The organism is Bartonella capreoli (genome assembly GCF_902813205.1).
GTDB classification, from domain to species: domain Bacteria; phylum Pseudomonadota; class Alphaproteobacteria; order Rhizobiales; family Rhizobiaceae; genus Bartonella; species Bartonella schoenbuchensis.
On the sequence record NZ_CADDZX010000003.1, the window covers coordinates 57,672 to 173,014 of the forward strand.

Here is a 115,343-nt window from a genome sequence, read left to right on the forward strand (position 1 = left end):
TTTATGATATGCATCATTTCTTAGTTAATTAATAAGAAGCCGTTATTATGTTTGTCAAATTGCTTCTTAACTACCAAACGCTACCGATTTTCATCATTCCTCATTTATTTACCGAAAGTGGAAATAATAATTATTATCGTTACTAGCGTTAAGATTTTTCACCAACTTTTATAATTATTTTGTAGATTTTCTCTTTTAATGTTGTGTGGAATAATGTGAATTGCATCAACATATATATTTAAACTAATCCAATAAAATGCGTTTTTTGTAAAAAAATCACTCATAGGGGTTGCGAAGTAAAAAGATCCTCTCTATAAGCCTCATCACTGGTTTGCGCCCATCGTCTAGCGGTTAGGACATCGCCCTTTCACGGCGGAAACAGGGGTTCGATTCCCCTTGGGCGTACCAGTTACTTTTTTATCTCTATATCTATTTGATTTTATTATCCTTTTTAAAACTCAAAAATAAAGTAGTAAGGTTAGAGAATAAAATTTTCTAACTTGCCCTCTAACAATTCCCTTGAACTCTTTGTGAATTGGTTTTCTAACAACCTATACAAATGTTTCCCACACTCACTACTCTTTAAAATATCTCTTGCTAAACTTGAACTGATCACATTGTAATCTTTTTGATCCAAATGCACTGGCAACCACCCAATACAAGCAGCATCTTCATTTGTTACTACACACCCAGTCAGAAAGACCAGAATGCATACCAGCATCACTTTTCTTGCTAATCTCGCCTTTTATTTCCAGTCACGTGTTACTGTCTTTAAAGATTCCTCTATTTGTTTGCGTTTGTTCAACTTTCTTTCTCTAATCTGACAAACATCCATTACAATCTCTAAAAGAACAGCGGATGCATCAAGTATAATCGCAAGATATTTTTTCACTCCTTGCTCTCCTCTGCCCTTTAAAAGATATCTCTTCTAGAGCGCTCTGTCCTTCTTGTAAGCTTTCAGACAAACTCTTTTACCGATTTGACATGAATATAAATAATCAAGTCCACAAAAATAGTATCAATCCACTAATGATCCGAAATTGCTTTACTAATATGAGTAAATGATTCTACAAGGGCACTCATTTTTCCTATCAAAATTTGAAATTATCGAACGCCCCCATTTGTTCTGCTTCCATAAGAGCTGAACTAGCAATAATAGCCCCGCAAACTATTTGGTTTTATTCTTATCTTCATAATAATGTTTGTACTATTCCTTCTCAAATCCTCCCATACTTACAGGAATGGCGGGAGCTAATCATTGGAGTAGCATATCTAATGCTACTTGAGTTTTTGCACCAACAACACCATCAATTTCTAAATTATAATCAGCTTGAAAGGAAAAGATCACTCTATTTTTCTTTCATGTATAGATCACAGGCTACCCAAAAATGTTTTCATCTATCTTCAAACATTTAACTAAGCAGCCCGTGTGCTAGCATATTTTATTTTGCTCTCACTACTGCTTTAAAGAGCATTTCAGGACGCGCGCAGACAAAGAGTGGGTAACTGCATACTTCAAGCTTGGCCCATGTTGCAGATTCACGATCTACAATAAGTCTCGTATAAAGAGGCTTTCCAACTGTATTGACAAACTCCATGCCTTTATCAGGAGAAAAGGTTTTTTGGAATGCACCAGGTACATTAACAGGAACGAATTGACATTGATCAGGTTTGATTCCTATGCTTCGTTTTGAACTATTAGTGTTCATATTATAATCATGAATGTTGCAGTAATTAATAAACGTCGCACCTGCAAAATCAAAACTCTTAAAACTTCCTGATTCAATAGTACCAGGCATTGTAATACCTGCTGTGTTCTTTAATATTCGTGCTGAAGGTGTATTTAAATAGGTGTCACGAATTGCTTTATGATTTTTTAACTTGAAAAAGAATTCATCTCCACAAAACCCAATAATTCGTGAATAAATAGAAAATGTATTGCCTGAAGCTTGCGCCATATTTGTAACGACTTGATTAACCATATAAGCAACATCTGTTGTGTCCTCATCTAGTTTAAAATCAATAGCCTTTTGTGGCGTGATTCCCCATTCTTCATAGCAATCATAGATCACTGATCCATCTGCATCAAGGACAACACCTTGAATAGCTCCAAGTTGCATATTTTCCCATATCAGTTCAATTTCTGAAATCAACTTCTTTTGTTTTTTAGCGATAAATTTCATTACTGTTTCAAACTGATCTTCTATGCCAAATTCTCGCCAGTCTTTAATTTCTTCTGCTTTTATAATATACTCTTTAATAATAGGTGTTGTTTTAAAACACCGACGATCATACTCATCTTTTTCTGTTTCTGTTGGAGGTGTACCACGTTCACTTACTGGAATGAGCGATAATTTACGTTTTTCAATACTAACCGTTGTTTTGTTTGTCGCAACCTCCTTAAAAAGGTTAAGTGAACCAATCAGGTTAGGTTTAAATTCATAGTTTTCGATCGCTTTCGTCATTACTTCTGATGAAAAAGCGTTGTGATTAAAAAAATTTATATCCATATTCGTATATTCCTATTGCAATATAATTTTGTTTTTGTCTTCTAAGGTTTGAATGGCTGTTGTCTTTTTCCTTTTTTCAATCTTATCAAACCATATCAATTTAGATGCTTTTACCGTGCAATAAATGTTAACAGTGGCTCTGTTGTCGCCAAAAACACACACAGGCCTTGTAATAACTACTGGTATTTCTTCCATAAGTTATTTTCCTTTCGAGTAGTTGAGACAATAAAAAAACCTCACTCTCAAGAACAAAGAGGAGGTCAATAAATCGTCAATAAATAAAAACGAATAAACTTGATTACTTTAATAAAAAACCTGCATTCGCAGGGCCTTCAACAACAAAACTAATTACATTAATTTGTAATTTTGGGCACAAAAATACTCATACCACCTTATTAGTTAATACTATTTTTATCCCCCTGTCAACTAAAAATTACGATCTGGTATATTTTTATCTCATTCAATCTAAATATGGTGTTTGTAAAGGTACACATGTTCGTAGAAGAAAATAAGAAGAAAAACTGTAAGCTTTCTTTTCACATCTAATTGCTTATCATAACGTGCTGATGTTGCTAAAAGAGCAGACCGTGTTACGCCTCTTTCTTATGCACAATCATCAATCGCATTGCAGAAGCCTAGTTCAATTGATATTTTGTACGCATCACTTCAGAATCATTTCCAATAAATTGGAACTGTGTTAAAAAGGTTCTTTCCAATAAAACTATTCTGACGACTTCCTTTTGTATCACTTCTTCAAATTTTAAAGGAGCTGGCAACTTATTCACTTCTTCACAATATAGTTGAAGGGCATCTGTTGCATTAGAAATGAGATTTTCTTCCTGATCTGCAACAGAAAATAATCCTTCAAAAGCAGAATTTTTATCTTTGTGAACAAGAAAAAAGCCTTTTCATTCTTCTTTTCTTTTTTACCAACTCGCTTGTTGTGCAATAATGGAACGCCCTGTACCAATTGGAAAACCATCTTTAGAATGGGGAACAATAATTACTTGACTATTTTTAAACTTATAATGAAAACCTTTTATTTTAACAGAGCTCAAAGCCATCACGCTTCAATTTTGCAATAATTTTTCGGCTATTTTGTTCCATTTATGCACTCATAATGTGTAAATATATACACATTTTATTGACTTTGAATTTACTGTCCGATCCTTTCTCCCAGATAAAAATATTTATGAAGAGCATTCAAAGCAATGCGTAAAGAACTAACAAGATATGGCAATTGTCGATCTTCAATAACGATATACTGTAACGCAGCATAAAGGTTATATTGACGATATAAACCTTGTGCTTTTCTGATAACGTCTTGCATAGCTTCATAGCGATCAGTTGCCATCTCAACCCACTTTTCAAGACTGTCTTGATCGTGATTAGTAGCGACTGCATCATAAATCGCCCCTGGCAATCCTTTCGCACACAGGTAATTGTTTCGTACTCGACTATATTGCTGTGACGCATCATACTGATCTTTATTAATTCCTTTCTCTTTCCCCAATAAATATAATCGCCCTACATAAGTACCAGAAAGCGGGTTCTTCGCATCTTGAATACTCACCCCATTATGCTTGGCACGCATTTCAAGAGCCAATTTGTTAATAAGCTCACGAGGCTTTTTTACGCGTGAGATGCGCCCATTAGGCTCTCTTATTTGATCAGCTATTTAGGTCTTCCTCGTTTTTTACATCTTTTCATAAGTAAGTCTTCTGATTGCAATAAGACATCATCATTAAAAGTCGCATTCAAAGACTCTCGACCAACACTCTCCAATGTTATCGCTTGCTCTTGAGTGTCCACGTCAATATCATCTTTTTGAATACTATTAAGGATCTTCAATTCACCCTTATATTGCGACAAGACAATTTCTGTTGTGTAGCGTTCTTGCCCACTTTCATCTTGCCATTTACAGGTTTGTAATTGACCTTCAATATAAACCGCAGAACCTTTACTGAGATGTTGAAGAGCAACCTTTGCAAGTTGCGGATTAAAAATCACGACAGAATGCCATTCTGTTTTCTCTACTTTTTGAGGGGTTATTTTATCTGTACAACTTTGAGAAGTGCTCATACGAAAGTTCACCACCTCTGTACCAGATGCCATTGTTCTGCTTTCGGGATCGGCACCCAGATTGCCTACTAAAATCACTTTATTGATCATATTTTTATAACCTTTTCTAAGGAAAATAATTGAAACAAAATACGGATATGAAAAGCTATTTTTACTATAGCATAACATAGTGCATTTTTCCAAATAAAAAACAGCATAAATAACTGAAAATAAACAGTTTATTGGTGATTTTATCAGTGCATAAATGCTTTTTTGTACTATAATTTTATTGACTTTATACCAAGCAAATCATAAACCAGCGCGACTTGTTGAAATTTGAGTGGTTTTTCAAATTCATCTACCGGTTTGTGCCACAAATACCGTTCAATCAGACACCCGAGATAACACTATGAAAACAAAAAAAGGCAAGACTCTATTCAAACAGCAAAAACTATTGTTAGTCTTGCTTCAAGAATTTGGAGAACGTCTTTCAATACAGATTTTCAAAAATATTTATTTTATTTACAAATGGGAAGAAAAACAAAGTTATGAATTTGTACCTTACAAATATGGATGTTTTTCTTTTTAGTCTTATGCTGACAAATGCAAGCTTATAGAATTTAAGCATGCTTGGAACAAAAATGATTGACAGTTTACATCAATGAAGAGTAATTATAGTTCTGATATTGAATTTGCTACACAAAAAAAATTCTTCATTTGTTGAAAAATTAGCAAACTCAAAGGTGATGAACTTATTCAGTATATCTAAAAACCATCCATATTTTGCTATCAATAGCTGTTAGCAAATAATATGATGTATTAAACAGTATTTAATACACAATAGAAAAATGTATAGATCCTATAGCTCCAGTAAATATCTGTTTACCTTCTTGTTCAAATTGTTGAATTAATTTTTCATCAATCACGCGGCGATCCCACATTGTGCCAAACATATAGCCTTTCTTCCAATCAACAGGTCTTCCAGTAAAATTTTCCATAGCTGATTAATTGTATATTCTGGCAGTATCATGATCTAAAGCTTCAAATAAAGCTTGTGATCCTCCACGCAATTTATCTTCTTTTGCTAAGGAATGTGCAAGATCCTCAATTGATTATCACTCACTGTCAAAGGAGCATAAATTTGAAAGTGACCACTTAGAACATCATCATAACCCTGAAATTGCGAAAAATCAGCGTCAATTAAATCCCCCCCAAAGCAACAGAATGAGTAGACTCCATTACAGGAGATAAAATTTTGGTAGCTTAAACTCTATTATCAGATACCTCTTTAATACACGATAATGCATCATAAAATTTTAAAGGAAAAATATCTTTAGTATCAATAGATACAGATGGTGCCTGAATAGTGTCGGGAAGCGTTTTGCCAAAATGCTGCTCTATAGGTAAACTGTGCTTTTGATATTCATCAATTTTTATGTTTAACTGAGATGAATTAATAAAACCCATTCTTTTCCCCTCCCCATCTGAGCTGATATATTTCAATAACACTTTTATATAACATAAATAAAATTAAAATAAATACAGAAAAAACAAAGGTTATTTCATAAAGTTTATTTTTATCCATTATAATTTTATTTTTAAAAATAAAAATCACAAAACAGCTTATTGATATATTCAATAACTCTTTGCTTATGAAATTTAATACTCTTCCATTATCACTTATTTTTACTTTTCATCATAGACTTGAAAGTGCTATAGAAGATAATATTACTTAAATGAAAAAGGACTTCTAATGGAAAAGATCAAAGTAGAAAATCCCGTCGTTGAAATCGACGGTGATGAAATGACCCGTATTATTTGGAAGCATATAAAAGACAAATTGATCCACCCTTATCTCGATATTAATCTTAAATATTATGATCTTTCCATCAAAAACCGAGATGAAACCAATGATCAAGTTACTATTGATTCTGCCAATGCTATTAAACAATATGGGGTTGGTGTAAAATGTGCAACTATTACTCCTGATGAATCACGTGTTAAAGAATTTAACTTAAAAAAAATGTGGAAGTCGCCAAATGGCACAATCCGTAACATTTTAGGAGGGGTCATTTTTCGTGAGCCCATTATCTGTAAAAATGTCCCACGCCTCGTTCCTAGCTGGACAAAACCTATTATTATTGGGCGCCATGCTTTTGGTGATCAATATAAAGCAACTGATTTTAAATTCCCTGGTAAAGGGAAGCTAAGTATCAAATTTGTTGGTGATGATGGTCAGATTATAGAACACGATGTTTTTGATGCCCCAAGCGCAGGGGTTGCTATGGCCATGTACAATATTGATGAATCAATCCGCGACTTTGCACGCGCATCTTTCAATTACGGCCTACAACGAAATGTTCCAGTTTATCTTTCGACAAAAAATACTATTTTAAAAGCCTATGATGGTCGTTTCAAAGATATCTTTCAAGAAATATTCGATACAGAATTTAAAACTGAATTTGAAAGCCGCAAATTACATTATGAGCATCGCTTAATTGATGATATGGTTGCTTCAGCACTCAAATGGTCAGGTGGATATGTTTGGGCATGTAAAAACTATGATGGTGACGTTCAATCAGACATCGTTGCTCAAGGTTTTGGTTCCCTTGGTCTTATGACTTCCGTTCTTATGACACCAGACGGTAAAATTGTTGAAGCAGAAGCTGCGCATGGTACAGTAACACGTCATTACCGTCAGCATCAGAAAGGTGAAGAAACATCAACAAATTCTATCGCCTCTATTTTTGCATGGACACGTGGTCTGATTCATCGTGCAAAACTTGACAACAATGAGAAGTTGAAAAACTTTGCCGTTACATTAGAAAAAGTTTGTGTCCACACTGTTGAAGAAGGTTTTATGACAAAAGATCTTGCACTTTTGATCGGACCAGAACAAAAATGGCTTTCTACAACAGGATTTCTCGATAAAATTGATGCAAATCTAAAAAAAGAAATGGCTAATTAATATAATTAAAATCCTCAAGCTCTGCGAAAGGAGAGCTTGGGGTTTTTGCAAAATTAAAGAACTGTATTCTAAGTGAAACAAGCAATTTCTTTCTCGATGCAAAAAATAATGAAACATACTGTTTCATAAGAATAAATATTGATACTGTTAATATTAATATATGCACATTTTCTAATGTGAATATTGCAAAAAAGAGATACTTTGAAGTATTTATCAAATCTATTTATTCAATAGCTTTTATTATCAAACCCATAAAACAACAACAGTCACAAAAATAAAGTAGCTTACCTTCCCCCTCGCAAGCTCATCCAATCTAAGTTGTATTAGCTTGAATAATAATCGTAATCGTCAAAACAAGTGTAATACTATTAACAAGCTTTCAGATGCTATTTTTCAGCATTTAAATCAACCATAGTCATAATTTTAAAATAAATGTTACACAAGCAACTGCTTACAAACTGTAACACCAAATTAAGTAAAACAAAAAACGAGTGTTCATAATATTGGTTGGAACATAATAAACAGCACCATGCTAATAATAATATGGCTGAGAATTTAAAAATCTTGTATAAAAAATGCAATTTTCATACTTCTTTAAGAAATCACTAACCTGTAATTAACATTGTTAATCTAAAAAGTTATCCAGAAACAGAAAATAAACTGTTTTTCTCCGGATCAGGTAATGCGTATCGGAGCAATAATCTCTGTTAAATTGACACTACAGAGAAAATGTTTCAATAAAACTGCGCAATTCATTTTTTATGATAGCGCAGTTTTATATTTTTCAAAAAAGTTACTCTCGTCAATCAAAACTGTTAAGAAAAACTCTCTTCATGAGAAGATAAACTTAACACAATGAAAAACAACTCAAATACCGTCAAAAATAGACACATACTTAATGTGCTAATGCCTTTTGCTTTGCTCCCATAAGGCACTTGTTTCTGCACAAAAATCAGCATAACATCCTGCTTTAATGGAAGTACGAATACCTTGCATAAGCTGTTGATAATAAGAAAGATTATTCCAAGTTAACAACATGCCACCAAGAGCTTCATTAGATTTGACTAAATGGTGCAAATAAGCACGACTATAATCACGTGCAGCAGGGCAAGGCGATTGTGGATCAAGAGGGCGAGAATCTTCTGCATAACGTGCATTGCGCAAATTTATTCTACCAAAGCGGGTAAAAGCTAAACCATGACGCCCAGCACGCGTTGGTAAAACACAATCAAACATATCAATACCTCGAGCGACACTTTTTAAAATATCATCTGGAGTGCCCACTCCCATGAGATAGCGTGGTTTATTTTCTGGCAAAAGAGAACAAGTAGCATCCAATACCGCCATCATAATATCTTGAGTTTCACCAACTGCAAGTCCTCCAATAGCGTAGCCCTTCAAATCCATCTCTTTCAATGCTCGAACAGAACGTTCACGCAACTTCATATTATCACCGCCTTGAATAATACCAAACATCGCTTTATCTGGTTGGTTACCAAAAGCTGTCTTACAACGCTGTGCCCAACGCAATGAAAGCTCCATAGCAGCTTCTATTTCTTTCTCACTTGCAGGTAATGCAATACATTGATCAAGCTGCATTTGAATGTCAGAATCAAGCAGTCCTTGGATTTCAATAGAACGTTCTGGACTCATTTCATAATACGCTCCATTAATATGAGAGCGAAAAATCACACATTTCTCTGTAATTTTACAAATCCCTGAAAGGGACATAACTTGAAAACCACCAGAATCCGTTAAAATAGGTTCAGGCCAACGTGCAAATTCATGTAAGCCTCCTAAACGTGCAACCCTCTCAGCCCCAGGCCGCAACATTAAATGATAAGTATTACCCAAAATAACATCTGCCCCAAGATCACGTAGCTGATCCATATACATAGCCTTAACGGTTCCTACCGTTCCAACGGGCATGAATGCGGGTGTGCGAATATGTCCACGTCTTGTTATAATTTCACCCAAACGGGCCTGTCCATCTTGAGCGATTTTGTTATAGTGAAACGTCTTAATCATCATTTTCGTCTTTTTGATTAAACAAATTCATATCGCCTAGCAACCAAACATAATTCCTTTTTTGATCGCATTATTATAAGCGCTATAAATGATTTGACTCTACTAAACACTGAAATCAGCCTTAAGAGAGTTTAACAAAATAAATGAGAATTTATTATCAAACAATCAACATACTAAAAACAGCCAGACGAATAAAAATATCTGCAGTGTCTGGATTATATACCTTAAAACACTAACAGTTATCCACTACAGTCTTAAATAACCTTAAGTATTGTATTTTGATAACAAATGACTTTATTTTTATGTGTTTAGTGCCATAAATGCTTGAACAATTTTAGTATGAATATAATCAATTTGTCTCAATCCATTTTATGATCACGTATACTTGTTACGTTCAAAGTAAAAATTACACAGCTTCTACATTATGAAACAAAATAGTGCTCTATTTTATAACTTTAAAGCCTACCGTGAAATTTCTTGCTAAAATATAAACTGATAATCTGGGTTGCTACTTTATTTTACAAATAAAAATAGTTTTAGCATCTCTTCCTTTTTCAACATTTAAAACACAACAAATTAAGACAGAAATAATATTTTACTCGAATAAATTGGAGTAACAGAACCAAAACAAAAATAAATACTTTGCAGTTATACCGGAATAATATTTTACTTCATGAAAACTGGTGCATTTTTTTCACTAAAAAACTTAGAAAAATATAAACATAAAAATATTGTAATATTTGTTTTGAAAAACATAATATAAAGCAACCGTGTATTCTGATGTAAAAAAGCCAATTTCAATAAGGCTTGTTATTTCGAAACTTCAAAATTGAAAAATTCTATTTACACCAAAATACACAGTTCACACCAACTTCAACAAAATTCCAAATTAAACTGTAAACAGAAATTATCTGCACAATATTCTAATACTACTTTGTATCTGCAGCAATTCTGGCTTTGATAATCGCATCAGGCTCTACAACAGGCTCACCACGCTTGATCTTATCAACATTTTCCATACCTTCCATAACCTGCCCCCATATAGAATATTGACGATCAAGCCAAGGAGCATCTTCAAAGCAAATAAAAAACTGCGAATTAGCAGAATTTGGATTCTGGCTGCGTGCCATAGAAACTGTACCACGTTTATGAGAAATATTTGAAAACTCTGCCTTCAAATCAGGCTTATCTGACCCCCCCATACCCACACGTGATGAATCGAATTTCTCACTATCTTTTTTTCCAAACTTCACATCACCAGTTTGAGCCATAAAGCCATCAATAACACGATGAAAAACAACATTATCATAAGCACCTTCACGCACTAACTCTTTAATACGTACCACATGACCAGGAGCTAAATCAGCAAACAACTCAATCACTACATTGCCTTTTGTTGTTTCAAGAATTAATGTATTTTCTGGGTCTTTTATCTCAGCCATATAATTATTCCTTTGATTTATTGATTACGTTGCAAATGAGCAGTATCAATAACATCAGGATTTGTTACAGATCCATTGTTACTTACAGTGCCCTTTTTAATTTTATCGACAACATCCATTCCTTTTACAACTTCCCCAACAACAGTATACTGTTCATTTAAAAAAGTAGCATCATCAAAACAGATGAAAAATTGAGAATTTGCTGAATGAGGATCTTGTGAACGTGCCATACCAACAGTACCACGCTTGAATGGCTGTTTTGAAAACTCTGCCACTAAATTAGGATAATCTGAACCACCCATACCAACACGCTTAAGGTCAAAATCAGTACTATCTTTTTTTCCAAATTTTACATCGCCTGTCTGTGCCATAAAACCAGGGATCACACGATGAAATACGACATTATTATAAGCACCCTCTTGTGTTAATTGCTTGATTCTAGCAACATGTTTTGGTGCAAGATCAGGACGCAACCGAATAACAATATCACCATTTTTAAGAGATAAAACAAGGGTATTATGCTCATTTGCTAAAGCATTAAATGAAAAAAGATGAACAATACATGTTAAAATGGCAAAAATTCTAATATACACAATCATTTTTCCTTCAAGGATTTAAATTTTAAACATAAAGCTTGTGCAACATTTTGAGGAACAAAAGGCATAACATCCCCCCCCATAGCAGCAATCTGGCGCACTAATGTAGAAGTTATTGGGCGACTAGAAACGCTTGCCGGTAAAAAAACAGTTTGTAATTCAGGAGCCATAATCTTATTCATCCCTGCCATTTGCATTTCGTAATCGAGATCAGTACCATCACGCAAACCACGAATAAGAAACGAAGCTTGAATTTCACGCGCCTTATTAATTAAAAGATTATCAAACGCAATAACTCGCAGTCGATCAGGACCTATATTTAATAAGTCTTTCCCGACTTGTGTAATTAAATCAACACGCTCTTCAAAACTAAAAAGTGATTGTTTTCCACTTTGTATACCAATAGCCACCACCACTTCATCAGCCAATAATAAACTGCCTTGCAAAACATCAAGGTGACCATTTGTAATAGGATCAAAAGAACCTGCATAAAGAGCAATGGTCATCATTTACTCCAATGTTTTCACAATTATATTTCGTCGCTCGTATCAACCGCATTGCAATGCTGCTCACTTTCTTCCTCATCTGGTTCGCTAGCATTAACTTCAGGCTCAGAAATACGCTCAACCGATACAACCTTCTCACCTTTTGCTGTATTAAAGATCGTTACCCCCTTGGTTGAACGACCAGCTATGCGAATACCATTAACAGGAACACGAATAAGCTGCCCTTTATCTGAGACAAGCATAATTTGATCTTGTGCTTCCACCGGAAAGGCTACCACTAACTTACCAATTTCAGCTGTTTTGGATGGGTCGGTTGCGCGAATCCCTTTTCCGCCACGTCCTGAAATACGAAAATCATAAGAGGAAGACCGTTTCCCATAACCAAACTCACTAACTGTTAAGAGCATTTGTTCATGGGCACTAAGTTCCATATAACGTTCATCTGTTAATTCTGTTATGGTTGCTTCTGACTCTTCATCACCAATGACAATATCTTCATCATCTGCACCAGCTGCACGCCGTTCACTGATCACACGTTTAATATAGGCAGAACGCTCAGTCGACGTAGCTTCAATATGCTTTAAAATAGTCATAGAAATGACTTTATCACTATCACCCATGTTGATACCACGTACCCCCATTGAATGACGCCCAACAAACACACGAACATCACTCACAGGAAAACGAATACATTGTCCATTCGCCGTTGTAAGGACAACATCATCATACTCTGTACAGGTCTCTACGGAAAGAATCTCATCTCCTTCTTCACCAAATTTCATTGCAATTTTACCATTACGATTAACTTGAACAAAATCTGATAATTTATTGCGACGTACAGTCCCACGCATTGTTGCAAACATAACATCAAGTTTGCCCCAATCTTCCTCATCATCTGGTAAAGGCATAATTGTTGTTATACGCTCACCTTGTTGCAAGGGCAGCATATTAATTAAAGCTCGCCCACGCGATTGCGGCGTACCAATAGGCAAACGCCAAACTTTTTCTTTATAAACAATTCCACGTGATGAAAAGAAAAGGACCGGTGTATGTGTATTAGCTACAAATAAACGAGTTACAAAATCCTCATCTTTTGTAGCCATACCAGAACGCCCTTTACCTCCACGACGTTGGGCACGGTACGTATTTAAAGGCACACGTTTAATATAGCCACTATGACTAACCGTCACCACCATTTCTTCTGGTGCGATCAGATCTTCACTATCCATATCCGCACTACCGAAACCAAAAACAGTGCGCCGAGGAGTTGCAAATACTTCACGAAGAGCGTTTAGTTCATCTTTAACAATACCCATAATTCGTGAACGCGATGCCAAAATATCGAGATAATCGGTAATATCTACACCAATTTTATTTAATTCATCAGCAATCTCATCGCGACCAAGTGCTGTTAACCTTTGCAAACGCAGCTCTAGAATAGCTCGCGCCTGTTCTTCCGATAAATGATATGTATTATCCTCATGGATAATATGACGAGGATCATCAATAAGCTTAATTAAAGGTGCTATATCAACAGCCAACCAACGCCGCTCCATTAATTGCGCGCGCGCTATTTGTGGATCAGATGCTTTGCGAATTAATGCTATAATTTCATCAATATTAGCAACAGCAATAGCAAGCCCAACTAAAACATGCGCACGCTCACGCGCTCTACGTAAAAGATATTTTGTTCTCCGACTCACCACTTCTTCACGGAAAGAAACAAATGCACGGAGTATATCAAGCAACGTCATCTGCTCAGGTTTGCCGCCATTCAACGCAACCATATTACAACCAAAAGAGGCCTGCAGCGGCGTATAACGATACAGTTGATTCAAAACAACATCCGCAACAGCTTCTCTCTTAAGCTCAATAACAACCCGATACCCATCACGATCAGATTCATCACGTAAATCAGAAACTCCATCAATGCGCTTATCACGAACTAATTCAGCTATCTTTTCAATCATTGTAGCTTTATTAATCTGGTAAGGTATCTCGCTTACGATAATTGCCTGCCGATTATTACGAATTTCTTCGATATCGACTTTAGCACGCATAATAATTGAACCCCGCCCCGTTTCATACGCTGAACGAATACCCGAACTGCCAAGAATAATACCCCCTGTAGGAAAATCAGGACCAGGAATGATTTTAATCATCTCATCTAGTGTTATACTGGGGTCATCAATTAAAGCGATACACCCATCAACAACTTCACCAAGATTATGTGGAGGAATATTGGTCGCCATTCCTACAGCAATACCACCCGATCCATTTACCAAAAGGTTAGGAAAACGTGCCGGTAAAACCATAGGCTCACGTTCACGCCCATCATAATTATCTTGAAAATCAACAGTATCCTTATCAATATCAGTTAAAAGTTCTTCTGAAATTTTCTCTAAACGACATTCTGTATAACGCATCGCTGCAGGTGGATCACCATCAATGGAACCAAAATTTCCTTGCCCGTCAATCAACGGATTTCGCAAAGAAAAATCCTGTGCCATACGCACTAATGCATCATAAATCGAAGCATCACCGTGGGGATGAAATTTCCCCATCACTTCACCGATAACACCCGCTGATTTGCGATAAGATTTGTTAAAAGAAAGGCCCATTTCATTCATCGCATGAAGAATACGACGATGAACAGGTTTTAATCCATCACGCACATCAGGTAATGCACGTGACACAATCACGCTCATCGCATAATCGAGATAAGAGCGTTGCATTTCTTCAATAATACTAACTGGCTCAATACCGGTCAGCACATCACGTTCTGTCAGTGGAGTAAGATCGGTCACAGTTTCAATACTTTCAAAAAAGAATCATTTTGATCGTTTATATCGAAAAATATTTTAAAATGCTAACTCCCCTGCCCACAAGAGAGTGAGAATTGAACAATAATTTCCAACATATTATTTGTTTATATGAAAAATCAGAAATAAAATGAATATAACTCACTCCCCTGAGTTAAAAAACGAAATAAACAATACCCAATGAATCTCTTCAAATTCCCCGCGTATTTTAAGCAATCTTTTCAATAAAAACACTAAAATAAAGATTTTAAAAATAGACCATTGCCTTTACAACAATCTTCATCATCTTCAGTCTACTTACATACTTTTTGACATGAGGGCACGACACAAGCACCTTATGTTATAACCTATCACAATATCTTCTACTACATTTACTGATCAGTCTAACTGCATGATACAAAATAAATTTTTCTATTTTTCTTATAAGAAAATAAGCTTCAAATTAGAAATTTACCCTTCTTACTTGAAAATGAAAAAGCAATAATAAATCATTTCATAGATTATCAAAACGGCACATCATCATCCAATTGGTGTGAGAAATTCCCTTCCAAATAATTACTGTTCTGACTAAAATCCTCTTTGCGATCAAAACTACTATCACCAAAGTCACCACCGCCTAACGGACTTGTGTCTTGCATTCTCTCACCACCATCCATAGTGCCACGGCCTTCAAGCATTTGTAATTCACCACGATATTTTTGTAAAACAATCTCTGTCGTATAACGATCATTACCATTTTGATCTTGCCATTTGCGCGTTTGCAATTGACCTTCAATATAAATTTTATTACCTTTTTTTAGATATTGCTCCGCAATCTTTACAAGGTTTTCATTAAAAATAACAATACTATGCCACTCAGTGCGTTCTTTACGTTCATTCGTATTACGGTCACGCCAGCTTTCCGAGGTGGCAATACGTAGATTTGCCACTTGATCACCAGAGTTCAAACGACGGATTTCAGGATCAGCACCAAGGTTACCGATCAAAATAACTTTATTAAGGCTACCAGCCATTATACAAACTCCAAAATTTTAAACCACTTTATATAGTAAAAGATAATAAAAACATATAGCTTAGTTCATCATAAAGGAAAAAAGCTGTGTCTTTACTCCTTTTTCCAAAAGAATTTACACTCTTCTTTCCCATTATAATAATGGAACACATTGTAATTTCAAAGAAAAGGCCTTATTTCACATAATAGTGTAAAATTTTTGTTCATACGCCAAGGATCAGCATGTCTCACCAAAAATATATTTCTATTCGCGGCGCACGTGAACATAACCTTAAAAACATCGATCTTGACCTCCCTCGCAATAAATTAATTATTATAACAGGGCTGTCTGGCTCAGGTAAATCATCCTTAGCTTTTGATACAATTTACGCCGAGGGCCAACGTCGTTATGTTGAAAGCCTTTCTGCCTATGCACGCCAGTTTTTGGAAATGATGCAAAAGCCAGATGTTGATCAAATAGATGGTCTCTCCCCTGCTATCTCTATTGAACAAAAAACCACTAGTCGCAATCCTCGTTCAACAGTTGGTACTGTAACTGAAATTTACGATTATATGCGCCTTCTCTTTGCTCGTATCGGTATTCCTTATTCACCTGCTACAGGCCTTCCTATTGAAAATCAAACAATCAGCCAAATGGTTGACCAAATTATGGCCTTACCAGAGGGTACGCGGATTTTTATTATGGCGCCTTTAGTGCGAGGAAGAAAAGGTGAATATAAAAAAGAGCTAGCAGAACTTTTAAGAAAAGGATTTCAACGCGCCAAAGTTGATGGCAAATTCTATGAAATTCCTGATATCCCTCCTCTTAACAAAAAATACAAACATGATATAGATGTAGTGGTAGACCGCCTTGTTGTGCGTCATGATATTACTTCTCGTTTGGCTGATAGTATAGAAACCTGTCTGCAGCTTGCAAATGGACTTGCGATTGCTGAAATGGCAGATCAACCTTTGACAATAAAGGAAACCTCAGAGGAATCTGCCAATAAATCAAAAAATGAAACACATAAACGACTCATTTTCTCAGAAAAATTCGCCTGCCCTGTATCTGGATTCTCTATTCCTGAAATTGAGCCACGTCTTTTTTCATTCAACAATCCTTTTGGTGCTTGTCCCACTTGTGATGGGCTTGGCATTCAAAAAACAATCGACCCAGCAAAAATTGTACCCAATGAAAATCTTACTTTAAAATCTGGAGCTATTGCCCCTTGGTTTAAATCACCCTCACCTTACCATAACCAAATACTAAAAGCGTTAAGCAAAGCCTATGAATTTAAACTCACAGATAAATGGTGTGATCTTTCAGATGAAGCCAGGCGTGCTATTTTATATGGTACAAAAACAAAAGAAATCCCCCTTATCCATGAAGATGAAGGCTACTCTAACACAACAACCCAATATTTTGAAGGCGTTATTCCAAATATGGAACGGCAATGGAAAGAAACCGATTCTGCTGGTTCATATAAAGAAATCGAATATTACATGTCTTCTTCACCTTGCCGAGCTTGTAATGGTTATCGGTTAAAACCAGAAGCACTCTGTGTTAAAATTCACGAAATGCACATTGGGCAAGTATCAGAACTCTCTATTCTAAAAGCAAATGATTGGTTTGCTAATATTGATCAATATCTTAATAAAAAACAACGTAGTATTGCAGCGCGTATTTTAAAAGAAATCCGTAAACGTTTAGAATTTTTAAATCATGTGGGACTTGAATATCTTACCTTATCTCGAAATTCAGGAACACTTTCAGGTGGAGAAAGTCAACGTATTCGGCTAGCATCTCAAATTGGTTCTGGTCTCACAGGTGTTCTTTATGTCTTAGATGAACCATCTATTGGCTTACACCAACGCGATAATGGACTTCTTCTAAAAACGCTGTGCCATTTACGTGATCTTGGCAATACAGTTATCGTTGTTGAACATGATGAAGATGCCATTCTTACCGCAGATTATGTAGTGGATATTGGCCCTGCTGCAGGTGTTCACGGTGGAGAAGTTATTGCTCAAGGTACACCGCAGGAAATTATGAACAATCCATCCTCGCTTACAGGCCAATATCTTTCAGGAAAAATGGCAGTTACTATGCCCGCCGAGCGACGTAAAATATCAAAATCAAAAGTACTCAAAGTGATTGGTGCTCAAGGTAATAACCTTAAAAATATCAATGCCGACATCCCTCTTGGAACCTTCACTTGCGTAACTGGTGTTTCAGGTGGAGGAAAATCAACATTTCTCATTGAAACTCTGTTTAAAGCTGCATCGCGCCACATTATGGGAAGTCATCAAAATCCAGCACCCTATACCAAAATTGAAGGACTAGAATTGCTTGATAAGGTCATTGATATTAATCAATCACCTATTGGGCGCACCCCACGCTCTAATCCAGCAACTTATACTGGTGCTTTTACCGCAATCCGCGATTGGTTTGCCGAACTTCCTGAATCAAAAGCTCGTGGTTATCAAGCAGGACGTTTTTCATTTAATGTCAAAGGGGGGCGTTGTGAAGCATGCCAAGGCGATGGTGTTATTAAAATTGAAATGCACTTTTTACCTGATATTTATGTTACATGTGATATATGCCAAGGAAAACGCTATAATAGAGAAACGCTAGAAGTAAAATTTAAAGGAAAATCCATTGCTGACGTACTTGATATGACAGTCGAAAAGGCTGAAAAATTTTTCCAAGCTGTCCCTGCTATTCACAACACAATGAAGACTCTTGTCAAAACTGGCCTTGGCTATATCAAAGTTGGGCAGCAAGCTACAACGCTTTCTGGTGGTGAAGCTCAACGCGTAAAACTTGCCAAAGAACTTTCACGCAAAACAACAGGTCGCACACTCTATATTTTAGACGAACCAACAACTGGTTTACATTTCCATGATGTTGCAAAACTTCTTGAAGTTTTGCATGAACTCGTCGAGCAAGGCAATACAGTTGTAGTTATCGAGCATAATCTTGAAGTCATTAAGACAGCTGATTGGATTATTGATCTAGGACCAGAAGGTGGAGATGGTGGTGGTCAAATTGTTGCAATTGGTCGCCCTGAAGATATTATAAATATTCCTGAATCCTATACTGGGAAATTTTTAAAAGAGCTTTTGTTACGCCGACCTTTGCATAATTCAGACTCTTAAAATAAGTCGAAAATAATTTACGCACCCAATGATGTTGATGTATAAAAATAAGGTTTGTAACTCATAATTGTACCGTTTTTATTCTTCACAAGCCGTTTTATACTATAATACAATAATATTTTATTTCATATGTTATGTTGGAATTGTTTGCCAAAAAACACACAATTATATTATTTTTGATTTTTTCGTACAGAAACTATTTGTTGGCACATCTCGTGCTTGCCAATATAATGTATAGTAGCCTAAAAAGATAAAATAACGTTGGAGATCATTTCAGCATGAAAAAAATTGAAGCTATTATAAAACCTTTTAAACTGGATGAAGTGAAAGAAGCACTTCAAAAAGTTGGCTTACAAGAAATTACTGTAACAGAAGCAAAAGGTTTTGGCAATCAGGAGGAGTATACAGAACTTTACCGTGGTGCTCAATATGTTGTTGATTTTCTACCTAAAGTAAAAATTGAAGTTGTTATTGCAGACGAAATTTTAGAACAAGCTATTGAAGCAATACGTAAAGCAGCTCAAACAAAACATAGCGGCGATGGAAAAATATTTGTTTCATCCATCGATGATGCTATTCGTATTCGTACTGGTGAATCTGGCATTGATGCTCTTTAACATTTACAAAAATTTTTAGTCCAATAAGGAAATTGCATATGACAACCGTATCAGACATACTTAAACAGATTGCAGATAATGACATACGCTTTGTTGATTTACGTTTCACCGACCCGTGGGGTAAATTACATCACGTTACAATAGATGTTACCGCAATCAGTGAAGATACATTTACTGATGGCATCATGTTTGATGGCTCTTCAATTGCTGGATGGAAAACAATTAATGAATCTGATATGGTGTTGATGCCAGATCCAGAAACAGCTCATATGGATCCTTTTTTTGCTCAGTCTACTTTAGTTATACTTTGTGACGTACTCGATCCTGTTTCTGGAGAATTGTATAGCAGAGATCCGCGTTCCATCGCAAAAAGAGCAGAAGCTTACATGAAATCCTTAAGCATAGGTGATACAGTTAATATAGGCCCAGAAGCAGAATTTTTTATTTTTGACGACGTACGTTATAAAAATGACCCATACAATACAGGCTTTAAGCTTGATTCAAGTGAACTTCCATCAAATGATGACACTGAATATGAAATGGGTAATCTCGGGCACCGACCACGTATGAAATGTGGTTATTTTCCAGTTCCTCCTATTGACTCTTGTCAAGACATGCGTTCTGAAATGCTCACTGCACTAAAAGATATGGGCGTAAATGTTGAAAAACATCATCATGAAGTAGCTGCAGCTCAACACGAATTGGGTATTCGATACGATACATTGGTTCGAGAAGCTGATAAAATGCAAATTTTTAAATACGCTGTGCATCAAATTGCAAACAGTTATGGAAAAACAGCGACTTTTATGCCAAAACCAATTTTTGGTGATAATGGTTCAGGTATGCATGTTCACATATCAATTTGGAAAGATGGAAAACCAACCTTTGCAGGAAATGAATACGCCGGATTATCAGAAACCTGCTTATTTTTTATCGGTGGTATCATTAAACATGCAAAAGCAATCAACGCTTTCACAAACCCGTCTACTAATTCTTATAAGCGCTTAGTTCCTGGGTTTGAAGCACCTGTTCTTCTTGCTTATTCTGCACGCAATCGTTCGGCATCTTGTCGTATTCCATTCAGCTCTTCACCAAATTCAAAACGCGTAGAAATCCGTTTTCCAGATCTAACAGCAAATCCATATCTAGCATTTTCAGCACTCTTAATGGCTGGCCTTGACGGTATTAAAAACAAAATTCACCCTGGACAAGCTATGGATAAAGATCTTTATGATCTGCCCCCTAAAGAACTTAAAGACATCCCTACAGTTTCAGGTAGCTTGCGGGAAGCGCTTGAAGCTCTTGATAAAGATCGTAGCTTTCTTAAAGCAGGAGATGTTTTTGATGACGACCAAATCAATTCTTTCATTGAATTGAAAATGCAAGAAGTCTTGCGTTATGAAATGACTCCGCATCCTATTGAATTTGATATGTATTATTCTGTTTAAAGAATAAGTCATATTGTTTAATCTAAAAATGGAGGTTTCAGCCTCCATTTTTTGTGATGTTTTTTTCTAAAGAGCATTACTACCCTTTTATTGAGATATTTTTCCTTTATAAAAGAGATTGAATCCTTTCGAATCAATAATTAAGGTTTTTAATGCTGCAGATTTATCGATCTTTTTTTATTTTTTTATGCCTTGCTTCTATTATATCAACAGTGCAAGCCAATGGAGTAACCGATGAAGAATTGATAAATCTAAAAAAGGAAATTTCCATTTATAATAAAGCACTTAAAGAAATTGATTCAAATACTATCTTAAATGCTATTCCCCCAAAAATTATTGAGAGTTTGGCCATCAAAAAACATCTTAATAAAGCACAATTTCAACAAATAATAAAAGGCCAAATAGAACAGCTAGCAAAAAATTATAAAATCGAGAATGTAAAAATCGACCAAACACAAAAACGTGAAGGAAAACTCGATAATGGTATTCCTTATTTTGTTATGCCTTTAGAAATCGCAATTACGATAAATAGTGGAAAAAAGTGTTATATTAAAAGTGAGATTATTGCCCTTCTCGAAAATAATCAGTGGTATTTTATTCGTGGCAATGACGATACAGCTCTAAACATAATCAATGAAGCTTTCCCTGGACTTGAAAAAATAAAAATTAATTCAACGAAAATTATAAAAATATCGTAACTGGAAATTTCATGTTTATGTATGAGCAGAAGAAAGTTCTACTTATTTGCAAGTAGTAATGATTGCAGCTGCTGCATTAAATTCACTCTTTTTGTAAGCTCGCCGCGTCATCGCTTCTTTATCAACACCCCATTGTTTCTTCGTCCAGTTCTCATCTAAATGAGCAATATCCCAAGCATTATCCAAATTAATTTTCTTTTCAGCTACAGCAAAAGCAATAAGGGCAGAGCCCGTTAAAGTAGTCATTGCATGAAGTGCAGCAAGTATATAAGGGGATTCTATCTTGCGTAAATAATTACTCACCGCTTGAATAGCTTCCCATGGTTGTTCAATATGCATAACTCCTGCTGCTATATTAAAACGTGCACCAAGTTTTTCCTCTACCCAATCAAGTAAAAAATCCCATTGCTCACATTGTTGTTCTACAAGTTCTTTTGGTGTTTGTGCACGATAAAAAATCATATCACACGCAACAAAACGCAATAAATCTTCAAAAATAATTTGCATATTATCGGCTATACCATCAACAACAGTGTTAACAAGACGCGTAATTGGCATTTTTCCGGGATCAATGCTCTCTTCTTGCACAGTAAATTCCTGTGCTACTAATGCAGCAAGTGCTTCTGTTGGCATGAGAAGACAGCGTCTCGCAGGTGTCTTTACTGGGGTTCCATCTAATAATATGGAAAAACCTCCCTCTTCATGCGCAATACTTACTTCCTTATAAAATCGCTTAGGTAGTGGCTGACATGAAAGCTTTTGTACTTTGTAAACAGGATTATCGTCGTCTAACGGCATATTAAAATCATCTAAAATTTTACGCATATTGTTCTACTTCTAATATGTTCAATTAATCCACTGAATTTCTAGAATAGAATCCACACACTTCTCGTACATCAGATACCATGTGACAAGCTTAGGAAAGACCAATTGTACTTATAGTTAGCTGATTTCACTATTGATATCCAAGATTGAATTTTTAGCGTAGCATTCTTTCACTTTCATACCAATCTCTCTATGAAACTCAAACAAAATTATAAGGGGATGATTAAGAAGGTAATCATTAACCGTTTGCATTACCAATAAAACAATTAAATAATAAAACTGATATACCTAATTGAAAATACAGCGTAATTTCCCAACCAGCACACCAAGAAAAGGTAGGATATCCAGCTATTTCTTACATTTCATTATTGACAGTTTAAAGCATAAAGTTGCTATCGTTTTTTATTAAATAAAACTCTAGTGATATTTCGATCCTTCATAATTTGGCAGTTTATAACCAAATTCTTCAAATGCCTTTTTGTAATAACAAGTAATTAAACACTGCTAATAAACTGCGTTACTACAATTATAAAATTAAGCTGAAGTTTTTTATTACTCTGTATCACCATCATTTTCATTAAAAGCCAAAAGATTAAAACTTTGTACCATATGGGGTGGTAAAGGAGCTATAATATCCAATATGCCTCCTGAAGGATGAGGAATACGAATACGGCGCGCATGAAGATGAAGACGATTTTGAATGCCGCCAGGTAATTCCCAATTATTGTCAGAAAAAAAATACTTTGAATCACCAATAATTGGATGGTCCATATAAGCTGCGTGAACACGTAGCTGATGTGTTCTGCCAGTATAAGGCTCCATTTCTAACCAAGACAGAGCTCGCCCTCGTGTATCTAAAACACGATAGTAAGAAACCGCGTGATTAGAATCTGGTTCTCCATGTTCACAAACACGCATTTTATCACCTTGTGCAGTTGTTTCCTTTACCATCCATGTTGAAATTTTATCTTGCTTTTTTCTAGGCACTCCCCGTACCAACGCCCAATAAGTTTTTTTCGTTTCTCGTGCTCGAAAAGCAGCAGTCAACGCTTGTGCAGCCCCTCTTGATCGAGCAATAATAAGTACACCTGATGTCTCACGATCAAGACGATGAACTAACCGTGGTTTTTCTCCTTTTTTATTACGCCATACTTCAAGCATACCATCAATATGGCACGTTAAACCAGAGCCACCTTGTACAGCCAAACCTGCAGGTTTGTTTAATACAAAGATTTTTGGATCTTTATAAAGAAGCATTTTTTCTAAAATGGCCAATTTGTCTTGATCATGAATAGTTTTATCCGTTACAGAAAGATTTTTCTTATTATCAACAGATAAAAACGGCACACGAATAGACTGCCCTATAACAAGACGTATATCAGTTTTAACACGCCTGCCATCAACGCGTATCTGACCAGAACGCAGCAGTTTTTGTAGATACCCAAACGCAAGCCCTGGATAATGCACCTTAAACCAACGATCCAAGCGCATTCCGCTTTCACCTTCCTCAACCCTTTTGATTTCTACACCCACTTGTAACAGACCCTCTTGCTATACAATTTCTTTGTTTACCAATTGTATTTTCTCGTCTTTATAAACGCAAAAACTACATTCTTTTAAAATTAGACTTTATCACATTGCATTACAATCAGTATCCAAAATTGCATTTTCTTTCTGTATAAATTTCATTACTTCAAAGAAAACAACTACATAAAGAATTAGTAATCCTAATTTTGTGACTGCAATAGCTATTGGAGATAACATCCCATGCTTTTATTAAAAACATACGCGCGTGTTCTTTCTTATTTAGATAGAGAAAAAAGCGCATTTTTTTTAATCTGTGCTGCTAATGTTATACTAGCTATCATTACGATAGCAGAACCTATCTTGTTTGGTCACGTCATTGATGCAATTGCAGATAAATCAGGTATAATTTTTAACCTCACACTCTGGGTGTGTTTTGGTGTTTTTAATATTATTGCTTATATCCTTGTAGCTCGTGGCGCAGATCGCTTAGTCCACAGACGACGTTTAAGTGTTTTAACAGAATCTTTTGAGCGTATCATTACCATGCCATTAATTTGGCATCAACAACGTGGAACTTCTAATGCGCTTCATACGCTATTGCGCGCTACAGATTCCATGTCAGCTATATGGCTTGATTTTATGCGCCAACACCTTTCTACTTTTGTCGCATTATTTGTTCTAGTGCCCATAGCTTTTAATATGAACTGGCGCCTTTCAATAGTCTTAGTGGTTCTTGCCATCATCTATGTATTAATTGCACGCTTAGTGATGCAAAAAACAAAAGACGGACAAGCTGCTGTAGAACGTTATCATCATAGTGTTTTTAAACATATCAGTGATTCAATTTCTAACGTTTCAATTGTACAAAGTTATAACCGAATAGCAGAAGAAACATCAGAGCTTCATCAACACACCAGTGATCTGCTTAAAGCACAAAACCCTGTTCTAAACTGGTGGGCACTTGCTAGTGGTTTAAATAGAATGGCTTCAACCATTTCAATAGTGTGTGTATTTCTTCTTGGTGCTTTTTTTGTAACAAAAGGTCAACTAAGTGTAGGTGAAGTCGTCTCTTTCGTCGGATTTGCTCAATTAATGATTGGTCGTCTTGATCAAATTAGTGGTTTTATTAATTTAGCCGTATCCTCACAAGCAAAATTACAAGAATTCTTTGAAATGGAAGACTCAACTTTTAATATGAAAGAACCCGACAATCTTCCTTCTCTCCAAAATGTTAAAGGTGCGATTCAATTTCATCACGTGACTTATGCATTTCCAAATTCTTCTCAAGGTGTTTTTGACATTTCATTCGAAGTCAAAACAGGACAAACTGTCGCCATTGTAGGACCAACAGGTGCTGGAAAAACAACATTAATCAATTTGTTACAACGCGTATACGACCCTACAGTTGGACATATCAAAATTGATGGAATAGATATACGCTCCATTAACCGTGAATCTTTACGCAAAGCTCTTGCAACAGTATTTCAAGATGCTGGCCTTTTCAACCGTAGCATTCGTGATAACATTGCAATAGGTAGAACGACTGCAACAGATAAAGAACTTTATAAAGCTGCAAAAACAGCTGCTGCTCATGACTTTATTTTGAATAAAAACGATCAGTATGATACATTAGTTGGCGAGCGGGGCTCCCAATTATCAGGTGGAGAAAGGCAACGATTAGCAATTGCACGTGCTGTTTTAAAAAATGCACCCATTCTCATTTTAGATGAAGCAACCAGCGCTCTTGATATTGAAACAGAAGCACGCGTTAAAGACGCTATCGATTACGTAAGCCAAAATCGTACAACTTTTATTATAGCGCATCGCCTTTCAACAATCCGCAATGCTGACCTCATACTTTTTCTAGATCATGGTCGCTTAATTGAAAAAGGTAGTTTTCAAGAATTGACTAAAAAAGGTGGACGTTTTTATAAACTATTAAAAGCCGGCGGGTTAACAAACGATCAACCAATGATAAAAGTAGAAGGTAAAAATGTAATTCCTCTACATGAATCTATTGCATCGTAAAATCAGTTATTTTTCTATATCTTCAAATGCTAACTTTATCTAAAGTACAGTTTTCTAGCTTCTTACAAGACCTAAGTTTAAGTAACACGAAGATAAATTACAAGTTTTCAAGAAAAACTTCTAATGCTGCAATAGCATCATAAGCTTTATCCCCTTGCGGACCACCGGCTTGCGCCATATCAGGGCGCCCACCACCACCTTTACCACCAAGAGTATCTGATACAATACGTACTAAATCAACAGCACTCAGTCTATCAGCCAAATCATCAGTTACACCCACAACAACACTTCCCTTGCCATCCTCTGAGATACCGATGAAAGTTACAACACCAGATCCAATCTGCTTTTTTCCAGAATCCACTAATGTCTTAAGATCTCTTGGTGAAATATTTTGAATGACACGCCCCATAAAAGAAATGCCATTAATAATTTTTATATCTGCTTTATTATCTTTTGTAGCTCCATCATTAAAAGCAATTTTCGTACGTAAATTACTTAATTCTTTTCCAATCCTACGATAATTATCTAGTAAATCCTGAATATTTTTGTTTAGATTAAAAATAGAGGGCATTTTAAAAAGAGCAGCAATGTCATAAAGTTGCTTACCTTGACTACAGAGGTAAAGACGCGCAGCTGTAGCCGTTAATGCCTCAATACGGCGAACTCCAGCAGCTACAGAACTTTCTGAAACAATATGAATCAAGCCAATTTCACCTGTTCTGTGCACATGCGTGCCCCCACAAAGCTCAATTGACCAACAGTCTTTTTCCCCTATCTGCTCATGCTTTTTCCCCATAGAAACAACACGAACTTCATCACCATATTTTTCACCAAATAATGCTATCGCCCCTTCAGAAATTGCATCATCCACTGTCATCAGACGTGTTATTACTTTGCTATTTTGCAACACAATTTCATTGGCTAAATCTTCTACTTTTTTTAATTCTTCTTGTGAAATTGACCGTGGATGAGAAAAATCAAAACGTAACCGATCGGGTGACACAAAAGAACCTTTTTGTACAACATGATCCCCCAATGTTTGACGCAAAGCCTTATGTAATAAATGGGTAGCAGAATGGTTTGCACGAATTTTTCTACGACGAACACAATCAACTGCTAATTCCACACAATCATGTGTTTTTGCTTGACCACTTTTAACCTCACCAATATGAACAAAAACGCCTTTAGCCTTTTTCTGGGTATCATGTACTTCAAAAACAAAATTCTCACCAGAAATTATACCACTATCCCCAATTTGCCCACCAGATTCACCATAAAAAGGTGTCTGATTAACGACAAGCATAGCTTTTTGCCCTGAAGAAACGTGATCAACGATCTGACCGTCACAAATAAGAGCAGTAATAATACCTTCTGCTTTTTCTGTTTCATAACCCAAAAATTCTGTAGCACCTACTTGATCACGAACAGAAAACCAAATGGTTTCCGTTACAGACTCACCAGAACCAGACCAATTAGCGCGAGCCTCCGCTTTTTGGTGTTCCATTGCTTTGTTAAAAGCGTTAACATCAACAGATATTCCACGGTGCCGAAGAGCATCTTGCGTCAAATCAAGTGGAAAACCATATGTATCGTAAAGTTTAAAAGCAACTTCACCATTAAAACAATCACCTTCTTTAAGATGAATACTTTCTTCATTCAACAAACGAAGACCCCGTTCAAGAGTTTTACGAAAACGCGTTTCTTCTAACTTTAAAATTTCTGAAATTAAAGATTCGGCACGTACTAATTCAGGATAGGCTTGCCCCATTTCGCGTATCAAAGCAGGCACAAGACGCCACATCAATAATTCTTTTGCATCAAGAAAATGAGCATAACGCATAGCACGACGCATAATACGACGTAGAACATATCCCCGACCTTCATTAGAAGGCAGAACACCATCTGCAATCAAAAATGCAGAGGAACGTAGATGATCAGCAATAACACGATGACTAACAACAAAGTCATCCGTCGCCTCAACTCCTGTTATTCTTTGTGACTCACGAATTAATGCAGAAAAAAGATCAATATCATAATTATCGTGCACACCTTGCAAAACAGCAGCGATACGTTCTAATCCCATCCCCGTATCAATAGAAGGATGAGGCAATTCAATTCTCTTGTCTTTACTCACCTGCTCATACTGCATGAAGACTAGATTCCAAATTTCAACAAAGCGATCACCATCTTCATCAGCGCTTCCAGGAGGTCCCCCAAAAATTTTATCGCCATGATCATAAAAAATCTCTGAACATGGGCCACAAGGCCCTGTATCCCCCATCATCCAAAAATTGTCATTTGTTGCAATCCGAATAATTTTTTCGTCTGGAAGACCTGAAATTTTACGCCATAACTGAGCAGCTACATCATCACTATGATAAACTGTAACCAACAACTTATCTTTCGAAAGACAAAATTCCTTTGTTAGAAGGTTCCATGCAAAAAAAATTGCTTCTTCTTTGAAGTAATCGCTAAAAGAAAAATTACCAAGCATTTCAAAAAAAGTATGATGACGTGCAGTATAACCAACATTATCAAGATCATTATGCTTTCCACCCGCACGTACACACTTTTGTGCGGTTGTTGCCCGGCTACAGGAAAGCTGCTCAAGTCCAGTAAAAACATTTTTAAACTGCACCATTCCTGCATTTGTAAACATTAATGTGGGATCATTGCGTGGAACAAGTGGGCTAGAAGAAAGAACTTTATGTCCATTACGATGAAAATAATCCAGAAATGTTGACCGGATCTTATTAACGCTATTCATATTTACACCCGCACAATACAGCACACTCTTGCAAAGATAAAACCCATTTTAATTAAATACTCTCCTTATCGCTTTTAGAGTAACTTAATTAAAATAGAAATATTTTTTCATAAAAATTTGAAAATAAAAGATTTTACACTCAAAAAATCTAACAAACAAAAACAGAAAGAACTAAATTGCAATTAATGATCATTTATCAAATTGATTCATCGCTTTCTGTATTTTCTAATCCTGCATTTTCTAATAATTCAATTGCAAGCAAACCAGCATTTTGACGTAAAGCCGATTCAATCTCTGTTGCTATTTCTGCATTCTCGTGTAAAAATTGCTTTGCATTCTCACGCCCCTGCCCTAAACGTTGAGAATTATAAGAAAACCATGAACCAGATTTCTCTACAATACCAGCTTTAACACCCAAATCAATCAATTCCCCCACTTTGGAAATACCTTCACCATAGATAATGTCAAATTCCACCTGCTTAAATGGAGGGGCTAATTTATTTTTCACCACTTTAACACGCGTTTGATTACCAATTACCATATCCCGGTCTTTAATAGCACCAACACGACGAATATCTAAACGGACAGAAGCATAAAACTTTAAAGCATTCCCACCTGTTGTCGTTTCAGGAGAACCAAACATTACACCAATTTTCATGCGAATCTGATTGATGAAAATAACCATACAGTTAGAGCGAAAAATTGATGCCGTTAATTTACGCAAAGCTTTACTCATTAATCGAGCTTGCAACCCAGGAACAGAATCATTCATTTCACCATCAATTTCCGCACGTGGTGTTAAAGCTGCTACTGAATCAACAACAAGTACGTCAATCGCACCAGAACGAACAAGCGTTTCTGCAATTTCCAAAGCTTGTTCACCGGTATCTGGTTGAGAAATGAGCAGATCTTCTAATTTAACACCAAGTTTACGTGCATAAATAGGATCAAGAGCATGTTCTGCATCAACAAAAGCACAAACTCCACCACTTTTCTGAGCTTCAGCAATAGCATGAAGAGCCAGTGTCGTTTTCCCGGAGCTTTCTGGCCCATAAATCTCAATAATACGCCCTTTTGGTAATCCACCTACACCCAAAGCAATATCTAAGGATAATGAGCCAGTGGGAATTGTTTCAATTTCAACAACCTGCTCCTTTTGCCCAAGACGCATAATTGAGCCTTTACCGAAAGAACGTTCGATTTGTGATAGAGCAGAATCTAGAGCTTTTGTTTTATCCACAATCATATCCTTAGTAAGTCAGAATAATTTTTTATACAATATATACTGCTCTATTAACTTAATTAAAGTCTGGAGTTTAGATTTTCACAGACTATTTCATCTCTATCTTCGTTGCACCAACAATTTTTAATCAATGTTGTAAAAAATTATACTTTTTTTGCTAACACAAAGCATATTTCAAAAAAATGCATCGAAAAATAGCAGCTTATTATATTAAGTTTATATCGTTAATCTATCTCATCCATAAAGAAAACGCCCCAATTTTTAAGACAATGTTTTGGGCACACACTTTTACAATATAATAAATGAAGCAACTGAGCACACGGACCCATAATTACCAATTTACCGCAAATGGCCCAAAGCTAATGTTGATCAAAATCACCATAATATTTGAGAAATAACTTGAGGCACCAATCAGCTAATCATTAAATACACTAACAGCCATACCAATTACAGTTTCCTTAAAAAATTTCAAAACTTAGTTGTCACCTAGGTTTGAATTTACCCTTACTCAAAAAGAGAAAATTTTTATATGTAAGGAATGACAAATTTTCGCACATGATTTAAGCTTATTAATAAAGCTACAATAATAATGTGGTTGAATTGAAATCTATTAAAGAAAAATAGAAAATGATTTAGTCGCAATCTTGTTTTTGACTACCCCGTTTTTGTCGTAACTTTTTCCACCATTCAAGACGTTTCACAATTTCACGCTCAAAACCACGCTCTTGTGGTTGATAATAAATTTGACGTCCAAGTTTTTCAGGAAAATACTCCTGCCCTGAAAAAGCATCTGGCTCAGAATGGTCATAACGATAACCTTCCCCGTATCCATTTTCCTTCATAAGTTTTGTAGGAGCATTAAGGATATGCTTAGGAGGAGGTAAAGAACCATTTTTACGCGCACAATGCATCGCTGCCTTATAAGCAAGATAAACTGCATTCGACTTTGGTGCCGTAGCAATATAAAGACATGCTTGCGCCAAAGCCAATTCACCCTCAGGCGACCCTAAATAATTATAAGCATCCTTTGCTGCATTACAGATTACAAGAGCCTGCGGATCTGCCAAACCAATATCTTCAACAGCTATACGTACCAATCTACGTCCAATATATAGAGGATCTTCACCCGCATCAAACATACGTGCAAGATAATAAAGAGCAGCATCAGGATCAGATCCACGAACTGATTTATGTAATGCTGAAATAAGATTATAGTGACTGTCCTGACCTTTATCATAAATCGGAGCTCTACGCTGAATGATTTTTTGTAAAACTTTAGCATTGAAGATTTCCTCCGGGCGTGCAGCACGCCAAATTTCCTCTGCTAGTGTTAGTGCCGCTCGAGCATCACCATCAGACATCCTTATCAAGAGGTCTCTAGCGTGATCATCCAAAGGTAAAGATTTACCCTCCACTTCCTCAGCGCGCTTTAAAAGCATACTCAAACTTTTACTATCATGCAAACGAAACGTCAAAACACGTGCACGTGAAAGAAGGGCACTATTAAGTTCAAATGAAGGGTTTTCAGTTGTTGCCCCTACAAGAACCACTGTACCATCTTCCATAAAAGGAAGAAAAACATCCTGCTGAGCACGATTAAATCGATGAATTTCATCAACAAACAAAAGTGTCCGACATCCAGACATAAAACGAGCTTGAGCTACTTCAAAAATTTTCTTTAGCTCTGTAACACCAGTACAAATAGCAGAAACTTGCTCAAAAGCGAAATTCGTCTCTAATGCCAATAAACGTGCAATTGTTGTTTTACCTGTTCCTGGAGGCCCCCAAAAAATCATCGAACCAAACGAACCACTTTCTATCATACGTGAAAGAAAGCCTTCCGTTCCAATCAAATGATCTTGCCCAACAACCTCACTCAAAGAGCGGGGACGCATTCTTTCAGCAAGTGGCCGATTTTCACTGAAATGGGAATCAAAAGATGAAGTAAAAAAATCTTTATTCAAAGTGCCCCTCAGCGGATAAATTGGCGAATATAGACACCATTGCGTTCATATTCCAGTTGCCAAATACGCGGATGTTCCTGCATAAGAATCTTTTTTAATTGGCTCACAGTTTGAATTTGATGACCATTAACAGCGCGCAAAATATCTCCTGAGCGGAAAATCTCTGCAGCATTACTCATGTTATCGAGATTGGCAATCACAACACCTTTTACAGTCGCAGGAAGATGAAAACGCTGGCTATTTTGCGGTGTTAAATCTAGTACTTCAGCCCCAGAAAAAGGACTTTTATCAATAATTTTTTCAGATTTTACAAATGCAGAATTAGACATTGATGAGACAGTTATCTTTGTTTTTAAAGTTTTTCCATCTCGTAAATATTCTAAATTAAGGTTTTGCCCAACACTAGTTGTTATCAAACGATATATAAGGTCATCTGGGCTACCAATTTGTATATCTTGCACACTTAAAATAACATCACCCACTTTTAAACCAGCTTTTGCAGCAGGACTATCTTGAACAATTTCAATAACAAGAGCTCCATAGGGACGTTCTAAACCCAAACCACCTGCAACATCAGGTGTAACCCTTTGAAAGGATGCACCAATATAAGGCGGCACAAAAAACTGTTCACCACGTTTAACTGTATCAAGAACTACTTTAACAAGATTAGCTGGAATAGCAAAACCAATTCCTGTAGAACCGCCGGAACGCGAATAAATAGCTGTATTAATCCCAATCAATCGGCCATTCACATCAATTAGAGCCCCACCAGAATTACCCGGATTGATAGCAGCATCTGTTTGAATAAAAAAATCAAAATCAGAAATACCAACACGTGTACGCGCTTGCGCTGAAACAATACCACTTGTAACTGTTTGGCCAATACCAAAAGGATTACCAATCGCAAGAACGAGATCGCCAACTTCAACTGCATCAGAATTTCCTAAAGGAAGAACAGGAAACTGAGTATCTTTTGAATTAATTTCAAGTATTGCAATATCAGTTGCTTCATCTTTTAATATAACTGCGCTTATAAACTCTCTCCCATCAGAAAGAGCAACTTTAATCTCGTGAGCACCTTTAATAATGTGGTAACTCGTAACAACCAAACCACGTGCATCAACAATTACCCCAGACCCCAATGATGATTGCGTGCGTAAAGGTCTGTTATCTTGATAACGACCAAAAAATTGTTCAAAAAATGGATCATCTTCAAAAGGAGAACGCACCTTAACTTGTCGGGCAGCGTAAATATTTACAACAGACGGAACAGTTTTTTTAACTAAAGGAGCAAATGAAAAAGTGGTTTTTGACTGTGTTGGTGGAACTTCAGCATTCGTGGAATGAAACGATATTAATGTCATAATCACAAAAAAAAGCCCTATAAAAATAGAACGCTTCATTATCCACTCCCTCAAAAACTAAAACAGCCCCCATTTAGTAGAACATGGAAATTTTCTCATTCATCTCCATTTATCATCTCATCTATTTGATATTTAAATCAAAAATGTCTCACTTTGGCAAGTAATATTGCAAAACCAACAATGAGAACAATCTGCTTTTTCATATATTGAACAATATTTATTCTGAAGCACGAATAAAAAAACGCCTCAGAAAGGCGTTTTTCATTCCCCAAAAAAGAAAAAGCTCCTTACGAAGAGGCCTTTTCCTCATTGGCAACCCCTTCTATGTGTTTATGATTTACAGAATTTTTTGCATTAATATCCCTATCAACAAATTCTATAACAGCCATAGGCGCATTATCACCAGTCCGAAAACCTGCTTTCATAATGCGCAAATAACCACCTTTGCGTGATGCATAACGTGGTGCAAGTGTATCAAATAACTTTGCAACCTTTTTAGTGTCACGAATAGCTGAAATTGCTTGCCGGCGCGCGTGCAAATCACCCCGTTTACCAAGTGTAACCAACTTTTCAACAATAGGGCGAATTTCTTTAGCCTTTGGAAGCGTCGTCACGATCTGCTCATACCCGATCAACGAAGCTGCCATATTGGCAAACATTGCTTTACGATGACTGGCAGTCCGGTTTAGCTTGCGACCTGATTTACCATGACGCATGAGCTTTCTCCTTAAATTTAATTCTTAATACTGATCTTCATAACGTTTAGCAAGATCATCAATATTCTCAGGCGGCCACGCAGGAATCTCCATACCAAGATGGAGCCCCATACACGCAAGAACCTCTTTAATTTCGTTTAATGATTTACGTCCAAAATTTGGTGTCCGAAGCATTTCAGCTTCTGTTTTTTGAATAAGATCACCAATATAAACAATATTATCATTCTTAAGACAATTTGCTGAACGAACTGACAGCTCCAACTCATCCACTTTCTTAAGAAGTGCAAGATTAAAAGAAAGCTCAGAAGATGGCTCTTCAACAAGTTCTTTTTGTGGCTCTTCAAAATTGACAAATACCGAAAGCTGGTCTTGAAGAATACGCGCCGCAAAAGCGACAGCATCTTCACCATTAACAGCGCCGTTAGTTTCAATCGTTAACGTCAACTTATCGTAATCAAGGACCTGCCCTTCACGTGTATTTTCTACTTTATAAGACACCTTACGAACTGGCGAATAAAGACTATCGATGGGGATGAGACCTATAACCGCATCATCTACACAATTACGATCAGACGGAACGTAACCTTTTCCCGTATTTACAATAAATTCCATACGAATTTCCGCACCCTCATCTAGCGTGCAAATAACATGTTCGGGATTAAGGATTTCCATATCTCCAACAGTACGTATATCTCCAGCCCTAACAACACCAGGCCCTTCTTTACAAATGATAACATGCTTAGGGCCCTCCTCTTCCATGCGAATAGCGATTTCTTTGATATTTAAAATAATATCTGTAACATCTTCACGAACACCTGGAATTGATGAGAACTCATGCAACACACCATCAATTTGCACAGCAGTAACAGCAGCGCCACGCAGTGATGACAATAATACACGACGAAGTGCGTTTCCTAATGTTAAACCAAAACCACGCTCAAGCGGCTCTGCAACAACACTCACAACATTTGAATTACCATCTGCATGAAACTCAACCTTATTGGGTTTAATTAACTCCTGCCAGTTTTTCTGGATCATATTTTTATTCCTGTTCTTTAGTTCCGCTACCATTCAATCGCAACGGCCAGTGTGAACATCGGAAAAAGTTTCCGATTATGAAAAACAATACCTAATCAAACACGCCGTCTTTTTCGGGGACGACATCCATTATGAGGAATTGGCGTCACATCTCGAATGGAAGTAATTACAAAACCAACAGATTGCAACGCACGCAAAGCAGATTCACGACCTGACCCAGGACCACAAACTTCAACTTCCAATGAGCGCATACCATGTTCTTGCGCCTTTTTAGCACAATCCTCTGCTGCAACCTGTGCAGCAAAAGGTGTAGATTTACGAGAACCTTTAAACCCCTGAGCACCAGCAGATGACCATGCAATCACATTCCCCTGAGCATCAGTAATAGTAATCATCGTATTATTAAATGTTGAATTGATATGCACAACACCTGATGAAATATTTTTACGCTCGCGACGGCGAACACGTGTGGCTTCCTTGGCCATAACTTTCCTTTCAACGATCTCTCCACTGCCGTAACACCAGCAGCTCCACCTTATTTACCTTTATTCAAAACTTCCCACAAAAAGAAGAATATAAAAATAAAGATTACTATTATTTCTTCTTACCAGCAATTGCTTTAGCTGGACCTTTACGCGTACGCGCATTAGTATGTGTACGCTGCCCACGAACGGGTAGAGAACGACGATGGCGCAACCCCCTATAACAACCAAGATCCATTAAACGTTTAACATTCATCGCAACTTCACGACGAAGATCCCCTTCAACTTGATAACCTTGATCTATCGTTTCACGAATTTGCAACACTTCCGCATCTAAAAGTTCATGTACACGACGTTCCGAAGGAATGCCAACTTTCTCGACAATTTCTTGAGCAAATTTCCGTCCAATCCCGTGGATATACTGAAGCGCAATAACTACACGCTTATTTGTTGGGATATTAACGCCAGCAATACGAGCCACACTTATTCTCCTTGATTATGTTAACAATGAACCATAAAATACTTGAAGCACTTTACAGAAACAAAGAAATGATCTCGGCTCCAACATACCCCAAATCCCATTTTTTACTGAAATAAAGCAGCTTTTGATAGATTTTACTATAAAAGTCAACTCTTTTCATTTATTTTTAAAAAATTTTCTTATTTAAGGAACTCTCTAATTACACATGATACATCAGTAACATCAGCCATTCCATCAACCTTTTTTAACAAACCTGTTTTTAAGTAAAATTCTGATAAAGGAGCTGTTTTTTCACGATATTCAACTAATCGTTTTGCAAAAGAATCAGAATTATCATCTGAACGGACTTGTCCACCAACAGCAATCGTTTCCTCAACACGTTTCTTCATGCGCTCAATCAAAGCCTTTTCATCAACAATAAATTCAATAACGGCATTAAGCTGCACGTTTTTTAATTGCAAAATTTGTTGTAATGCCTCTGCTTGCCCTACAGTGCGCGGATATCCATCCAATATAAAACCGTTTACACAATCATTTTCATCAATACGATCTGATACAATTTGATTAACAATATCATCAGACACCAAAACACCACTTTCTATAATGGCTTTAGCTTTTTTACCAATTTCTTTTTCTGCTACAACAGCTTCACGAAGCATATCCCCTGTTGATAATTGAGGAATTTTATAATGCTCACCTAGTATTTTAGCTTGAGTGCCCTTACCTGCCCCAGGAGGTCCTAAAAAAATAACTCTCATCGATTCCTTTTACCTCCACGGAGTTTTGATTTTTTAATCAACCCTTCATATTGATGCGCAACAAGATGCCCCTGAATTTGAGCAACTGTATCAAGTGTAACAGTAACGACAATGAGCAAGGACGTGCCCCCAAGATAAAAAGGAACATGCAGTGCTGATATCATAAACTCCGGCAACAAACAAACTAGAATAATATAAATCGCACCGACAACAGTGATACGCGTCAAAACATAATCAATATATTTAGCTGTACGTTCACCAGGGCGAATTCCAGGAATAAAACCCGAATGCTTTTTTAATTGATCTGCTGTATCACTAGGATTAAATACAATAGCTGTATAGAAAAAACAAAAAAATGCCATCAAAGCCGCATAAATTATCATATAAAGTGGTTGCCCATGACCAAGAGAAAAAGAAATAGTCTGAATCCACTGCGGCATTTTATCAGAAAAATTATTAATAGTTGCAGGTAACAATAACAAAGATGAAGCAAAAATTGGAGGAATAATTCCAGCAGTATTCAACTTTAAAGGAAGGTGTGACATATCACTCTGAAACATCTGATTACCAACTTGACGTTTTGGATATTGAATAAGAATCCGTCGTTGTGCACGTTCTATAAAAACAATGAATCCAACAACAAAAACAATAATAAGAACAATTCCTATTAATAAAAAAGTTGATAAATCAGCTTGACTATGTGCAGTCAAAAGTTGAGCAAAAGTGGAAGGGAAATTAGCCACAATACCTGTAAAAATAATGAGAGAAACCCCATTACCAACACCACGTGATGTAATCTGCTCGCCAAGCCACATTAAAAACATCGTTCCACCAACCAGCGTAATGACAGCAGAAATACGAAACATTATACCTGGCTCCAAAACAATTTGAAGTCCTGTTCCTATACCAGTTTCAAGTGCAACCGCAACACCAAAAGCCTGCAGAACAGCTAATACTACCGTTACGTAACGAGTATATTGATTGATAATTTTACGGCCTAATTCACCTTCTTTTTTAAGAGATTCTAATGAAGGAACAATTGAAGTTAGCAACTGTACAATAATTGATGCTGATATATAAGGCATAATTCCTAGCGCAAAAATCGCCATCCGCCCAACAGCACCTCCAGCGAACATATTCACCAACCCCAATACACCAGACGCATGCTGTTCAAATGTTTGCCGTAAAGCATCAATATTAATGCCAGGCAAAGAAATATAAGTACCAAAACGATACACAAGAAGCGCAGCTAGAGTAAACCAAATACGTTTTTTTAATTCAGTCGCACGTGAAAAAGTACCAAAATTTATATTGGAAGCAAGTTGCTCTGCAGCTGATGCCATAAAATCTCTCCAGTTTACACCCCAACCCATTGCTTACATAACAATAATCCTAACATTCATATGTTATATAAGAATAAACGCAAAACTTAAATGGTCTCTCATAAATAATGGCCTAGAATGAGTTACAGATACTCCTTTCCAGGCCAGCCACTATTTGTCAAAATGAACTTACTGGACAGATTCAAGAAAATTAATCTGACCACCAACTTTTTCGATCTTTACACAAGCAATCTTAGAAGCACCAGAAACATTAAACACAATCTTAGCTTTTAACTCACCATCAGAAAGAAGACGAACACCATCTTTTACACGACGAACAACACCAGCTTCTTTTAGTACAAATACATCAACCGGTTTTTCAATATTTAACTTTCCTGTATCAATTGCTTGCTGAATTCGACCTAATGAAACTTCATTATAAATCTTAGCAGAGAAATTTTTAAATCCACGCTTTGGTAAACGACGATAGATAGGCATCTGCCCACCTTCAAAACCATTAAGCGATACACCAGAACGCGATTTTTGCCCTTTAACACCGCGACCACCAGTTTTACCACTACCCGAACCAATACCACGCCCAATACGCTTACGATTCTTTGTTGCACCTTCGCGATCACGCAGTTCGTTGAGTTTCATATTCTATACTCCTGCGACCTTCTATTCTAACCTTCATCCACAACCCGAACAAGGTGGGAAACCTTAGCAATCATACCTCGCACACAAAGTGTATCCTCTAAAGTGCGACGACGACGCATCTTATTTAATCCAAGTCCCTTTAATGTTGCACGCTGAGTTTGTGGCTTTCGAATCGGACTTCCAATTTGCTCGACCGTTACAGTTTTGCCAATCTGAGATTTTTTTTGAACCATTTTTAATTTCCTTTTCTGACAAACCTCAGAAATTATTCCTCTGAACCAATCAAATGCTGGCGACGTGACTGTAAAGTTGAATATTTAATACCGCGTTGCGCCGCAATATCTTTAGGGTGCACCTGACGCTTTAAAGCATCAAAAGTTGCACGAACCATATTATACGGATTTGATGAACCCAATGATTTAGCAACGACATCTTGCACACCAAGAGTTTCAAAAATAGCACGCATTGGCCCACCAGCAATAATACCAGTACCAGCAGAAGCTGAGCGCAATAACACACGACCAGCTCCATGGCAACCTTCAACATCATGATGTAATGTGCGCCCAGATCGAAGCGGAACATAAATCATTTCACGTCTCGCAGAGTCTGTAGCCTTACGAATTGCTTCAGGCACTTCACGCGCCTTACCATGACCAAAACCAACACGTCCTTTTTGGTCTCCAACAACAACAAGAGCAGCAAACCCAAAACGCCGTCCACCCTTTACAACTTTAGCAACACGATTAATGTGCACAAGTTTATCAACAAATTCAGTACTATTTTCACTTCGACGCTCATCGCGATCATTACGTTCTTTTTGTGCCATTCCTCATTCCTTTTTCTTTTCCGGAAGCACCTTAACGAATCCTCAATATTAAATTAAGGAATTCATATGAAACACTAAAAATATCTTTTTAGCAGAATTTCTAAACAAGATATTTTAAAAAATCAAACCGCCCTCACGAGCAGCTTCAGCTAAAACTTTCACTCGACCATGATAAACATATGCTCCACGATCAAAAACAACTTCATTAACACCAGCTTTTTTTGCACGCTCAGCAATTAATTTACCAACAGCAAAAGCGGCCGCTTTATCAGAACCGCTTTTTAAAGATTTTCTCAATTCTCCTTCAAGAGTACATGCAGAAGCAAGCGTACACCCACGTAAATCATCGATAATTTGTGCATAAATATTCTGATTTGAGCGGTAAACACTAAGTCTCGGACGACCATTAGCGACAGCTCTAATTTGACGACGAACACGCTGCGCACGGCGCTGAATAATCTTTTTAGATGAAACCATAACGCAAAACCCTTACTTCTTTTTACCTTCTTTACGAACGATACGTTCATCTACATATTTAATGCCTTTACCTTTATAAGGCTCAGGTCCACGATATTCACGAATTTCTGCCGCAACTTGCCCGACTTGTTGCTTATCAATTCCAGAAACAACAATTTCTGTTGGCTTAGGAACTGTTACAGTAACACCAGACGGCACTTTATAAACAACATCATGGGAAAAACCTAATGATAATTGAATATCCTTACCCTGTAAAGCAGCACGATAACCAACGCCGTTGATCTCAAGTTTCTTCTCAAAACCATCTTTCACACCGCAAAAAATATTCTCAATCATTGAACGTGACATACCCCATTTAGAGCGCGCATCCTTTGATTGATCACGCGGTAAAACCGACACAACATTTTCCTCAAGCTTAACCAAAACTTCATCATTAACGACGTAGCTCAGCTCACCTTTTGGACCTTTTGCCTTAATCAACTGACCTTCAACAGTAGCAGTAACTCCAAGAGGAACCGGAATAGGCCTTTTTCCAATACGAGACATTGTTTTAACCTGTTTTACTTTCGTTTGCTTACAATCAATCAGAAAATACGACAGAGAATTTCTCCACCGACATTTTGTTCACGCGCTTCATGATCTGCCATTACCCCTTTAGGAGTCGACAAAATTGAAATACCAAGACCATTTGCTACCTGAGGAATAGACTTAGCAGAAACATACACACGACGACCAGGTTTTGAAACACGTGAAATCTCACGAATAACAGCTGAACCTTCAAAATACTTCAATTCAATCTCGATTTCGGACTTCCCTTTACCAAAATCAACCTGATTGTACCCACGAATATAACCTTCAGACTGCAAAACATCAAGCACCCGCCTACGAAGCTTAGAAGCAGGCGTAATCACTTTACCCTTTTTACGACTAAGCGCATTACGAATACGTGTTAACATATCACCAAGAGGATCTGACATAGACATCTTGTTATCTCCTCTTACCAACTAGACTTAACAATACCAGGAATATGGCCTAGAGAACCAAGTTCACGTAGCGCAATCCGCGACATTTTTAATTTACGATAATAAGCTCTTGGACGCCCCGAAACTTCACAACGATTACGAATACGAACCTTTGCAGAATTACGTGGTAGCTCCGCCAACCGAATAGAAGCTTTAAAACGCTCTTCAAGTGAAACCTTCTGATCCATCACAATTGCTTTCAAACGCGCACGACGTGCAGCATAACGCTTTGCCATCACAACACGATGCTTATTTTTCTCAACGGCACTTACTTTGGCCATAATCTCACCTCACTACGTCTGCCGTTACAAGCGAAATGGAAAATTAAAAGCACGCAATAATTCACGCGCTTCATCATCCGTTTTTGCTGTCGTACAAACGATAATATCCATGCCCCAAATCTGATCAACTTTATCATAATTGATCTCTGGAAACACAATGTGCTCTTTAATACCCATAGCAAAATTGCCATGACCATCAAAGCTTTTTGGATTCAAACCACGAAAATCACGAACCCGTGGAAGGGCAATCGTAATAAGACGATCCAAAAACTCAAACATACGATCTTTACGTAATGTAACCTTAGCCCCAAGCGGCATTTTTTCACGAACCTTAAAACTCGCAATAGAATTACGCGCATAAGTAACTACAGCTCTCTGACCTGCTATTAATGTCAGATCTTCAGCTGCAATAGATGGTTTTTTGGAATCAGCAGTCGCCTCACCAATCCCCATATTAATCACAATTTTATCAACGCGTGGAATTTGCATTTCGTTTTTATAGTTAAACTTCTCTTGAAGCATTTTACGAACAACTTCAAGATAATGCGTCTTCATACGCGGCTTCTGTTTTTCTTTAGCCATTAATCAGTTCTCCCGACCGTTTGGCAACACGAACTTTATTACCATCCGCATTTACACGAAAACCTATACGTGTAGGTTTACCATCTTTAGGATCAACAACCGCCAAATTAGACAAATGAATCGGCGCCTCCTTAGAAATAATTCCAGCTTCTTGTGTTTGTGTTTGACGCTGATGACGTTTAACTACATTAATTCCAAGAACAAGAGCACTGCTATTTTTGGGATTCACCTTAATAACTTCACCGCTACGACCTTTATCTTTCCCAGATAAAACAATAACTTTATCACCTTTTCGAATCTTTTGCACGACACTTACTCCTTACAACACTTCAGGAGCGAGTGAAATGATTTTCATGTGGTTTTTACCACGAAGTTCACGAGGAACAGGCCCAAAAATACGTGTACCAATAGGCTCTTTTTTATTATCCACCAAAACAGCGGCATTTCTATCAAAACGAATTACACTACCATCCGCACGACGAATATCCTTGGCAGTACGAACTACCACAGCTTTCATCACATCACCTTTTTTAACACGGCCACGAGGAATAACATCCTTAACCGAAACAACAACAATGTCACCGACCGAAGCATATTTCCGCTTTGAACCGCCCAGAACCTTGATGCACATGACACGACGAGCACCAGAATTATCAGCAACGTCGAGGTTTGTTTGCATCTGAATCATGACTGGCCACCACCTTTTCTTAATGTCTAAATCCGACGATGCCTTTGACACATCCGGACTTGCCTGTCAAACAACAATGAAGCCTATGGTTATCAAAATTTATTCAATGGAAAAACCAATGTTAAATTTTAAAACAATTAGCCTGGTTAATTACGTTACACTGTCTACAACAACAATCCAACGTTTATCTTTCGAAATCGGTTTAGATTCTTGAATAGAAATCTGATCTCCGATTTTGAATTGATTGTTCTCGTCATGCGCCTTGTATTTTTTAGACTGTCGAACCGTCTTTTGGAGAAGCGGATGAGAATAACGACGCTCCACTTTGACAACTACAGTTTTATCATTCTTGTCGCTAACGACAACGCCTTGCAAAATGCGTTTAGGCATCTCTTATTTCCTTAAACCTTGTTTCCATCCATCTTCTGACGAAGAAAAGTTTTAATACGCGCAATGTTACGACGAACTTGCTTAACACGTGCGGTTTTTTCTAATTGACCTGTCGCTTTCTGAAAACGCAGATTAAACTGCTCTTTCTTTAACTTAGCCAACTCATCTTTCATTTGGTCGAGCGTTTGCGCCCGTAATTCTTCGGCTTTCATCGCTTAACCTCTTTATTCAGCAATTCGTTGAACAAAACGAGTCTTAACAGGCAACTTTGCAGCACCCAATCTAAGAGCTTCACGTGCAATATCCTCAGGAATCCCGTCAAGCTCAAACATAACGCGGCCAGGAGAAACACGTGCTGCCCAATAGTCAACACTTCCTTTACCCTTACCCATACGAACTTCAGTCGGCTTAGATGTAACCGGAAGATCTGGAAAAATCCGAATCCATACACGACCAGAACGCTTCATGTAACGTGTAATAGCACGACGCGCCGCTTCAATTTGGCGCGCAGTAATACGCTCTGGCTCAATAGCCTTCAGACCGTAAGCACCGAAGTTCAAATCCGTACCACCTTTCGCAACACCGTGAATACGGCCTTTGAATTGCTTACGAAATTTTGTGCGCTTTGGCTGCAACATTACTCTTTACTCCAAATCTCAATTCAACCATAAAAATCAAGTATTTTCACGGCGGCGACTCGACGAAACTCCTGAATGATCACTTTCCATAGCACGATTTTCCGAAGCCATTGGATTATGTTCAAGGATCTCGCCTTTAAAAACCCAAACTTTAACACCACAAATACCATACGCCGTTTTAGCCTCTGCTGTACCATAATCCACATCGGCACGCAAAGTATGAAGTGGAACACGACCTTCACGATACCATTCCATACGAGCAATTTCAGCACCACCAAGACGACCAGAACAATTAATACGAATACCTTCCGCTCCAAGACGCATAGCAGATTGAACAGCACGCTTCATTGCACGCCGAAAAGCAACACGACGTTCAAGCTGCTGAGCAATTGATTGCGCAATGATTGTTGCATCAATTTCCGGCTTACGAATCTCAACAATATTTAGTGAAGTCTCAGCATTCGTCATCTCTGAAAGTTTACAACGAAGCTTTTCAATATCAGCACCCTTTTTACCAATAATAAGACCAGGGCGTGCTGAATGAATTATAATACGACACTTTTTGTGAGGACGCTCAATAACAACCTTAGAAATGGCTGCTTGCTTCAGTTCTTCAATCACATACAAACGAATTTTTAAATCTTCATGAAGGAGACGTCCATATTCACCACTATCAGCATACCAACGTGAATCCCAAGTTCGATTAACTCCAAGACGAAGCCCTATTGGATTGATCTTCTGCCCCATTACGCAGCCTCCTCTTTTTCGGTAATTTCACGAACAATAATAGTAAGATGCGAAAATGGACGCTCAATTCGGCTAGTACGCCCGCGACCACGAACATGAAAACGTTTCATTACTATAGATTTACCAACATGCGCTTCTGAAACAATCAACGAATCAATATCAAGATCATGGTTATTTTCCGCATTCGCGATCGCTGACTCAAGAGTTTTTCTAACTGTCTGAGCGATACGTTTACGTGAAAATGTCAAATCAGCCAACGCTGTATTAACCTTTTTACCACGAATCATCGCAGCAACCAAGTTAAGCTTTTGTGGACTAACACGAATCGTTCGAGCAACAGCCTTCGCTTCATTGTCCTTAAGTTGGCGCGGAACTTTAGCTTTGCCCATCACTACTTCCTTTTTGCTTTCTTATCCGCACCATGACCATAATAGGTTCGAGTAGGAGCGAACTCGCCAAATTTATGCCCAACCATTTCTTCAGAAACAGAAACAGGAATATGTTTATTGCCGTTGTAAACACCAAAAGTCAAACCAACAAATTGCGGCAGAATGGTAGAACGACGACTCCACATTTTAATAACTTCATTACGCCCACTTGCACGTACCTTCTCTGCTTTTCCAAGAAGATAGCCGTCAACAAACGGACCTTTCCAAACTGAACGAACCACTTTAGACTACCTCTCTTACTTCTTACGCTGATGACGCGAACGCATAATAAATTTATTAGTAGCTTTATTGGAGCGTGTACGCTTACCTTTCGTAGGCTTACCCCAAGGAGATACAGGGTGACGACCACCCGATGTACGCCCCTCACCACCACCATGTGGATGATCCACTGGATTCATAGCAACACCACGAACATGAGGACGCTTTCCACGCCAACGCGACCGACCAGCTTTACCATCATTAATATTTCCATGATCAGGATTTGAAACAGCACCAACGGTTGCAAAGCAACCACCAGGAACCAAACGCTGCTCCCCAGAATTAAGACGAAGAATAGCCATTCCCTGATCCCGCCCAACTAGCTGCGCATAAGCCCCTGCTGAACGTGCAATCTGACCACCTTTACCAGGTTTCATCTCAACGTTATGGATAATCGTACCCACTGGCATATTACAAAGAGGCATTGCATTACCTGGCTTAATATCAACGTTTGAACCAGTAATAACCAAATCACCAACACCAAGACGCTGAGGCGCAAGAATATAACTTAATTGACCATCTTCATAACGAATCAATGCGATAAAAGCAGTACGATTTGGATCATACTCCAAACGCTCAACCTTTGCAGACATATCACGCTTAAGGCGTTTAAAATCAACAAATCGATAGCTACGCTTATGCCGCCCACCTTGAAAACGGGCTGTAACTCTACCATGATTATTACGCCCACCTTTTGACGACAACCCCCCAGTCAGCGTCTTTACAGATTTACCCTTATGAAGATCAGAACGCTCGACAATAACAAGCTGACGTTGCCCGGGTGTTGTTGGATTAAAATGCTTAAGTGCCATTATTCTTATCTCCGAGCCTTACTAAAGACCTGTCGAAAGGTCAATTGAGTAACCTTTAGCCAATGTCACAATCGCTTTTTTGACATCATTCTGTCGACCAACAACACCTTTGAAACGCTTCACTTTACCCTTACGAATCGTTGTGTTAACCGCCTTAACCTTAACATTAAAAAGCGCCTCAATAGCTGCTTTGATTTCAGGTTTCATTGCTTTTGGTGCAACATTAAAAACAACTTGATTATATTCAGAAATCATAGTCGATTTTTCAGTAATAACCGGACTAATAATTACATCATAGTGGCGAAGATCCGTCATTTGAAACGCTCCTCAAGAGCCTCAACAGCTGCCTTCGACAAAACAAGCTTATTGCGACGCAAAATATCATAAACATTAATCCCCTGAACCGGTAACACATCAATATTAGGGATATTAGATGCTGCACGAGAAAAATTCATATTTATTTCTTTTCCACCAATTAATAGGGCATTATTAAAACCAAGCTTAGAAAAACTCTTAGCAAGTACCTTAGTTTTAGCATCCTGAACATTAAGTTCATCAACTACAATCAAATCATTTGTCTTTAGTTTTACTGACAAAGCAAGACATAACCCAAGCGCACGACTCTTTTTAGGAAGAATATGCACGTGACTACGAGCCACTGGACCATGTGCTTTACCACCACCTCGAAACTGCGGTGCGCGAGCAGATGAATGCCGGGCACGCCCAGTTCCTTTTTGTTTAAACATTTTTGCACCTGTCCGAGCTACATCCGAGCGCCCCTGTGACTGATGCGTTCCTTGCTGACGACGCGCAAGCTGCCAACGAACAACACGCTGGAGAATATCTTCACGCGGAGCGAGGCCAAAAATATGCTCAGAAACTTTTAACTTACCAGCTTCGTTGCCGTCAAGAGTTTTAATTACAAGATCCATTATTCAGCCTCCTCAACTTTAGAGGCCTCTACCACCGGAGTAGATGATTCAGTCTTTTTCTCCACAGAGCGACGAATCCCAGCAGGCTTTGGCGCATTATCAGGAAGACGCTTCTTTACAGCATCACGCACTAAAATCCAAGCCCCTTTAGAACCAGAGACAGCACCACGCACCAAAATTAAGCCACGATCAATATCAGTAGAAACAACTTCAATATTTTGCGTTGTCACACGCACCTGCCCCATATGACCAGCCATTTTTTTGCCTTTAAATACTTTACCCGGGTCCTGGCATTGCCCCGTTGAACCATGAGCACGATGTGTAATTGAATTACCATGTGAAGCACGATGCCCACCAAAATTATGCCGCTTCATAACACCAGCAAAACCTTTACCGATACTTGTACCCGTTACATCAACTCTTTGCCCTGGAATAAAATGTTCTACTGTAATCTCAGTACCTACATCAAGTAAATTATCGGGACTAACACGAAATTCCGCCACTTTAGCTTTTGGCTCAACCACAGCTTTAGCAAAATGCCCACGGAGAGCTCGCGAAACATTTTTAACTTTCGCAAACCCCACACCTAATTGAACAGCAGTATAACCGTTCTTCTCAACTGTACGCTGAGCAATAACCTGGCAATTCTCCAAACGAAGTACTGTCACTGGTACATGCTCACCAGCCTCATTATATATACGGGTCATACCCAGTTTTTGTGCTATTACACCTGAACGCATCGGGTTTGTTCCTTCTGTCTTCAAACCTCAGAGCTTAATTTCTACATCCACACCAGCAGAAAGGTCGAGCTTCATAAGAGCATCCACCGTTTGCGGTGTGGGATCAACAATATCAAGAAGACGCTTATGTGTGCGCATCTCAAATTGCTCACGACTTTTCTTATCAATGTGCGGCCCACGATTGACCGTAAACTTCTCAATCCGCGTCGGAAGCGGAATGGGACCACGGACATTGGCGCCAGTACGCTTGGCGGTCGACACAATTTCACGCGTCGACGCATCAAGAATCCGGTGATCAAACGCTTTTAAGCGAATGCGGATATTCTGACCATTCATATTCTTATTTCCCTGTCATACGGAGCAACTCTAACACTAAAGATACTTCACATAATTTATTGATATTATTCAATAATCTTAGAAACGATACCAGCTCCGACAGTACGCCCTCCTTCACGGATAGCGAAACGAAGCTTCTCTTCCATTGCAATCGGAACAATCAAAGAAACATCCATTGCAACATTATCACCCGGCATAACCATTTCCGTGCCTTCCGGAAGCGTAACAATTCCTGTCACATCCGTGGTGCGGAAATAAAACTGTGGACGATAATTCGTGAAAAACGGTGTATGACGACCCCCCTCATCTTTCGTCAAAATATAAGCCTCAGCTTTAAACTTGGTATGCGGCGTAACAGAACCAGGCTTCGCCAAAACTTGCCCACGCTCAATACCTTCACGATCAATACCACGAAGCAATGCACCAATATTATCACCTGCCTGACCTTGATCTAAAAGCTTACGGAACATTTCAACACCTGTAACCGTCGTCTTAGAAGTCGGACGAATACCTATAATCTCGATTTCTTCACCAACTTTAATAATTCCACGCTCAACACGACCCGTTACAACCGTTCCACGCCCAGAAATCGAAAAAACATCTTCTATAGGCATCAAAAATGGTTGATCAACCGGACGCTCAGGTGTTGGGATATAATTATCAACCTCATTCATCAAACGACGAACTGCATCTTCACCTATACTTTTATCTGAATCCTCAAGAGCCGCTAACGCAGAACCCTTAATTATCGGTATATCATCACCAGGGAAGTCATATTTCGAAAGAAGCTCACGAACTTCAAGCTCAACAAGCTCTAAAAGCTCAGCATCATCAACCTGATCAACCTTATTCAAAAAAACTACAATCGCAGGAACACCAACCTGACGTGCTAGCAAAATATGCTCACGTGTCTGAGGCATCGGGCCATCAGCTGCTGAAACAACCAAAATCGCCCCGTCCATTTGTGCTGCACCCGTGATCATGTTCTTCACATAATCCGCGTGGCCTGGACAATCAACATGCGCATAGTGACGTTGCTCTGTCTCATATTCAACATGCGCTGTTGAAATGGTAATTCCACGAGCACGCTCCTCAGGCGCCGCATCAATTTGGTCATACGCTTTAAATTCACCAAAATATTTCGTAATTGCCGCTGTCAAGGACGTCTTACCATGGTCAACATGACCTATCGTTCCTATATTAACATGCGGCTTCGTACGTTCAAATTTGCTCTTTGCCATGTGAGCTCTCCATTTTCTGTCCAAATCAAGGACTAAGTTTAAAGTTAATACGTAATCAAAAGATTACGCGTATTTTTTCTGAATTTCCTGCGCCACAGCTAAAGGAACAGGCTCATAATGATTAAATTGCATTGTATACTGAGCACGCCCCTGACTCATTGAACGAAGCGTGTTTACATAACCAAACATATTCGCCAAAGGAACCATCGCATTTACTACTGTCGCAATACCGCGCACCTCAGTACCTGAAATTTGACCTCGGCGAGAATTTAAATCGCCAATTACATCTCCCATATAATCCTCTGGAGTCACAACCTCCACCTTCATGATTGGTTCAAGAAGCTGTGCACCTGCTTTTTGCGCCCCCTCTCGAAAAGCTGCGCGCGCAGCAATTTCAAAAGCTAAAACAGAAGAATCAACATCATGATAACCACCATCAATTAGAGTAGCCTTCACACCAAGCATGGGAAAACCTGCAAGAGGCCCTGATCCCATAACGCTTTCAATACCCTTCTGAACACCTGGAATATATTCTTTAGGAACAGCACCACCAACAATTTTTGATTCAAATACAAAATCATCACCGTCATGAGGCTCAAAAATAATCTTCACACGAGCAAACTGTCCAGCACCACCAGACTGCTTTTTGTGAGTATAGTCAATTTCTGCAACTTTCGTAATTGTTTCACGATAAGCAACCTGTGGTTGACCTACATTAGCCTCAACCTTAAATTCACGCCGCATACGATCAACAATAATATCAAGATGCAACTCCCCCATTCCAGCTATAATTGTTTGACCAGATTCTTCATCTGATTTAACACGAAATGAAGGATCTTCCGCAGCCAAACGATTAAGCGCAATACCCATTTTTTCTTGATCTGCTTTTGTTTTTGGTTCAATCGCAATCTCAATAACAGGCTCAGGAAACTCCATTCTTTCCAGAATAACAGGCTTCAAAGGATCACAAAGAGTATCACCTGTCGTTGTTTCCTTAAGACCCGCAAGAGCAACAATATCACCCGCAAATGCCTCCTCAATATCTTCACGAGAATTTGAGTGCATCTGAAGCATACGCCCTAAACGTTCTTTTTTTCCTTTTACTGTATTTTCAAGAGAAATACCTCTCTGAACCTTACCAGAATAAATACGACAGAAAGTTAATGACCCAACAAATGGATCATTCATAATCTTAAAAGCAAGCATAGAAAGCGGGGCATCATCTGAAGACTCACGTGTTGTTTCAGCCTCAGTTTTAACATCAATACCATTAATAGCCGGAACATCAATCGGAGAAGGAAGATAAGAAACAATAGCATCTAATAGCGGTTGAATCCCTTTATTTTTAAAGGCAGTACCACAAAGAACTGGGTGAAACTGAACCTCTATTGTTCCCTTACGAATAAGAGCCATAAGCTGTTCATCAGTCGGCATGACACCATCCAAATAAGCCTCCATAGCAGCTTCATCAACTTCAACTGCCATTTCAACTAATTTTTCACGATATTCCTCTGCTTTTTCCTTCAATTCGACTGGAATTTCACCTACTGTAGCCGAAGCACCAATAGAACCATCCCACTTCAACGCCTTCATCTCAATAAGATCAACAACGCCTTCAAAATCATTCTCAGAACCAATTGGTAACTGAATAACAAGCGCCTTAGCACCCAATCGCGAACCAACCATTTCTACACTACGATAGAAGTCAGCCCCAATTTTATCCATTTTATTAACAAAAACCATGCGTGGCACATGATATTTCTCAGCCTGCCGCCAAACCGTTTCCGTTTGAGGCTCCACACCAGCATTAGCATCTAGTAAAGCTATCGCACCATCAAGAACACGTAAAGAACGCTCAACCTCAATTGTAAAATCAACGTGCCCTGGCGTATCAATAATATTAAAACGTCTACTCCGGCCATCACGCCCTTTCCAAAAAGTTGTTGTCGCAGCAGATGTAATTGTAATACCACGCTCTTGCTCTTGCTCCATCCAATCCATTGTAGAAGCGCCATCATGAGTTTCACCAATTTTATGGTTTTTACCAGTATAGAACAAAATACGCTCAGTCATCGTGGTCTTACCCGCATCAATATGCGCCATAATACCAAAATTACGATAGTCTTCGATTTTATATTCGCGAGCCATTCTATTTGCCTTAGATTTACAACATACCTACCAGCGATAATGAGAAAATGCACGGTTAGCCTCAGCCATACGGTGCACATCCTCACGCTTTTTCACTGCAGAACCACGATTATTAGCCGCATCCACCAACTCTCCAGAAAGACGATCAATCATTGTCGTCTCATTACGCCCACGCGCTGCCACAATTAACCAACGAATAGCAAGAGCCTGACGACGATCAGGACGAACATCTATCGGAACTTGATAAGTAGCACCACCAACACGGCGCGAACGAACTTCAATATGTGGAGCAACATTTTCCAACGCCTGATGAAACAAAGCCACAGGATCTGTTTTTACTTTACTCTCAACCGCATCAAGCGCACCATAAACAATGCGCTCAGCAACAGATTTTTTACCATCAAACATAATGGCATTCATAAACTTTGTAATGACCAAATCACCAAATTTAGGATCTGGATTAATTTCACGTTTTTCTGCTCTATGGCGACGGGACATTGGCTTTGTCTCTCAGTATTTATTTCGGACGTTTCGCGCCATATTTTGAACGGCGCTGTTTACGATTTTTAACACCCTGTGTATCAAGCAAACCACGAATAATGTGATAACGAACCCCAGGTAAATCCTTTACACGACCACCACGAATCATCACAACAGAGTGTTCTTGAAGATTATGTCCCTCACCAGGAATATAACCGATAACCTCAAATCCATTTGTTAAACGAACCTTAGCAACTTTACGAAGAGCAGAATTAGGCTTCTTCGGTGTTGTTGTATAGACACGAGTACAAACGCCACGTTTTTGCGGGTTCGCCTGAAGGGCAGGAACCTTATTACGCTTAACCGGCGCTACACGTGGTTTGCGAATCAACTGGTTTACGGTAGGCATACAACCTTCCTCTTTCAATCTACGTTCATCTCGCCCACTCGGGCTTCTTTACTTTAATGCCTATCCCGATACAATTGGAATAAAGACTTAAGCTTACACACAAAGCCGGGCATGCTTAATAGACAGCTTACCCGACTAAAAGCAGAGGAGGCATTAGCCTCTTGCACTAGTATTGGTTTTTAAATTTTTTAAAACAAACTCTGTTTGAGATGAATCTCAGGGTGAAACCCTAAAATATTAATCACTCTCACATCGGTCATGATGGTTTTTAATAACGAGAACATATACATTCGTCAAGTATTAAACAGCAGAAAGTTTGTAAAAATGAAAATAAAGAACTTTACGGCACTTTTACAAATTTGGTTTTTAAAGAAAAAATTGTAAAAAAAGTCGCTGCTGTAATAATTCCATCCAACAAAAATAACTGCAATATATTAGAGAGTTTTAATATACTATCCTGTAATCACTTGCTAATTGTATATATAATGCTTAAAAGTTAATACTATGAAAATTGCAACATGGAACATTGCTGGAATAAAAGCACGACATGACACACTATGTAAATGGCTGCAGAAAAATCAGCCTGATATAGTTTGCTTACAAGAAATTAAATGTATTGATGCAAATTTTCCACGTGATAAAATTGAAACTTTAGGATATCATATAGAAACACATGGACAAAAAAGTTTCAATGGTGTTGCACTTCTTTCTAAAAAACGACCTGACGAGCTTATCCGTCGATTGCCAGGTGATGACAATGACGAGCAAGCACGTTATATTGAAGCCGTTTATTCAACAAATAAAGGGATTGTTCGTATTGCTTCCCTTTATCTTCCGAATGGTAACCCCGTCAATAGCGAAAAACATCTTTATAAAATGAGATGGATGGAGAGATTATATACACATGCAAAATTATTACTTGCATATGAAGATCCCCTTATTTTAGCTGGTGATTATAATGTCATCCCAACCCCATTAGATGCAAAAAAACCTGAAGAATGGAAAAATGACGCTTTATTTCTTCCACAAACACGACAAGCATTCCAGCGCATTATTTATTTAGGTTTTTATGACTCTATTCGTAACGTTACAGATGACTCTTCTTTTAGTTTTTGGGATTTTCAAGCTGGCGCATGGCGAAAAAACAATGGCGTTCGTATTGATCACTTATTATTATCCCCAGAAGCTGCAGATCAACTTGTTTGTGCTTACAGTCAAACAGAAGTAAGAGGATATGAAAAGCCGTCAGACCATGTTCCTGTGTGGATTGAGCTCAACTCTAATTTAAAAATTTAACCTTGTTATGAGAACAATTTAAAAAAATACCCACTTTGAATAATAAACATGTTACATTGCGTGTAAAAGATTTTTAAATATAATAATTAAGAACAAAAAACTATAAAATAAAGGGAAGAAATAATGAAAAGATCACTGTTGGCATTTAGTGCAGCGATTGTTATTGGGCTAACAAGTATGGTGCAAGCTCAAAATGACACACTGGAGAAAATTAAAACAACAGGAGAAATTACTTTAGGTGTTCGCGAATCATCTATAGGTTTAGCCTATGCTATTGGTAATGGTAAATATACAGGTTTTCATACAGAAATGGCGGAATATATCATTGATGATATTTCAAAAAAAATTGGTCAATCAATTAAAATCCATTATCTTCCTATCACGTCACAAAATCGAATTCCTCTGTTACAAAACGGAACCTATGATTTCGAATGTGGTTCTACAACAAATGATTCTTCTCGCAATAAAGAGGCTGCGTTTGCTTATACCACTTATGTTGAAGAAGTTCGAATTGCTGTGAAGAAAAGTTCTGGTATTAAATCTGTTGAAGATTTAAATGGTAAAACAGTCGCAACCACCACCGGTACAACATCTGTTCAGCTTATCCGTAAAAATAAACGTGCAAAAAACATTAACTTCAAAGTTATAACAGGTAAAGATCACGGAGATAGCTTTTTGTTGTTAGAATCTGGTCGCGCTGACGCATTTGTGATGGATGCTTCAATTCTCTCTGGGCATATTTCTAAATCAAAAAAACCATCCGATTATATAATTCTTGATACCGTGCTTTCAATTGAACCTATTGCCTGCATGCTTCGATTAAATGACAAAAACCTCGAGCAAGAAATCAATAATAGTATTATGCGGCAAATTAAAGATGGTTCACTTGAAAAACTTTACAATAAATGGTTTATGGAACCAATTCCTCCTACAAATACTGTTGTCAATCTTCCTTTATCCCAATCAACAAAATCTGCTTGGGAAAATCCCAACAATAAACCTCGGGAACATTATATAGAAAACAACTTGTAGTACTTGAATAAAGAGCAACCACACTCTCTAAAAATCGAGTGTGGTTGTACTTTTTTAACTTTTCAATAAATTTAGCATGTGTAATGCGGCTGATTTATCCACCCTACTAAGGGATGGACAACTTTAGGAAATGTTGACTAATGGATTTTTCTTTCCTTTGTATAGATGATCTTAATCAAACACCAGTGATTGGGTGTCTTGGCACTCCTGGTATAAGTCATACCTACTTGGACACGCTGCTCGATGGCTTTAAAAATACCGCTATATTATCTGTTTCTTCATTAATATTAGCTGTATTTGTCGGTGTCATCATAGGAACGATACGCACTCTGCCCCACACTTCCATCATCAACCGCATTCTTCGTGCTATTGGTCGTGTTTGGGTGGAAATTATGCGCAATATCCCTCTGCTTGTACAAGTGTTTTTATGGTATTTTGTTGTCCCTAAAATTTATCCACCAGCAATAAATTTTTCACCTATTGTATTAATAACCTGTGCTTTAGGGTTTTTCACATCTGCGCGTGTCGCAGAGCAAGTTCGTTCAGGTATTGAATCTATTTCTTCCGGCCAGCGTTATGCAGCCATGGCAATGGGATTTACTACTGGTCAAAGTTACCGCTATATCATATTACCACGTGCTATTCGTACAATCATGCCACCATTAACTTCAGAGGCAATGGGGATTGTAAAAAATTCATCTATAGCGTTTGCCGTTTCTATTAATGAACTAATGCAATTCCAATATCAAACAATTGAAGAAGTAAGTCATGTTTATGAGAACTATTTGATTGTTACTATTCTTTATATTGCCATAGCGTTATTCATTTTTGTTATAATGACAATCATCGAGAAAATTCTTAAAATTCCTAATTTTCAAACGGGGGGACATTGAATATGAAAGATTTTATGAATTCTTATTTTTGGCCCTATCTTTCTTTCAATTTTTCAGACTTTGATTTTTCATTTTTTACTTTTGATATATTCCTCTCTTATATTCTGCCGGGTCTGCTTTTTAGTGTTTTTTTAACACTTTTTGCAACAACATTTGGACTTATCTTCGGCATATTGTTAGCAATGATGCGGCTTTCTTCTATTAAAATTCTCTCTTCTCTTGCTGTAATTTATATAACTGCTATGCGCTCAATACCACTTGTTATGGTTATCTTATGGTTTTTTGTGCTCTTACCTTTCCTAACGGGAATATCAATCGGCGCAAACAAATCAGCATTAATTACTTTTACTGCATTTGAAGCTGCTTATTTTGCTGAAATTATGCGTGCTGGCCTTTCTTCAATACCACAAGAGCAAAAATATGCAGGACAAGCTCTCGGAATGACATACTGGCAAAACATGTATATCGTGCTTCTTCCTCAAGCCCTCAGAAACATGCTTCCTGTTTTTTTGACACAGGTTATTATTCTGTTTCAAGATACAACACTTGTCTATGCAATTAGTGGTAATAGTCTTTTAAATGGTTTTGATATTGTTTCTAATAATTTCGGCGTAAAACAAGAAGCTTATATATTAGCAGCCATCTTCTATTTTGCTATCTGCTTTACATTATCGCAGATAGTCTTATACCTCCAGAAAAAAATATCCATTATTCGCTAATAGGGAAAAAAATGTCTACTCATATGATTAAAATGAAAAACGTTTCCAATTGGTACGGCGAAGTTAATATTCTTAAAAATTGTACAACCAATATTAATAAAGGGGAGGTTGTGGTAGTTTGTGGGCCATCAGGTTCAGGAAAATCAACCTTCATTAAAACCATCAACGCTTTAGTACCTTTTCAAAAAGGCGAAATTTGGATTAATGGTGTACCAGTACACTCAAAAAAAACAAATTTACCTAAATTGCGCAGCCATGTAGGAATGGTATTTCAACATTTTGAACTTTTCCCACATTTATCTGTCACAGAAAATTTAACAATTGCGCAAATTAAAGTTTTAAAACGCAGTAAGAAAGAGGCACTTGAGCGCGGTTTATTATATCTTGAACGTGTTGGACTTATCGAACATAAAAATAAGTACCCCGGTCAACTTTCAGGAGGCCAACAACAACGTGTTGCTATTGCACGAGCTTTAACTATGGACCCACTTGTTATGCTTTTTGATGAGCCAACCTCTGCCTTGGATCCCGAAATGGTAGGTGAAGTGTTAGATGTTATGATCAACTTAGCAGAAGAAGGTATGACAATGATTTGTGTAACCCATGAAATGAGTTTTGCGCAAAAAGTATCAAAACGCGTAATTTTCATGGATCAAGGAACAATTTTTGAAGATTGTTCATCAGAAGAATTCTTTTCTGATCCACAAGCTAGAACACCACGTGCACAAGAATTTTTATCAAAAATTCTCAATCATTAACTGTTACATTGTGTATGTAATGTCATTTTATTGTAAGTCTATACATAAAACCAAAATTTTATGTATAGACATTAGAGGTGTATTACCTGCAAATAAAATTGCTTAAGAATTACCTTTTTCAAGAATATCAACAGCTAACGACATCGCTGTACGCCGTTCAAATTCATCACAAATAGCAAAAGCTCGTTCTTGCATAGGACGAATCCAACTTTGGTCTTTTGTGTTAGCCTTTTCATAAGCTGCAGTTAACATTGCTACACCACGAACTGTTTCCCCTGCTTGAAACAACATATTTCCGAGCATAGCCTGAGCAGAAGAATTTCCTTTCTTAGCCGAAAGCTGAAACCATCGAGCTGCTTGTACAGGATTTTTTTCCCCACCCTCACCTTTTAAAAGCATGCTACCTAGATAATATTGAGCTTGAGGATTTCTATAATTCGTTGCAGCCTGCGTATAAAGATCAACTGCATAAGAAGGATCAGCTTTTACAGGCGAATCAGGAATACCTTTCCTAAGATATCCCGCAAGCTTAACTAATGCATCAGAAACATAACTTTCATTTTCCGAGCCAGGATCAGCACCTTTTTCAACGATATGTGCAAAAAAATTATATGCCTTATAATCATTTTCAGGCACACCATCGCCATTTGCATAAATATAACCAAGTTTCCAATTCGCACCAATGTGGCCCATATTAGCAGCATAATGTAAAGCTGAAATAGCTTGATCTATTTGTCCATTTTTATAAGCAGACATACCACGCTTAAAAAAATCAGATGAACGGTTAGTTACTTTCTGGGAAACGCTTACATCTGTTGCATAAGCAGTAGAAAGCATCCCTACAGTAATAGCCATCGTAGCTATTTTGAACATTTTAAAGCTATTTATCATTAAAAGTTATCCACTCTCATGACACCATCGGTGCCACTACAAATTTTAAAACATATATTTAAAATGTATTCTTTTTAAGATAAAATAAATTATTATATAATTCAAATTTTTGAAATACGTAATGAAAAAATATAAAACATGTCACTTAAAAATAATCTTTAACTCTTATGAAAAGAAAAACTTAAAATTTTAGTTAAATCAAACGCTCTAAAGCAAGCGATGTTTTGTTCTTTGCAGCACGCAGTTCTATGATTTTTTTACGTTCAATTTCAACAACTTCTACTTTTGCATTCTCTATAAACTTTGGATTATTTAACCTAAGTGAGATCTTTTCAATATCTTGTTCAATTTTATTGATATCTTTCATCAAACGGGCACGTTCAGCATTTAAATCAATCAACTGCTCCAGCGATAAACAAAAAGTCACCTCTCCTAAAACAATTTGCGCAGATCCAGATGGAATTCTATCAGAGAAACAAATCGTCTCAACACGCGCTAATCTTTTAAGAATAGTATCATAACGCTGCACACGTTCTTGTATTGTCCCTTCCCCTTCTATAATAATAAGAGGTGCTTGCGCAGCCGCTGGAACATTCATTTCAGAGCGCACAGAACGAATTTCACTAATAACGTCAATGAGCCAATTAACATCGATTGCAGCTTCTTCATCTACAAATGTTATCTGCGGCCATTGCGTCAATGCCAACATATTTTCACGCTTTATGCCTGATATTGCTGTGAGAGACCACAATTTTTCCGTCATATGAGGCATAAAAGGATGCAGTAGTTTATAAACTTCATCAAGAACCCAAGCAGTACATGCTTGCGCTTCTTTTTTGGAATCTTCGTCTGAACCTTGAAATACAGGTTTAAGAAATTCAAGATACCAATCGCATAATGTATTCCAAACAAATCGATAAAGTGCGCTAGCAGCCTCATTAAATTTATAGCTCTCAATACCAGCAGTCACTGCCGAAACAGTTTTGGATAATTCTGTTACAATCCAACGATTAAAAGTAAGTTTTGCTTCTTCCGGCTTAAAAGACAAACCATGCCTAACCCCATTCATTTCTGCAAATCGAGTGGCATTCCATAATTTTGTAGCAAAATTGCGATAACCCGCAACACGCGAAGGATCAAGTTTTACATCACGCCCCTGTGTTGCCATAATAGCTAAAGTGAAACGTAATGCATCTGCGCTATATTGATCAATAAGTTCCAGTGGATCAATAACGTTTCCCTTCGACTTTGACATCTTTGCACCCGTCTGGTCCCGTACGAGAGCATGTACATAAACAGTTGAAAAAGGTATCTCACCCATAAAGTGAATACCCATCATCATCATACGGGCAACCCAGAAAAAAATAATATCAAACCCAGTAACCGATAGAGATGTTGGATAAAACGTTTTTAATTCTGTCGTCTTTTCTGGCCAACCTAGTGTCGAAAAAGGCCACAGAGCTGATGAAAACCAGGTGTCTAAGACATCTTGATCACGCGTTAGCTGAACCTCTTTACCATAATAAGATAAAGCTGAAACTAAAGCTTCTTCTTTACTTTTTTCAACAAAAATCACACCATCAGGGCCATACCAAGCTGGAATCTGATGTCCCCACCATAATTGGCGAGAAATACACCAAGGTTGAATATTCTCCATCCAATTAAAATAGGTTTTTTCCCAACTAGCTGGAACAAATTGTGTTTTGCATTGACGAACAGCCTCTACTGCCGGTTTTGCTAATTCTGCAGCATTGACGTACCATTGATCAGTTAAAAATGGTTCAATAGGCACTCCACTCCTATCACCATGAGGAACGGTGTGCAGATGGTCATCAACACTTACAAAATAACCTCGCTCCTTCATTAAAGATATGATCCGATTTCGTGCAACAAAACGATCACACCGATCCAAATCCTCCACTAATGCTTTCAATTCGTCCGATAAGACTAAACCATCAAAAAACGCCTCATTATCACGCAAAAAAACTTCAGCCTTTTGCGTTAAAATATTGATTAAGCGCAAGCCATTTCTCTGCCCTACTTCAAAATCATTAAAGTCATGTGCTGGTGTAATTTTTACAGCACCACTTCCCTCTTCAGGATCAGCATAAGAATCACCAACAATCAATAATTTACGACCAACAAGTGGTAAAATAGCATTTTGACCTACAAGGTTTTTATAACGATCATCTTCAGGATTAACCGCAATGCCTGTGTCACCAAGCATTGTTTCAGGCCGCGTTGTCGCAACTGTTATAAAAGTTGTTGAATCATTTGGATCAAAAACTTTACCTTCAAGTGGATATTTAAAATGCCACAAATGACCTTTTATTTCTTTCGAATCCACTTCAAGATCTGAAATAGCCGTTAATAACTTGGGATCCCAATTAACCAAACGCTTGTCTCTATAAATCAACCCTTGCTTATAAAGTGTAACAAACACTTCACAAACAGCTTGAGACAACCCCTCATCCATTGTAAATCGTTCACGCGACCAATCACATGAAACACCAAGACGCCGTAGCTGATTAACAATGATGCCCCCCGTCTCACGACGCCATTTCCAAACACGCTCGACAAATTTTTCTCTACCCATTTCTTGACGTGTTGGTTCTTGATGTTCTGCCAATTGGCGTTCAACAACCATTTGCGTGGCAATCCCTGCATGATCCAAACCAGGCTGCCATAATACGTTTTTACCTCTCATTCGCTGAAAACGCACCATAATGTCTTGGATTGTCGTATTTAAAGCATGCCCCATATGAAGTGAGCCAGTTACATTCGGTGGGGGAAGCATAACGCAAAAAGGCTCTGTACCTGGTTTTGAACCAGCCCCCGCCTTAAAAACACCATGAGCCTCCCACTCTTTCGCGATCTGTGGCTCTATGGAAGCGGCATCATAGTTTTTTTCTATCATTCTTTTACCCACTTACTCATAGCACCACTAAAAAACGTAACTTATAACCTAATACCCAGTGAACATTATTCGCAAACTTCACCCACTTAAAATGGCTTCATAAAATTACAAACCAGTTTTTACAATAAAAGGAAATACCAAATGGCTAAAAGTACAAACAAACATTTAAGGTAAATTCTTAATTGTCTTAGCGATTTCTTCACGCAAAATCTTTTCAACAAAAACAGGCAATTGACGCTGTAACCACTCCGCTATAGCTGGGCGTAAAATGTCCTCTGCCATTCTCTCTGCAGAAGAGATAAAATATGGAGATAGTTCTACACAACCAGAAACTGTATTTTCTTTCTGCGATACAAATGCCTTAGTATTATATTGTTTTGTTTTATGAACAGAAGCCTGCTCTTCGGAAGAAAGTTTTGTTGCTTGTACACCCATACTAACTGTATTATCCTCTACATTTGTGTTATCTTGCACTTGAGACAGAGAAAAATCTTGGTTATCAGAGGAAAGGCCAATACGGTCAGCCAAAGCTTTCATTGCATCATCAACTGATAAAGTGGTTTCACAAACATCTTCTGAAGATACCTCTGAGTGTTTTTCAGAAGAAGCATCAGCAAGGGTTTCATTTACAAAATGATCAGCTTGAACTGCATTCTCTTCAATGATTTCACGAATAGATGTTAAAATCTCATCCATACTTGGCTCACGTAACGCATTTGAACTCTGTACCATATTAAAAACCTCTTAAAAACGCAAAACAATGCATCAGTGTAATAAAAGAATTATAAGATTGCCATGTCTCTTCATACGAAATATGATGCCACACACAACTTTCTTTCCTTAGTTAAGTGAATTTCCCCGCTTAAAATGAAACTACATGTAAACAATATATTTTTCAATATCATTAGCAATTTGATTTGTTTACCCCCTAAATACTAATCACTATATACACATAGCTTATAGTTTCAGCGAGTATATTTAACCGTCCTCAAACCTAAATAATTTGCAGTCAATTTTCCAATAGAAGATTGAACACTATAACTTGCAACCACAACATCCCGTTCTGCAATTGCCAGTGCAATTTGGGCATTAATCAACTGAGTGCGAGAGTTCAAAACATCTAATGTAGTTGCTTGCCCTACTCGGTTTTCTTGAATACGACCTTTAAGAGCAATTTCAGCAGCACGAACACTCTTGCGATAAGCAATAACAGACGCACGTGCACCCTCTAACTGAAACCAGGCAGTAGTCAATGCTTGTCTTACACTATTTTGAGCTACAGTAAGTTGGAGACGAGCCTGTTCAAACTGCTCCTTTGATTGACGAACCTGCGCAGATGTACGTCCACCTTCAAAAATTGGAACACTCAATGAAATTCCAACCGATTGAGAAACCCCATTCTCACCAGGGCCACTATAAATTCGATTATAAGATACTGTTGTGGAAAAATCTACTTTAGGAAGCAAAGCCCCCTCTTTTGCTTTTACATTATAAGAACTAGCATCAGTCAAATATCTTGCATAAAGAATCGCTGGATGCATGATATCACCAACTTGATAACCAATATCAAGATTCTTCGGAAGCTCTGTCGCCACTGGTGGGCGTTCTAACTGTGTAGGATCTGAACCAATGATTTGACGATAAATAGCTTCCATTGCCTTCACATCAGCACAAGCGAGACTAAATTCAGAAACAGCTACAGAATGCGCCGCCTGTGCTTGAGCAAAATCCACATGAGCCCCTTCCCCTACATTTAACCTTGCTTCATCTGAACGAACTTGTTCTTCAAGAGCAGCCAAATTTTCTCGACGAAGATCAGCAATACGACGTGCTTTATACACATTAGTATACGCTGTTACAGCATCCAAAAACATATTTTGTTCAGCATTGCGAAGATACTCACGTTGCGCTTGTGTTTTAACTTGAGCTGAAAAAAATGTATTTTGCGTTACAAAACCGTCAAACAATCTTTGACTTAACTTTATCCCTATAGATCCACCTGTTACGGTATTATTCCGGCCATAGGTTCCAATCCCTTCAATTTGCGGCAAAAAATTTGAGCGCGCAATGACCATATCATCATCTGATATACGTACACCAGCACGTTCACTATTTAACTTGGCATTATACACATAAGCTTCAGCTAAAGCATCTCTCAACGTACTAGCATGAGCGGATCCTGATATAAAAACATCCACTATTAGCAATAAACATGCCTGAAGTTTTTTATTTATTTTAAGCACACTATAAATCCTAAACTTACCACACAACTCTTTGCATGTTCATGGATGAAATTAAATATTAAAACACAAAATCGAATGTCTTTAAAAAACCAGGAAGGGGTTTGACAGCAAGGTTAAAACTACGACGAACTGAAATAACCTTGTCTTCTTTTATGTAAATTTGTGCAACACCTGCCCCACCATGCCCTTCAACCACAACAAGACGCCCACCTTCTTTCATTTGATCAAAGATACCATCAGGAATAAAATCAACAGCACCTTCAATAAAAATCACATCATAAGGCCCCTTAGCAGTATAACCTTGCTCTAACGCTCCATGGACAACAACCACATTATTACACTGATGATATTTTAAAAGTTTATCTGCTTGTTCTACAAGCGTTTTATTACTTTCCAACGCAACAACAGACCTAGCAATCTTTGAAAATAATGCTGCACAATAACCACTATTTGCACCAATATTTAGCACGCTATCTGATGGTTTTATAGCTGCAAGTTGTAGCAATTTTGCTAAAGAGGCAGGCTTCATCAAATAGCATGCACGCAAATCATCTTGTGCTGGAAAAACAACGATATCTCCATCAAGATAACTTAAATCTTTCACGTCTTCTGACACGAAATCTTCACGCGGCACCGTTAAAAATGCCTCAAGAATCGATAAATCCGTTACATCTACTGTACGAATTTGATTGTCAACCATTTTGCGGCGAAGTTCTGCAAAATCTGCAACCATAACCAGTTTTTTCTCCTAATGCATAACAAAAACCACAATCAAAATGGCAGTAATAAAAGCGTAATGTCTTTTATTGTGAATGTGACAAAAAAGCATGTTACAGTCAATAATAAGATTCTAATTGCGCTAATTTTCCATATAAAGGTAATTTCACTCAAAAAATTAAAATACTATTCAATAAAAAATTATTTTAATCGAAATTAAGTGGAGGCCTCGCCCGGAATCGAACCGGGATACAAGGATTTGCAGTCCTCTGCGTAACCATTCCGCCACGAGGCCTCGTCAATAAATATCAAAATTGTCAATAAGGGAAGGTAATGCATCCGTCAAGATACAGTAATCTTTCTTGGATCCTTTTTATTCTTTTTATACAATTTTTGAATTTTTTTTTAAAAAAAGTAATTTTACCCTTTGCAAATGAATATTGCTTTGCTATAGCCCTTGCACTAAAATAAATTGGTGTTATTCCTCGGTAGCTCAGTGGTAGAGCAACCGGCTGTTAACCGGTTGGTCGCTGGTTCGAATCCGGCCCGGGGAGCCATTTGTTTTTTCTACAACCTATTGATTTTATTGATATTTATTAAAGTTAGAAATAAATCAATAAAGCTAGGAAATAAGATTTTCTAATATAACTTGTCAGAGAATTTTCTGTATTAAATTAATAGCTTTTTCGATAGAATCAGCAAGAGGACCAGTCTCTTTAATAAAATTATAAAGTCGTGAAAATCTTTCTTTCCGGTTATTACTAAGATGCTTAACGCAATTCATCACAAGTTTCTGTAAAAAAGGCTCAACTGATCTCGACACTTCGTCGCTGCTGTTATCTAATTGAGAAATTTTGCTGCATAGAATTTTAGGATGATCGCAATCAGACGCTTCATTACAAACAATAAATAAATTATCCACTTTAGTCTCCTCAATCAAATAAGGAGAATGAGTAGAATAAATCACGCTATTGTTGTCAGACCCTGATAATTTCTGCAAAGATTGTAATATTTTTTCTTGGGGATGAATATGTAGATTACTTGCAGGTTCATCCAACAAGAAAATTGTTCCATTTTTGCTCCTATTGGTACGAATATCTGTAAGCACTTTAAAACAAAAGAACCAACGGCACCCTTTACTTCTTTCATGTAAAGAAAAAGTGCGACCGTTAGCTTTGACCTTTAAACAATAATCTAGAAAATTGGGATTTGATCCTGTTACTGTTTTTATGCTAAAGTTATCAAATACAGTTTTTCCTCCTGTAATGTCTTCCCAATCTTTGGTAACAACACTATTAAGATAATTATTCATAGAAGATAGACGTTGATCAACTACGTCTTCATCATCACAATCAACGACATCACGTTGAAAATTAATATCCAATTCAGTTTTCCCCCCAGTTTGATGTTTATGAGCACCAATCAGTAAATCATTAAAATATTATGCCATAAAAGGTTTTTTTATCGTTCAACAAACTGTCCTATGTTAATTCTTTATTTGAATCTTGAGCTGCAGTTTTTAAAAACCTAATTTTATTAGGCACATCAAACATAAAATCATCATAATAGACGATTTCAGGAATATGGTTCTGTATATAATCTAAAAGAGTTGTTACTGTTTTATCTCCATAATCCTTATTATTGATCATTACACGCTTTTCTGTGCAAAAACTATTAGCAAATGAATATGCAAAAGATAAATTTAGTTGGTTATTTTCAGAAAAATCATCTTTGATTTTTTTCAGTGTATTAAGCTTAGCTAATTTTTCAATCTCCGCTTCATCTACTGAAATTGTAGCAGATAAGATAATACCTTTATTAAAATAACCTATTTTAGGACGTATAGAAGCAAGCTCTTCATCTGTTAATTGTTTCCCTAAGCATAACTGTGACAATAGGTAAATACCCTGCAAAGTTGTTGTTTTTCCTGATTCATTATTCCCCATCAGAATAAAAGGAAAACGTCTATCTCCCCCTGAGAGATCTATTTCTACAGGTTAGCCTATCCCTTTGAAATTTTCTAATTTAAATGAAGTAAATATCATAATACCCTTCAGTGTATCTTTAAAAAACAATGTTTTATGGTTGTTATTATAGAATAAGGGTATCTTATTATTATATTTCAAAGTAATTCAATACAAAAATACTTATTTTTTTTGAAAACTACTGTTTTAAATGTGGAAAGATATTATAATTATACATTGCATCCATAAAACATGCAAAATAAGGATCAATAAAAATATGATAAATGCTATCTACTTCATAAAACGAGACATCACTTTGCTTTCACACTTTGATAGATTTTCATACTTTGGTGAGTAATGATCACTTTTGAAGCATTTTTTTCTGCTTCTGTAAGTTCTGTCTGTTTTTCAGTTTTTCTTCTGAATTTGTTTCCACCCACACAAACGTTTTCCATGTTCATCATATTTTAAAATGCCTCTTGTTAAACCTGGAGCTGATACTATCCAAGTTCACGTTTAATGTATAATTATGCCTTTGAATGAATTATCAAAGTAAATGTCTATTTCTCTTGCACAGATTAGAAAAATTTTAGGGAAGAAAAAGTCTTAATTTTAAGACACATTACAATAGAGTTTTGCTCATCATATTAACGTAATATAATAGACAAATTTTGAGCAAACAAAAAAATACAAAACGTTTGATATTTGTTTTATTTTTGAGTGCGAGAAGAAGTTATTACTTTTTGTGTGGAACTTCATTTTTGCCTATACTTGTATCATTTTTACTACAGATTTTTTATGAAAAAAATGTATCATTATGTAGTTTAGTGTGTAACTTTGGAGCAATATATGAATACTAAATGTTTAATTACCGTATCTATTTTTACTTTGGTTGCGTCTTCTGCAGCACAAGCAGAAAGTGGTAGGATTCCTCAAGAATCAATGTCTGTTGTTCTACCAAATGTTGTTGCTCCTTCTTTTTCTTGGACAGGTTTTTATTTCGGTGGCCAAATTGGCGGTTTTTCGAGTAAGACTGCTCTAAATTTAAATTTAAAAGGTGTTGGTTCTACAAAATTATCATCGATTGAGAAAGATTTATTACCCAAACTTTCGGGTTTTATGGGTGGTCTTTATGCAGGGGCTAATTTTGATCTTAATAATAGCCTTGTTTTAGGTGTTGATACGGATGTAATTTGGTCTGATAAAAAAGATACAAAGGTTATCAAACACAGTGGGTATAAAATGAATGATGGGGGACGTGGTGTACAGAGGCAACACCATTTGCAAGAAGCAGTGCCAAGTGATGAATTATTAGAAAAATTTATTGTAACCATAAGTCATACTTTAAAACAAAAGTGGGCTGGTGCCACACGAATGCGTGTAGGTTTTGCTGTTGATCATATTATGCCTTATATTGCTGGTGGTGTTGCTTATACGCAGATTCAAGATATCTTTTTGGCCTCAACTGAAATAACAAAAGATAAAATAGTGGATGAAACTAAAGCAATGATTGGTTATACTTTTGGTGGTGGTGTTGATTTTGCAATGATGGATGATCTTATTTTACGTGCAGAGTATCGTTTCTCAAATTTTGGTAAAAAGAAATTTATTAAAGATAAATTTGAAATTGATTATAAAACCAATGATTTCCGTGTTGGTGTGTCTTATAAATTCTGATCTTTATAAATATAATTGGTTAAGAAGCTCTGTTAATTTTTGCTCAGAATTTTATAAATATCTTTCGAAGATTTACATAATTCATGCTTTTGTAAATGGTGTTTTAATTACAAATTGTAACCTCTAAAACAACAGAATAAGTTTGTAATGGGCTGTATTTTAAAATAGCAATATAGAGGGGTGAAGTTGTTTTTGAATAAGGTTCTTACTTTTCGCAGTTTCCTCTCTTTTCCTGGTTATTTTCTTCCATCTCAAATTTGTAATGGCATTTATGTAAATTTCAAAGCTTTTTAAGAGAGTTTTTAAGTTCAGCTTAATATAAACCAATTTAATTCATTCTTTTAATTAAAAGATAGCTGCAATTTATTGAAAATAAAAAATAATTGGAACATTATGGTTCTCAATTTTTAAACAAAATAATATAATTCATCTTTTAAATTAAAGATACTTTTTAACTAATTGAAAATATTTCATTTATTGTTACAATAACTGGTTTTTCACACTCTTTGAAGCATTCCTTTATTTGCTTTGTGTTTTGAACATTTTTTATCCGGATTAATATCTTCTATAAGATGAAATATCCAAACTTCTTGCAAAAAGTTTTCTTTCAACCTTTGCCCGATTTAAAAGTGATAAAAATGTATATTAGGCTAAGGCTAAACAGTTTTAGCAACAAAATTTATTAACAATGCTTCATTTCTTTTTTATATTAGCTTACAGAACTCAAATTCTTTTTTGAATTCATCGCTTTTTACCAAACAAGCGAAAATGATACTCATAAATTAAAGTAAATGATCTAAGCTATACTGAAAAATCAGTTTAAAATATTTTGCTTTTGAATTAAAGCATGTGCTCATCATTGAACTGTAAGTATTGAGTTGATTAATTATTTTAGTACGTAACCACTAGAGCTATATAACTTACAAATAAATGAGATCCATCATGCTTGAAAAATAACGAAAAACAAGCCTTTTTATCAGGTTAATTATTACTAAAATTAATCGATACGCTTTTGGATTTATTTCTAAATTGCTTCAAAAATACACTAACTATCTCATACATTACGTAAACATATTGTTTCGTACTATAACTTCGCAACCTTACAGCTAGAATAGCGCTATTTGTGTGCTTTTTTTAAGTGTCCCATTGTATTTTCTCATAACAGATAATCAATATATGGTTAGGGCACTTTAAAAGCACCAAATACATTAAAAACACAACCACCAAATCTGTTGCTACAGCTTAAAAGGATTTTGCCAGGTTTCCTCTGATATAACCTAGTTATTTTTCCAAATGTTTTATTTAAGCCACCTGCTTTATTGACTTACGAAAACGAAATGATTTAGCACGTTTTGTTGTGGTTTTTGCTTTCTTACATCTTTTATTTTTAGATGAAGAATTTTTGATATATGATTGTTTAATTTGATCTATATGATCAAAAGTCTGCTTCTGACACTGAGATTTCTTAAAACAATGTTTCTTATCATTTTCTGGTATAAGAGATTTCTCTGGAAGTGCTGCAATTTGTGGTGGAATATCTTCGCGCGTCAATTTCATTCGAATAACACGTTCTACAGCACGTAAACGTACTTGTTCTACCTTTTCATCAAAAAGTGTAATAGCGTTGCCAGACGTATCATTTCGTCCCGTACGGCCAATACGATGCACATAATTTTCAGCTTCATCCGGTAAATCATAATTAATAACGTGGCTGACTCCAGGCACATCAATACCACGTGCAGCAATATCAGTTGCAACAAGAATCCCTACCGACCCTTCACGAAAAACTTTCAAGGCACGCTGTCGTGCAGCATGCGATTTATTTCCATGAATTGCTGCAACAGAATATCCCGCCTTCGTCAAACTGCGTGCAACAGCATCAGCACCATGTTTAGTTCGCGTAAAAATAATAACCGAAGCTAAAGCCGGATCTGTTAAAAATTTATTCAAAACGCTCTTTTTTTCACTTGTAGGAACACAATATAATTTTTGAGTAATTTTCGTAGCAACAGTTCCTTGAGGAACAATTTCTATTTTTACTGGTTCATTAAGCAAATTCTTTGCAAGTGTAACTATTTCCCGTGGCATTGTCGCTGAAAAAAGCGCTGTTTGACGCTTCTCATGCAAAAGTTTTGCAATGCGTTGTACATCACGAATAAAGCCCATATCTAACATACGATCAGCTTCATCTAAAACCAAAAAACGAGACTGAGAAAGATCAATGCATTTTTCACTAACAAGGTCCATTAAACGCCCTGGTGTTGCAATTAAAACATCCACACCTGTTTTCATACGTTTGATTTGCGCAAATCGAGATACCCCCCCTAAAATTAAACATGTTGAAAGGTGAGACCCTTTTGCAACCATACGAATTGATTCTTCAATCTGAACTGCAAGTTCACGAGTTGGAACTAAGATCAAAGCTCGTGCAGTTTTAGGATATCTTTTGTCACCTAAAGCCAAAATTTGGCTCAAAACAGGTAATCCAAATGCTAATGTTTTTCCAGAACCGGTTTGTGCAATACCTAAAATATCGCGCTTTTTTAGCATTACTGGAATAGCCTGTTTTTGAATAGGCTTAGGTTTGTTTATACCAGCAATAAATAGGTTTTCAGTTAAAAGTGTAGGTATACCTAATTTTATAAAGGCATTTTCTTTTATATTCACAACAAAATCTCTCTTTAGCTCAAGAACTGCAAACAGCTAACAAGCTACAATTACATCATCTTTAAATCCCGTATAATCGAGATCTGACATTGAACATTTAAAATACCGCTTAAATAAAAATAAGCGACTTGAGCAGTTCATAAGTATCTTCAAATTTAAAGAGAAAATGTAAAATTACTTTGTAAAACGCCAATATTCAAGCTTAAATGTCTTAAATTACACTATTGTTGGATTAAAATAAAAAAGCAAGTACTTTCTAAAAGCATTTATTATAAGCAGAAGAAACATTAGCTTTATTATTTATCTTTTATTACCGTTTCCTTTGGAAGATTGATTCCATCAAAATCAGGATAAATTTCAAGAAAAACCGGATTTTGTATTGTTTTCTGCCCTCCATAAATTAAATACCACTTGTCATTATCAAAAATCGCCAATGTTTTATAATGAATAATGCGATCTTCTGTTTTTAGCGTAGTTGGAATCAATGCGTAAAAAGAACCATTATCTGTTTGCCGATAATCTATTTTTACCTCATCTAAATAATAAGCGTCAGAAGACAAATTTTCAAACTGAGTATGGAGTTGTTTAAGCAAATTGTTGCGTAAATCATCTTCTGTTGTATTTAATCGACGTGCCATTTCTTTATAAAGCCGGTCAGGCATATGAGCAGAAACAATTGCAAAATTTCTATCTTTTATAGCATTATTGATATCAACAACTAGGTTTAAAAGCTCTGTTTTTTGTATTGTTGTTTGTTTGGCTGCTAAACTTTGTCCGCCAGTACCTAACAATAAAAATACCCCCAGCGTAAAATAACGAAAAAATCTCATTTTTATAACTTTCGCTCTAGTAAAAAACTTAAACTTTTAAATTACAAAATCAAATAATACCTGATCATTAGTAATATCACGATAAGGCCAACCTAACGCTTGAAAATTTTTCTCTAAGACGTAAAAATTATCATACTTTTTTGTTTCAATTGCAATCAAAACAGAACCAAAATTTCTAGCTGATTTTTTGAGATATTCAAACCGCACAATGTCATCATCTGGTGTTAGTTGAGTAAGGAAGCTACGCAAAGCACCAGGGTGTTGTGGAAAACCAAAAATAAAATATTTTTTTAATCCCTGAAAACGCGAAGAGCGCTCTTTAATGTCTGGCAAACGTTCAAAATCAAAATTACCACCTGAAATAATTAAAAGAATTTTTTTGCCTTTCAATTCCTGACGAGAAATACTTTTCAGAGCATCAATCGACAAAGCACCAGCTGGCTCAAGAACCACACCTTCAACATTGAGCATTTCAACCATTGTAGAACAAACTCTGTTCTCAGGAACTGTAATAATACAATCAGGTGAAAATTGCTGCAACATAGCATAATTTAACGCGCCAATTTCAGCCACAGCAGCACCATCTACAAATGTATTAATATTTTCAAGTTTGACACGTTTTTTGTTCTTTAAACATGCAAGTAAACTCGCCGCCCCTTCCGGTTCAACAAAACGGATCTTTGTTTTCCAACCATATCCATGTAAAAAATTGCTCACACCACTAGCCAGACCACCACCGCCCACAGGTACAACAATTAAATCTGGCTCACTTTCTCCATTAAGTTTTTTCCATTGTAAAGCAGCCTCACATAAAACTGTTGCTTGCCCTGTAACAATGCGAATATCATCAAAAGGTGGTGCCATCACACCTCCCCCCTCAGCTACAAAAGATTGCGCAGCCTCATAACATTGGTCAAATGTATCACCAACCAAACGGATTTCAATAAATTCCTTACCGAAAATACGTGTCTTATCAATTTTTTGCTGTGGTGTTGTCACAGGCATAAAAATAATGCCTCTACGTTTAAAATAGCGACAAACAAAAGAAACCCCTTGTGCATGATTACCTGCTGATGCACAAACAAATGCTGCATCTTGAGATACCTTATCAAGCATTTCTGAAACAAAATTGAAAGCACCACGAATTTTATATGACCGTACAGGTGTTAAATCCTCACGCTTTAAATAAATTTCCGCATCATATTTTTGACTAAGAAAATCATTGCGTTGAAGTGGTGTTTCAGTAAAAACATTACGTAAAGCTACCATAGCTTTAGTCACATCTTGAACAAATTCACTCATAGCACCACTTATTTTCCTGATTTATTGATAGTGTATAGATTTCTTCTAACTGTAAAAACAATTATTGTCAGTCAAAAATTTATCACAGAACGAAAGAAAATTCTTTTGTTATTAATTCTTGATTAAATAAAAGATATAGCTTATGAGAAAGCCCTTAGCCCTTATCGCGGACGTGATGAAATAGGTAAACATAGCAGACTTAAAATCTGCCGGTCGAAGACCTTGCGGGTTCAAGTCCCGCCGTCCGCACCATCTTTTCTCTTCAACATGTTGAAATATATAGATTTTTACTTAATTAGATAATTTTTAGTCCACTCTTTAGTCCACCCTTTGGAGTTTATATAATTTTATCTAAATTGTTGTTATTTGCAGCTTATTTCCTTTGGAATAAATGCCAAGATTTCTTTTTTTCTCCATCTTACTGATTTACCCAGCTTATATGGTTTGGGAAATAATCCTCGTGTTACCCAATTGCGAATCGTTGTTGTTGATACGCTAAAAAGCTGAGCACATTCATGTGTTGTAACATATCTATCGCCATCATCAAACATCATCTCTTACCTTTCTTTTTTTATATTACATAAATTGGGTGGGGGCGCTTTAGAAGGAGACGTGAGGAAAAAAGCACCCCCTATGGGGTTAAGCAGCTTGCGTAAAGACACGCGTTTCTTGTTCTATTTCTTCTAAAAAAGTTTCGACAGCCTTATTGATACGTTCAATCTGCTCATCATCGCGTTGAACGCGTTGAACTTTGATACATAAGTGAGGTGATTTATCTACAAACAAGGGGTTATAGCTAACAAAATCACACCATTTTCGCCCTGTGCAAGCCATTTGGAATTGCATTTGTAAGATATATTCAGGCTTGATTTCACTATCTAGCAAAAAACGTGTATACGTTGTTAGTTGAGGGCATTTGACCTCTATGAGCCCATCATCACCAATAAGACCATCAGGACTAGCCCCTGCCATTTCAATTGTCGGGTGAGGAATAAATCCACACCGTGTGACAGTAACCAAACGTCTAAGGCTGTATTTTTGAATTGCACTGTCTTCATATTTACGTCCCCATCGCATAGCATGTGTTTCATAAGATAGACTTGTTATGCCCGTTAAGCGTTCTCCAATGAGTTTGAGTTTGTACTCTTCATATTTACTTGTCGGTGAGCCTTTAGCTGTTTTATCAACGATGCTGTTAATATTTGAAGCTGTGACTTTACCTAAACGAGCTTGAAACCACTCTGGTGTTCTTTGTTCCATATCACACCCCTGGTAGATCTTGTTGAGTTGGTGTGTGTGGTTGTTTTGGTGAAGACAAAGTTTGTTGCTCTTCTTCCATTTGGAAGCGTTGCCTTTCCTTTAAACCTTCTAAAATAATTTGCCCCGTCTCATGAGACATTTCTGTGAGGCTTGCGACTTTTGCAAAAGAGAGTACCTTTTTTTCTTCTGTTTTTGTTTGTTCCATTAATTCTCTGATTTGTGCAAGCACTTCATCAGATACCCTCTCGTTTTGGGGATTGTGATTAACTTCACTGATAAAAGCCTCATCAATACAATCGACCTCATCTTCGTCATAGATATCATCAAAACCAAAGGCAAGACGTGCACATTGTGTAATGGCCTTATAACATAACATACGAGAAGAAGATTTTCGCCAATGTTCCGTATCGCGTCTACATTCTTCTAAAAATTCGGTAAATTTTATAGGATATTTCTTGCTTTTCAAATATATAATACATTGAGCAGCATGCAGTTTTCCGTTGTTATCGTGTTGATAGATAATGTCTATTCCGTCGTAATCATCCTGTGAACGTATAAGCTTGTACCACCCTTTAATACCGACAACTGCGTCAATGCCCCCTCCTCTTTTAGGGACAGCATATATTTCTTTTCTCAAGGGATTTAATTTATACCCATCGGCAAGGTAAACAAAATCTTCAAAATCTTCCTTAGAAATATTGAAATTGATACAATTCTTTATGATCTTTTTGCAAAATTCTTGTTCTGATAAACCATATTTCTGCGCCACTGTTGCTACGATAGAAGTTGTCATTATCTTTATATCCTTAATGCAGAGTCTGTTTTTGGAGTTCCACACTTAGGCGTGTTAATCCTTTTGGTGTAATTTTTGCATTGGAAACACTCATTTCTCTTCCGCCGGCTATTTGGATAGTTCTAGATACACAATCCATCAGTCCTTCATTGATTTTGCTCTGATAAGGTAACAAAGGTCCTTTTTGAGTACGACGATAAGCCCAACGATGATTAAGCAAATAGTTCGTCAAATCTTTTGTGAGTAAGCCTAACATTTTTGCTGTATCACTTACACAATGCAGACCATCAGATCGTTCTAAACGTTCCAGTGCTTCTGCCTTTGGGATTAACTGAGCAATGACATGATCCTTGCGTTCATTTTCATTTTTTAAGTGCGTAAAAACACCTAACATGACTTGGGGATTTGAATAGTCAATTTGAGGGGTTGTTACTTGTTTTGCTTTCCGTTCACACTCAATGAAATATTGACGAGCTTGTTTACCTTTCTCATTACGTTCAACCATAGCAAGTTCTTTCGCCATGTCTAAGGTGAGATGGTAGTTTATTACAAGGACAGCTCTAGATTTTGCGCTCCCCAATTTTGGGGACCGCAAATCTTGTGTTTTTATAAAGTCTTTTCCTTCTTCAAATTCATATTGACCAATACGATCTTTAATCCAAGTAGAAAAATCTTTTCCTATTTCCAAAAAAGCATGTAATTCACGTGCATTGACTGTCTGAACAGGTTCTTGATTAATTGTATTGTTATGAATAGCGATAAGCGCTTCCATTGCAAACCTCATAGTGTTTGGATTAATTTTCAGATGTGTTGGGAAAAAAGGGTTATTGCTGACAATTACTGTAGAATGGACTTGTATTTTCCCGTTCTCTTATTTTGTCTAAGACATCACTGTATGCCCAACTGTGAGCTATAAAAGGATATGGGGCATCCTCTAAAAATAATAATGGCTATAATCGTTTAAGTATTTTTGAACATAAAGTTCAGCAATGTCTTCTGAAATATCATCATAGCGGTTTGATTGAAGATCAATGCGAAGAATGCATTCGACATTGTCTAAACCGCTAATAATATCCCGGATCTCAGTTTCTTCGAGTGGACCAAATTGAGCATAGGGATAATCATCATCACATATAACTAACAGAATCTCACAATCATCTATAGAAACCTGTTTACTCATCTTCCATCCCCTCTTATTCGCGTTAGTAAATGTTTTATGTTTATAAATATACGTAAACGTATAAATAAAAGCAAGAGAAAAATTGCGTAATATTTATTTTTTTGCATGTGTATTTAAAATATTGGGCTTCAAAATAAGAGAATCAAAAGGTTAAATTGACTCAGCTCATAAGTAAGCGATAGCCTTTGCGTGGTAGTATTGCAACTATTTCTCCAACCCACTTTATATTAACATTTTTTATTACAGGAGCATTATATGATTCAAGTGCAATACCTTCTGGAGAACGAACAATTTTTTTGATAAAACGTCTATTGTCTTCTGTTAAAACGACAACTTCATCACCGTAATAGTCACTCATTGGCCTTGTTTGTAAATGCTTGACTATGATTAAGTCTCCATCTTTATACGTCGGATACATAGAAAGACCACGAACCATGAATCCTAGCGCCTCAAAAGGTAAGTCAAATGGTATCTCAACTGTTTCAAGTCCATTTTCTGGAATTTGCTCAACATCGGTATCAATCTCAAATCCCGCTCCTACAAATCCCATAATAGGAATAAGTGTAGTAACTTGGTTATAGCCTTTTAAACTTTTATATAGTTCTAGTATTGCATCTCTATGTGAACCTTTAGGATCTGATTCACTCGACAACCATCTTGATACAGTTGCCTGAGTCACATTTAATTTACTTGCAAGATCTCTCTGAGTCAGACCAAACTCAGATTGAAGTACACTTAATATGGCTATGATATTCTTTGTCATAATTAATTTTATGATTACTAAATTAAAAAAATCTATTGTTTTTTTTATAAATGTTGATACTATTACGTATATGGTTAAATTTAAAAAGGTATCATATGATAACCGAAAATAAATTAGAAATTAAATCCATCCGAAAATGTTTGGCAATAACACAGAGAGAGTTGGCAGACATTTTAGGTGTTAAGCAGGCTTCCGTTTGTCGTTGGGAAAAGGGTAAAGGGCTGTCTTTAAGAAACTATTTAAAATTGTGCCAATTGCAAGATAGTTTAGTGCCTCCAACGTCTACATTTGCCGAAAGTTCCATACTTAATGAACATCAGCAGGATAATACCCCCTATCAAACAGAAGAAAGATTATGAAAGCAAAGGAAATGTTAAAAGAAATTTATACACGATTTTATAAATTGGTAAGTCGTCATAAGAGAATAGAGAATGCAAGTAAATTAATAGAAGAATACACAGACACAATGCCGTCTGATGATAATACAAATGAACTCGTCATACAACATTCTACTCAAGAAAATGTTCGCTTACTAAAAGAAAATGTCCCTTCATTAAAAGAGATGTTGCATAAGTCAAAAGTCGAAAGTTGTCTAAAACGCTATGAAGAGGCTCTTGAAGAAGAAGGTCAATTGATTGAAGAAGAGAAAATTGCACTTGAAAATCTGTCTAATCTAATTGAGCAAAAAAATAAGGCGTTACAGCAGCAAAAGAAAAAGCTGGATGTAAAGGTAAAGTTGTTTGATGTACTAAATGGACAAAACAATCCTGAAGCCAACGTAAAACAGCTAGCTAAATCAATAGAGCTTTCATCGCCCAAAAAAGTTATTCCTTTTGAACAAAAGGAATGTGCTCAAGCTTAACCTCGTATTCCATTTAAACGTGGCCATCTCATTAGTTTAGTGTTCAGAGTTCTTAAGAAGGCTACTTTTTCAAAAATATTGTTTCAATAGAGCTACGCGCTAGACGCTCTGTCATAGCGTGCATGGCCGTATATTACCTAAACTAAGGAGGTATGTAATGTCTACTCAAAAAAACTGGGTAAAGTTTTATCATAATCAATTTTTAAAAGAGCTTATGGGTTTGAAGCCAGCAGAAACCGCCGTTTACGCAATATTGGTGTTTCTCATGATTGATAAGGGCACACCTATTTTGAATAATGCTTCTTATTTATCAAATTTGTGTGGCTGTTCAGTGCGGACGTTTAACAAGATATTAGAAGCTTTAATGAGCTATGGTCATATTATTCATTTAGAAGATGACAGCTTATGGCACACATCATTAGCATTTGATGTCAATATGAGTAGAAAAACTTCAGAGAAAGCTTCCAAAGCAGCCACTGCAAGATGGAATAAGAAAAGAGAGGGGGAAAGTTATGTCAACTAAAATGTCATGGACAAGGCTTTTTGCAGACAAGTGGATACTTGATCTGACTTATTTGTCTCCTATTGAAAGCAACGTTTATATAAGATTACAGCTAGAAATGTTGCGTACTAGTGAGCCACTTTTAAATAACATGAAAGTTTTAGCTCGGTATACCGGTTGCACAGTCAAAACATTTGTAAAAGCATTAGATGTTTTACTGAGCATTGGTCATGTTACTCGTTTAGAAGATGGCCGTTTGTGGAGTCAGCAGGTTGAAGAAGAATTAAATGACAGCAAAGAAAACTTAAATAAGTTTTCGGAAAGAGCTTCCAAAGCAGCACAAGCGAGATGGGACAAACAAAAAAAGTTAGATAATTCAAGTAATAATGTTAAGCACAATGCTAGTGATATATCTAGCATTATTAAGCATGATGCTAACGATATGCTTGTTGATGCCATTAACAATAACAATAACATATATAATAAAAAAACTAACACTATCGTGTTATCAAAAAAAGAAAATGCTTCAGAAGATTTAGCAACTGAAGTTTCGGTTCAAAGTGAAACAACCGATGATGCTGTTGAGCAGCAGTTGGATCACGATGCACCCTCATCAGAAAACCAATCACCCGTTTCACAGCAAAAAAGCACTGAAAAGAAAACCAAGCGGTCTGGAGATAAACGGGGATGTCGCATTCCTGAGGATTTCGAACCTAACTTGAAATACGCAATCGACAAGGGCTTAACGCATGATGAGGCGTTGTCAGAGTTTGAGAGATTTAAAAACTTCTGGATAGCCAAGACGGGAAAGGATGCAACCAAAACGGATTGGCAACTGACATGGTACAACTGGGTTACTTCTGACTATGGAATTTTAGCTAAGAAAAAAGCAAAACTGGAAAAGGAAAAACGAAATGGCGATTATGGAAATTACCCCCAACGGGAAAAAAGCATTGGCGAACGTATCGCAGACAACATCCGTAATCTCAACTCTAGAGGTTTCTTTAAGGCAAATTTGCAAAATGATAGCGCCGGGATTCCCATTACACTTGAAAGCTGGGAGCTCATTGACGAAACAGCAAGAAACGATAGCGTTGAAAGCTTATGAGCGACTTCAAGAACTGTTTGCTGTGAAAGCTGATGGAGAGGTCATTGCAACAGCTATGCGTATACTTTCGTGTGGTTTGAAAATATCGCAAAACTCAGATGATGAAGGTATGTCGCTTGCGTATGGAATGGCTCTTGAGACAGTTTCAGAGTGGGCACTTATAGAAACAGTTAAACGTATTTTGCGTGGTGAAGTGAAAACTATATCCGAGACATTTTTCCCTAGCACTTGTGAATTTGTGCGATTGTGCCGTGATTTAGAAGAAGGTCTTTTGACAACAGCAAATCTTGTTCGCAAGGCTGTTCTGAATACACAAGCAAAAACAGCGAAACAACAGGAGAGACGAGAGAATGTCATTCCACTCACAAAAACGGCTTGATGAGTTTTAGAACAGCAAAATAGAGAAAAGTGCTGATCATTTTTGGATTAGATATGCATTTAAATCAACAAAAACGCATCTTAGAGAAAGATTTGGAAGTTTTTTGATGAATTCCACATCTGAAACATAAAACGCTCTGTACGATGCTAATTTGAGAAAAGTAGAACAGATGCAAAAATCGGGACAATTGGATATGTTTAAAAAGATTAGAACTGTAGTAACATACAGCATAGGATTTGCGGTGTTGCAGTTTTTACAAATAGAAAAAAACACCGAATTTATTCAAGCTGTTTTAATGTTTTCATCGCTTGCTATTTTGATAACCATGATTTTTATGGCAGCCTTCTTTAATTCCAAACTTGCTTCAGAATTGTATCACAACCCTAAACATCAATATGAAAAAACAACAGATTTGAACATTGTAACAGATTATTTGCAAAAATATTTGCATAATTTTTTGCACATAGCTGTTATCGCACTTCTTTTATTAATTTTTCCAAACAATCTCAAACAAGAAGTTGTTTTGCCTTTTTTCTCTTGGGATTCCAAATGGGAATTTCATTTTTATTGGGATGTTTTGTTGTGGTACTTTTTTGTGATTTTCGTGTGCACTATTTACCTTAAAATGTACATCTTCATAAACATCTTTGTAGGATTACTTAGGTTAAATACTGTCCACTTTCTTTAGAGTAAATGGCTTTGAAGAATTAAAGTACTGAACTCAAAATTGAGGGGAGTGATTTTGCAGATTAGATTACTGAACGTATTAATCAATTTGAATTTGTTGAAAATCAAGACTTTGTTTGCTCCCCCATTTTGGGGAGCAAAGGCAGAGGCGGCCGTATGTCTATTAAACAAAGGAAGGATATGACTTTCGCTAAAATTTTAGCGAAACCCCCTTACTTAACTAAGTGCGGTGAATTTTTTGTTTGACAAAATCACGGAAGCGTTTATATATGCGAATCAGGTGCTTCAAAAACACCTTAAAACAACTAGCGGATTGGTTGCCGAAATAATCAGTCTTCCGCACATATTAAAGGCTTTGACTCATTGTATGCGTATGACGTATAGTGATCTTGTCGGGTGTAGTTATGCTATACAATACCCTTTATGGGGAAAGCATAACGACGGGCTAGTTGCCGTGTTTTTGAGCACCCGGCACTCTTTTTGAGTGTCAATCAAAAACGCTAATTACAACTAGGTGAAAAAATATGAACACTCTCATAGAAATAAAAGAAAGCACTGCTAACAGTGCGACGGTTCAAACTATGTCTAGCCATGAAATTGCTGAATTATGTGGTAAAAGGCATGACCACGTTATGCGTGATATCAAGAAAATGCTTGAAGAACTTAACGCCCCCAAATTTGGGGCGGTTAGTTTGATGGGCAATTACTTTGATAAAAAAGGGGAAAGTCGCCCCTGCTATCATCTTCCTAAACGTGAATGTTTAATTCTCGTATCAGGATACAGCACAACCTTACGAGCTAAAATTATAGACCGCTGGCAAAAATTGGAAAAACAAGGAGGAAATTCCCAACTAGACCTCGCAAATGCTTTACAGAATCCTCTTACAATTAGGCAACTGCTTTTATCTATTGACAACATAGCAGGAATACGTCTATATGCGAATCAGGTGCTTAAGAAACACCTTAAAATACCTAGCGGATTGGTTACCGAAATAATCAGTTTTCCGCACATATTAAAGACTTTGACTCATTGTATGCGTATAGCGTATAACGATTTTGTCGGGTGTAGTTATGCTATACAATACCCTTTATGGGGAAAGCATAACGACGGACTAGGTACCGTGTTTCTTAACACCCGGCGCTCTTTTTGAGTGTCATTAAGAAACATATCTATTACCTAGGAGTTTATCATGAACACTCTCATAACAATATCAGAACAAACTGTTGGGCAGGAAACTGTTCAAACAGTCAATGCACGTGAGTTGCACGCTTTTTTGGAAGTTGGTAAGAAGTTTGCGGATTGGATTACTGAACGTATTCATCAATATGAATTTGTTGAAAACAGGGACTTTATAGTTTTTCCCGATTTTGGGAAAAACCCCCAAGGCGGCCGCCCTTCTAAGGATTATGCTATTACCTTAGACATGGCGAAAGAACTTGCCATGGTCGAACGTAATGAGAAAGGTAAACAAGCCCGTCAGTACTTCATTGAATGCGAACGGAAAGCAAAACAGCCTTTAAATCTCGCAAATGCTTTACAGAATCCTCTCACAATTAGGCAACTGCTTTTAGAGAGCATTACACAATTGGAAGATTTAAGAACTGAAGTTAAAACACTTAAACCAAAAGCAGAAGCACTTGAACATTTAAAACGCTCTGACGGCCTGTTTGCTTTATATGAAGCTGCAAAGATGTTAGATGTACGTCCCACAGATTTTACTAAGCACTTACAGTTCCATAAGTGGGCTTATCGTAATTTTCCGGGTGGACCCATGTTACCTTATCAGGATAAAATTAGGAAAGGACTGATGGATTGTGTAATCCACACCATTCAAAAATCAGACGGAACAAAAATGAGCGTTTCCAGTGCAAAAATCACAGTCAAAGGATTGGCATGCCTAAGAGAACAATTCCATGGAGGTGTGCAATGAGTAACAGTGTCGACTTTTTATGTGATTTGTGGATGACTTTGTTTCAGTTTGCCGATCGTGAGAATATTGAAATAGATGACTGTAGGACTCTGGTTAAAATTATGATTGTAGTAGAAAAGGCTTTAATTGCAAAGCTTCAAAGTGAGACTCCAGATACTCTCAAGATTTTGGCAATTCTTACAGATTTTGGCAATTCAGAACTTCCCCGAACATTGGATCCTTTGTTGAAAGCTTATAGCCCATGTTCGGATGAAGTATCTTATCAACTGTGAAATAAACCACACTCCCCTTCCCATCTTTAAAGGTGGGGAGAGGTTAAATTTTTCATTTGTATGCTTAGCAAATTACTTACATTGCTGAATAGAGAAATATCATGTCAGCCTATCGCATTGAACGGAGCATAGCGTTGCGTAAAATAGCATTAATTCGCGTCTGATAACCTTTACCTTGACTCTTAAGCCACGCTAATACATCGGAATCTACACGCACAGTCGTTATAGTTTTAGTTGGCTTGTAAAATGGATTACGAACAGCATTTTTCCAAAATTCATTATCTAGTGATGGAATATCGCTATAATCAATTTCATTGTCAGGCATTCTAGCCAACTCATTAATTTCAACCTGCTGTTCATCAGTTAAAGACGGTAGATTACTCACATCAACCTCATAACGAACTTTCTTCTTCATAACGTTTTCTCTCTTTCAAACTAGCACGTCGTGCTGAAATAATACGAATTACCTCTCTCCCATCTTTATCGTCATAGATAGTATGAGCTACCAGTAGTAATAAGAAGCCATTTACAAGCCCCAAAGTTTGCCAACGATATTCTCCATTTTCAATACGATCCTGTCTAGTCATAGCAAATGGATCTGCAAAAACACGAACAGCTACCTCAAAACTTATACGATGCTTTCTGAGATTGCTTTCCGCTTTGATTTTATCCCACTCAAATCTTATTTTCATACATTATTGTTAATACATTTATATATGTACGTCAAGAGTTTTAAATCAAATATGTTTTATTTTAAATTTCCACTGAGGTAGTTTAGAGAGAGCGTGTGCAATTTGTCCTCTATGACACATGCATACATTTGCTTCAAAACAAGTAATTGCAATGCGTTTTTTATCTAAGAACAGCTGATATAATTTTTTTAATTCAAGAGAATTATCTTTAAGAGTTGTATTGTTATAGTCTTGAAAAAGATGTTCATAATCTCTTTGCGTTTTCAAATCTTGACGCTTTTCAGAAATAATACCCAGCTCTGGAATATGCCTATATTCAATACCCAATGCATTTACAGTTTTAGATAAGTGTGTTTTGGAAAAATAAGACTTCCCCCCTTCATGTACTCTTTGTTAAAAGTTTACAATCCAAATTTAGAAAAATCCCTTAAAAAGGTTTCTAAATAAACCACCTTCCCCTTCCCATCTTTTAAAGGTTGGGAGACTAAGCTGCATCCTTAATTGTGATAATCACCTGTTTACCGAGAACAGCCAATGTTTGTTCCAATGTTTGAAGTTTCGTCGGATAGTTTGGATCAAGAATGCGTCGTGCCTCTGTTTCTTTTTTGCCGAGACGATTAGCTAATTCCGTTTTTGTGATATTAGCTTCATTAAAAGCTTCTACCACTGCCAATTTAAGAGCATTCCACGCATCCACTGTTACTGCCACTAAGTTTTTATACCGTTGTGGTGTAGGTAAAGGCAACCCACGCATAGTATAACTACGCAACGCCAACCCTAAAGCTTCAGCTGCGTTCTCTAACGCTTCAGCACGATCTTTTCCTGCTGTAATTGCTTCAGGTACATCCGGAAAAGTTACTACAAAGCCGCCATCTGGATCAGCCTCTAATTTTGCTTGATAAATATATTCCATTTTTATACCTCATTTATTACCAAAACATGTTTGAAACGAAACATTAAAAGCGTTTGAACCGTTATTTACACCCCTAACTGCTTTTTTATTATTTTCACATAAAGGGGTGTTAACTCACCAGATTTGATAACAGTCGTCTTATCTCCAAAAGTCACTAAACAATGCGAGCCTTTACCCGCATCAAGAGCTTCACTATAATGAATGTCTCTCTTTCTAGCTTCTTTACGCAATTCCCTAAGAAGAGCTTCTCGTTTTATTTGGTCCCTCTTTAATTTTCAATACAATTTATATCGTACAAAAAAGTTCGAAAGTCAACAATAAAACAAACAAATGAAATTGTAGCACAAAAAAATATTTACGCACGGATAAAATCAACAATAAAATGTTTATTTTCAGTTATTTATGCTGTTTTTTATTTGGAAAAATGCACCATGTTATGCTATAGTAAAAGCAGCTTTTCATATCCTTATTTCATTTTAATTATTTTCCTTAGAAAAGATAAAAAACATGCTTAATAAAGTAACTTTAATTGGCAATCTCGGTGCCGATCCCGAAAGCAGAACAATGGCATCTGGAGTAGAAGTGGCGAATTTTCGTATAGGCACTTCTCAAAGATATGTAGATAAAAAAACAGGTGAAAAAGTAGAGAAAACAGAATGGCACTCTATCGTGGTTTTTAATCCGCATCTTGCAAAGGTTGCACTTCAGTATCTGAGTAAAGGTTCCAAGGTTTATGTTGAAGGTCAATTACAGACGCGTAAATGGCAAGATAAAAGCGGGCAAACACACTACACAACAGAAATTATCTTACCGCAATATAAAGGTGAACTGAAAATCCTTGATAGTGTTCAAAAGCAAATAATGGCATGGGAGAGCGGTGGTCGAGAGTCTTTAGAAACGACTTTGGATGACAATATCCCGTTTTAATCAGGAGGTTTTCTTATGAAAAAACGTAAAAAACGGGGAAGACCTAGAATAGAAGGTCAAATAAGAGAACCCAATGGACGTATTTCGCGTGCAAAAACGCCTGATAAGTCTTCATATCAACAGACACTTGAAATGCGTGCCAAGCGTTATGGGATAAGCATTCAAGATGCGAAAAACCCGCTTATGGGTACTTATGTAGGACGGTTATATTTATTGGAAAAAAAGATTAATCAAGATCAGTACGACGCATCACAGCAGTATATTCAGGTGTTAAACAATTATCGATGTGCAAAAGGATTGCCGGGAGCTATTTATGATGAAATGCCAACATCTTCTGATGATGGAGAAAGGAACAAGTGGGTTGAAGTAACAACTGATCGCTATAAAGCTATGCTAGAGGTTATTAGAGAAGCACAGGGGTTATATTGTCGGTATAATCTTTATGCTGCATTGCAGTATATCGTTATTGAAGATCAACCAATGGAACATCTTGTCAACTCTCTACGCATGGCTCTGAATGCTCTTCAGAAATACTGTCCAGAAAAGAAAAAAACTTTGTAAGTTTTAAGCTTTAATGTGGTTTTTAAATAATATGAATAGTTGGAATTTTACTAACATCTGTTTCATGCTCAGCATGCCAAGCATCATAAGCTGCTTGCATACGCAACCAGACAGCAGCACCATCCCCAAATAATTTACCTAGACGAGCTGAAACGGAAGGAGAAACTGGTTTTTTTGTTTTCAGAATATCATGAAGATGCTGGCGTGATATCCCAAGCATTTGTGCAATTTCTGATTTTGTTTTGCCAGTTGCTGGAATAATTTCCGCCAGTAAATCACCTGGATGAGAAGGACAGCGGTTTCTTTTGCATTGTACAGGAATATCATTCATAATTTTACTCCTAGTGATATTGTTCAAGATTAACATGATAAGCATTGCATGAGTCAAATTCAAATGTGATGCACCATGGTCCATTTACATGTACCGTATAACGAGTGGGGTGAAATCCGATTAAAGCATGAAAATTAAATCCTGGAAGATTCATGTCTTCGGGTTTTTCAGCAACATCTAAACGGTCAAGACGAACAATGATCCGTTTAAAAAGTCTCTTGTCAATTTTGGATGAACTTCCCGTTTCAAATAATTCAGCCAATGTCTTACTTTTGAACGTCTTAATCATGCTATTTTTATAGTGTAAAAAGTAAGTATGTCAACAAATAGCTTACACTTTTAAAATAATAAAATAAAATCGTTATTTTTTAGTTGACATGGGGATATAAATAGTATTTAATAACATTACTGCATTAGTCGTATTGTGCCCAAAATTACAGAATCATGTAATTTTTTTCTTATGAGTGGTGTTTTAAAAGCCCTGTGTTTGCAGGGTTTTTTGTTTAACAAATCTAATTCAGTCATTCCTATTTATTGACCTCACTCCTCTTAACTTCATGAGAGTGAGGTCTTTTTTATGTCTCAATCTCTCCAAAGGAATAATTATGGACAAAGTACAAGTAGTTATCACAAGACCTATGTGTGTTCTTGGTGATAACAAAACCATCGTTCGCTTTGAGCCTTCCACCAAAAGTAAGCCATTCGTTGAGGTTTCTTATCAGGTGTATTGTCGCCTTAAACGCGCTGGTGCTGCCAAGATTTATCAAGAATGGCCATCACAAAACGTCAATGAAAAACCTAAACCTAATGAGCAAGAGGTCTCTGTAGATGTCAGCGCTCAAGAGGTTACACAGGTCGTTGAAGAAGTTGAACAAACTGTTAATGAAAAACCTGAGCTTAATGAACAAGAGGTTTCTACAGATGTAGATGCTCAAGATACTGAACAGACTACTGACGAAGTTGAGCAAACGTTTATAGAATCCGACGAACAGTCTCCAAAAGCAAAAACTTCTAAATCTGCAACGCGTGCGACAAAAAAGGTTTAGGTTTTGGCGTTAAAGATCCATGCCAAGTGGTATCTGCAACAGGCAGAGAATACTTTTACCAATCTTCAAGCCCCTCGTCTTCATTGGGCATTGCGTAATGCTATTAACACCACAGCAAAGCAGGTTGAACGTTTTGCAGAAAAGAAAGTTGCAGAAGATGCTTCAATTCCACCAAAGCGCGTTAAGAAAGGTATTTATATTAGCGGCAAAGCCACAGCAAAGTTTCTTGAAACGGATATCATTGGTTCAGCTTCTCTATTGCCTCTTAAGATTTTTAAGGCAAGGGAAACGAAACGTGGCGTGATTTACAAAATCTTTGGCAAAAAAGAGATCATGCCCCATGGTTTTATTCGGGGAGGAAAATTTCCAGAGCGTGTCAATCTAAAGATGGGAGGGCATGTCTTTACGAGAACATCTGGAGATAGGTTCCCAATTGCAAAACAAGACGGCACCTCGATTGCTTATGTCATGTCTAAACCAAAGATCTTAAACTCTATTGAACACCATGCACGTGAGAGGCTAACCAAAAATATACAGAGCCAAATTGCTCGGCAAGAATATATGGTCAACCAAAAGGCCCCACGCTCTTAAACTATACCAATTATATACAAACAATATGATGATTTTAATGTTTCAAACCAAATTATCGAGAGAAAAATTTTTAAAAGGTACTTTCCAGCGGGGTGAGTGCGTTGCGGGGCAATCAAGCGCAACATATCGCTAGCGACAGAATTTTAAAATGACTGTACATTGTACACATAACTTATTGGAAAATAACAATTATCATACGCTATCTTCCTTCCATGGCGAGATAGCTTTTAAGCCATTTGTTTAAATTTATCTATTTTAGCAAATTCATCAGCTTTTTCAGTTTGTAGTACATTAACGTCGTAAGCAGCTTGCATGTTAAGCCAGAATTCAGCTGTGGTATCAAAAAAATAGGCCAATCTTAGCGCTGTATCAGGAGTTATAGGGCTATTTTCAGCAACAATACGCTCTATCCGGGTACGTGGAACATTTAATGCTTTAGCAAGAGCATAAGCAGAAAGGGCATATTCTTTTAAATATTCCTCCCGTAGAATTTCTCCGGGATGGATCGCTATGTAATTTTTCATCTCAAACTCCTACAGATCAATGATAATCTACAATTTCAACTTTATAAGCACCATTAGAACGCCACTCAAAACAAATACGAAATTGGTCATTGATACGGATAGAATATTGACCACGGCGATCACCTTTCAATGCTTCTAAGCGATTTCCCGGGGGGCTACGTAGATCTTTAAGATTAGCTGCTTTATCGAGCATAAATAATTTTCTTTGAGCCATGCGCATCAAGGCCACCGGAAAACCTTTTGGTAGCTTACCTTCTAGAAGGTCCTTACATCGTTTATCCGCAAAGTTTTCAATCACCAAATTACTTTCATTTATTAGTTTATGTATCGTGATATGATACCAATTTAAAAGAAAAAATCAATAAAAAACATTCAATCACGGAAAAATTATGAATAAAAAGAACAGACAAGGACTGTCGGCTCGAGCGTTTGCAAAGAAGATGGGTGTTTATCCTAACGCGGTTGTAGCTCGTTTCAAGACGGGGAAATTTGATGAAGCCATTTATGATGACGGTTCTATCAATGAAGAATTAGCCACTGTTCTATGGAATGAGAATCCCACCAAGCAAGCCTATATTGTAGGCGATGATGGAAAACCTCGCACAAAAACAAAGCAGGATTCTATAGAAGGAGCTAATGAACACAAGATAAAACTCCAGAGAATGCAAGTTGCTCTTGAAAGTGAAACGATTGATCTTGAGCAAAAGAAAGAAACAACTCTTGATCGAGAACAAGTAAAGAGAGAAGCACGTAATTTTGGAAGAGCTTATCGTGATATCATGTTGCATTTTCCTCATCGTTACGGTGCGCGTATTGCAGCAAAGGTTAAATGTGATGCCGCAAGTCTGATTGGTGCCATTGATCATTATATCCGAGAAGCTTTACAGGAAATCATAAAAGTTCCGGTTCCTTTCCATGATCCAGATACTCCCGATCATAAGGAGGAGAAGAGTGACTGATACAGGAGAAGGCTTTTTTTATTTTCATGCCTGTGAAGCGTGTCAACCAGATCCCCCCTACACAGTTTCACAATGGGCAGATAAAAACCGTTATTTAAGTACAGTAGCCAGTGCTGAACCTGGATTATGGAGAACTAAACGCACCCCTTATTTACGGGAAATCATGGACAATCTTTCCTCTTACGTGCCGGTTGAAAAAACAGTTGTAATGAAAGGCGCACAGATTGGTATGTCAGAGGCTGCTTTAAACTTTTGTGGTTATGCTATTCATCACAGTCCTGGCCCTGTTCTTTATGTGATGCCTACGGTTGAGATGGCAAAGAAAGTATCCAAGACCCGTCTTGACCCTATGATTAAGGCAAGTCCTGCATTAAACGAACGTATCTCCCCTGCCCGCGCTAGAGACAGTGGAAATACAATGTTTTCGAAAGAATTTGATGGTGGGGTGTTGATGCTTACAGGAGCCAATAGTGCTGCTGGCTTGCGATCAATGCCTATTCGTTATTTGATCCTTGATGAAGTTGATGGCTATCCATTGAATGTTGATGGAGAAGGAGATCCTGTCAATCTTGCTGAAGCACGTACATCAACTTTTATTCAACGAAAGATTTTTAAATTATCAACACCAACTCATCGTGACACAAGTCGTATAGCTAAAGATTTTGTCTTAGGAGATCAGAGATATTATAATGTCCCTTGTGATGAATGTGGTACGCTTCAGCCTATTGTTTGGTCACAAATTAAATGGCCAAAAGGTGTCCCTGAACAGGCTGTATTTGTTTGTGCACATTGTGGTCACGAGCATGCTGAACACCGTAAAGAAGATTTATTGTCTGAAGAAAGGGGAGCTTGTTGGATACCGACACAAGAGGCAATGAGATCTCGTTTGCGCTCTTACCATATTTCAGCACTGTATTCACCTTGGATGACATGGGGAGAATGCGCTATTAAATTTTTAGAAGCTAAAAATGATCCTGCGCTTTTACAGACTTTTGTTAACATCATTCTAGGTGAGCCATGGGAAGATAAATCAGGGGAAGTCATTGATCCGGATAGCTTGTATGCGCAACGTGAAGATTATCCCCTTGCCCCTGCCCAAGTAGTAGTCCTCACAGCGGGTATTGACGTACAAAATGATCGCTTAGAGCTTGAAGTTGTAGGTTGGGGGCGTGGTGAAGAAAGTTGGAACATTGATTATCAAGTTCTGCCGGGTGATCCCTCTTCTCTCGATGTTTGGGATCAGTTGGATGAGTATCTTCAAAAACGATGGCCCCATCCTGGTTTCAAAGACGGGATACGAATAGCAGCAGCTTGTATTGATACAGGGGGTAACCATACACAAGACGTTTACAATTATGTGCGTCCTCGTGAAGGAAAGCGTATCTGGGGCATTAAAGGACAAGCAGGACCACGCCCTGTATGGCCACGTCGCCCCAGTAAAAACAACAAAGGACAAATTAATTTATATATCGTTGGTGTTGATTCAGCAAAAAATACCATCACAAGTCGCTTTAAAAATTCAGGTCCTGAAGCGTCAGGAGCTGGTGCAACGCACTTTCATAAAAACCTTGATCGAGAATATTTTGAGCAGCTGACTGCTGAAAAAAAGGTGGTCAAATATTTTAAAGGCCATCAGCGAATGGAATGGCATAAAAGTGACACAGCAAGAAACGAGGCTCTCGACTGTAGGGTTTATGCTTATGCTGCCTTACAGGGTCTGATTTTATCAGGTGTCAACCTCAATAAAGAAGTCGACATCTTAGAAGAGCGCTTGAAAAGATTTGAAGCCGCTGAAACCTCTGCAACAGCTTCACACTATCCCAAAAGACTGAGACCAAAACCTCAAAAGCAACAAACCGGAATAACAATAAACCCTTATGTACAGGGAGGTTGGAGATGGTAATCTATGTATAAAAAATCAAAACAAGTAAACTGGAAATACGAAAGACTTGCAGAGCTTAAAAAGCGACGCGAACAATTGGAAAATGCCCTTTATTCAGGGGCACAATCTGTGCGTCACGGCGATAAGCAAATCAATCATCGTTCTACTGAAGATATACGCAAAGCCCTTACAATGCTGGCTGAGGAAATAGCAATTCTTGAAGGGTACAAGCCCTCATGTGTTTATTATCTTAACACATCACGAGGCTATTAATGGTAAGTTTTTTGAATAAAATTTCAGGAGTTTTCCGCAGTTCCAGTAATCATAATCCACATTTTGAAGCAGCAAGCCGTAGCTATCGATTAAATGGATTTGATCCTGCAAAAAAACACATCAATAAAGCCATTGAAGAATGTGGTGATACAATTGTCGCTCGTTCAAGATGGCTTTACGATAATGAACCCCTTTACGGATCTGCAACAGAAGAATGGGTTTCAGCAGCGGTAAGTGATGGGATTAAGCCCTACCCTAGAATTGAAGGATTTCAGGAAGAAAAGAAAAAGCTTCTTGATCTTTGGTGGCAATGGGTCGATGAAGCTGATCATGATGAAGATGCTAATTTTTATGGTCTTCAAGCAACAATTGCTCGTGAGGTTTTTTTAACTGGTGAATGTTTTGTAAGATTACACTATACCGACTTTTATAAGCGCTCACGTGTACCACTTCAATTACAAATTTACCCCTCAGAAATGCTGGACTTAACCTATAACGGACCAGTAGAAACTAAAGGCAACACCATTCGTATGGGAATTGAATTCAACGCAAAGGGCAAACGTGTTGCTTATCATTTTTGGAAACGTCACCCTTACGATGATCATCAGGTAACTCAGATATTTACAGGTCAAGAACGCATTAGAGTGCCTGCTGAATTGGTTATTCATATTAAAGATCGCCGCACTGCAGGACAACTACGTGGATGCCCCAAAGTCACGCGCTGTATGACAAAACTCTTTCAGCTTGACTCTTATGATGATGCAGAACTTGATAGAAAAAGAACAGCCGCTCTTTTTGCTGTTTTTGTCACAGGATCAACACCAGGCGAAACAGAAGTGCCGGACAATCGTGATGGAATTCAAACTGCAACATCTTCACAGACACCACCAGAATTTCCTATAGTTAAACCTGGTGCAACACTTTATATGGGAGAGAATAGAGACATTAAATTCTCGAGCCCTGTAGAAGTTGGAGGTTCTTATGAAGCCTTTCAATATCGCAATAATTTAAAAATTAGTGCAGCTTTAAATATACCCTATGCCATTGTTACAGGTGATGTAACACGAGGTAACTTTTCTAACGTACGCACATCCATTATTCAGTTTAGACGTCACATCAAACAATGGCGTGAAAACATCATCGCTTTTCAATTCAATCGCGTTATTTGGGAACGCTTTGTCCAACTAGCCGTGCTTGCTGGGTGTGTTGAATTACCAGGATGGGAAGAAAATCCTTTACCATGGATCCAATGTGAAAGCTTTGCGCCACCACTTGAGATGATTGATCCAAACAAAGACATCTCAGCTGAAAAAGAAGAAATCCGGGCAGGTTTAAAATCACGACGTATGGCACTTGCTGAGCGTGGTTTTGATATTGATACCATTCACGCAGAGTTGGAAGAAGAACAAAAAGACGCAAAAGCACGGGGATTATCATTCGACACAGATGGTGAAGATTTTTCTACTGGTTTGAGTAACACTGACGAACCGGATGAAAATGATCACAACAATAAAGCGCATGAAGATGAAAAATAATATTGATATGCCATTTTTGGTTTCACGACTTTTTAATGTACCGCATATGCTCGCCCCTACAAAGTTTGATGTCATTCTCAATTTAATGACACCACGCCTTTTTGAGGGAAATAAATTTTCCCCTGGGGCATTTTCTCAAGAGGATTCTATCTTTCAAGCTCCTCCAGAAACTTATGTGGTTAAAAATCATGTTGCTATTCTTCCGGTTCATGGCACGCTTGTGCGTCGTGGTGCGTGGCTTAGTGCTGCGTCAGGATTAACCTCTTACGATGGTCTGTGCGAGGCTTTTCAAGAAGCCATTGAGCAACCTGATGTTCGTGCAATTTTACTGGATATTGATAGTGGCGGTGGCGAAGCAGGTGGTGTTTTTGATTTAGTTGACGCGTTTCGTTCGCTTTCACAAGAATACAATAAACCCATCTGGGCACATGCTAATGAAATGGCCTGTTCAGCAGCTTATGCCATTGCTTGTGCGGCTTCTCAAATTTGGGTTGCACGCACGGGTATTGTTGGATCAATTGGGGTTGTGTGTGCTCACCTTGATCAGTCCCGTGCTGATGAAATGGACGGATATAAATGGACTTTTGTCTATGAAGGAGATCACAAAGTTCACGGTAATCCTCACGAGCCATTGGCTGATAAAGCCCTTGAAAAGATGCAAGCAGATTGTGCGCTTCTCTATGACATGTTTGTCGATTTAGTTGCACAAAACAGACCTACAAGTGCTCAAGCGATCCGCGACACGAAAGCAGAGACATTTATAGGCACCCAAGCTGTAGAGCTTGGGTTAGCAGATGCGCAAGGCACATTTGCACAAGCTTTGGAAGCTCTAACCGCTTCCATTCAATAACCCCTGAATATGAAATCAAACAAAGGAATTAAATATATGTTACGGACAAAATATCGCGCCAAAGATGATGGTGAGCTTTCCGCACAATTGCCTGCAGGAGAGGAAAGCGAAAAAATTAAAGTTTCTGCAGAAGAAAATGCTGTCGACGTTGGTGTTAACACTGAAGTTTTTAACAAAGATAATAACGTCAATGAAAATAAATACGTAGTTATTCAAGCGACACTTGAACAAGAAAGAAGGCGTGCTCAGGGCTTTATGACTTTGGAAAAGCAAGCGCAGCGTTTAGGTGTTTCTTTCAATGCAGCACAAGCTATTCAAGATGGTATGAGCTTAGAAGAAGCAAAGAGCATTATTCTAGCTAATGCTACGTCACAAAGCGAGGCTTTAGCCGTATCGCCTTATGCACCCCATCCGGAAGTAAACACTCAGACAAATATTTATGCAAAATGGGAAAAAGTTTGGAGGGCAATATAATGAGTAAAGTTTTTTATGAAGGTCCTCGTGATAGCGCTTATCTTGGGCGTTATGATCCTGACATGTCAAACGAGGAAGTAATCTTTGCACAAGGAGATGAAGTTGTAGCGGGAACCGTCATGGGGCTTGTGACATCAACGGGTAAATATGTGCCGTTTAATCCTGATGCATCAGATGGCAGTGAAATTCCAGCGGGAATTTCTTATGCCAATGTTGATGTATCACAAAGCGATCAACGTGCAACGATTACAGTGCGTTTATGCACGGTAAAAAAATCTGAACTGATATGGCCTGACAAAATTGACGAAAAGAAAAAGGAAACTGCCATTCAGATCTTAGAAAAAAATAACATTCTATTGCGATAGGAAACATACAAATATGGATATAAAATCTTTTAATCATGATGCTTTTTCATCGGTAACAATGATGAAAGCAATTGAAAACTATGAGTTTAAACCTAGTCTGATTGGCTCACTTGATCTTTTTGAAGAAGTTGAAACAACTACAACATCTGTTAGTATTGAGAGATGTAATAATACATTATCGCTCATTCCAACAAGTGAACGCGGTGCGCCTTTAATAGAAGCAGGTAGAGATAAGCGTAATATTCGATATTTTGAAACAACACGTATTGCCAAAAGCGATACTATAAAATCAGGAGAAATTCAAAACCGACGAGAATTTGGTACAGAAGACCAGCTTGAAACAGCGATGAAATTTATCGCTAAAAGACAAAAAAAACTGATCAAAGAAATTGAACTGACCTGGGAAAATATGCAGCTTGGAGCTATTCAAGGTGTTGTTCTTGATGCTGACGGATCAGTGGTCTATGATTGGTACAAGGAATGGGGAATCACACCACCAAAGGCTATTAATTTTAAACTCGATGAGGAAACGACAGATGTCGCAGATGTAGTTGATCAAGTTGTCACCAATATGGTGGAAGCATCAAGTGGTGCATTTTCCAATTGGTCATGGATTATTGGGCTTTGTGGACGTGAATTCTTTTCAAAATTAAAAAATCACAAAACAGTTCGTGAAACCTATCTCAACACACCCTTAGCACAAACATTAAATAGCCCAAAAGGTATTGCAACACCTGGAGCTATTGGATCAGGAAGTTTTGGGAGTTTTGACTTTGCTGGTGTAACATTTATCAATTATCGTAATATTGGTAACTATAATGTGAAAGCTAAAGCTGGTACCAAACAAGCTATAGGGATTAAGCCGAATGAATGCCGATTCTTCCCTGTTAACGCACCGGGTGTATTCCAAAAAACATTTGCTCCGGGTGAAAGTTGGGAGTTTGTCAATACAGTTGGAAAACCTCTTTATACTACACTTACTATAGATCGCGAACATAACGCATGGGTGAGACCTGAAGTATACAGTTACCCACTCTTCATTTGCACGCGTCCTGAAATGCTTTTCAAGGCAGTAGTGGGAGAAAAATAAAATGCAATGGTATGGGCTGCTCAGTCAAATGATTGAAGATATACGTGACACTTTTGGGCAGCCCGTGATCTATACACGAAAGAAAACAGGGCAATCTCTTCACATTGCAGCTATTTATAGCATTAAGCATGCAGAGCAAGAAGCTGGGGGAAGAGTCAAAACAACAATCCCAAGAAAAGAACTTGATGTTTGCATCAATGATATAGGAGGCCTGCAACCTGAAATCGGTGATCATATTGTTCTTCTTGCTTCTCAAGAGAATTTTACTGTCGCAAATGTACAAGCTTCGGAATCAAATATGTATAAGCTTATCCTACGTGAGGACGCTGTGTCTGATGTAAAGTAAATTATTTTTATTAGTTTTCCATCTTCATAAAGCATCGAGGAAAGGAGCTACAGTTTAGAAGAAATATATCTATTTAAACTCACCCCATTTTCAGCGGCTTGAATTGCTAATTGTCTATGGAGTTCTGGCGGTATTCTTAACTGAAATCTGCCACTATATTTTACATGTGACAAAGGTATAGGAACATCCTCTCCATTGCGTTGCATGTCCTCAACAACTTCTGTAACGAGGTTCATAATACCCTTTAAAGCGTTCTCTGCTTTAACATCTAACCATGAAAGAGAAGGAAATTCAGCACATAAACCAACATATTCCTCATCTTCTTGCGACCACAGAACACGATACGTATAATGATTATTGTTCATTCTTTATCCTTTCTATCGCTTGTAAGATTTGTTTGACTTGATAAGCTTTTGCTTTGTTACCAGAACTTTTTTGAATATTTACACGAGGATCTCCAAACCACGGGGTTTTAAAAACAAAATGGCTTGAACCATTGTTCCGCGGTTCTCCAAAGAAATGTCTACATACAGCCAACAAATCTGAAAACTTTATGTTCTTTGGTGATGTTTTCATCAAGCTGATTATTTTTTCAATTTTATGACTCATAATTTTATATATAGTATCATTATTGATACTGATCAATGCTTTTTATAGTTTTCAACTGATATGTCCTAAACAGGAGCTAAGATGCATCCACGAGATACATTAAGAGAAACGTTTGTTGAGTTGATTAAAGCTGGCAAGACATCTGCTGGCGATGAAGTTTACAACATGCGAGACTTTAATTTCTTTAATGAAGAGCATCCGTTCGTTAATGTGTCGACCCAAAACGAAACAATAGAAGATGGGCACGATTATGGGGCAAGACGACGTGTTTTAACGGTTGATGTTGAATGCTATGACACAAGAAAAAATGGAGCACGTTTTGTTGATCAATTAGCTTGGGAAATTGAAACGATTTTCCATAGCAATCCCAGTCTCAACAACACCGTTGAAAGCTGTCGCTTACAAAACATTGCCATGGCTTTTGGTGATAATGGCTCCTTAGCATTGCATGGTTCTATTTTAACCTTTGAAGTCACTTATGTAACCAATATTCCTTCTGAAGAAGAAGATGCTGCCTTTTTTGAACCTTATGTAGGCTTTGATCCCGATACAGGTCTTAACAATGAGGATCAATATCAAACCACTGGAAATTCCTCATGTTAGAGCGGCGTGATAGCGAAATTACAGATTTAAAAAGGCGTGTGGCCAATATGGTTATGGTAGGCAAGATTAGCCACGTTGATCATAAAAACGCACGCTATCGTGTTCAAAGCGGTAATATTGTGAGTGATTGGATTCCAGATACACAGGCCCGTGCAGGAAAAACCCGTTCCTATGAAGGGCGTGATGTGGGCGAGCAAGTCATTGTCCTTTCCACATCAGGGGATTTATCGCAAGGGATGATTATTGGCTCTATTCATACAGATGCCAATCAAGCAGCTGATAAGGGCAATATTCATACAACTATATACCCTGATGGCACAACGGTTGAATATGATGATGAAACAAGCACCTATTCATTGACGATTAAGTCAGAAGGCAAATTCATTTTAACAATTTCCGATGGCGTTTCCATAAAAGGTGAAGGAGGTGAATTAGAAATCACCGCTCCAGAGGGCATAAAGATTATTTCAGAAAGCGATATGACTTTAAAGGCAGATGGAAACATGACACTGGAGGCAGAGGGAGATGTTTCTATCAAATCAAGTGGCAGCGCATCTCTTGAGTCAGGCAGTCATATGTCCCTTAAATCAAGTAGTGGCACCTCTCTCAAAGCGGGTGGCGAGGTGTCTGTTAAATCAAGTGGGTTAAAGCATAATAGTGTTAACGTCGGAAGTGGCCATAAACACCCTGGTGTTAAATCTGGTGGTGCTATGACAGGAGGCCCCATTTGAGTATAGGAATGAATTGTGAAACAGGCAAATCCATGATCGGGCTTGACCACTTGCGTCAGTCCATCATGGATATTTTAATGACGCGGATAGGTACACGGGTTATGCGTCGTGATTACGGATCACGTGTTCTTGATCTGATTGATGATCCGGTCAATGAAACCTTTAAGGTGGCCATTTATGCAGCCGTTGCAGAGGCTTTAGATAGATGGGAGCCTCGTTTTAAGCTTAAACAAGTGAATTTAACTTCTGTTGAAGAGGGAAAAATTTCCATATCTTTTGAAGGAATTTACGTCCCTTCAGGAAAACCAATCACTATGGAAGGATTACAGATAGGATGAATGAGGATTTCATAAAACCAGAAATCATTCCAGAGCTTTCTATTGAAGAAATACGTGCTGCCTGTCTTGAGAGTTTAAAACAGCTTTTGCCTAATTACACACCTTTGGAAAGTGATCCAGCAGTTAAAATCATTGAGGTTGCAAGTTATAGGGAGTTTTTATTAAGGCAGCGTATTAATGAGGCTGCACGTAATACCGTTCTTGACTTTGCCAAGGGGGAAGCTCTTGATGCTTTAGGGGAATGGCATGGTGTTGAACGCTTGGAGGGTGAAAGTGATGACAGTTATCGTGAACGCATTAAGCTTCGTGTACGGGCTGGTAAAGGGGGTGGAACAGAGCCTTATTACAGATATTTCGCCTTATCAGCAGATAACCGTGTGAAGGATGCAATCATTTATCGAAAAGGAAGAAATCCTACTATTCACGTGGCTATTTTTGGCAAGAATGAACAAGGAACAGCCAGTGAGGATTTATTACAAAGAGTCAAAGAAGTGCTGACGGATAAAAGCGTGATTATGACAAATGATACAATTGAAGTTCACGCTGCAGTAACAACAGTTTTAGATTTAGAAGCAGATGTTTGGCTCTTACCTGAAATTTCTTTAGAGATCTTAACACAAATGGAGGCAAATTTACGGGCAGCTTGGAAGAAAGAGCAAGCCCTTGGTCGTGAATTGAGTTCATCATGGTGGATTTCAAAACTGATGATCCCTGGTGTGCAAAAAATCATCGCTGTTACCCCTACGCATGATATTGCCGTCTCCAGTGAAGAAATTTTAGCCATTGGTAAAATTACGCTCAATTTCAAAGGTCGTATATAGTAATGCTTGGGAACTTACTTCCAACAAATACAACAAAATTTGAAAAGCGCCTTGCCGATGCTTGTGACTTTCATAAAAGTATTGAAGATTCAATCAATTTTATCTCTCGTGCAAAGCTTGATATCATAGACCCAAGCTTCTTGCCATGGTTAGTTGAAGAATATGGGCTTGGAGAACTGACATCTTATGTTCCAGACTTCTATGTTTTGCTTGAAACGGGACCACAATGGCAGCGGGTACGTGGATCTTTAGCGGCTATTGATAAAGGGCTTGAATGGTTAGACCTTAGTGCACATTTCGTAGAGGCATGGCCAGAGCGAGAATGGTGGAATTCATTTCAGCTTTATTTTGATCAATTGCCTGACACAGACAAACTTAAAGCCATTGAAGGGATCGTTAAGCTTTCTGAATGTTTACGCTCTGATTTTTGGCGTGGTGTTCATGGTTATGATGCTCCCATTGTAGAGGGGAATATATCTCGCTTAGATGACAGTATGTTTGACTCTCAAAGTGGTGCGTGTGCGACAGAAGGCGGCACAGTATTTTCCTTTGGGCGTTCTACAGAAATAAGCCTCACCTTAACTGAAGAAGACGGAAAGCTCATTGGTAATTGGATTGATGATCAAGAAGAGCTCGTTTGGGAAGGTTTGGATTACCCATGGGATAGAGCAAATTTCCCTTGGACTTTACCCCAAAAAAGCGAACATAACCTATTGAATTTTGGTGATGATGGGGATGAAGAGTTTAGTTGGAAAAGTTTAGATTATCCATGGAATGAAGCAAATTTTCCTTGGGTATCAGAGCAAAAAAATGGGCGCGCTATATTAATGGCGGATTGGTTTAAAGATCGCACCCTTTATCTGGCTTTAAGAGATAACAATGATAAACTGATTGGTTATCGAAGATGTAACATTGTCCAGCAAGTGACAAGAGTTTCAGATGGAGTTTACAGTCATTCAGGTCATCACTTTACACCCTTTATAAAGGGTACAAAAGTTTTGCTTGCTGCGCGAACGCAATTTCATGATGTCGATGATAAACAAGCAGCATCTGCCTCTGTCTTTGTTCATGCGACCCCTGCAAAACACATCTCGCCTGGCAAACTGTGGTTAAAACCTGATGAGCTTATCGGTGGCGTGGAGATTCTTAAAACCCCTATTTCTCTATCTTTACGTAAAGATATTCGTGAACAATTCAAAATTTTATTGAGGTTTTAATATGGAGCATGAAAGCGGTTTACCGTTTGCAATTGACCGATCTGTAGATAAAGACGAGCAACAAAGTGTTGTATTCTATGGAGAGCGCCCTTTTATTCAAAGTGCAGAACTCAATGAGGTTCAAACCATTATTCGCGGCCGTCATGACCGTTTAGGAAGACTTGTGGCCAAAGAAGGTGACCGTATTGAGCGTGCGGATGCTTTTGTTGATCAAGAAAACAAAAAAGTTACTTTGACAGAGGGAAAGATTTTTATTGCAGGTGATATCTTCCCTGTATCAGAAGCCATTTTAAACAATATTCCCATGCTTGGACGTGTGGAGATTGGTGTAAAGCTTCAAAAACAATGGATAACCCATGAAGATGATCCACAATTATTAGGTCAAATTCCAGGTACATTGGCAGAAGGTGAACCAGGAGCAGCAAGGGAAACAGCAAAGCTTGTATGGGCTTTGGAAAATGACAAGCAAGAAGGTGTTTTCTTCCCTGTCTATATCTTACAAGATGGTACTTTGATTGATCAAAAGCCCCCTTCATTGTTAGAACCTGCTTTGCAAGCTATTGCAACTTATGACCGTGCTCATGGGCATTATATTGTCAATGGTTGTCGGGTGACAGCCTTAGGACAAAATGACGGCAAACAAATATTTAGTATAGAAGAAGGTGAAGCCAATATTAATGGCTTTAAACATAAACGCCTTGCTGCTTTAAGGCATGAAGAGCCAGAAGACTACTGTGAAGGTATAGTGCCAAGTGAAACACATCTCTTTACATCCAAGAAAGCCAAGGCAACTAAATCGGAGAAGACAAGCTTTACGTTTGAAACCTATTATTTTCCCATCGCAGCTGTTCACTCTATTTTGCTCACAAAAGAAAAGACTACCAATGTCACCCGCGGTGCGGTAGCCTCAGGGCGTGATGGTGTTCCTGATAAAAGTGTTGTGAGTTTTATAAAAGTCGTTCAAGGGGATAAGGAATTTAAAGAAGGTGTAGACTTTAAAAAGACTGGTGATACGATTGACTGGTCTTTACTTGGTGATGAACCTAAAACAGGCAGCACTTATGAGGTCACCTATCATTATCGTACCAAGGTGGATGCCGATAAGATCACAGCGCGGGAAATTACTGTCTCAGATGGTGCTGAAGGTGGAGATATCATTGTCAGTTACACCTATAAACTCCCCCGTATTGACCGCATAGGCTTAAATTCTCAAGGTGATGTGGTTTATATTCAAGGGATTTCAGCAGACAATCCTATAGCACCTAGTGTTCCTGATGATATATTATCACTTGCAACGATCACAAATAATTGGCTTGATTATCCACGTGTCGACAATAATGGCACACGTGTTGCCCCTTATGCTGAAATGTGGCGCTATTTTAACCGTGTTCTTGATCTTGACCGGTTATTACAGCTTGAAAAGATTAAGAGTAATGTTGATTCAAAAGAACCTGTCTCTAAAAAAGGGATGATTGCCGATCCTTTTCTTGATGACAGCCTTCGCGATGAAGGAATCGAACAAACAGGTGCAATAGGTCATGGCTTATTACGCCTTGCGATTGAGCCTACATTTTACTACGCTACCTTAAATGAGTCTGTCACCCTTGATTGGGAGAATGAAGTGATCATTGCGCAAGAGTTGATGACTGCTTGCGAAAAAATCAATCCTTATCAGAACTTTGACCCATTGCCAGGCACACTTGCCCTCACCCCTGCAACGGACTTCTGGCGTGTTCAACGCACAGATTGGCTTTCAGGTGTAACCAATGAACTGTCTATGGGCCGTCGTCCTGGCGGTGGGCGTACAACAGAAACGAAAGATGAATTAGTCAGTACACGTCAAGAGCAAATTGATTTCTTAAGACAAATTGATCTCAACTTTAAGATTGAAGGCTTTGGTAAAGGAGAGGTTTTAGAAAGTCTGACATTTGATGGCGTTAGTGTTTTACCAAAGGAGACACTTACTGCCAATTCTCAAGGCATTATTGAAGGGAAGTTTAAAATTCCTAAAGACATCACAGCAGGAACAAAGAACGTTATTGCTGTTGGTAAAGGAAAAACAACGGCTACGGGGCTGTTTACGGGTCAAGGTGTGATTGATGTGCAGGTTATGCGGCGTGTAACAACAGTGCGTGTATGGAAAAAATCTGATCCGCAAGCACAAGTCTTTACACCTGATGAAACACGGCAAATAACAGGTATTGATTTTCATATTTGCAAGATTGGCAATCGTTCCAATGATTTGATGGTAGATCTCGTTACAACGGACAATGGCTATCCTACAGCTGACATTCAAGCACAAGCTTTCTATTCGATGAAAGAGGCTGAAACGGGATGGGCTGCAGCACGCTATAGTGTCCCATTGACAGTACAAAATGATCGCTTAACAGCTTTTGTTATTAAAACAGATGATGGCGATCATTCTGTCTCATTAGCAAAACTTGGAGATTTTGATGCAAAAAATCAAAGATATGTCTCCAGTCATCCTTATATCACAGGGCCTCGTTTTTCTTCTGTGAATGCGCAAACATGGACAGCTCACCAAGATGAGGCCTTAGCATTTCGTGTGCTGGCCGCTCGTTATACACAAACAGAAAAAACTGTCGATTTGGGTGAGTTCGATTTGAAAGAATGTTCTGATTTACAGGTACGTGCAGCCATTGAACTGCCCTCCAGTGAATGTTCTGTCATCTTTGAAATTGAACGCAACAACGGTACAATTTATCAACTCTTACCGTTCCAATTACTTAGTTTAACGGAATACATCAATGAAAAAGTCCAGTTACGAGCCATTTTAAAAGGGACCGAGAAGCTATCGCCAGTGTTGTTTGCTCCCATTGAATTGATTGCGGGTAAGATAAAAAAGGAAGCAACTTACGTCACACGTGCTTTTTCCTTTGGAGAAAAGTCGAGACTAACCAGCTATATTAAAACTTTTTTACCAGGCGGTTCAACTTTCAAAATGGAGCTGCAACTGGATGATGGTGATTTTACTTCCTTAAAATTAGAGGAAACAGAACAACTCGCAGAGCCACTTTGGACGGAACGTAAATTTGTAAGTGAAGATAAGAAAGCTGGGCAAGCACGTTTGAAACTCACATTAACTGGCGGTCCTGCGGCACGTTCTATGGCAAGTGATTTTGGTGCAGGAATTATGTAACAAGGATAATATCATGGCAAAAACAAAGAAATTAGGAATGGAATTACCATTAGAAGGTCGCTTTATCAGTGCTGAGTTTCCTATTTTACGTGAAAACCTGACAATCATTGACCAAGCAGTTTCTGATCTTGATGAAAAAGCAGATAGTAAGGCGTCTTTACAGCACACTCATGTGATAAGTGAAGTAAGCGAGCTTGAAGATGCACTAAGTGGCAAGATGGCAGCAGATAAAACCTTTGCTTTGGTTGATTTAACTGATGTTAAAGGTGCTAAGGATGCAACTGAAAATCATGTTTTATATAAATCAGGTAAGGATCGCTTTGCATTTGGCTCTGCTCTCTCACTCTTAGGCGAACATCAGCATACGATTGAAGATATTGTAGGTCTTGAGGAGCATTTAGAAAGCATCAATGTAGATTTGAAAAATTATGGGCGCTTGTCAGGTAAAAATGAGTGGGAAGATACGAATGCTTTCAAAGGAAAAGTCAATATTGAAAAGGGTATTGAATTAACTGAAACCTCTTCTTTAACTTTGAAACAAAATGATAAAATAGTGACGAATTTAAATGCAACTGAAAGCTTGCTTAAAGGTCCCCTTAAAGTTGATGGTAAACTCGTTTATACCAAACCGCAAGCCGATAAAGCCATATCGGAAGCAATCGAAAAGCTGAAAGAGTCTTTACCTAATAAAAACACAAGTTTAATTGATAAGCTCATTGATTGGCCAGAGCTTGCTGATGCAGAATTAGTCTACACGCAAAGTGGGAGGATTGTGTGGCCAGATTGGATAACCGATGAAGCCATGGTTGAGATCCAAGCGTGGGGCGGTGGCGGTTCTGGTGGCGGTGCTAATACGACATATTTCGGTGGTGGCGGCGGTGGCGGTGGCTGCTCAGTATGGTATGGCCCTAAAAAACATTTAAATGGACATGAAAGTTTTGTCATTGGTAAAGGGGGATCTTCTGTACAAAATAAAAATGAAACAGGCAATCCTGGAGGGAAAACAACTGTCGGACAGGATCTTATCGTAGCCGGAGGCGGTAAAGGCGGCTGGGGAGCCACTGACGTGGGGTCAGGACAAAGTGTTGATGGTGGAGCTGGGAAAACTGTTACTCAGTCAACAGACGGGCGTCCGGGTATTGCCAAAGGAGGCAATGGTAGTCCTGGAACAAAAAGCTCCACTAGAAATTTAAGTGGTGATGCTGGTGATGCTGGAGGGGATACATCAAGGGGAGGCTGTGGAGGGACTGGCAGGGGAAAGTATATTTCAGGTAAACCAGGTCGCGGTTTTGGTGGTGGTGGTGCTGGATCTCATTATCAAAATAATCCTAGTGGTCCTGGAGCTAATGGTGCTGTCCTTATAAGAATATGGAAAAAACCATATGAAAAAGAATAGATAAATCTGAAATTATAAAGCTTTTAGCATTTAAGTTTGACAGGAGTAATATAATGGCAAAAACAAAGAAGTTAACAATGGAGTTACCTTTAGAAGGCCGTTTTATTAGTACTGAATTTCCTATTACACGTGAAGATTTGATAATAATTGATCAGGCGGTTTCTGATCTTGATGAAAAGACGGATAGCAAGGCGCCTTTACAGCACACTCATGCCATAGACCATGTGTCAGAATTTGAAGATGCACTAAGTGGCAAGATGGCAGCAGATAAGACCTTTGCTTTAGTTGATTTAACTGATGTTAAAGGTGCTAAGGATGCATCTGAAAATCATGTTTTATATAAATCAGGTGAGGATCGCTTTGCTTTTGGTGATCCGGCATTACTCTTCCACCCGCACCAACATGAAGTTGAAGATATTACAGGACTTAAGGACCATTTAGAACGCATCAATGTAGATCTGAAAGATTACGGGCGTTTGTCGGGTGAAAATAAGTGGGAAGATACGAATGTTTTCAAAGGAAAAATCAACATTGAAGAAGGTATTGAATTAACGGACACCTCTTCTTTAACTTTGAAACAAAATGATAAAGTGGTGACTAATTTAAATGCAACTGAAAGCTTGCTCAAAGGACCCCTCAAGGTTGATGGCAAACCCGTTTATACCAAAACGCAATTGGATGAAGCTATGTCAAAAGAAATCGAAAAACTGAAACAGTCTTTACCTGATGAGAGCACGGATTACTCTAAGAATTCTGATGCCGAGTTACTTATCACTCAAAGTATGAGAATCCAGTGGCCATATTGGGTAACTGATAAAACTAAAGTTGAAATCCAAGCATGGGGCGGCGGTGGCGGTGGTGGGGGAGTACAGAATGATATTCATCCGGCCGGTGGTGGCGGTGGTAGTGGTTGCGTAGTATGGTATGGCTATAAGTCAAGTTTGAATGGACATCACGATATCGTTATTGGTAGTGGAGGAATTGGTGGCAATTCTGGAGGACACACAATTATAGGCAATAATTTTATTGCCGTTGCAGGGGGCTGTGGTGGCTGGGCAGGTCTTGAAAAGAAGGCAGGAATTGGTGGTTATGGAAGTAGAGGAGGAAACTTTGGTTTGGTAACTAGTGAACAGCCCGGCCTCGTTAAAGGTTATGATGGTTACGGCGGAGGGAATGGACACTCTCAAATGGTAAGTGGCTTTGGTGGTAATGCAGGCAATCCATGTCGTGAATTTGGCCGCGGGGGTGTGGGTGCCAACAGAACTGGTTTCACTAAAAACGAGGGAGCTGATGGCGCTGTCCTCATAAGACTATGGAAGAATTAATTAATGCTTTAAAGATTTTTACAAAGGAGTTTTTATGCAATACGCAGTTGTTGAAAATGGTGTGGTAACCAACATTATTGTTGCACCAGAGGATTATGTTTACCCGTTTGAAGGTGAGGCCATTGCTTCAAATGAAGCCCAAATTGGTTGGACTTATAAAGACGGACAATTTTATCCTCCTGTTGAGGAGGGAGGCGTTACAGAGCCATCGGTAGAGTCTGTGAAATAAATTGTATGAAAGGATAATCATCTAAGCTATAAGGCTTTCAAGAGGAATATTAAATTGTTGGTGCAAATTTTTAATCATACGCAGAGTTAATTTTCTTTTGCCGTTTAATATTTCATAAACACGATTTAAACGGCCAATTGCAGGAACTAAATCTTTAGCACTCAAATTCATTTGCTCCATTCTAAATTTAATTGCTTCAATTGGATGAGGAGGAGAAACAGGAAAATGTTCCGCTTCATAAGCTTCAATTAACAAAACAAGGATCTCCATTTTATCAAATTCTGGAGTATTCATTTCAGGTTGATTGTCAAACATTGTAGATACAATTTCTAATGCTTTTTGATAATCTTCTTCAGTGCGAATGGGTTTGATATTCATTGCTAAAACTCCTTTAATTCTACAGTATTGGCATCAATAGCATTGTATTGTTTATGCGTTCCTATGAACTTTATATAAAGCCAACCTGCTGGATAAAAAATTGATACAATTAAGCGATAGTCATTGCCTTTAATATTAAAAACAACACGATTATTTTTTAGTATGCTCGCACTTTTATATTTCTCTTTAATATCATGAGGAGAACGCCACTGCGCATTTTTTGCTTCATCTACCCATGCTTTTAAAGGTTGCTCAGCATCAGGATGTTGCATCCAAAAAGTTTGAAGTGTGGAAACTTTAATAATCTTCATAAGGATATCCTGACTTTTTATTCAGATTAGTACCATTTTGGGACTAAGTCAAGATCTTTTAGCAATTTCTCCAAGGCCAAATAGGATTTATTTGGCCTTTATTTTTTATCAGCCAATCATTTAAAGGAGCACCAAGAATGGAATCAAATTTTTTACATGGTGTTGAAGTCATTGAGAATGACGACGGCACACGTCCTATTACGCCAGTTCAATCGGCAGTTATAGGCATTGTAGGCACAGCACCCAATGCAGATCAGGACGTCTTTCCTCTTAATACACCGGTTTTGATATCGGGATCTCGTTCCAAGGCAGCTAAACTTGATAGATACAACAGAGGTGAAGGCACACTGCCTAATGCCCTTGATCTGATTTTTAAGCAAGTAGGCGCCATTGTTGTTGTGGTGCGGGTAGAAGAAGGTAAAGATGAAAACGAAACATTGGCGAATGTTTTAGGTGGCGTCAATGCAGATGGCTCTTATGAAGGTGTCCATGCTTTAATAGGTGCACAATCTATTGTTGGGCAAACGCCACGCATTTTGATTGCTCCTGGTTTTACTCATAAACGCCCTAATGGTGTGGATCGGATACAAGTCACAAACAGAGGCAGAGGTTACACACAAGCTACTGTTACAATAGAAGGCAACGCTAAAGCAATAGCCAGTGTTAGTGTTAATGACGGAGGAATATATGCTATTTGGATTAAAAAGAGTGGAAATGGTTATGAAAAAGCGCCTCGTGTCACCATTGAAGGTGATGGAGAAGGTGCCACAGCTACAGCCAAAATCAAACAAATGTCTAATCCTGTAGCAGCAGAGCTGATTGGCATTGCCGAGCGTTTGCGTGCTATTGTGGTGATTGATGGACCAAACACAACGGATGAAGAAGTTATTAAAATGCGAAGAGATTTTGATTCCAAACGTGCCATCATAGCTGACCCATTTGTAAGCGTTTTGCGTAAAGGAAGAATTTCACAAGAACCAGCAAGTTCAGTAGTTGCCGGTATTATTGCTAAAACAGATTTCACTCACGGTTTTTGGCATTCCCCTTCAAACAAAGTGATCAATAGCATTAGTGGCATAACGCGGCCCATTGATTTTGCCATTGGTGACAGTTCTAGTCGTGCTAATTTGCTCAACGAGAAACATATCACAACAATCATTCGTGAGAATGGCTATCGCTTATGGGGAAATCGCACACTTTCATCAGATCCAAAGTTTGCTTTTATATCCGTGGTGAGAACTGCAGATATGATCAATGATGCCATTTTGCATGGGCATATGTGGGCAGTCGATCGAAATATCACAAAGACTTACATGAGTGATGTGAGTGAAAGCGTTAATGCTTATTTGCGTGACTTGAAAACACAAGGCGCCATTATTGAAGGGCGTTGTTATCCCGACCCAGAACTTAATACACCAAGCGCCATTGAAAGCGGAAAAGTCTATTTCAATGTCGAATTCCAACCAACCACGCCAGCAGAACGTATTACGTTCCGTTCGCGTATTGTTAATGATTACATAGAGGAGATCCTTTAATGATTGCACCAAGAATACCAAGAGCTTTGAAGCATTTTAACATTTATGTTGATGGGATTCCCTATAGAGAAAAATGTGACAGTGTTACTTTACCAAGCTTAAATTTCGTCGTTGAAAGTTTCCGTGCAGGTGGCATGGATGCTCCCGTTGGAATCGAAATGGGAATGGAAGAGCTCACACTTTCTATGACTGTTGCAGATTGTTCTGACGAACTTCTAGGTCTTTTGGGTAAACCCAATATTGATATTTCTCTGCGTGGTGCAATTCAAGCACAAGGTGCAGCAGAAGAAGGAATTGTAATCTCCATGCGTGGATTTTGCAAGAGCTATGAACCTGGCCAATGGCAGCCTGGTGCTAAGTCTACCACAACAATCAATTATACATTGCATTATTTCAAATATGTTCAAAATGACAAGGAAATCGTTGAGATTGATATCTACAACATGGTGAGAAGATTCAATGGCGTTGATCAATTAGCAAAACATAGAGAACTTTTAGGAATGTAAAATGACTATAAAACAAAATATTACTTATAAATTGCTTTCGCCCATTAAAGTTGAAGGAAAAGAGCGCACTGAAATCACCTTACGCCCTCCAAAGGTAAAAGACGCTCAAGCTATTGAAAAAACAGAAGGTGTTGAGCAAACGGTAATTCTGATTTCACGTCTTTCTGAGTGGCCTGAAGAGGCTATTAGTGAACTTGCTATGATTGATATGATAAAGATCGGAAAAATATTGGAGGGTTTTATGAAGCGGCTGGGTATCTAACCTGGGAAACAGCCGCTAAACTCATGGCCGACATTGCTGTCGTGTTTCATTGGCCCCCATCAGAGATGATGGAAATGGAACCTCAAGAGCTCTGGTTTTGGCGCAATGAAGCCGCGGAAAGGTATAAGAAAAAATGAGTAAAACAGTTGCAGATGCTAAGGTGCGATTGACCCTTGAAGACAAGATAACCGCACCGATTAAACGTATTCAAAAACGTTTGACGGACTTATCAAATAAATTAAGAGTTCCTCGTCTTATGGCTGCAACACGCAAAATGACAGCAAGCTTAAAAGGGGTCAGCAATGCTCTTGGTACAGTAACCAAACGTGTTTCTATGTTATCAGGAGCATTGGGCCTTGCTGGTGGTGGTCTTGCTGCAAGCTTGACTGCAGTGACTATGAAAACCATGCATATGGGGGATAGTCTTCACCACGCATCACGCCATTTAGGTATGAGCGTTAAAGATCTTCAGTTATGGGGTGATGCAGCGGATAATTCAGGTTATTCTGCCGAGAAATTCCAACAATCCCTGGCTGTTTTAAACAGGCGTTCAGCACAAGCTTTAGCTGGACAAAAAAGGGGAATTATGGGGTTCCAAGCGCTTGGCATGTCTGTAAAAGATGCCTCTGGAAAGCTTAAATCAAACTCAGACCTGTTAGAAGAAATAACTGACAAGATGAGTAAGATAGACAATCAAGCACAAAGACAACATATTGCTGCCTTGCTTTTTGGTGGTGATGGTAAAGAAATGGCTGCCATGCTCTCGCAAGGTATGGAGCCCATCAAGGAGTTATTTGAAAAGGCAAAAAAGAGCGGTTGGCTTATGGGGGCTGATGTTGCTCACTATGCTGCAGATTTAAGTGATAAGCTCGGGGCCTTTAAGAAAAAACTGGGCGGTGTTGCCACTTTTATTGGGGCACGGTTCATGCCGGTAATCAATGATATGATTGATGCCTTTTCAAAGCTGATTGATGAAAATCGTGATCTCATTCAAACAACTGTCGCAAATTGGGCGAAAACCTTAAAGAAAGCTATACGGGATTTATGTGATCCTACTTCTGAATTAAGGCAAAATATCACAAATGTTACAGAAAGTATTAAAGGCTGGTTTAAATGGTTAGAACCACTCACTGGTGAAATAACTCTTTTTAAAATAGGTCTTGCAGCCCTTGTGGCCTTCATTGTGGGGCCACTGGTTTCAGCACTTGCTGTGGTTGGTGCAGCGTTTGTTACATTTGGTACAACTATTGTTACCCTTATTATGGGGCCACTTATAACAGCGATTTACACACTTACTACAGCCTTTTTTACATTTGGTGCGGCAATTATGACCACACCTGTTGGGTGGATTGCAGCAGCTATTATAGGGCTTATTGCAGCAGGAGTCGCACTTTATGTCTATTGGGATAACATCAAGAAAGTGCTTACTATAGCACTCAATAAGATTTGCGATGCCTTTGTTAAACTGGGTGATTTCATCATGAAGTATACGCTTATCGGTTATGTCATTAATGGCATTAAGAAGCTTGTTGCAACAGCTGTTTGGCTTTATGAAAATTGGGATGAGGTTATGGCCTCCTGTGGGCGGTTATGGGACTCTCTTGGGGAAACAATTAATCAATTTTTTGATTGGTTTTCTAATCTCAATTTATCTGAAGCCGGTTCCAATCTGATTATGGGCCTGTGGGATGGCATTAAAAGTAAATGGAATGCTATGGCACAATGGCTTTCTGGTGCGGTGCAAAAATTAATGGGTTGGATGCCTGATTTTGTCAAAGAAAAGTTAGGCTTCAACGTTACAGTAAGCAAAAGCACGACCGAGAGTTTAAAGAATTTCACACAAGAGACAACAACATACGCACAAAAGATTATTCATTCAACTGTTGTTCCAAACATCCCTCCTGAGCAACGTGATTACAGAAATGGAGAATATGTTAACGATGGAGGCAAACAACCTTCCGTAGTGGTATTTCAAGCGCCTGAACCGATTATGCCATATAAGGAACATAATAATAAGCCCACTAATATTGATGCATCTATTACGATTAGCGGTTTAAATATCAGTGGGGGCAGCGGTTCACCGCAGGATATTAGTGCTGCTATTAAAAAAGCTCTTGCAGATCAAGCTAGACAGCAACGTTTAGCAATTAACTCAAGTTTATCGGATTAAGCGTCATGATGTTAGCATTGGGGGATTTTATTTTTTCCGTTAATACAGCAGCCTATCAAGAACTTGAGATGACTTATGATGTTCCCTGGGTAGAACAAGGACGTCTGGGCAGTAAAGCAGCGTTTCAGTTGCCGGCCATTGCTAATGCCGAATATTCTTTATCAGGCGTGATTTATCCGAATTTCAAGGGTAGTTACGGTCAGTTGGATAGACTGCGGGGTATGGCTCATAGAGGTCCACATTTGCTGATCAGTGGAAAAGGCAAAATTTTCGGCAAATTTGTTATTCTTTCCGTAGATGAAAAACAGAGCTTTCTTCATAAAAACGGTGATCCACGCAAGCAAGAATTCACATTACAACTGAAAGAATATGGGGAAGATGGAGGCATTTGGTGAGTGATATTTACGTTACCAAAGATGGGGATATGGTTGATGCCATTTGCTGGAAACACTATCCAAAGGGTCAGCAAGCACTAGCTGTTGAGCGTGTTTATACAGTTAATGATGGACTTGCAAATCTTGGACCAATTTTAAAAGCGGGGGTTACAATTGTTTTGCCTTCCCTACCCTATCCTCAAGCAACACCTGTCATTAGGCTCTGGGGCAGCAAATAATGAAACCTTTCTGTAGGGTGATGTCTAATGGTGAGGATGTCACAAAAGCTTTAATGGATTATGTGTTATCCATTGAAATAACCGATGAAGCAGAAGACAAAAGTGACCGGATCACCATAGAGCTTGATGACCGTGCTCGCATCAGTGATAATGGTTTTTTAGAGATCCCTTTAATTGGCACAGTTCTTTCTATAACGCTTGGCTATGAAGATGGTAAAGCGCGTGACATGGGAACCTACCTGATTGATGAAATATCTGTCAGCAGTCCACCCCAAAGTTTAAGTGTGACAGGACGCGCGGCTTCTATGAATACGTCTTACCGAACTCCCAAAAGCCAGTCTTATCATCAGACAACATTGGGCAAGATTATTCAAGAAATAGCAACGCGCAATGGCTACATTCCCGAGGTTGATCCTTCTCTTGCAAAGATTGTCGTGCGTCACATTGATCAGACGGGTGAAAGCGACATGGCTTTTACAGCACGTCTTGCTGCAGAATATGACGCTGTAGCAAAACCTATGGATAGCAGACTTGTTCTGGCCAAACGTGGTGAAGGCAAGGCTACTACTGGAGAGATGCTACCTGTGGTCGCTATTCATGAAAGAATGTGTAGCTCTTGGGATTTTAAATACAGTGCACGTGATGAAACAGGTGAAGCACAGGGCTTAACACCAGGTGAAGGAGATGATCAAAAAGCAGCATCAGCAGCACAAAACCCAGAAGATATTGAAGAGTATGATGAAGGTGTTATTCATATGGATGAATCACCTTTGCGTTCATTAAAAACACTTAAAAAGCAAGACAAAGTTGAAAAGCAAGAGGACGAAAAAAAAGGAGGTGTGATAGCAACCTATCATGATTTACGCAGTGGTGAAAAGAAAGAGGTCAAAACCGGTCAGGCACCTTTTCATGAATTAAAATATACTTACCACAATCAATCAGAAGCTGTTGCTGCTATTGCCGCTTATCGTAATAAATCATCACGTGGTAAAGCTACCTTTTCGTGTGATATGGGCGGAGATCCGTTCATTCAATCTGAAATGAAGCTTATTCAAACACCACCTTTCCGTCCTTACATCCCCGAGCAATGGCGCATTAAAAGTGTCAAACATCGGTTGGATACACAAGGCGGTTATACAACAAGCATAGAGTGTGAGCTATTTGATGAAGCGCAAGAGAATACAGCGCAAAACGTCACAAACACTACACCCGATAAAGATGACACAATAGATGATAACGCCCCGCCTCATGCTTCTGATGAAGGTGAAGGTGTTATTCACATGGATAAGGAAGATATATGACAGATATTATAGAGAAATTACTCAATGGTGACTGTAAAGCGCGTACCCAAGGTTTGATTAAATCCTTAGCACAAGAGATCGGGTGTGAAGAAGCTGTAGTTTCTGCCATTATTTCTGTTGAGTCAAATGGTAAAGGTTTTGATGATGAAGGGCGTGTAAAAGTACTTTTTGAAAAACATCAGTTTTATAAGAATTTACCCCCTCATAAGCGTAAACAAGCTATTACAGAAGATCTTGCGAGACAGGAGTGGATCAGCCCTAAAGACGGGGGATATAAAGAACAAAAAACCAACACTCAAGCTTTAAAGTTACTCATTGCAGCTATAACCATTGATGAAGAAGCTGCCTTAAAATCTGCTTCTTATGGTGCTGGTCAAATTATGGGAAATAACTATGGTATCCTTGGTTGGAATAGTGTTCAAGATTTTGTCACCAGCATGTGTTCATGTGAAGACGAACAAATAAGAGCGATGTTTTCTTTTTTCAAAGTCCGTGGCCTTGCTTCAAGTTTACGAGACAAGGATTTTGACGCCATTGCACGTGTTTACAATGGAAGTGGTATGGTCAAAGAATATGGCCGACGCATGCGTAGTGCTTATTGTGCCCTCACAAAAAAAACAGCAGCAGTCAGTAATCCTATTCGTGCCACTGGTTTACGACTAGGGTGCAAAGGTTACCGTGTTGAAGCCCTGCAGAAACGTCTTAATGATCTTGGTTATCCCATTGCAATTGATAGTGATTATGGACCCAATACACGCAGTGCAATCTTTTCATTTCAAGCTGATCATAATTTAGAAGTTGATGGTGTTGTTGGCACCAAAACTCAAGAAGCGCTTGATGTAGCCACGCCAATGATTAGTCCCCGCCGCTCTGGTGTAAGCATGGCCGACTTAAGAAAGAATGGGGCAAATATTATTAAAGATGCAGATAAAACCCAAATGGTAGGTAAGGCTGTTGTTGCCGGTTCAACTCTCATGGGAGCAGAACAAATGGGAGTATTTGATAATCTCAAACTCTCAATAGGAAAAATGAGTGCTCTTGTCGAACCACTTGTTCATATTGGTAAAGCAATCTCGGATCATTGGTGGATGGGTGCTATTTTGGGTGGATTGGTTGTTATACTTATATCAGGTCGCGTCAAAAAAGCTTATCTAAACGCTTACAAGAAAGGCAGAGCTATCTAGGAAGTTAGTTTAAGCAAAAAGGAGAGCCGTGAGTGAAAAAATATTTGGTGATTGCAATAACAACATCCATCGCTTTCTTTATAGCTTTAGCAAAGGCCTTTCGTCTTGGAAAGAAAGTTGAAAAGCACAAACAAACTGAGGAATCTTTAAAGGCAGCTACAACAAGGTTAGAAATAGAAAATGAAATTAATAAAAAATGTGATGATGATATACGTGCTGCTCTCTCTAACTGGGTGCGCGACAAATAAATACCCTTCCTCTTGTCTGGGATGGTTGCCTATTTATTTGGATAAACAAGATCTCAATACAATCAGTCCAAACTTAGCACGAGACATTTTAAAGCATAATGAGCACGGTAAACAGTTATGTGAGTGGAAGCCTGTTAATAAACCTAAGTAACTTGTTAAACATACAATATAAAACTGAACCTCTCCCCATTTTACAGGGGAAAGGTATGGTTATATTTCTTTTAATTAAGCAGCCTTTGCAACAGGACTTTCTAAAACACGTCTCGCTTCTTCAATGAGAGCTTTATATTTTCTGTTTTCTTCATCTACTCTAAAGGCGTCAACAAGACGCACCTGAATGGGACCTAAAAGATACCAAGCCTTTTCACCAGGATTCATACCCTCCCAATAGCTTGGTAAATCAAATCGCGTATCATCAACAATAGATTGACTGTATAATTTTTTCTCACAATCAATAAAATATCGACGGGCTTGCTTACCTTTTTCATTACGTTCAACCATGGATAGCTCTTTCGCCATGTCTAAGGTGAGATGATATTCTTTTAATACCACATTTTTATGTTTCCCAATTTTGGGAAGCGTTACAATATAGTCTTTTCTTTCTTCAAATTCATATTGATTAATGCGGTTTGTAATCCAATCCGCAAACTTCTTACCTACTTCCAAAAAAGCATGTAAGTCGCGTGCATTGACTGTCTGAACAGTTTCCTGCCCAACAGTTTGTTTTGATATTGTTATGAGAGTGTTCATATTTTTTCCACCTACATGTAATTAGCGTTTTTGATTGACACCCTAATGGGCGCCGGGCGCTCAAAAACACGGCATGTAGTCCGTCGTTATGCTTTCCCCATGAGGGTATTGTATAGCATAACTACACCCGACGAGGTCACTATACGCTATATGCATATAGTGAGTCAAAGTCTTTAAAGT

At 37.9% G+C, this 115,343-nt stretch carries 132 protein-coding genes, 4 tRNA genes and 2 pseudogenes; 56 read left to right on the top strand and 82 right to left on the bottom strand.

Annotation, left to right across the window (positions count from 1 at the left end; genetic code table 11):
- Positions 1–333 precede the first annotated feature (333 nt).
- Positions 334–408: transfer RNA gene (locus J7R05_RS03670), tRNA-Glu, on the top strand.
- A gap of 847 nt (positions 409–1,255) precedes the next feature.
- Here J7R05_RS03670 and J7R05_RS09620 read toward each other — a convergent pair.
- The 8 genes from J7R05_RS09620 to J7R05_RS09215 all read right to left on the bottom strand — a co-directional run bounded on the left by J7R05_RS09620 (position 1,256) and on the right by J7R05_RS09215 (position 6,038).
- Positions 1,256–1,348 carry a peptidoglycan-binding domain-containing protein gene (locus J7R05_RS09620; protein WP_418214925.1) on the bottom strand — a complete coding sequence of 31 codons (93 nt, stop codon included), beginning with the start codon at positions 1,346–1,348 and terminating at the stop codon, positions 1,256–1,258.
- 94 nt (positions 1,349–1,442) lie between these two features.
- Positions 1,443–2,510, bottom strand: a complete 1,068-nt coding sequence (locus J7R05_RS03675) for a major capsid protein (protein WP_208541249.1) — start codon at positions 2,508–2,510, stop codon at positions 1,443–1,445.
- A 12-nt stretch (positions 2,511–2,522) separates the two neighbouring features.
- Positions 2,523–2,705, bottom strand: coding sequence for a hypothetical protein (locus tag J7R05_RS03680; protein ID WP_208541250.1), 183 nt, complete (start codon positions 2,703–2,705; stop codon positions 2,523–2,525).
- Between the two features lie 731 nt (positions 2,706–3,436).
- Entirely contained in the window at positions 3,437–3,574 is a 138-nt protein-coding gene (locus J7R05_RS03685) for a hypothetical protein (RefSeq protein ID WP_425490152.1), read from the bottom strand.
- Positions 3,575–3,666: 92 nt separating this feature from the next.
- Positions 3,667–4,104: a hypothetical protein gene (locus J7R05_RS03690; RefSeq protein ID WP_246468211.1), complete on the bottom strand. Its 438-nt coding sequence runs from the start codon at positions 4,102–4,104 to the stop codon at positions 3,667–3,669.
- A gap of 80 nt (positions 4,105–4,184) precedes the next feature.
- On the bottom strand, positions 4,185–4,682 hold the full coding sequence (gene ssb / locus J7R05_RS03695) for a single-stranded DNA-binding protein (RefSeq protein ID WP_208541251.1): 498 nt from the start codon (positions 4,680–4,682) through the stop codon (positions 4,185–4,187).
- Between the two features lie 719 nt (positions 4,683–5,401).
- Positions 5,402–5,524 (bottom strand): hypothetical protein, encoded by a 123-nt coding sequence (locus J7R05_RS09530; protein WP_281388200.1) that lies wholly within the window; start codon positions 5,522–5,524, stop codon positions 5,402–5,404.
- Between the two features lie 310 nt (positions 5,525–5,834).
- The gene (locus J7R05_RS09215; protein ID WP_246468212.1) at positions 5,835–6,038 is read right to left on the bottom strand and encodes a hypothetical protein; all 204 of its coding nucleotides are present in this window, start codon (positions 6,036–6,038) and stop codon (positions 5,835–5,837) included.
- Between the two features lie 286 nt (positions 6,039–6,324).
- Between J7R05_RS09215 and J7R05_RS03705 the strand changes: the two genes are divergently transcribed.
- Positions 6,325–7,539, top strand: a complete 1,215-nt coding sequence (locus tag J7R05_RS03705) for an NADP-dependent isocitrate dehydrogenase (RefSeq protein WP_007477129.1) — start codon at positions 6,325–6,327, stop codon at positions 7,537–7,539.
- A gap of 903 nt (positions 7,540–8,442) precedes the next feature.
- On the opposite strand, the gene tgt is transcribed toward J7R05_RS03705, so the two are convergent.
- The 6 genes from tgt to ssb (J7R05_RS03735) all read right to left on the bottom strand — a co-directional run bounded on the left by tgt (position 8,443) and on the right by ssb (J7R05_RS03735) (position 15,946).
- Positions 8,443–9,567, bottom strand: coding sequence for a tRNA guanosine(34) transglycosylase Tgt (gene tgt, locus J7R05_RS03710; protein WP_208541337.1), 1,125 nt, complete (start codon positions 9,565–9,567; stop codon positions 8,443–8,445).
- Between the two features lie 929 nt (positions 9,568–10,496).
- Positions 10,497–11,009: a peptidylprolyl isomerase gene (locus J7R05_RS03715; RefSeq protein WP_208541252.1), complete on the bottom strand. Its 513-nt coding sequence runs from the start codon at positions 11,007–11,009 to the stop codon at positions 10,497–10,499.
- Between the two features lie 17 nt (positions 11,010–11,026).
- Entirely contained in the window at positions 11,027–11,602 is a 576-nt protein-coding gene (locus J7R05_RS03720; RefSeq protein ID WP_078690320.1) for a peptidylprolyl isomerase, read from the bottom strand.
- Between the two features lie 2 nt (positions 11,603–11,604).
- Complete coding sequence (coaD, locus tag J7R05_RS03725; RefSeq protein WP_007477123.1) at positions 11,605–12,111, bottom strand: pantetheine-phosphate adenylyltransferase; 507 nt, start codon at positions 12,109–12,111, stop codon at positions 11,605–11,607.
- Between the two features lie 23 nt (positions 12,112–12,134).
- Positions 12,135–14,918: a DNA gyrase subunit A gene (gyrA, locus tag J7R05_RS03730; protein WP_208541253.1), complete on the bottom strand. Its 2,784-nt coding sequence runs from the start codon at positions 14,916–14,918 to the stop codon at positions 12,135–12,137.
- Positions 14,919–15,436: 518 nt separating this feature from the next.
- Complete coding sequence (ssb, locus tag J7R05_RS03735; RefSeq protein ID WP_208541254.1) at positions 15,437–15,946, bottom strand: single-stranded DNA-binding protein; 510 nt, start codon at positions 15,944–15,946, stop codon at positions 15,437–15,439.
- Positions 15,947–16,167: 221 nt separating this feature from the next.
- Here ssb (J7R05_RS03735) and uvrA point away from each other — a divergent pair, with 221 nt between their 5' ends.
- From uvrA to J7R05_RS03755, 4 genes are all read left to right on the top strand, one after another.
- Positions 16,168–19,083, top strand: a complete 2,916-nt coding sequence (uvrA, locus tag J7R05_RS03740; protein WP_208541255.1) for an excinuclease ABC subunit UvrA — start codon at positions 16,168–16,170, stop codon at positions 19,081–19,083.
- A 278-nt stretch (positions 19,084–19,361) separates the two neighbouring features.
- Positions 19,362–19,700 carry a P-II family nitrogen regulator gene (locus J7R05_RS03745; RefSeq protein WP_010703855.1) on the top strand — a complete coding sequence of 113 codons (339 nt, stop codon included), beginning with the start codon at positions 19,362–19,364 and terminating at the stop codon, positions 19,698–19,700.
- Positions 19,701–19,738: 38 nt separating this feature from the next.
- Positions 19,739–21,148 carry a type I glutamate--ammonia ligase gene (gene glnA / locus J7R05_RS03750; RefSeq protein ID WP_208541256.1) on the top strand — a complete coding sequence of 470 codons (1,410 nt, stop codon included), beginning with the start codon at positions 19,739–19,741 and terminating at the stop codon, positions 21,146–21,148.
- Positions 21,149–21,300: 152 nt separating this feature from the next.
- A complete protein-coding gene (locus J7R05_RS03755) occupies positions 21,301–21,846 on the top strand; it encodes a hypothetical protein (RefSeq protein ID WP_208541257.1) in 546 nt (181 codons plus the stop codon).
- Between the two features lie 42 nt (positions 21,847–21,888).
- On the opposite strand, the gene J7R05_RS03760 is transcribed toward J7R05_RS03755, so the two are convergent.
- Together J7R05_RS03760 and J7R05_RS03765 are read right to left on the bottom strand one after the other, a co-directional pair.
- Complete coding sequence (locus J7R05_RS03760) at positions 21,889–22,671, bottom strand: ATP12 family chaperone protein (protein ID WP_208541258.1); 783 nt, start codon at positions 22,669–22,671, stop codon at positions 21,889–21,891.
- A gap of 552 nt (positions 22,672–23,223) precedes the next feature.
- The gene (locus J7R05_RS03765) at positions 23,224–24,162 is read right to left on the bottom strand and encodes an RluA family pseudouridine synthase (protein ID WP_208541338.1); all 939 of its coding nucleotides are present in this window, start codon (positions 24,160–24,162) and stop codon (positions 23,224–23,226) included.
- A gap of 276 nt (positions 24,163–24,438) precedes the next feature.
- Here J7R05_RS03765 and J7R05_RS03770 point away from each other — a divergent pair, with 276 nt between their 5' ends.
- Positions 24,439–26,226, top strand: a complete 1,788-nt coding sequence (locus J7R05_RS03770) for a glucan ABC transporter ATP-binding protein/ permease (protein WP_208541259.1) — start codon at positions 24,439–24,441, stop codon at positions 26,224–26,226.
- Between the two features lie 97 nt (positions 26,227–26,323).
- Here J7R05_RS03770 and alaS read toward each other — a convergent pair whose 3' ends face one another.
- From alaS to rpsL, 35 genes are all read right to left on the bottom strand, one after another.
- Entirely contained in the window at positions 26,324–28,993 is a 2,670-nt protein-coding gene (gene alaS, locus J7R05_RS03775) for an alanine--tRNA ligase (protein ID WP_208541260.1), read from the bottom strand.
- 196 nt (positions 28,994–29,189) lie between these two features.
- Positions 29,190–30,233 (bottom strand): recombinase RecA, encoded by a 1,044-nt coding sequence (gene recA, locus J7R05_RS03780; RefSeq protein ID WP_010703862.1) that lies wholly within the window; start codon positions 30,231–30,233, stop codon positions 29,190–29,192.
- Between the two features lie 635 nt (positions 30,234–30,868).
- Positions 30,869–32,200 (bottom strand): replication-associated recombination protein A, encoded by a 1,332-nt coding sequence (locus tag J7R05_RS03785; protein WP_208541261.1) that lies wholly within the window; start codon positions 32,198–32,200, stop codon positions 30,869–30,871.
- An 8-nt stretch (positions 32,201–32,208) separates the two neighbouring features.
- Positions 32,209–33,603 carry a Do family serine endopeptidase gene (locus J7R05_RS03790; RefSeq protein WP_208541262.1) on the bottom strand — a complete coding sequence of 465 codons (1,395 nt, stop codon included), beginning with the start codon at positions 33,601–33,603 and terminating at the stop codon, positions 32,209–32,211.
- A 248-nt stretch (positions 33,604–33,851) separates the two neighbouring features.
- Positions 33,852–34,280, bottom strand: coding sequence for a 50S ribosomal protein L17 (rplQ, locus tag J7R05_RS03795; protein ID WP_078689882.1), 429 nt, complete (start codon positions 34,278–34,280; stop codon positions 33,852–33,854).
- 24 nt (positions 34,281–34,304) lie between these two features.
- A complete protein-coding gene (locus J7R05_RS03800) occupies positions 34,305–35,318 on the bottom strand; it encodes a DNA-directed RNA polymerase subunit alpha (protein ID WP_208541263.1) in 1,014 nt (337 codons plus the stop codon).
- A gap of 95 nt (positions 35,319–35,413) precedes the next feature.
- Entirely contained in the window at positions 35,414–35,803 is a 390-nt protein-coding gene (gene rpsK / locus J7R05_RS03805) for a 30S ribosomal protein S11 (RefSeq protein WP_010703867.1), read from the bottom strand.
- 109 nt (positions 35,804–35,912) lie between these two features.
- Positions 35,913–36,281, bottom strand: a complete 369-nt coding sequence (gene rpsM, locus J7R05_RS03810) for a 30S ribosomal protein S13 (protein ID WP_078689883.1) — start codon at positions 36,279–36,281, stop codon at positions 35,913–35,915.
- 179 nt (positions 36,282–36,460) lie between these two features.
- Positions 36,461–37,039, bottom strand: a complete 579-nt coding sequence (locus J7R05_RS03815) for an adenylate kinase (protein ID WP_208541264.1) — start codon at positions 37,037–37,039, stop codon at positions 36,461–36,463.
- Positions 37,036–38,382 carry a preprotein translocase subunit SecY gene (secY, locus tag J7R05_RS03820; RefSeq protein ID WP_208541265.1) on the bottom strand — a complete coding sequence of 449 codons (1,347 nt, stop codon included), beginning with the start codon at positions 38,380–38,382 and terminating at the stop codon, positions 37,036–37,038. The genes J7R05_RS03815 and secY overlap by 4 nt, the downstream gene beginning before the upstream one ends.
- 168 nt (positions 38,383–38,550) lie before the next feature.
- Positions 38,551–39,018 carry a 50S ribosomal protein L15 gene (gene rplO / locus J7R05_RS03825; protein WP_208541266.1) on the bottom strand — a complete coding sequence of 156 codons (468 nt, stop codon included), beginning with the start codon at positions 39,016–39,018 and terminating at the stop codon, positions 38,551–38,553.
- Positions 39,019–39,044: 26 nt separating this feature from the next.
- Entirely contained in the window at positions 39,045–39,251 is a 207-nt protein-coding gene (rpmD, locus tag J7R05_RS03830; RefSeq protein WP_208541267.1) for a 50S ribosomal protein L30, read from the bottom strand.
- A gap of 32 nt (positions 39,252–39,283) precedes the next feature.
- Positions 39,284–39,844: a 30S ribosomal protein S5 gene (gene rpsE, locus J7R05_RS03835; RefSeq protein ID WP_208541268.1), complete on the bottom strand. Its 561-nt coding sequence runs from the start codon at positions 39,842–39,844 to the stop codon at positions 39,284–39,286.
- A 114-nt stretch (positions 39,845–39,958) separates the two neighbouring features.
- Positions 39,959–40,321 (bottom strand): 50S ribosomal protein L18, encoded by a 363-nt coding sequence (gene rplR / locus J7R05_RS03840; protein WP_078689888.1) that lies wholly within the window; start codon positions 40,319–40,321, stop codon positions 39,959–39,961.
- Between the two features lie 12 nt (positions 40,322–40,333).
- Positions 40,334–40,867: a 50S ribosomal protein L6 gene (rplF, locus tag J7R05_RS03845; RefSeq protein ID WP_208541269.1), complete on the bottom strand. Its 534-nt coding sequence runs from the start codon at positions 40,865–40,867 to the stop codon at positions 40,334–40,336.
- Between the two features lie 38 nt (positions 40,868–40,905).
- A complete protein-coding gene (gene rpsH / locus J7R05_RS03850; protein ID WP_208541270.1) occupies positions 40,906–41,304 on the bottom strand; it encodes a 30S ribosomal protein S8 in 399 nt (132 codons plus the stop codon).
- A 14-nt stretch (positions 41,305–41,318) separates the two neighbouring features.
- Positions 41,319–41,624 (bottom strand): 30S ribosomal protein S14, encoded by a 306-nt coding sequence (rpsN, locus tag J7R05_RS03855; protein ID WP_007477078.1) that lies wholly within the window; start codon positions 41,622–41,624, stop codon positions 41,319–41,321.
- 24 nt (positions 41,625–41,648) lie between these two features.
- A complete protein-coding gene (gene rplE, locus J7R05_RS03860) occupies positions 41,649–42,206 on the bottom strand; it encodes a 50S ribosomal protein L5 (RefSeq protein WP_208541271.1) in 558 nt (185 codons plus the stop codon).
- Positions 42,199–42,513 (bottom strand): 50S ribosomal protein L24, encoded by a 315-nt coding sequence (rplX, locus tag J7R05_RS03865; protein ID WP_208541272.1) that lies wholly within the window; start codon positions 42,511–42,513, stop codon positions 42,199–42,201. Before rplX ends, rplE begins: the two co-directional genes overlap by 8 nt.
- Positions 42,514–42,525: 12 nt before the next feature.
- A complete protein-coding gene (gene rplN / locus J7R05_RS03870) occupies positions 42,526–42,894 on the bottom strand; it encodes a 50S ribosomal protein L14 (protein WP_010701323.1) in 369 nt (122 codons plus the stop codon).
- A 150-nt stretch (positions 42,895–43,044) separates the two neighbouring features.
- The gene (gene rpsQ, locus J7R05_RS03875) at positions 43,045–43,284 is read right to left on the bottom strand and encodes a 30S ribosomal protein S17 (protein ID WP_010703878.1); all 240 of its coding nucleotides are present in this window, start codon (positions 43,282–43,284) and stop codon (positions 43,045–43,047) included.
- 11 nt (positions 43,285–43,295) lie between these two features.
- Positions 43,296–43,496 carry a 50S ribosomal protein L29 gene (rpmC, locus tag J7R05_RS03880; protein ID WP_007477073.1) on the bottom strand — a complete coding sequence of 67 codons (201 nt, stop codon included), beginning with the start codon at positions 43,494–43,496 and terminating at the stop codon, positions 43,296–43,298.
- A 12-nt stretch (positions 43,497–43,508) separates the two neighbouring features.
- A complete protein-coding gene (gene rplP, locus J7R05_RS03885; RefSeq protein WP_208541273.1) occupies positions 43,509–43,922 on the bottom strand; it encodes a 50S ribosomal protein L16 in 414 nt (137 codons plus the stop codon).
- Between the two features lie 36 nt (positions 43,923–43,958).
- On the bottom strand, positions 43,959–44,669 hold the full coding sequence (rpsC, locus tag J7R05_RS03890) for a 30S ribosomal protein S3 (protein WP_078689891.1): 711 nt from the start codon (positions 44,667–44,669) through the stop codon (positions 43,959–43,961).
- On the bottom strand, positions 44,669–45,058 hold the full coding sequence (gene rplV / locus J7R05_RS03895) for a 50S ribosomal protein L22 (protein ID WP_208541274.1): 390 nt from the start codon (positions 45,056–45,058) through the stop codon (positions 44,669–44,671). Before rplV ends, rpsC begins: the two co-directional genes overlap by 1 nt.
- Positions 45,059–45,060: 2 nt before the next feature.
- Positions 45,061–45,339: a 30S ribosomal protein S19 gene (rpsS, locus tag J7R05_RS03900; RefSeq protein WP_007477069.1), complete on the bottom strand. Its 279-nt coding sequence runs from the start codon at positions 45,337–45,339 to the stop codon at positions 45,061–45,063.
- 15 nt (positions 45,340–45,354) lie between these two features.
- The gene (rplB, locus tag J7R05_RS03905; RefSeq protein WP_208541275.1) at positions 45,355–46,188 is read right to left on the bottom strand and encodes a 50S ribosomal protein L2; all 834 of its coding nucleotides are present in this window, start codon (positions 46,186–46,188) and stop codon (positions 45,355–45,357) included.
- Positions 46,189–46,209: 21 nt separating this feature from the next.
- Positions 46,210–46,503: a 50S ribosomal protein L23 gene (locus J7R05_RS03910; RefSeq protein ID WP_007477067.1), complete on the bottom strand. Its 294-nt coding sequence runs from the start codon at positions 46,501–46,503 to the stop codon at positions 46,210–46,212.
- Entirely contained in the window at positions 46,500–47,120 is a 621-nt protein-coding gene (rplD, locus tag J7R05_RS03915; protein ID WP_010703883.1) for a 50S ribosomal protein L4, read from the bottom strand. The genes J7R05_RS03910 and rplD overlap by 4 nt, the downstream gene beginning before the upstream one ends.
- Positions 47,120–47,860: a 50S ribosomal protein L3 gene (gene rplC, locus J7R05_RS03920; protein WP_010703884.1), complete on the bottom strand. Its 741-nt coding sequence runs from the start codon at positions 47,858–47,860 to the stop codon at positions 47,120–47,122. The genes rplD and rplC overlap by 1 nt, the downstream gene beginning before the upstream one ends.
- A gap of 27 nt (positions 47,861–47,887) precedes the next feature.
- A complete protein-coding gene (gene rpsJ, locus J7R05_RS03925) occupies positions 47,888–48,196 on the bottom strand; it encodes a 30S ribosomal protein S10 (protein ID WP_007477064.1) in 309 nt (102 codons plus the stop codon).
- A gap of 65 nt (positions 48,197–48,261) precedes the next feature.
- On the bottom strand, positions 48,262–49,437 hold the full coding sequence (gene tuf, locus J7R05_RS03930; RefSeq protein WP_007477058.1) for an elongation factor Tu: 1,176 nt from the start codon (positions 49,435–49,437) through the stop codon (positions 48,262–48,264).
- 63 nt (positions 49,438–49,500) lie between these two features.
- Positions 49,501–51,585 (bottom strand): elongation factor G, encoded by a 2,085-nt coding sequence (gene fusA / locus J7R05_RS03935; protein ID WP_078689895.1) that lies wholly within the window; start codon positions 51,583–51,585, stop codon positions 49,501–49,503.
- A gap of 27 nt (positions 51,586–51,612) precedes the next feature.
- Positions 51,613–52,083, bottom strand: coding sequence for a 30S ribosomal protein S7 (gene rpsG, locus J7R05_RS03940; protein ID WP_007477054.1), 471 nt, complete (start codon positions 52,081–52,083; stop codon positions 51,613–51,615).
- A 19-nt stretch (positions 52,084–52,102) separates the two neighbouring features.
- On the bottom strand, positions 52,103–52,474 hold the full coding sequence (rpsL, locus tag J7R05_RS03945; RefSeq protein WP_007477052.1) for a 30S ribosomal protein S12: 372 nt from the start codon (positions 52,472–52,474) through the stop codon (positions 52,103–52,105).
- Between the two features lie 504 nt (positions 52,475–52,978).
- Here rpsL and xth point away from each other — a divergent pair.
- The 5 genes from xth (at position 52,979) to J7R05_RS03970 (ending at position 57,172) form a co-directional block, all read left to right on the top strand.
- Positions 52,979–53,770 (top strand): exodeoxyribonuclease III, encoded by a 792-nt coding sequence (gene xth / locus J7R05_RS03950; RefSeq protein ID WP_208541276.1) that lies wholly within the window; start codon positions 52,979–52,981, stop codon positions 53,768–53,770.
- 123 nt (positions 53,771–53,893) lie between these two features.
- Positions 53,894–54,802 (top strand): transporter substrate-binding domain-containing protein, encoded by a 909-nt coding sequence (locus J7R05_RS03955; protein ID WP_208541277.1) that lies wholly within the window; start codon positions 53,894–53,896, stop codon positions 54,800–54,802.
- 140 nt (positions 54,803–54,942) lie between these two features.
- On the top strand, positions 54,943–55,695 hold the full coding sequence (locus J7R05_RS03960; protein ID WP_208541278.1) for an amino acid ABC transporter permease: 753 nt from the start codon (positions 54,943–54,945) through the stop codon (positions 55,693–55,695).
- A gap of 2 nt (positions 55,696–55,697) precedes the next feature.
- The gene (locus J7R05_RS03965; RefSeq protein ID WP_208541279.1) at positions 55,698–56,414 is read left to right on the top strand and encodes an amino acid ABC transporter permease; all 717 of its coding nucleotides are present in this window, start codon (positions 55,698–55,700) and stop codon (positions 56,412–56,414) included.
- Between the two features lie 11 nt (positions 56,415–56,425).
- On the top strand, positions 56,426–57,172 hold the full coding sequence (locus tag J7R05_RS03970) for an amino acid ABC transporter ATP-binding protein (RefSeq protein ID WP_281388203.1): 747 nt from the start codon (positions 56,426–56,428) through the stop codon (positions 57,170–57,172).
- Positions 57,173–57,274: 102 nt separating this feature from the next.
- Here J7R05_RS03970 and J7R05_RS03975 read toward each other — a convergent pair whose 3' ends face one another.
- The 6 genes from J7R05_RS03975 to J7R05_RS04000 form a co-directional block, all read right to left on the bottom strand.
- Positions 57,275–58,063, bottom strand: a complete 789-nt coding sequence (locus J7R05_RS03975) for a tetratricopeptide repeat protein (RefSeq protein WP_208541280.1) — start codon at positions 58,061–58,063, stop codon at positions 57,275–57,277.
- 193 nt (positions 58,064–58,256) lie between these two features.
- The gene (locus J7R05_RS03980; RefSeq protein ID WP_208541281.1) at positions 58,257–60,980 is read right to left on the bottom strand and encodes a valine--tRNA ligase; all 2,724 of its coding nucleotides are present in this window, start codon (positions 60,978–60,980) and stop codon (positions 58,257–58,259) included.
- Between the two features lie 165 nt (positions 60,981–61,145).
- Positions 61,146–61,712 carry a DUF2497 domain-containing protein gene (locus tag J7R05_RS03985; RefSeq protein ID WP_010703893.1) on the bottom strand — a complete coding sequence of 189 codons (567 nt, stop codon included), beginning with the start codon at positions 61,710–61,712 and terminating at the stop codon, positions 61,146–61,148.
- A gap of 233 nt (positions 61,713–61,945) precedes the next feature.
- The gene (locus J7R05_RS03990) at positions 61,946–63,223 is read right to left on the bottom strand and encodes a TolC family outer membrane protein (RefSeq protein ID WP_208541282.1); all 1,278 of its coding nucleotides are present in this window, start codon (positions 63,221–63,223) and stop codon (positions 61,946–61,948) included.
- A 58-nt stretch (positions 63,224–63,281) separates the two neighbouring features.
- Positions 63,282–63,956, bottom strand: a complete 675-nt coding sequence (locus J7R05_RS03995; protein ID WP_208541283.1) for a protein-L-isoaspartate O-methyltransferase family protein — start codon at positions 63,954–63,956, stop codon at positions 63,282–63,284.
- Positions 63,957–64,161: 205 nt separating this feature from the next.
- Positions 64,162–64,235 (bottom strand) — tRNA-Cys (locus J7R05_RS04000).
- Between the two features lie 187 nt (positions 64,236–64,422).
- On the opposite strand from J7R05_RS04000, the gene J7R05_RS04005 reads away from it, so the two are divergent.
- Positions 64,423–64,497: transfer RNA gene (locus J7R05_RS04005), tRNA-Asn, on the top strand.
- A gap of 95 nt (positions 64,498–64,592) precedes the next feature.
- On the opposite strand, the gene J7R05_RS09220 is transcribed toward J7R05_RS04005, so the two are convergent.
- Together J7R05_RS09220 and J7R05_RS09225 are read right to left on the bottom strand one after the other, a co-directional pair.
- Entirely contained in the window at positions 64,593–65,324 is a 732-nt protein-coding gene (locus tag J7R05_RS09220) for an AAA family ATPase (RefSeq protein ID WP_246468213.1), read from the bottom strand.
- A gap of 97 nt (positions 65,325–65,421) precedes the next feature.
- A complete protein-coding gene (locus J7R05_RS09225) occupies positions 65,422–65,886 on the bottom strand; it encodes a hypothetical protein (RefSeq protein ID WP_246468214.1) in 465 nt (154 codons plus the stop codon).
- Positions 65,887–66,753: 867 nt separating this feature from the next.
- Here J7R05_RS09225 and J7R05_RS04015 point away from each other — a divergent pair.
- Positions 66,754–67,581 (top strand): outer membrane protein, encoded by an 828-nt coding sequence (locus tag J7R05_RS04015; RefSeq protein ID WP_208541284.1) that lies wholly within the window; start codon positions 66,754–66,756, stop codon positions 67,579–67,581.
- 1,302 nt (positions 67,582–68,883) lie between these two features.
- Here the strand turns inward: J7R05_RS04015 and J7R05_RS04020 are convergent.
- The 3 genes from J7R05_RS04020 to ilvA form a co-directional block, all read right to left on the bottom strand.
- A complete protein-coding gene (locus tag J7R05_RS04020) occupies positions 68,884–70,248 on the bottom strand; it encodes a DEAD/DEAH box helicase (protein WP_208541285.1) in 1,365 nt (454 codons plus the stop codon).
- 296 nt (positions 70,249–70,544) lie between these two features.
- Entirely contained in the window at positions 70,545–71,078 is a 534-nt protein-coding gene (locus J7R05_RS04025) for a hypothetical protein (protein ID WP_208541286.1), read from the bottom strand.
- A gap of 36 nt (positions 71,079–71,114) precedes the next feature.
- Positions 71,115–72,380: a threonine ammonia-lyase IlvA gene (ilvA, locus tag J7R05_RS04030; protein WP_208541287.1), complete on the bottom strand. Its 1,266-nt coding sequence runs from the start codon at positions 72,378–72,380 to the stop codon at positions 71,115–71,117.
- A gap of 166 nt (positions 72,381–72,546) precedes the next feature.
- On the opposite strand from ilvA, the gene J7R05_RS04035 reads away from it, so the two are divergent.
- Positions 72,547–72,632 (top strand) — tRNA-Leu (locus J7R05_RS04035).
- Between the two features lie 110 nt (positions 72,633–72,742).
- On the opposite strand, the gene J7R05_RS04040 is transcribed toward J7R05_RS04035, so the two are convergent.
- From J7R05_RS04040 to J7R05_RS04065, 6 genes are all read right to left on the bottom strand, one after another.
- Entirely contained in the window at positions 72,743–72,934 is a 192-nt protein-coding gene (locus J7R05_RS04040) for a helix-turn-helix transcriptional regulator (RefSeq protein ID WP_010703901.1), read from the bottom strand.
- Between the two features lie 85 nt (positions 72,935–73,019).
- Positions 73,020–73,640: a lambda exonuclease family protein gene (locus tag J7R05_RS04045; RefSeq protein WP_010703902.1), complete on the bottom strand. Its 621-nt coding sequence runs from the start codon at positions 73,638–73,640 to the stop codon at positions 73,020–73,022.
- Between the two features lies 1 nt (position 73,641).
- Positions 73,642–74,433, bottom strand: coding sequence for a recombinase RecT (locus J7R05_RS04050; protein WP_208541288.1), 792 nt, complete (start codon positions 74,431–74,433; stop codon positions 73,642–73,644).
- A 13-nt stretch (positions 74,434–74,446) separates the two neighbouring features.
- Positions 74,447–75,205 carry an antA/AntB antirepressor family protein gene (locus J7R05_RS04055; RefSeq protein ID WP_208541289.1) on the bottom strand — a complete coding sequence of 253 codons (759 nt, stop codon included), beginning with the start codon at positions 75,203–75,205 and terminating at the stop codon, positions 74,447–74,449.
- Between the two features lie 162 nt (positions 75,206–75,367).
- Complete coding sequence (locus J7R05_RS04060) at positions 75,368–75,613, bottom strand: hypothetical protein (protein ID WP_208541290.1); 246 nt, start codon at positions 75,611–75,613, stop codon at positions 75,368–75,370.
- A gap of 160 nt (positions 75,614–75,773) precedes the next feature.
- On the bottom strand, positions 75,774–76,376 hold the full coding sequence (locus J7R05_RS04065) for a S24 family peptidase (protein WP_208541291.1): 603 nt from the start codon (positions 76,374–76,376) through the stop codon (positions 75,774–75,776).
- Positions 76,377–76,471: 95 nt separating this feature from the next.
- Here J7R05_RS04065 and J7R05_RS04070 point away from each other — a divergent pair, with 95 nt between their 5' ends.
- The 9 genes from J7R05_RS04070 to J7R05_RS04110 all read left to right on the top strand — a co-directional run bounded on the left by J7R05_RS04070 (position 76,472) and on the right by J7R05_RS04110 (position 82,117).
- Positions 76,472–76,735 carry a helix-turn-helix transcriptional regulator gene (locus J7R05_RS04070; RefSeq protein WP_208541292.1) on the top strand — a complete coding sequence of 88 codons (264 nt, stop codon included), beginning with the start codon at positions 76,472–76,474 and terminating at the stop codon, positions 76,733–76,735.
- On the top strand, positions 76,732–77,238 hold the full coding sequence (locus J7R05_RS04075) for a hypothetical protein (protein WP_208541293.1): 507 nt from the start codon (positions 76,732–76,734) through the stop codon (positions 77,236–77,238). The genes J7R05_RS04070 and J7R05_RS04075 overlap by 4 nt, the downstream gene beginning before the upstream one ends.
- Positions 77,239–77,395: 157 nt before the next feature.
- Positions 77,396–77,761 carry a DUF1376 domain-containing protein gene (locus tag J7R05_RS04080; RefSeq protein WP_078689717.1) on the top strand — a complete coding sequence of 122 codons (366 nt, stop codon included), beginning with the start codon at positions 77,396–77,398 and terminating at the stop codon, positions 77,759–77,761.
- Positions 77,751–78,848: a DUF1376 domain-containing protein gene (locus J7R05_RS04085; RefSeq protein WP_208541294.1), complete on the top strand. Its 1,098-nt coding sequence runs from the start codon at positions 77,751–77,753 to the stop codon at positions 78,846–78,848. Before J7R05_RS04080 ends, J7R05_RS04085 begins: the two co-directional genes overlap by 11 nt.
- Positions 78,808–79,227 carry a hypothetical protein gene (locus J7R05_RS04090; RefSeq protein ID WP_208541295.1) on the top strand — a complete coding sequence of 140 codons (420 nt, stop codon included), beginning with the start codon at positions 78,808–78,810 and terminating at the stop codon, positions 79,225–79,227. The genes J7R05_RS04085 and J7R05_RS04090 overlap by 41 nt, the downstream gene beginning before the upstream one ends.
- A gap of 169 nt (positions 79,228–79,396) precedes the next feature.
- The gene (locus J7R05_RS04095) at positions 79,397–79,915 is read left to right on the top strand and encodes a hypothetical protein (RefSeq protein WP_208541296.1); all 519 of its coding nucleotides are present in this window, start codon (positions 79,397–79,399) and stop codon (positions 79,913–79,915) included.
- A gap of 523 nt (positions 79,916–80,438) precedes the next feature.
- On the top strand, positions 80,439–81,065 hold the full coding sequence (locus J7R05_RS09235; protein ID WP_246468215.1) for a Rha family transcriptional regulator: 627 nt from the start codon (positions 80,439–80,441) through the stop codon (positions 81,063–81,065).
- Positions 81,066–81,104: 39 nt separating this feature from the next.
- The gene (locus J7R05_RS04105; protein ID WP_208541297.1) at positions 81,105–81,845 is read left to right on the top strand and encodes an antA/AntB antirepressor family protein; all 741 of its coding nucleotides are present in this window, start codon (positions 81,105–81,107) and stop codon (positions 81,843–81,845) included.
- On the top strand, positions 81,842–82,117 hold the full coding sequence (locus J7R05_RS04110) for a hypothetical protein (RefSeq protein WP_078689710.1): 276 nt from the start codon (positions 81,842–81,844) through the stop codon (positions 82,115–82,117). Before J7R05_RS04105 ends, J7R05_RS04110 begins: the two co-directional genes overlap by 4 nt.
- 109 nt (positions 82,118–82,226) lie before the next feature.
- On the opposite strand, the gene J7R05_RS04115 is transcribed toward J7R05_RS04110, so the two are convergent.
- The 5 genes from J7R05_RS04115 to J7R05_RS04135 all read right to left on the bottom strand — a co-directional run bounded on the left by J7R05_RS04115 (position 82,227) and on the right by J7R05_RS04135 (position 83,979).
- A complete protein-coding gene (locus J7R05_RS04115) occupies positions 82,227–82,532 on the bottom strand; it encodes a BrnA antitoxin family protein (protein WP_078690059.1) in 306 nt (101 codons plus the stop codon).
- Entirely contained in the window at positions 82,510–82,809 is a 300-nt protein-coding gene (locus J7R05_RS04120; RefSeq protein WP_010704021.1) for a BrnT family toxin, read from the bottom strand. Before J7R05_RS04120 ends, J7R05_RS04115 begins: the two co-directional genes overlap by 23 nt.
- A 45-nt stretch (positions 82,810–82,854) precedes the next feature.
- The gene (locus tag J7R05_RS04125; RefSeq protein WP_208541298.1) at positions 82,855–83,136 is read right to left on the bottom strand and encodes a DUF488 family protein; all 282 of its coding nucleotides are present in this window, start codon (positions 83,134–83,136) and stop codon (positions 82,855–82,857) included.
- Between the two features lie 157 nt (positions 83,137–83,293).
- Complete coding sequence (locus J7R05_RS04130; protein ID WP_208541299.1) at positions 83,294–83,722, bottom strand: type II toxin-antitoxin system HicB family antitoxin; 429 nt, start codon at positions 83,720–83,722, stop codon at positions 83,294–83,296.
- 65 nt (positions 83,723–83,787) lie between these two features.
- Entirely contained in the window at positions 83,788–83,979 is a 192-nt protein-coding gene (locus tag J7R05_RS04135; RefSeq protein WP_078689833.1) for a hypothetical protein, read from the bottom strand.
- Positions 83,980–84,229: 250 nt separating this feature from the next.
- Between J7R05_RS04135 and ssb (J7R05_RS04140) the strand changes: the two genes are divergently transcribed.
- Together ssb (J7R05_RS04140) and J7R05_RS04145 are read left to right on the top strand one after the other, a co-directional pair.
- The gene (ssb, locus tag J7R05_RS04140) at positions 84,230–84,649 is read left to right on the top strand and encodes a single-stranded DNA-binding protein (protein WP_208541300.1); all 420 of its coding nucleotides are present in this window, start codon (positions 84,230–84,232) and stop codon (positions 84,647–84,649) included.
- Positions 84,650–84,664: 15 nt separating this feature from the next.
- The gene (locus tag J7R05_RS04145; RefSeq protein WP_208541301.1) at positions 84,665–85,210 is read left to right on the top strand and encodes a hypothetical protein; all 546 of its coding nucleotides are present in this window, start codon (positions 84,665–84,667) and stop codon (positions 85,208–85,210) included.
- Between the two features lie 22 nt (positions 85,211–85,232).
- Here J7R05_RS04145 and J7R05_RS04150 read toward each other — a convergent pair whose 3' ends face one another.
- Positions 85,233–85,541 (bottom strand): HigA family addiction module antitoxin, encoded by a 309-nt coding sequence (locus J7R05_RS04150; protein ID WP_208541302.1) that lies wholly within the window; start codon positions 85,539–85,541, stop codon positions 85,233–85,235.
- 10 nt (positions 85,542–85,551) lie between these two features.
- On the bottom strand, positions 85,552–85,830 hold the full coding sequence (locus J7R05_RS04155; protein ID WP_078664128.1) for a type II toxin-antitoxin system RelE/ParE family toxin: 279 nt from the start codon (positions 85,828–85,830) through the stop codon (positions 85,552–85,554).
- A 316-nt stretch (positions 85,831–86,146) separates the two neighbouring features.
- On the opposite strand from J7R05_RS04155, the gene J7R05_RS04160 reads away from it, so the two are divergent.
- Both J7R05_RS04160 and J7R05_RS04165 read left to right on the top strand, forming a co-directional pair.
- Positions 86,147–86,587, top strand: a complete 441-nt coding sequence (locus J7R05_RS04160) for a hypothetical protein (RefSeq protein ID WP_208541342.1) — start codon at positions 86,147–86,149, stop codon at positions 86,585–86,587.
- A 3-nt stretch (positions 86,588–86,590) separates the two neighbouring features.
- The gene (locus J7R05_RS04165; RefSeq protein ID WP_208541303.1) at positions 86,591–87,178 is read left to right on the top strand and encodes a hypothetical protein; all 588 of its coding nucleotides are present in this window, start codon (positions 86,591–86,593) and stop codon (positions 87,176–87,178) included.
- A gap of 227 nt (positions 87,179–87,405) precedes the next feature.
- Here J7R05_RS04165 and J7R05_RS04170 read toward each other — a convergent pair whose 3' ends face one another.
- Entirely contained in the window at positions 87,406–87,702 is a 297-nt protein-coding gene (locus J7R05_RS04170) for a HigA family addiction module antitoxin (RefSeq protein WP_010704172.1), read from the bottom strand.
- A gap of 16 nt (positions 87,703–87,718) precedes the next feature.
- A complete protein-coding gene (locus tag J7R05_RS04175) occupies positions 87,719–88,000 on the bottom strand; it encodes a type II toxin-antitoxin system RelE/ParE family toxin (protein WP_010703922.1) in 282 nt (93 codons plus the stop codon).
- A 91-nt stretch (positions 88,001–88,091) separates the two neighbouring features.
- Here J7R05_RS04175 and J7R05_RS04180 point away from each other — a divergent pair, with 91 nt between their 5' ends.
- The 9 genes and pseudogenes from J7R05_RS04180 (at position 88,092) to J7R05_RS04220 (ending at position 95,476) form a co-directional block, all read left to right on the top strand.
- Positions 88,092–88,661 carry a hypothetical protein gene (locus J7R05_RS04180; RefSeq protein ID WP_208541304.1) on the top strand — a complete coding sequence of 190 codons (570 nt, stop codon included), beginning with the start codon at positions 88,092–88,094 and terminating at the stop codon, positions 88,659–88,661.
- Positions 88,654–90,564: a phage terminase large subunit family protein gene (locus tag J7R05_RS04185; RefSeq protein WP_246468216.1), complete on the top strand. Its 1,911-nt coding sequence runs from the start codon at positions 88,654–88,656 to the stop codon at positions 90,562–90,564. Before J7R05_RS04180 ends, J7R05_RS04185 begins: the two co-directional genes overlap by 8 nt.
- Positions 90,565–90,567: 3 nt before the next feature.
- Positions 90,568–90,816, top strand: a complete 249-nt coding sequence (locus tag J7R05_RS04190) for a phage head-tail joining protein (protein ID WP_208541306.1) — start codon at positions 90,568–90,570, stop codon at positions 90,814–90,816.
- On the top strand, positions 90,816–92,351 hold the full coding sequence (locus tag J7R05_RS04195) for a phage portal protein (RefSeq protein ID WP_208541307.1): 1,536 nt from the start codon (positions 90,816–90,818) through the stop codon (positions 92,349–92,351). Before J7R05_RS04190 ends, J7R05_RS04195 begins: the two co-directional genes overlap by 1 nt.
- Positions 92,341–93,195, top strand: a pseudogene (locus tag J7R05_RS04200) (S49 family peptidase); the annotation flags it as partial. The gene J7R05_RS04195 and the pseudogene J7R05_RS04200, both read left to right, overlap by 11 nt.
- A 42-nt stretch (positions 93,196–93,237) precedes the next feature.
- The gene (locus tag J7R05_RS09240; RefSeq protein WP_246468217.1) at positions 93,238–93,675 is read left to right on the top strand and encodes a hypothetical protein; all 438 of its coding nucleotides are present in this window, start codon (positions 93,238–93,240) and stop codon (positions 93,673–93,675) included.
- Complete coding sequence (locus tag J7R05_RS04210; RefSeq protein ID WP_010703929.1) at positions 93,675–94,040, top strand: head decoration protein; 366 nt, start codon at positions 93,675–93,677, stop codon at positions 94,038–94,040. The genes J7R05_RS09240 and J7R05_RS04210 overlap by 1 nt, the downstream gene beginning before the upstream one ends.
- A gap of 13 nt (positions 94,041–94,053) precedes the next feature.
- Positions 94,054–95,130 (top strand): major capsid protein, encoded by a 1,077-nt coding sequence (locus J7R05_RS04215; RefSeq protein ID WP_208541309.1) that lies wholly within the window; start codon positions 94,054–94,056, stop codon positions 95,128–95,130.
- Position 95,131: 1 nt separating this feature from the next.
- Positions 95,132–95,476 carry a head-tail joining protein gene (locus tag J7R05_RS04220; RefSeq protein ID WP_208541310.1) on the top strand — a complete coding sequence of 115 codons (345 nt, stop codon included), beginning with the start codon at positions 95,132–95,134 and terminating at the stop codon, positions 95,474–95,476.
- A 47-nt stretch (positions 95,477–95,523) separates the two neighbouring features.
- On the opposite strand, the gene J7R05_RS04225 is transcribed toward J7R05_RS04220, so the two are convergent.
- Both J7R05_RS04225 and J7R05_RS04230 read right to left on the bottom strand, forming a co-directional pair.
- Entirely contained in the window at positions 95,524–95,841 is a 318-nt protein-coding gene (locus J7R05_RS04225; protein WP_078689848.1) for a type II toxin-antitoxin system HicB family antitoxin, read from the bottom strand.
- Positions 95,831–96,121: a toxin HicA gene (locus J7R05_RS04230; protein WP_246468219.1), complete on the bottom strand. Its 291-nt coding sequence runs from the start codon at positions 96,119–96,121 to the stop codon at positions 95,831–95,833. The genes J7R05_RS04225 and J7R05_RS04230 overlap by 11 nt, the downstream gene beginning before the upstream one ends.
- A 45-nt stretch (positions 96,122–96,166) precedes the next feature.
- Here J7R05_RS04230 and J7R05_RS04235 point away from each other — a divergent pair.
- The 9 genes and pseudogenes from J7R05_RS04235 to J7R05_RS04275 all read left to right on the top strand — a co-directional run bounded on the left by J7R05_RS04235 (position 96,167) and on the right by J7R05_RS04275 (position 105,905).
- Positions 96,167–96,698: pseudogene (locus tag J7R05_RS04235) on the top strand (hypothetical protein).
- Positions 96,682–97,419: a phage baseplate assembly protein V gene (locus J7R05_RS04240; RefSeq protein WP_208541312.1), complete on the top strand. Its 738-nt coding sequence runs from the start codon at positions 96,682–96,684 to the stop codon at positions 97,417–97,419. The pseudogene J7R05_RS04235 and the gene J7R05_RS04240 overlap by 17 nt, the downstream one beginning before the upstream one ends.
- Positions 97,416–97,757: a GPW/gp25 family protein gene (locus tag J7R05_RS04245; RefSeq protein WP_078689702.1), complete on the top strand. Its 342-nt coding sequence runs from the start codon at positions 97,416–97,418 to the stop codon at positions 97,755–97,757. The genes J7R05_RS04240 and J7R05_RS04245 overlap by 4 nt, the downstream gene beginning before the upstream one ends.
- Positions 97,754–98,578 carry a baseplate J/gp47 family protein gene (locus J7R05_RS04250; protein WP_208541313.1) on the top strand — a complete coding sequence of 275 codons (825 nt, stop codon included), beginning with the start codon at positions 97,754–97,756 and terminating at the stop codon, positions 98,576–98,578. The genes J7R05_RS04245 and J7R05_RS04250 overlap by 4 nt, the downstream gene beginning before the upstream one ends.
- A gap of 2 nt (positions 98,579–98,580) precedes the next feature.
- Positions 98,581–99,795, top strand: a complete 1,215-nt coding sequence (locus J7R05_RS09245) for a phage tail protein (protein ID WP_246468221.1) — start codon at positions 98,581–98,583, stop codon at positions 99,793–99,795.
- Position 99,796: 1 nt separating this feature from the next.
- The gene (locus J7R05_RS04260) at positions 99,797–102,955 is read left to right on the top strand and encodes a DUF4815 domain-containing protein (RefSeq protein ID WP_208541314.1); all 3,159 of its coding nucleotides are present in this window, start codon (positions 99,797–99,799) and stop codon (positions 102,953–102,955) included.
- 13 nt (positions 102,956–102,968) lie between these two features.
- On the top strand, positions 102,969–104,351 hold the full coding sequence (locus J7R05_RS04265) for a Bgr_08870 family protein (protein ID WP_208541315.1): 1,383 nt from the start codon (positions 102,969–102,971) through the stop codon (positions 104,349–104,351).
- A 53-nt stretch (positions 104,352–104,404) separates the two neighbouring features.
- The gene (locus J7R05_RS09250) at positions 104,405–105,676 is read left to right on the top strand and encodes a Bgr_08870 family protein (protein WP_010703941.1); all 1,272 of its coding nucleotides are present in this window, start codon (positions 104,405–104,407) and stop codon (positions 105,674–105,676) included.
- A gap of 34 nt (positions 105,677–105,710) precedes the next feature.
- Positions 105,711–105,905, top strand: coding sequence for a hypothetical protein (locus J7R05_RS04275; protein ID WP_208541316.1), 195 nt, complete (start codon positions 105,711–105,713; stop codon positions 105,903–105,905).
- A gap of 21 nt (positions 105,906–105,926) precedes the next feature.
- Here the strand turns inward: J7R05_RS04275 and J7R05_RS04280 are convergent, their stop codons facing one another.
- Positions 105,927–106,283: a helix-turn-helix domain-containing protein gene (locus J7R05_RS04280; protein WP_208541317.1), complete on the bottom strand. Its 357-nt coding sequence runs from the start codon at positions 106,281–106,283 to the stop codon at positions 105,927–105,929.
- Between the two features lie 2 nt (positions 106,284–106,285).
- Positions 106,286–106,594: a type II toxin-antitoxin system HigB family toxin gene (locus J7R05_RS04285; protein ID WP_246468223.1), complete on the bottom strand. Its 309-nt coding sequence runs from the start codon at positions 106,592–106,594 to the stop codon at positions 106,286–106,288.
- Positions 106,595–106,731: 137 nt separating this feature from the next.
- Here J7R05_RS04285 and J7R05_RS04290 point away from each other — a divergent pair, with 137 nt between their 5' ends.
- The 10 genes from J7R05_RS04290 to J7R05_RS04335 are packed head-to-tail and all read left to right on the top strand — an operon-like array spanning position 106,732 to position 114,413.
- Entirely contained in the window at positions 106,732–108,129 is a 1,398-nt protein-coding gene (locus tag J7R05_RS04290; protein WP_208541318.1) for a phage tail sheath C-terminal domain-containing protein, read from the top strand.
- Positions 108,129–108,635 (top strand): phage major tail tube protein, encoded by a 507-nt coding sequence (locus J7R05_RS04295; RefSeq protein ID WP_078690073.1) that lies wholly within the window; start codon positions 108,129–108,131, stop codon positions 108,633–108,635. The genes J7R05_RS04290 and J7R05_RS04295 overlap by 1 nt, the downstream gene beginning before the upstream one ends.
- A gap of 1 nt (position 108,636) precedes the next feature.
- Positions 108,637–108,897 carry a phage tail assembly protein gene (locus J7R05_RS04300; protein ID WP_078690074.1) on the top strand — a complete coding sequence of 87 codons (261 nt, stop codon included), beginning with the start codon at positions 108,637–108,639 and terminating at the stop codon, positions 108,895–108,897.
- 23 nt (positions 108,898–108,920) lie between these two features.
- On the top strand, positions 108,921–109,034 hold the full coding sequence (locus J7R05_RS09625) for a GpE family phage tail protein (protein WP_078690075.1): 114 nt from the start codon (positions 108,921–108,923) through the stop codon (positions 109,032–109,034).
- A complete protein-coding gene (locus tag J7R05_RS04310) occupies positions 109,031–111,067 on the top strand; it encodes a phage tail tape measure protein (protein WP_208541319.1) in 2,037 nt (678 codons plus the stop codon). Before J7R05_RS09625 ends, J7R05_RS04310 begins: the two co-directional genes overlap by 4 nt.
- 5 nt (positions 111,068–111,072) lie before the next feature.
- Entirely contained in the window at positions 111,073–111,462 is a 390-nt protein-coding gene (locus tag J7R05_RS04315; RefSeq protein ID WP_208541320.1) for a phage tail protein, read from the top strand.
- A complete protein-coding gene (locus J7R05_RS04320) occupies positions 111,459–111,680 on the top strand; it encodes a tail protein X (RefSeq protein ID WP_208541321.1) in 222 nt (73 codons plus the stop codon). The genes J7R05_RS04315 and J7R05_RS04320 overlap by 4 nt, the downstream gene beginning before the upstream one ends.
- Entirely contained in the window at positions 111,680–112,981 is a 1,302-nt protein-coding gene (locus tag J7R05_RS04325; protein WP_208541322.1) for a contractile injection system protein, VgrG/Pvc8 family, read from the top strand. Before J7R05_RS04320 ends, J7R05_RS04325 begins: the two co-directional genes overlap by 1 nt.
- Positions 112,978–114,165, top strand: coding sequence for an N-acetylmuramidase domain-containing protein (locus J7R05_RS04330; RefSeq protein ID WP_208541323.1), 1,188 nt, complete (start codon positions 112,978–112,980; stop codon positions 114,163–114,165). The genes J7R05_RS04325 and J7R05_RS04330 overlap by 4 nt, the downstream gene beginning before the upstream one ends.
- A 32-nt stretch (positions 114,166–114,197) precedes the next feature.
- On the top strand, positions 114,198–114,413 hold the full coding sequence (locus tag J7R05_RS04335) for a hypothetical protein (RefSeq protein ID WP_208541324.1): 216 nt from the start codon (positions 114,198–114,200) through the stop codon (positions 114,411–114,413).
- Positions 114,414–114,638: 225 nt separating this feature from the next.
- Here J7R05_RS04335 and J7R05_RS04340 read toward each other — a convergent pair whose 3' ends face one another.
- Positions 114,639–115,163 carry an antA/AntB antirepressor family protein gene (locus tag J7R05_RS04340; RefSeq protein WP_208541325.1) on the bottom strand — a complete coding sequence of 175 codons (525 nt, stop codon included), beginning with the start codon at positions 115,161–115,163 and terminating at the stop codon, positions 114,639–114,641.
- Positions 115,164–115,343 lie beyond the last annotated feature (180 nt).

Coding starts and splice junctions, on each gene's coding strand:
- rpmC (WP_007477073.1), bottom strand. CDS start 43,496: ATGAAAGCCGAAGAATTACGGGCGCAAACGCTCGACCAAATGAAAGAT.
- J7R05_RS04065 (WP_208541291.1), bottom strand. CDS start 76,376: ATGACAAAGAATATCATAGCCATATTAAGTGTACTTCAATCTGAGTTT.
- rplF (WP_208541269.1), bottom strand. CDS start 40,867: ATGTCTCGTATTGGAAAAAGGCCTATTCCGGTTCCTCTTGGAGTTACT.
- J7R05_RS04250 (WP_208541313.1), top strand. CDS start 97,754: ATGAATGAGGATTTCATAAAACCAGAAATCATTCCAGAGCTTTCTATT.
- J7R05_RS03790 (WP_208541262.1), bottom strand. CDS start 33,603: ATGAAGCGTTCTATTTTTATAGGGCTTTTTTTTGTGATTATGACATTA.
- J7R05_RS04290 (WP_208541318.1), top strand. CDS start 106,732: ATGGAATCAAATTTTTTACATGGTGTTGAAGTCATTGAGAATGACGAC.
- tuf (WP_007477058.1), bottom strand. CDS start 49,437: ATGGCAAAGAGCAAATTTGAACGTACGAAGCCGCATGTTAATATAGGA.
- rplE (WP_208541271.1), bottom strand. CDS start 42,206: ATGGCTAAAGAAAAACAGAAGCCGCGTATGAAGACGCATTATCTTGAA.
- J7R05_RS04155 (WP_078664128.1), bottom strand. CDS start 85,830: ATGATTAAGACGTTCAAAAGTAAGACATTGGCTGAATTATTTGAAACG.
- J7R05_RS04040 (WP_010703901.1), bottom strand. CDS start 72,934: ATGATGTTTGATGATGGCGATAGATATGTTACAACACATGAATGTGCT.
- rpsJ (WP_007477064.1), bottom strand. CDS start 48,196: ATGAATGGTCAGAATATCCGCATTCGCTTAAAAGCGTTTGATCACCGG.
- J7R05_RS03765 (WP_208541338.1), bottom strand. CDS start 24,162: ATGCGCTTGGATCGTTGGTTTAAGGTGCATTATCCAGGGCTTGCGTTT.
- J7R05_RS03800 (WP_208541263.1), bottom strand. CDS start 35,318: ATGATCCAGAAAAACTGGCAGGAGTTAATTAAACCCAATAAGGTTGAG.
- J7R05_RS03975 (WP_208541280.1), bottom strand. CDS start 58,063: ATGATAAATAGCTTTAAAATGTTCAAAATAGCTACGATGGCTATTACT.
- J7R05_RS04330 (WP_208541323.1), top strand. CDS start 112,978: ATGACAGATATTATAGAGAAATTACTCAATGGTGACTGTAAAGCGCGT.
- J7R05_RS04225 (WP_078689848.1), bottom strand. CDS start 95,841: ATGAACAATAATCATTATACGTATCGTGTTCTGTGGTCGCAAGAAGAT.
- J7R05_RS09530 (WP_281388200.1), bottom strand. CDS start 5,524: ATGTTTGGCACAATGTGGGATCGCCGCGTGATTGATGAAAAATTAATT.
- rplN (WP_010701323.1), bottom strand. CDS start 42,894: ATGATTCAGATGCAAACAAACCTCGACGTTGCTGATAATTCTGGTGCT.
- J7R05_RS04060 (WP_208541290.1), bottom strand. CDS start 75,613: ATGAGTAAACAGGTTTCTATAGATGATTGTGAGATTCTGTTAGTTATA.
- J7R05_RS03685 (WP_425490152.1), bottom strand. CDS start 3,574: ATGGCTTTGAGCTCTGTTAAAATAAAAGGTTTTCATTATAAGTTTAAA.
- J7R05_RS03745 (WP_010703855.1), top strand. CDS start 19,362: ATGAAAAAAATTGAAGCTATTATAAAACCTTTTAAACTGGATGAAGTG.
- J7R05_RS04070 (WP_208541292.1), top strand. CDS start 76,472: ATGATAACCGAAAATAAATTAGAAATTAAATCCATCCGAAAATGTTTG.
- J7R05_RS09250 (WP_010703941.1), top strand. CDS start 104,405: ATGGCAAAAACAAAGAAGTTAACAATGGAGTTACCTTTAGAAGGCCGT.
- rplV (WP_208541274.1), bottom strand. CDS start 45,058: ATGGGCAAAGCTAAAGTTCCGCGCCAACTTAAGGACAATGAAGCGAAG.
- J7R05_RS04045 (WP_010703902.1), bottom strand. CDS start 73,640: ATGGAACAAAGAACACCAGAGTGGTTTCAAGCTCGTTTAGGTAAAGTC.
- secY (WP_208541265.1), bottom strand. CDS start 38,382: ATGGCATCAGCTGCAGAGCAACTTGCTTCCAATATAAATTTTGGTACT.
- rpsC (WP_078689891.1), bottom strand. CDS start 44,669: ATGGGGCAGAAGATCAATCCAATAGGGCTTCGTCTTGGAGTTAATCGA.
- J7R05_RS03770 (WP_208541259.1), top strand. CDS start 24,439: ATGCTTTTATTAAAAACATACGCGCGTGTTCTTTCTTATTTAGATAGA.
- rpsK (WP_010703867.1), bottom strand. CDS start 35,803: ATGGCCAAGGAAGCCACACGTGTTCGCCGTCGCGAGCGTAAAAATATT.
- J7R05_RS04150 (WP_208541302.1), bottom strand. CDS start 85,541: ATGAATGATATTCCTGTACAATGCAAAAGAAACCGCTGTCCTTCTCAT.
- J7R05_RS09225 (WP_246468214.1), bottom strand. CDS start 65,886: ATGGGGAATAATGAATCAGGAAAAACAACAACTTTGCAGGGTATTTAC.
- J7R05_RS03980 (WP_208541281.1), bottom strand. CDS start 60,980: ATGATAGAAAAAAACTATGATGCCGCTTCCATAGAGCCACAGATCGCG.
- J7R05_RS09215 (WP_246468212.1), bottom strand. CDS start 6,038: ATGGGTTTTATTAATTCATCTCAGTTAAACATAAAAATTGATGAATAT.
- ssb (WP_208541300.1), top strand. CDS start 84,230: ATGCTTAATAAAGTAACTTTAATTGGCAATCTCGGTGCCGATCCCGAA.
- rpsE (WP_208541268.1), bottom strand. CDS start 39,844: ATGGCACAAAAAGAACGTAATGATCGCGATGAGCGTCGAAGTGAAAAT.
- J7R05_RS03715 (WP_208541252.1), bottom strand. CDS start 11,009: ATGGCTGAGATAAAAGACCCAGAAAATACATTAATTCTTGAAACAACA.
- J7R05_RS04210 (WP_010703929.1), top strand. CDS start 93,675: ATGAGTAAAGTTTTTTATGAAGGTCCTCGTGATAGCGCTTATCTTGGG.
- J7R05_RS04085 (WP_208541294.1), top strand. CDS start 77,751: ATGTCAACTAAAATGTCATGGACAAGGCTTTTTGCAGACAAGTGGATA.
- ssb (WP_208541254.1), bottom strand. CDS start 15,946: ATGGCTGGTAGCCTTAATAAAGTTATTTTGATCGGTAACCTTGGTGCT.
- J7R05_RS04095 (WP_208541296.1), top strand. CDS start 79,397: ATGCAAAAATCGGGACAATTGGATATGTTTAAAAAGATTAGAACTGTA.
- J7R05_RS03760 (WP_208541258.1), bottom strand. CDS start 22,671: ATGCGTAAAATTTTAGATGATTTTAATATGCCGTTAGACGACGATAAT.
- rpmD (WP_208541267.1), bottom strand. CDS start 39,251: ATGGTTCAAAAAAAATCTCAGATTGGCAAAACTGTAACGGTCGAGCAA.
- glnA (WP_208541256.1), top strand. CDS start 19,739: ATGACAACCGTATCAGACATACTTAAACAGATTGCAGATAATGACATA.
- J7R05_RS09245 (WP_246468221.1), top strand. CDS start 98,581: ATGCTTGGGAACTTACTTCCAACAAATACAACAAAATTTGAAAAGCGC.
- J7R05_RS09625 (WP_078690075.1), top strand. CDS start 108,921: ATGGCCGACATTGCTGTCGTGTTTCATTGGCCCCCATCAGAGATGATG.
- rpsG (WP_007477054.1), bottom strand. CDS start 52,083: ATGTCCCGTCGCCATAGAGCAGAAAAACGTGAAATTAATCCAGATCCT.
- J7R05_RS03755 (WP_208541257.1), top strand. CDS start 21,301: ATGCTGCAGATTTATCGATCTTTTTTTATTTTTTTATGCCTTGCTTCT.
- J7R05_RS04315 (WP_208541320.1), top strand. CDS start 111,073: ATGATGTTAGCATTGGGGGATTTTATTTTTTCCGTTAATACAGCAGCC.
- J7R05_RS04195 (WP_208541307.1), top strand. CDS start 90,816: ATGGTAAGTTTTTTGAATAAAATTTCAGGAGTTTTCCGCAGTTCCAGT.
- J7R05_RS04325 (WP_208541322.1), top strand. CDS start 111,680: ATGAAACCTTTCTGTAGGGTGATGTCTAATGGTGAGGATGTCACAAAA.
- J7R05_RS04170 (WP_010704172.1), bottom strand. CDS start 87,702: ATGAAAAATTACATAGCGATCCATCCCGGAGAAATTCTACGGGAGGAA.
- J7R05_RS04075 (WP_208541293.1), top strand. CDS start 76,732: ATGAAAGCAAAGGAAATGTTAAAAGAAATTTATACACGATTTTATAAA.
- J7R05_RS04300 (WP_078690074.1), top strand. CDS start 108,637: ATGACTATAAAACAAAATATTACTTATAAATTGCTTTCGCCCATTAAA.
- J7R05_RS09235 (WP_246468215.1), top strand. CDS start 80,439: ATGAACACTCTCATAGAAATAAAAGAAAGCACTGCTAACAGTGCGACG.
- fusA (WP_078689895.1), bottom strand. CDS start 51,585: ATGGCTCGCGAATATAAAATCGAAGACTATCGTAATTTTGGTATTATG.
- J7R05_RS03705 (WP_007477129.1), top strand. CDS start 6,325: ATGGAAAAGATCAAAGTAGAAAATCCCGTCGTTGAAATCGACGGTGAT.
- J7R05_RS04215 (WP_208541309.1), top strand. CDS start 94,054: ATGGATATAAAATCTTTTAATCATGATGCTTTTTCATCGGTAACAATG.
- rpsL (WP_007477052.1), bottom strand. CDS start 52,474: ATGCCTACCGTAAACCAGTTGATTCGCAAACCACGTGTAGCGCCGGTT.
- uvrA (WP_208541255.1), top strand. CDS start 16,168: ATGTCTCACCAAAAATATATTTCTATTCGCGGCGCACGTGAACATAAC.
- J7R05_RS03965 (WP_208541279.1), top strand. CDS start 55,698: ATGAAAGATTTTATGAATTCTTATTTTTGGCCCTATCTTTCTTTCAAT.
- rplO (WP_208541266.1), bottom strand. CDS start 39,018: ATGAAACTCAACGAACTGCGTGATCGCGAAGGTGCAACAAAGAATCGT.
- J7R05_RS03680 (WP_208541250.1), bottom strand. CDS start 2,705: ATGGAAGAAATACCAGTAGTTATTACAAGGCCTGTGTGTGTTTTTGGC.
- J7R05_RS04285 (WP_246468223.1), bottom strand. CDS start 106,594: ATGAAGATTATTAAAGTTTCCACACTTCAAACTTTTTGGATGCAACAT.
- J7R05_RS04130 (WP_208541299.1), bottom strand. CDS start 83,722: ATGGAATATATTTATCAAGCAAAATTAGAGGCTGATCCAGATGGCGGC.
- rplD (WP_010703883.1), bottom strand. CDS start 47,120: ATGGATCTTGTAATTAAAACTCTTGACGGCAACGAAGCTGGTAAGTTA.
- rpsN (WP_007477078.1), bottom strand. CDS start 41,624: ATGGCCAAAGTAAGTGCCGTTGAGAAAAATAAGCATCGTGTTGTGATG.
- J7R05_RS03995 (WP_208541283.1), bottom strand. CDS start 63,956: ATGGTTGCAGATTTTGCAGAACTTCGCCGCAAAATGGTTGACAATCAA.
- J7R05_RS04050 (WP_208541288.1), bottom strand. CDS start 74,433: ATGACAACTTCTATCGTAGCAACAGTGGCGCAGAAATATGGTTTATCA.
- J7R05_RS04275 (WP_208541316.1), top strand. CDS start 105,711: ATGCAATACGCAGTTGTTGAAAATGGTGTGGTAACCAACATTATTGTT.
- J7R05_RS04340 (WP_208541325.1), bottom strand. CDS start 115,163: ATGAACACTCTCATAACAATATCAAAACAAACTGTTGGGCAGGAAACT.
- J7R05_RS04055 (WP_208541289.1), bottom strand. CDS start 75,205: ATGGAAGCGCTTATCGCTATTCATAACAATACAATTAATCAAGAACCT.
- J7R05_RS03960 (WP_208541278.1), top strand. CDS start 54,943: ATGGATTTTTCTTTCCTTTGTATAGATGATCTTAATCAAACACCAGTG.
- xth (WP_208541276.1), top strand. CDS start 52,979: ATGAAAATTGCAACATGGAACATTGCTGGAATAAAAGCACGACATGAC.
- rplP (WP_208541273.1), bottom strand. CDS start 43,922: ATGTTGCAGCCAAAGCGCACAAAATTTCGTAAGCAATTCAAAGGCCGT.
- ilvA (WP_208541287.1), bottom strand. CDS start 72,380: ATGAGTGAATTTGTTCAAGATGTGACTAAAGCTATGGTAGCTTTACGT.
- J7R05_RS09240 (WP_246468217.1), top strand. CDS start 93,238: ATGTTACGGACAAAATATCGCGCCAAAGATGATGGTGAGCTTTCCGCA.
- alaS (WP_208541260.1), bottom strand. CDS start 28,993: ATGAATAGCGTTAATAAGATCCGGTCAACATTTCTGGATTATTTTCAT.
- rpsH (WP_208541270.1), bottom strand. CDS start 41,304: ATGTCTATGTCAGATCCTCTTGGTGATATGTTAACACGTATTCGTAAT.
- rplC (WP_010703884.1), bottom strand. CDS start 47,860: ATGCGTTCAGGTGTAATAGCACAAAAACTGGGTATGACCCGTATATAT.
- J7R05_RS03985 (WP_010703893.1), bottom strand. CDS start 61,712: ATGGTACAGAGTTCAAATGCGTTACGTGAGCCAAGTATGGATGAGATT.
- tgt (WP_208541337.1), bottom strand. CDS start 9,567: ATGATTAAGACGTTTCACTATAACAAAATCGCTCAAGATGGACAGGCC.
- J7R05_RS04180 (WP_208541304.1), top strand. CDS start 88,092: ATGAATAAAAAGAACAGACAAGGACTGTCGGCTCGAGCGTTTGCAAAG.
- J7R05_RS03955 (WP_208541277.1), top strand. CDS start 53,894: ATGAAAAGATCACTGTTGGCATTTAGTGCAGCGATTGTTATTGGGCTA.
- J7R05_RS04160 (WP_208541342.1), top strand. CDS start 86,147: ATGGACAAAGTACAAGTAGTTATCACAAGACCTATGTGTGTTCTTGGT.
- J7R05_RS03675 (WP_208541249.1), bottom strand. CDS start 2,510: ATGGATATAAATTTTTTTAATCACAACGCTTTTTCATCAGAAGTAATG.
- J7R05_RS04145 (WP_208541301.1), top strand. CDS start 84,665: ATGAAAAAACGTAAAAAACGGGGAAGACCTAGAATAGAAGGTCAAATA.
- J7R05_RS04115 (WP_078690059.1), bottom strand. CDS start 82,532: ATGAAGAAGAAAGTTCGTTATGAGGTTGATGTGAGTAATCTACCGTCT.
- J7R05_RS04260 (WP_208541314.1), top strand. CDS start 99,797: ATGGAGCATGAAAGCGGTTTACCGTTTGCAATTGACCGATCTGTAGAT.
- J7R05_RS04265 (WP_208541315.1), top strand. CDS start 102,969: ATGGCAAAAACAAAGAAATTAGGAATGGAATTACCATTAGAAGGTCGC.
- J7R05_RS04110 (WP_078689710.1), top strand. CDS start 81,842: ATGAGTAACAGTGTCGACTTTTTATGTGATTTGTGGATGACTTTGTTT.
- J7R05_RS04080 (WP_078689717.1), top strand. CDS start 77,396: ATGTCTACTCAAAAAAACTGGGTAAAGTTTTATCATAATCAATTTTTA.
- J7R05_RS04190 (WP_208541306.1), top strand. CDS start 90,568: ATGTATAAAAAATCAAAACAAGTAAACTGGAAATACGAAAGACTTGCA.
- rplQ (WP_078689882.1), bottom strand. CDS start 34,280: ATGCGTCATGGTAAATCAGGTCGCAAGCTAAACCGGACTGCCAGTCAT.
- J7R05_RS03970 (WP_281388203.1), top strand. CDS start 56,426: ATGTCTACTCATATGATTAAAATGAAAAACGTTTCCAATTGGTACGGC.
- rpsQ (WP_010703878.1), bottom strand. CDS start 43,284: ATGCCTAAACGCATTTTGCAAGGCGTTGTCGTTAGCGACAAGAATGAT.
- J7R05_RS04120 (WP_010704021.1), bottom strand. CDS start 82,809: ATGAAAATAAGATTTGAGTGGGATAAAATCAAAGCGGAAAGCAATCTC.
- J7R05_RS04105 (WP_208541297.1), top strand. CDS start 81,105: ATGAACACTCTCATAACAATATCAGAACAAACTGTTGGGCAGGAAACT.
- J7R05_RS03690 (WP_246468211.1), bottom strand. CDS start 4,104: ATGCGTGCCAAGCATAATGGGGTGAGTATTCAAGATGCGAAGAACCCG.
- J7R05_RS04015 (WP_208541284.1), top strand. CDS start 66,754: ATGAATACTAAATGTTTAATTACCGTATCTATTTTTACTTTGGTTGCG.
- J7R05_RS04280 (WP_208541317.1), bottom strand. CDS start 106,283: ATGAATATCAAACCCATTCGCACTGAAGAAGATTATCAAAAAGCATTA.
- ssb (WP_208541251.1), bottom strand. CDS start 4,682: ATGATCAATAAAGTGATTTTAGTAGGCAATCTGGGTGCCGATCCCGAA.
- coaD (WP_007477123.1), bottom strand. CDS start 12,111: ATGACCATTGCTCTTTATGCAGGTTCTTTTGATCCTATTACAAATGGT.
- rplR (WP_078689888.1), bottom strand. CDS start 40,321: ATGGTTTCATCTAAAAAGATTATTCAGCGCCGTGCGCAGCGTGTTCGT.
- J7R05_RS04025 (WP_208541286.1), bottom strand. CDS start 71,078: ATGAGATTTTTTCGTTATTTTACGCTGGGGGTATTTTTATTGTTAGGT.
- J7R05_RS04240 (WP_208541312.1), top strand. CDS start 96,682: ATGTTAGAGCGGCGTGATAGCGAAATTACAGATTTAAAAAGGCGTGTG.
- J7R05_RS03815 (WP_208541264.1), bottom strand. CDS start 37,039: ATGAGAGTTATTTTTTTAGGACCTCCTGGGGCAGGTAAGGGCACTCAA.
- J7R05_RS04220 (WP_208541310.1), top strand. CDS start 95,132: ATGCAATGGTATGGGCTGCTCAGTCAAATGATTGAAGATATACGTGAC.
- rplB (WP_208541275.1), bottom strand. CDS start 46,188: ATGGCACTTAAGCATTTTAATCCAACAACACCCGGGCAACGTCAGCTT.
- J7R05_RS04295 (WP_078690073.1), top strand. CDS start 108,129: ATGATTGCACCAAGAATACCAAGAGCTTTGAAGCATTTTAACATTTAT.
- J7R05_RS04310 (WP_208541319.1), top strand. CDS start 109,031: ATGAGTAAAACAGTTGCAGATGCTAAGGTGCGATTGACCCTTGAAGAC.
- J7R05_RS03910 (WP_007477067.1), bottom strand. CDS start 46,503: ATGACGGATCTTCGCCACTATGATGTAATTATTAGTCCGGTTATTACT.